Source organism: Streptomyces sp. CAI-85, assembly GCF_013363615.1.
Classification (GTDB): Bacteria; Actinomycetota; Actinomycetes; order Streptomycetales; family Streptomycetaceae; genus Streptomyces; species Streptomyces antibioticus_B.
In genome coordinates this window covers 230,687-341,481 of sequence record NZ_JAANNX010000003.1, presented here as the reverse complement: position 1 = coordinate 341,481, position 110,795 = coordinate 230,687, and the positions used below count along the sequence as shown (strand labels likewise).

109 protein-coding genes (2 of these 109 running past the window's edge) are annotated in these 110,795 nt (G+C 72.7%); 42 read left to right on the top strand and 67 right to left on the bottom strand.

What is annotated here, in order from left to right; translation table 11 throughout:
* The 4 genes from G6W55_RS07115 to G6W55_RS07100 form a co-directional block, all read right to left on the bottom strand.
* On the bottom strand, positions 1 to 306 hold the start of the coding sequence (locus G6W55_RS07115; protein WP_175519922.1) for an SMP-30/gluconolactonase/LRE family protein. 672 nt of this gene lie to the left of the window's left edge; the window shows 306 of its 978 coding nt (coding positions 1-306); it begins with the start codon at positions 304 to 306; the stop codon falls past the left edge of the window.
* A gap of 188 nt (positions 307 to 494) precedes the next feature.
* A complete protein-coding gene (locus G6W55_RS07110) occupies positions 495 to 782 on the bottom strand; it encodes a hypothetical protein (protein ID WP_030787217.1) in 288 nt (95 codons plus the stop codon).
* A 194-nt stretch (positions 783 to 976) separates the two neighbouring features.
* Entirely contained in the window at positions 977 to 2,551 is a 1,575-nt protein-coding gene (locus G6W55_RS07105) for an arabinogalactan endo-1,4-beta-galactosidase (RefSeq protein ID WP_175519921.1), read from the bottom strand.
* Between the two features lie 150 nt (positions 2,552 to 2,701).
* Positions 2,702 to 4,735: a beta-galactosidase gene (locus tag G6W55_RS07100; RefSeq protein ID WP_175519920.1), complete on the bottom strand. Its 2,034-nt coding sequence runs from the start codon at positions 4,733 to 4,735 to the stop codon at positions 2,702 to 2,704.
* Between the two features lie 230 nt (positions 4,736 to 4,965).
* On the opposite strand from G6W55_RS07100, the gene G6W55_RS38495 reads away from it, so the two are divergent.
* From G6W55_RS38495 to G6W55_RS07070, 6 genes are all read left to right on the top strand, one after another.
* Positions 4,966 to 6,282 carry an extracellular solute-binding protein gene (locus G6W55_RS38495; protein WP_175519919.1) on the top strand — a complete coding sequence of 439 codons (1,317 nt, stop codon included), beginning with the start codon at positions 4,966 to 4,968 and terminating at the stop codon, positions 6,280 to 6,282.
* Positions 6,279 to 7,214, top strand: a complete 936-nt coding sequence (locus G6W55_RS07090) for a carbohydrate ABC transporter permease (protein WP_175519918.1) — start codon at positions 6,279 to 6,281, stop codon at positions 7,212 to 7,214. The genes G6W55_RS38495 and G6W55_RS07090 overlap by 4 nt, the downstream gene beginning before the upstream one ends.
* Entirely contained in the window at positions 7,211 to 8,116 is a 906-nt protein-coding gene (locus tag G6W55_RS07085) for a carbohydrate ABC transporter permease (protein WP_175519917.1), read from the top strand. The genes G6W55_RS07090 and G6W55_RS07085 overlap by 4 nt, the downstream gene beginning before the upstream one ends.
* Positions 8,113 to 9,147 (top strand): LacI family DNA-binding transcriptional regulator, encoded by a 1,035-nt coding sequence (locus G6W55_RS07080; RefSeq protein ID WP_175519916.1) that lies wholly within the window; start codon positions 8,113 to 8,115, stop codon positions 9,145 to 9,147. The genes G6W55_RS07085 and G6W55_RS07080 overlap by 4 nt, the downstream gene beginning before the upstream one ends.
* Before the next feature lie 151 nt (positions 9,148 to 9,298).
* Positions 9,299 to 9,652 (top strand): VOC family protein, encoded by a 354-nt coding sequence (locus tag G6W55_RS07075; protein WP_175519915.1) that lies wholly within the window; start codon positions 9,299 to 9,301, stop codon positions 9,650 to 9,652.
* A gap of 87 nt (positions 9,653 to 9,739) precedes the next feature.
* Positions 9,740 to 10,132 carry a MarR family winged helix-turn-helix transcriptional regulator gene (locus G6W55_RS07070; protein WP_175519914.1) on the top strand — a complete coding sequence of 131 codons (393 nt, stop codon included), beginning with the start codon at positions 9,740 to 9,742 and terminating at the stop codon, positions 10,130 to 10,132.
* Between the two features lie 8 nt (positions 10,133 to 10,140).
* On the opposite strand, the gene G6W55_RS07065 is transcribed toward G6W55_RS07070, so the two are convergent.
* The 3 genes from G6W55_RS07065 to G6W55_RS07055 form a co-directional block, all read right to left on the bottom strand.
* Positions 10,141 to 10,707, bottom strand: a complete 567-nt coding sequence (locus G6W55_RS07065) for a hypothetical protein (protein ID WP_175519913.1) — start codon at positions 10,705 to 10,707, stop codon at positions 10,141 to 10,143.
* Positions 10,708 to 10,924: 217 nt separating this feature from the next.
* Positions 10,925 to 11,323 carry an SseB family protein gene (locus G6W55_RS07060; RefSeq protein WP_030787194.1) on the bottom strand — a complete coding sequence of 133 codons (399 nt, stop codon included), beginning with the start codon at positions 11,321 to 11,323 and terminating at the stop codon, positions 10,925 to 10,927.
* Positions 11,324 to 11,665: 342 nt separating this feature from the next.
* Complete coding sequence (locus G6W55_RS07055) at positions 11,666 to 12,511, bottom strand: IclR family transcriptional regulator (protein ID WP_175519912.1); 846 nt, start codon at positions 12,509 to 12,511, stop codon at positions 11,666 to 11,668.
* Between the two features lie 118 nt (positions 12,512 to 12,629).
* Between G6W55_RS07055 and G6W55_RS07050 the strand changes: the two genes are divergently transcribed.
* Together G6W55_RS07050 and G6W55_RS07045 are read left to right on the top strand one after the other, a co-directional pair.
* A complete protein-coding gene (locus G6W55_RS07050; protein WP_309243650.1) occupies positions 12,630 to 13,490 on the top strand; it encodes a helix-turn-helix transcriptional regulator in 861 nt (286 codons plus the stop codon).
* A gap of 58 nt (positions 13,491 to 13,548) precedes the next feature.
* A complete protein-coding gene (locus G6W55_RS07045; RefSeq protein ID WP_175519910.1) occupies positions 13,549 to 14,994 on the top strand; it encodes a glyceraldehyde-3-phosphate dehydrogenase in 1,446 nt (481 codons plus the stop codon).
* A gap of 232 nt (positions 14,995 to 15,226) precedes the next feature.
* Here the strand turns inward: G6W55_RS07045 and gndA are convergent, their stop codons facing one another.
* The 3 genes from gndA to G6W55_RS07030 form a co-directional block, all read right to left on the bottom strand.
* Positions 15,227 to 16,666, bottom strand: a complete 1,440-nt coding sequence (gndA, locus tag G6W55_RS07040) for an NADP-dependent phosphogluconate dehydrogenase (protein WP_175519909.1) — start codon at positions 16,664 to 16,666, stop codon at positions 15,227 to 15,229.
* Positions 16,667 to 16,847: 181 nt separating this feature from the next.
* Complete coding sequence (locus tag G6W55_RS07035; protein WP_175519908.1) at positions 16,848 to 17,387, bottom strand: hypothetical protein; 540 nt, start codon at positions 17,385 to 17,387, stop codon at positions 16,848 to 16,850.
* 102 nt (positions 17,388 to 17,489) lie between these two features.
* A complete protein-coding gene (locus G6W55_RS07030; RefSeq protein WP_175519907.1) occupies positions 17,490 to 18,533 on the bottom strand; it encodes a hypothetical protein in 1,044 nt (347 codons plus the stop codon).
* A 231-nt stretch (positions 18,534 to 18,764) separates the two neighbouring features.
* On the opposite strand from G6W55_RS07030, the gene G6W55_RS07025 reads away from it, so the two are divergent.
* Positions 18,765 to 19,256 carry a hypothetical protein gene (locus G6W55_RS07025; protein ID WP_244369416.1) on the top strand — a complete coding sequence of 164 codons (492 nt, stop codon included), beginning with the start codon at positions 18,765 to 18,767 and terminating at the stop codon, positions 19,254 to 19,256.
* A gap of 41 nt (positions 19,257 to 19,297) precedes the next feature.
* Here G6W55_RS07025 and G6W55_RS07020 read toward each other — a convergent pair whose 3' ends face one another.
* Positions 19,298 to 20,494, bottom strand: coding sequence for a PP2C family protein-serine/threonine phosphatase (locus G6W55_RS07020; RefSeq protein WP_175519906.1), 1,197 nt, complete (start codon positions 20,492 to 20,494; stop codon positions 19,298 to 19,300).
* Between the two features lie 125 nt (positions 20,495 to 20,619).
* Positions 20,620 to 21,378, bottom strand: a complete 759-nt coding sequence (locus G6W55_RS07015; protein ID WP_175519905.1) for an IclR family transcriptional regulator — start codon at positions 21,376 to 21,378, stop codon at positions 20,620 to 20,622.
* 105 nt (positions 21,379 to 21,483) lie between these two features.
* On the opposite strand from G6W55_RS07015, the gene G6W55_RS07010 reads away from it, so the two are divergent.
* Positions 21,484 to 22,347 (top strand): SDR family oxidoreductase, encoded by an 864-nt coding sequence (locus G6W55_RS07010; protein ID WP_175519904.1) that lies wholly within the window; start codon positions 21,484 to 21,486, stop codon positions 22,345 to 22,347.
* A 15-nt stretch (positions 22,348 to 22,362) separates the two neighbouring features.
* Here G6W55_RS07010 and G6W55_RS07005 read toward each other — a convergent pair whose 3' ends face one another.
* Positions 22,363 to 22,569 carry a hypothetical protein gene (locus G6W55_RS07005; protein ID WP_254876131.1) on the bottom strand — a complete coding sequence of 69 codons (207 nt, stop codon included), beginning with the start codon at positions 22,567 to 22,569 and terminating at the stop codon, positions 22,363 to 22,365.
* Positions 22,570 to 22,742: 173 nt separating this feature from the next.
* On the opposite strand from G6W55_RS07005, the gene G6W55_RS07000 reads away from it, so the two are divergent.
* A complete protein-coding gene (locus G6W55_RS07000; RefSeq protein ID WP_175519903.1) occupies positions 22,743 to 23,453 on the top strand; it encodes a DUF6215 domain-containing protein in 711 nt (236 codons plus the stop codon).
* 22 nt (positions 23,454 to 23,475) lie between these two features.
* On the opposite strand, the gene hypE is transcribed toward G6W55_RS07000, so the two are convergent.
* The 21 genes from hypE to lnt all read right to left on the bottom strand — a co-directional run bounded on the left by hypE (position 23,476) and on the right by lnt (position 43,160).
* Positions 23,476 to 24,555, bottom strand: a complete 1,080-nt coding sequence (gene hypE / locus G6W55_RS06995; protein ID WP_303049888.1) for a hydrogenase expression/formation protein HypE — start codon at positions 24,553 to 24,555, stop codon at positions 23,476 to 23,478.
* Positions 24,548 to 25,687: a hydrogenase formation protein HypD gene (hypD, locus tag G6W55_RS06990; RefSeq protein ID WP_175519902.1), complete on the bottom strand. Its 1,140-nt coding sequence runs from the start codon at positions 25,685 to 25,687 to the stop codon at positions 24,548 to 24,550. Before hypD ends, hypE begins: the two co-directional genes overlap by 8 nt.
* Entirely contained in the window at positions 25,684 to 26,001 is a 318-nt protein-coding gene (locus G6W55_RS06985) for a HypC/HybG/HupF family hydrogenase formation chaperone (RefSeq protein WP_030787144.1), read from the bottom strand. The genes hypD and G6W55_RS06985 overlap by 4 nt, the downstream gene beginning before the upstream one ends.
* 36 nt (positions 26,002 to 26,037) lie before the next feature.
* Complete coding sequence (gene hypF / locus G6W55_RS06980; protein WP_175519901.1) at positions 26,038 to 28,392, bottom strand: carbamoyltransferase HypF; 2,355 nt, start codon at positions 28,390 to 28,392, stop codon at positions 26,038 to 26,040.
* Positions 28,389 to 29,207: a hydrogenase nickel incorporation protein HypB gene (hypB, locus tag G6W55_RS06975; RefSeq protein WP_175519900.1), complete on the bottom strand. Its 819-nt coding sequence runs from the start codon at positions 29,205 to 29,207 to the stop codon at positions 28,389 to 28,391. Before hypB ends, hypF begins: the two co-directional genes overlap by 4 nt.
* A 5-nt stretch (positions 29,208 to 29,212) precedes the next feature.
* Positions 29,213 to 29,611, bottom strand: a complete 399-nt coding sequence (locus tag G6W55_RS06970; RefSeq protein WP_175519899.1) for a hydrogenase maturation nickel metallochaperone HypA — start codon at positions 29,609 to 29,611, stop codon at positions 29,213 to 29,215.
* 165 nt (positions 29,612 to 29,776) lie between these two features.
* Positions 29,777 to 29,881, bottom strand: coding sequence for a hypothetical protein (locus G6W55_RS39520; protein ID WP_375372436.1), 105 nt, complete (start codon positions 29,879 to 29,881; stop codon positions 29,777 to 29,779).
* Positions 29,878 to 30,429: a hydrogenase maturation protease gene (locus tag G6W55_RS06965; RefSeq protein WP_175519898.1), complete on the bottom strand. Its 552-nt coding sequence runs from the start codon at positions 30,427 to 30,429 to the stop codon at positions 29,878 to 29,880. Before G6W55_RS06965 ends, G6W55_RS39520 begins: the two co-directional genes overlap by 4 nt.
* Positions 30,426 to 31,922 (bottom strand): hypothetical protein, encoded by a 1,497-nt coding sequence (locus tag G6W55_RS06960; protein ID WP_175519897.1) that lies wholly within the window; start codon positions 31,920 to 31,922, stop codon positions 30,426 to 30,428. The genes G6W55_RS06965 and G6W55_RS06960 overlap by 4 nt, the downstream gene beginning before the upstream one ends.
* Positions 31,919 to 32,608, bottom strand: a complete 690-nt coding sequence (locus G6W55_RS06955; RefSeq protein ID WP_175519896.1) for a DUF6084 family protein — start codon at positions 32,606 to 32,608, stop codon at positions 31,919 to 31,921. The genes G6W55_RS06960 and G6W55_RS06955 overlap by 4 nt, the downstream gene beginning before the upstream one ends.
* Entirely contained in the window at positions 32,605 to 33,240 is a 636-nt protein-coding gene (locus G6W55_RS06950; RefSeq protein ID WP_175519895.1) for a DUF5947 family protein, read from the bottom strand. Before G6W55_RS06950 ends, G6W55_RS06955 begins: the two co-directional genes overlap by 4 nt.
* Positions 33,237 to 33,824 carry a hypothetical protein gene (locus tag G6W55_RS06945; protein ID WP_254876130.1) on the bottom strand — a complete coding sequence of 196 codons (588 nt, stop codon included), beginning with the start codon at positions 33,822 to 33,824 and terminating at the stop codon, positions 33,237 to 33,239. Before G6W55_RS06945 ends, G6W55_RS06950 begins: the two co-directional genes overlap by 4 nt.
* Positions 33,821 to 35,605 carry a nickel-dependent hydrogenase large subunit gene (locus tag G6W55_RS06940; protein WP_175519894.1) on the bottom strand — a complete coding sequence of 595 codons (1,785 nt, stop codon included), beginning with the start codon at positions 35,603 to 35,605 and terminating at the stop codon, positions 33,821 to 33,823. Before G6W55_RS06940 ends, G6W55_RS06945 begins: the two co-directional genes overlap by 4 nt.
* 95 nt (positions 35,606 to 35,700) lie before the next feature.
* A complete protein-coding gene (locus G6W55_RS06935; RefSeq protein ID WP_175519893.1) occupies positions 35,701 to 36,789 on the bottom strand; it encodes a hydrogenase expression protein HypE in 1,089 nt (362 codons plus the stop codon).
* A gap of 82 nt (positions 36,790 to 36,871) precedes the next feature.
* On the bottom strand, positions 36,872 to 38,644 hold the full coding sequence (locus G6W55_RS06930; RefSeq protein WP_175519892.1) for a hydrogenase maturation protein: 1,773 nt from the start codon (positions 38,642 to 38,644) through the stop codon (positions 36,872 to 36,874).
* A gap of 145 nt (positions 38,645 to 38,789) precedes the next feature.
* On the bottom strand, positions 38,790 to 39,050 hold the full coding sequence (locus G6W55_RS06925; protein WP_030787122.1) for a hypothetical protein: 261 nt from the start codon (positions 39,048 to 39,050) through the stop codon (positions 38,790 to 38,792).
* Complete coding sequence (locus G6W55_RS06920; protein ID WP_175519891.1) at positions 39,037 to 39,297, bottom strand: DUF6400 family protein; 261 nt, start codon at positions 39,295 to 39,297, stop codon at positions 39,037 to 39,039. The genes G6W55_RS06925 and G6W55_RS06920 overlap by 14 nt, the downstream gene beginning before the upstream one ends.
* An 85-nt stretch (positions 39,298 to 39,382) precedes the next feature.
* Positions 39,383 to 40,489 (bottom strand): FAD-dependent oxidoreductase, encoded by a 1,107-nt coding sequence (locus tag G6W55_RS06915; protein WP_175519890.1) that lies wholly within the window; start codon positions 40,487 to 40,489, stop codon positions 39,383 to 39,385.
* 120 nt (positions 40,490 to 40,609) lie between these two features.
* A complete protein-coding gene (locus G6W55_RS06910; RefSeq protein ID WP_175519889.1) occupies positions 40,610 to 40,882 on the bottom strand; it encodes a hypothetical protein in 273 nt (90 codons plus the stop codon).
* A 99-nt stretch (positions 40,883 to 40,981) separates the two neighbouring features.
* A complete protein-coding gene (locus G6W55_RS06905; RefSeq protein ID WP_175519888.1) occupies positions 40,982 to 41,464 on the bottom strand; it encodes an NUDIX domain-containing protein in 483 nt (160 codons plus the stop codon).
* 79 nt (positions 41,465 to 41,543) lie between these two features.
* Positions 41,544 to 43,160 (bottom strand): apolipoprotein N-acyltransferase, encoded by a 1,617-nt coding sequence (gene lnt, locus G6W55_RS06900; RefSeq protein ID WP_175519887.1) that lies wholly within the window; start codon positions 43,158 to 43,160, stop codon positions 41,544 to 41,546.
* Positions 43,161 to 43,390: 230 nt separating this feature from the next.
* Here lnt and G6W55_RS06895 point away from each other — a divergent pair, with 230 nt between their 5' ends.
* On the top strand, positions 43,391 to 44,440 hold the full coding sequence (locus G6W55_RS06895; RefSeq protein ID WP_175519970.1) for an O-antigen ligase: 1,050 nt from the start codon (positions 43,391 to 43,393) through the stop codon (positions 44,438 to 44,440).
* 3 nt (positions 44,441 to 44,443) lie between these two features.
* On the opposite strand, the gene G6W55_RS06890 is transcribed toward G6W55_RS06895, so the two are convergent.
* Positions 44,444 to 45,016, bottom strand: coding sequence for a hypothetical protein (locus tag G6W55_RS06890; protein ID WP_051780471.1), 573 nt, complete (start codon positions 45,014 to 45,016; stop codon positions 44,444 to 44,446).
* A 108-nt stretch (positions 45,017 to 45,124) separates the two neighbouring features.
* Positions 45,125 to 45,910, bottom strand: a complete 786-nt coding sequence (locus tag G6W55_RS06885; RefSeq protein ID WP_175519886.1) for a glutamate racemase — start codon at positions 45,908 to 45,910, stop codon at positions 45,125 to 45,127.
* A 16-nt stretch (positions 45,911 to 45,926) separates the two neighbouring features.
* Between G6W55_RS06885 and G6W55_RS06880 the strand changes: the two genes are divergently transcribed.
* Positions 45,927 to 47,144 carry a glycosyltransferase gene (locus tag G6W55_RS06880; protein WP_175519885.1) on the top strand — a complete coding sequence of 406 codons (1,218 nt, stop codon included), beginning with the start codon at positions 45,927 to 45,929 and terminating at the stop codon, positions 47,142 to 47,144.
* A gap of 25 nt (positions 47,145 to 47,169) precedes the next feature.
* On the opposite strand, the gene G6W55_RS06875 is transcribed toward G6W55_RS06880, so the two are convergent.
* On the bottom strand, positions 47,170 to 48,531 hold the full coding sequence (locus tag G6W55_RS06875; protein WP_175519969.1) for a TerD family protein: 1,362 nt from the start codon (positions 48,529 to 48,531) through the stop codon (positions 47,170 to 47,172).
* A gap of 296 nt (positions 48,532 to 48,827) precedes the next feature.
* Between G6W55_RS06875 and G6W55_RS06870 the strand changes: the two genes are divergently transcribed.
* The 4 genes from G6W55_RS06870 to G6W55_RS06855 all read left to right on the top strand — a co-directional run bounded on the left by G6W55_RS06870 (position 48,828) and on the right by G6W55_RS06855 (position 53,444).
* A complete protein-coding gene (locus G6W55_RS06870) occupies positions 48,828 to 49,256 on the top strand; it encodes a DUF6643 family protein (protein WP_175519884.1) in 429 nt (142 codons plus the stop codon).
* 41 nt (positions 49,257 to 49,297) lie between these two features.
* Positions 49,298 to 50,122 (top strand): MOSC domain-containing protein, encoded by an 825-nt coding sequence (locus G6W55_RS06865; protein ID WP_175519883.1) that lies wholly within the window; start codon positions 49,298 to 49,300, stop codon positions 50,120 to 50,122.
* Positions 50,123 to 50,304: 182 nt separating this feature from the next.
* A complete protein-coding gene (locus G6W55_RS06860) occupies positions 50,305 to 50,901 on the top strand; it encodes a hypothetical protein (protein ID WP_217686593.1) in 597 nt (198 codons plus the stop codon).
* A gap of 107 nt (positions 50,902 to 51,008) precedes the next feature.
* Positions 51,009 to 53,444: a right-handed parallel beta-helix repeat-containing protein gene (locus G6W55_RS06855; RefSeq protein WP_175519881.1), complete on the top strand. Its 2,436-nt coding sequence runs from the start codon at positions 51,009 to 51,011 to the stop codon at positions 53,442 to 53,444.
* On the opposite strand, the gene G6W55_RS06850 is transcribed toward G6W55_RS06855, so the two are convergent.
* Positions 53,441 to 55,807 (bottom strand): hypothetical protein, encoded by a 2,367-nt coding sequence (locus G6W55_RS06850; protein WP_217686592.1) that lies wholly within the window; start codon positions 55,805 to 55,807, stop codon positions 53,441 to 53,443. The two genes, G6W55_RS06855 and G6W55_RS06850, sit on opposite strands and share 4 nt — an antisense overlap.
* A 277-nt stretch (positions 55,808 to 56,084) precedes the next feature.
* Here G6W55_RS06850 and G6W55_RS06845 point away from each other — a divergent pair, with 277 nt between their 5' ends.
* Both G6W55_RS06845 and G6W55_RS06840 read left to right on the top strand, forming a co-directional pair.
* The gene (locus G6W55_RS06845; protein WP_030787073.1) at positions 56,085 to 56,915 is read left to right on the top strand and encodes a DeoR/GlpR family DNA-binding transcription regulator; all 831 of its coding nucleotides are present in this window, start codon (positions 56,085 to 56,087) and stop codon (positions 56,913 to 56,915) included.
* A gap of 62 nt (positions 56,916 to 56,977) precedes the next feature.
* A complete protein-coding gene (locus G6W55_RS06840; RefSeq protein ID WP_175519879.1) occupies positions 56,978 to 57,454 on the top strand; it encodes an SRPBCC family protein in 477 nt (158 codons plus the stop codon).
* Positions 57,455 to 57,538: 84 nt separating this feature from the next.
* Here G6W55_RS06840 and G6W55_RS06835 read toward each other — a convergent pair whose 3' ends face one another.
* Complete coding sequence (locus G6W55_RS06835) at positions 57,539 to 58,663, bottom strand: PLP-dependent cysteine synthase family protein (RefSeq protein WP_030787067.1); 1,125 nt, start codon at positions 58,661 to 58,663, stop codon at positions 57,539 to 57,541.
* A 397-nt stretch (positions 58,664 to 59,060) separates the two neighbouring features.
* Here G6W55_RS06835 and G6W55_RS06830 point away from each other — a divergent pair, with 397 nt between their 5' ends.
* Positions 59,061 to 59,381 carry a hypothetical protein gene (locus tag G6W55_RS06830; protein WP_030787065.1) on the top strand — a complete coding sequence of 107 codons (321 nt, stop codon included), beginning with the start codon at positions 59,061 to 59,063 and terminating at the stop codon, positions 59,379 to 59,381.
* Between the two features lie 208 nt (positions 59,382 to 59,589).
* Positions 59,590 to 60,120, top strand: a complete 531-nt coding sequence (locus G6W55_RS06825; RefSeq protein WP_175519878.1) for an ATP-binding protein — start codon at positions 59,590 to 59,592, stop codon at positions 60,118 to 60,120.
* Between the two features lie 47 nt (positions 60,121 to 60,167).
* Here G6W55_RS06825 and G6W55_RS06820 read toward each other — a convergent pair whose 3' ends face one another.
* The 3 genes from G6W55_RS06820 to G6W55_RS06810 all read right to left on the bottom strand — a co-directional run bounded on the left by G6W55_RS06820 (position 60,168) and on the right by G6W55_RS06810 (position 63,035).
* Positions 60,168 to 60,461, bottom strand: a complete 294-nt coding sequence (locus tag G6W55_RS06820) for an SHOCT domain-containing protein (RefSeq protein ID WP_175519877.1) — start codon at positions 60,459 to 60,461, stop codon at positions 60,168 to 60,170.
* A gap of 419 nt (positions 60,462 to 60,880) precedes the next feature.
* Positions 60,881 to 61,765, bottom strand: a complete 885-nt coding sequence (locus G6W55_RS06815) for an NAD(P)-dependent oxidoreductase (protein WP_175519876.1) — start codon at positions 61,763 to 61,765, stop codon at positions 60,881 to 60,883.
* Positions 61,766 to 61,790: 25 nt separating this feature from the next.
* Entirely contained in the window at positions 61,791 to 63,035 is a 1,245-nt protein-coding gene (locus G6W55_RS06810; protein WP_175519875.1) for an ROK family protein, read from the bottom strand.
* A 182-nt stretch (positions 63,036 to 63,217) separates the two neighbouring features.
* On the opposite strand from G6W55_RS06810, the gene G6W55_RS06805 reads away from it, so the two are divergent.
* Complete coding sequence (locus tag G6W55_RS06805) at positions 63,218 to 64,375, top strand: methyltransferase (protein ID WP_175519874.1); 1,158 nt, start codon at positions 63,218 to 63,220, stop codon at positions 64,373 to 64,375.
* On the opposite strand, the gene G6W55_RS06800 is transcribed toward G6W55_RS06805, so the two are convergent.
* The 4 genes from G6W55_RS06800 to htpG form a co-directional block, all read right to left on the bottom strand.
* Positions 64,362 to 65,198: a ketose-bisphosphate aldolase gene (locus tag G6W55_RS06800; protein WP_175519873.1), complete on the bottom strand. Its 837-nt coding sequence runs from the start codon at positions 65,196 to 65,198 to the stop codon at positions 64,362 to 64,364. The two genes, G6W55_RS06805 and G6W55_RS06800, sit on opposite strands and share 14 nt — an antisense overlap.
* A gap of 21 nt (positions 65,199 to 65,219) precedes the next feature.
* Complete coding sequence (locus G6W55_RS06795; protein ID WP_175519872.1) at positions 65,220 to 66,095, bottom strand: SIS domain-containing protein; 876 nt, start codon at positions 66,093 to 66,095, stop codon at positions 65,220 to 65,222.
* 96 nt (positions 66,096 to 66,191) lie between these two features.
* Complete coding sequence (locus tag G6W55_RS06790; RefSeq protein ID WP_175519871.1) at positions 66,192 to 68,405, bottom strand: MFS transporter; 2,214 nt, start codon at positions 68,403 to 68,405, stop codon at positions 66,192 to 66,194.
* 171 nt (positions 68,406 to 68,576) lie between these two features.
* Positions 68,577 to 70,496, bottom strand: coding sequence for a molecular chaperone HtpG (gene htpG / locus G6W55_RS06785; RefSeq protein WP_175519870.1), 1,920 nt, complete (start codon positions 70,494 to 70,496; stop codon positions 68,577 to 68,579).
* 309 nt (positions 70,497 to 70,805) lie between these two features.
* Between htpG and G6W55_RS06780 the strand changes: the two genes are divergently transcribed.
* Positions 70,806 to 71,978 (top strand): MFS transporter, encoded by a 1,173-nt coding sequence (locus G6W55_RS06780; protein ID WP_175519869.1) that lies wholly within the window; start codon positions 70,806 to 70,808, stop codon positions 71,976 to 71,978.
* A gap of 82 nt (positions 71,979 to 72,060) precedes the next feature.
* Here the strand turns inward: G6W55_RS06780 and G6W55_RS06775 are convergent, their stop codons facing one another.
* Positions 72,061 to 72,495 carry a MarR family winged helix-turn-helix transcriptional regulator gene (locus G6W55_RS06775; RefSeq protein WP_175519868.1) on the bottom strand — a complete coding sequence of 145 codons (435 nt, stop codon included), beginning with the start codon at positions 72,493 to 72,495 and terminating at the stop codon, positions 72,061 to 72,063.
* A gap of 86 nt (positions 72,496 to 72,581) precedes the next feature.
* Here G6W55_RS06775 and G6W55_RS06770 point away from each other — a divergent pair, with 86 nt between their 5' ends.
* The 3 genes from G6W55_RS06770 (at position 72,582) to G6W55_RS06760 (ending at position 75,935) form a co-directional block, all read left to right on the top strand.
* Positions 72,582 to 74,084, top strand: a complete 1,503-nt coding sequence (locus G6W55_RS06770) for an MFS transporter (RefSeq protein WP_175519867.1) — start codon at positions 72,582 to 72,584, stop codon at positions 74,082 to 74,084.
* 179 nt (positions 74,085 to 74,263) lie between these two features.
* Complete coding sequence (locus G6W55_RS06765; protein WP_175519866.1) at positions 74,264 to 75,565, top strand: HEAT repeat domain-containing protein; 1,302 nt, start codon at positions 74,264 to 74,266, stop codon at positions 75,563 to 75,565.
* Positions 75,566 to 75,623: 58 nt separating this feature from the next.
* Positions 75,624 to 75,935 (top strand): DUF6332 family protein, encoded by a 312-nt coding sequence (locus G6W55_RS06760; protein WP_175519865.1) that lies wholly within the window; start codon positions 75,624 to 75,626, stop codon positions 75,933 to 75,935.
* Here the strand turns inward: G6W55_RS06760 and G6W55_RS06755 are convergent.
* The 3 genes from G6W55_RS06755 to G6W55_RS06745 form a co-directional block, all read right to left on the bottom strand.
* Positions 75,896 to 76,561 (bottom strand): response regulator transcription factor, encoded by a 666-nt coding sequence (locus G6W55_RS06755; protein WP_175519864.1) that lies wholly within the window; start codon positions 76,559 to 76,561, stop codon positions 75,896 to 75,898. The genes G6W55_RS06760 and G6W55_RS06755 overlap by 40 nt on opposite strands.
* Positions 76,558 to 77,784: a sensor histidine kinase gene (locus G6W55_RS06750; RefSeq protein WP_175519863.1), complete on the bottom strand. Its 1,227-nt coding sequence runs from the start codon at positions 77,782 to 77,784 to the stop codon at positions 76,558 to 76,560. The genes G6W55_RS06755 and G6W55_RS06750 overlap by 4 nt, the downstream gene beginning before the upstream one ends.
* 87 nt (positions 77,785 to 77,871) lie before the next feature.
* Positions 77,872 to 78,588, bottom strand: coding sequence for a TetR/AcrR family transcriptional regulator (locus tag G6W55_RS06745; protein ID WP_175519862.1), 717 nt, complete (start codon positions 78,586 to 78,588; stop codon positions 77,872 to 77,874).
* A 151-nt stretch (positions 78,589 to 78,739) separates the two neighbouring features.
* Here G6W55_RS06745 and G6W55_RS06740 point away from each other — a divergent pair, with 151 nt between their 5' ends.
* Entirely contained in the window at positions 78,740 to 79,192 is a 453-nt protein-coding gene (locus G6W55_RS06740) for a nitroreductase family deazaflavin-dependent oxidoreductase (RefSeq protein ID WP_175519861.1), read from the top strand.
* 25 nt (positions 79,193 to 79,217) lie between these two features.
* On the opposite strand, the gene G6W55_RS06735 is transcribed toward G6W55_RS06740, so the two are convergent.
* Positions 79,218 to 80,495 carry a geranylgeranyl reductase family protein gene (locus G6W55_RS06735; RefSeq protein ID WP_175519860.1) on the bottom strand — a complete coding sequence of 426 codons (1,278 nt, stop codon included), beginning with the start codon at positions 80,493 to 80,495 and terminating at the stop codon, positions 79,218 to 79,220.
* Positions 80,496 to 80,697: 202 nt separating this feature from the next.
* Here G6W55_RS06735 and G6W55_RS06730 point away from each other — a divergent pair, with 202 nt between their 5' ends.
* A complete protein-coding gene (locus G6W55_RS06730) occupies positions 80,698 to 82,053 on the top strand; it encodes a dipeptidase (RefSeq protein WP_175519859.1) in 1,356 nt (451 codons plus the stop codon).
* A gap of 904 nt (positions 82,054 to 82,957) precedes the next feature.
* Here the strand turns inward: G6W55_RS06730 and G6W55_RS06725 are convergent.
* From G6W55_RS06725 to G6W55_RS06715, 3 genes are all read right to left on the bottom strand, one after another.
* Positions 82,958 to 84,001, bottom strand: a complete 1,044-nt coding sequence (locus G6W55_RS06725) for an NUDIX hydrolase (protein ID WP_175519858.1) — start codon at positions 83,999 to 84,001, stop codon at positions 82,958 to 82,960.
* A gap of 152 nt (positions 84,002 to 84,153) precedes the next feature.
* Positions 84,154 to 84,348, bottom strand: coding sequence for a hypothetical protein (locus G6W55_RS06720; protein WP_030787004.1), 195 nt, complete (start codon positions 84,346 to 84,348; stop codon positions 84,154 to 84,156).
* A gap of 274 nt (positions 84,349 to 84,622) precedes the next feature.
* Positions 84,623 to 85,567, bottom strand: a complete 945-nt coding sequence (locus G6W55_RS06715; protein ID WP_175519857.1) for an ROK family protein — start codon at positions 85,565 to 85,567, stop codon at positions 84,623 to 84,625.
* Between the two features lie 208 nt (positions 85,568 to 85,775).
* Between G6W55_RS06715 and G6W55_RS06710 the strand changes: the two genes are divergently transcribed.
* The 3 genes from G6W55_RS06710 to G6W55_RS06700 all read left to right on the top strand — a co-directional run bounded on the left by G6W55_RS06710 (position 85,776) and on the right by G6W55_RS06700 (position 88,060).
* Complete coding sequence (locus G6W55_RS06710; protein ID WP_309243649.1) at positions 85,776 to 86,840, top strand: LacI family DNA-binding transcriptional regulator; 1,065 nt, start codon at positions 85,776 to 85,778, stop codon at positions 86,838 to 86,840.
* 6 nt (positions 86,841 to 86,846) lie between these two features.
* On the top strand, positions 86,847 to 87,584 hold the full coding sequence (locus tag G6W55_RS06705; protein WP_175519855.1) for a hypothetical protein: 738 nt from the start codon (positions 86,847 to 86,849) through the stop codon (positions 87,582 to 87,584).
* Positions 87,585 to 87,670: 86 nt separating this feature from the next.
* Positions 87,671 to 88,060: a VOC family protein gene (locus G6W55_RS06700; protein ID WP_175519854.1), complete on the top strand. Its 390-nt coding sequence runs from the start codon at positions 87,671 to 87,673 to the stop codon at positions 88,058 to 88,060.
* A gap of 20 nt (positions 88,061 to 88,080) precedes the next feature.
* Here G6W55_RS06700 and G6W55_RS06695 read toward each other — a convergent pair whose 3' ends face one another.
* On the bottom strand, positions 88,081 to 89,391 hold the full coding sequence (locus G6W55_RS06695) for a DUF6986 family protein (protein WP_175519853.1): 1,311 nt from the start codon (positions 89,389 to 89,391) through the stop codon (positions 88,081 to 88,083).
* A 219-nt stretch (positions 89,392 to 89,610) separates the two neighbouring features.
* On the opposite strand from G6W55_RS06695, the gene G6W55_RS06690 reads away from it, so the two are divergent.
* Entirely contained in the window at positions 89,611 to 90,522 is a 912-nt protein-coding gene (locus G6W55_RS06690) for an endonuclease/exonuclease/phosphatase family protein (RefSeq protein WP_175519852.1), read from the top strand.
* 80 nt (positions 90,523 to 90,602) lie between these two features.
* On the opposite strand, the gene G6W55_RS06685 is transcribed toward G6W55_RS06690, so the two are convergent.
* From G6W55_RS06685 to G6W55_RS06670, 4 genes are all read right to left on the bottom strand, one after another.
* On the bottom strand, positions 90,603 to 91,565 hold the full coding sequence (locus tag G6W55_RS06685) for an electron transfer flavoprotein subunit alpha/FixB family protein (protein WP_030786980.1): 963 nt from the start codon (positions 91,563 to 91,565) through the stop codon (positions 90,603 to 90,605).
* A 54-nt stretch (positions 91,566 to 91,619) separates the two neighbouring features.
* A complete protein-coding gene (locus G6W55_RS06680) occupies positions 91,620 to 92,408 on the bottom strand; it encodes an electron transfer flavoprotein subunit beta/FixA family protein (RefSeq protein ID WP_030786977.1) in 789 nt (262 codons plus the stop codon).
* Between the two features lie 217 nt (positions 92,409 to 92,625).
* Complete coding sequence (locus tag G6W55_RS06675; protein ID WP_175519851.1) at positions 92,626 to 93,135, bottom strand: flavin reductase family protein; 510 nt, start codon at positions 93,133 to 93,135, stop codon at positions 92,626 to 92,628.
* 208 nt (positions 93,136 to 93,343) lie between these two features.
* Positions 93,344 to 93,757 carry a thioredoxin family protein gene (locus G6W55_RS06670; RefSeq protein ID WP_175519850.1) on the bottom strand — a complete coding sequence of 138 codons (414 nt, stop codon included), beginning with the start codon at positions 93,755 to 93,757 and terminating at the stop codon, positions 93,344 to 93,346.
* A gap of 75 nt (positions 93,758 to 93,832) precedes the next feature.
* Between G6W55_RS06670 and G6W55_RS06665 the strand changes: the two genes are divergently transcribed.
* A complete protein-coding gene (locus G6W55_RS06665) occupies positions 93,833 to 94,249 on the top strand; it encodes a DUF4395 domain-containing protein (RefSeq protein WP_175519849.1) in 417 nt (138 codons plus the stop codon).
* Between the two features lie 187 nt (positions 94,250 to 94,436).
* The gene (locus tag G6W55_RS06660) at positions 94,437 to 95,165 is read left to right on the top strand and encodes a 1-acyl-sn-glycerol-3-phosphate acyltransferase (protein WP_175519848.1); all 729 of its coding nucleotides are present in this window, start codon (positions 94,437 to 94,439) and stop codon (positions 95,163 to 95,165) included.
* A 1,219-nt stretch (positions 95,166 to 96,384) separates the two neighbouring features.
* Here the strand turns inward: G6W55_RS06660 and G6W55_RS06655 are convergent.
* From G6W55_RS06655 to G6W55_RS06640, 4 genes are all read right to left on the bottom strand, one after another.
* The gene (locus G6W55_RS06655; protein WP_175519847.1) at positions 96,385 to 96,960 is read right to left on the bottom strand and encodes a transglutaminase domain-containing protein; all 576 of its coding nucleotides are present in this window, start codon (positions 96,958 to 96,960) and stop codon (positions 96,385 to 96,387) included.
* 87 nt (positions 96,961 to 97,047) lie between these two features.
* Entirely contained in the window at positions 97,048 to 98,118 is a 1,071-nt protein-coding gene (locus G6W55_RS06650) for a low specificity L-threonine aldolase (RefSeq protein WP_175519846.1), read from the bottom strand.
* Positions 98,115 to 98,861, bottom strand: a complete 747-nt coding sequence (locus G6W55_RS06645; RefSeq protein WP_030786961.1) for an SDR family oxidoreductase — start codon at positions 98,859 to 98,861, stop codon at positions 98,115 to 98,117. The genes G6W55_RS06650 and G6W55_RS06645 overlap by 4 nt, the downstream gene beginning before the upstream one ends.
* Before the next feature lie 35 nt (positions 98,862 to 98,896).
* The gene (locus G6W55_RS06640) at positions 98,897 to 100,294 is read right to left on the bottom strand and encodes a DUF6421 family protein (RefSeq protein ID WP_175519845.1); all 1,398 of its coding nucleotides are present in this window, start codon (positions 100,292 to 100,294) and stop codon (positions 98,897 to 98,899) included.
* Between the two features lie 254 nt (positions 100,295 to 100,548).
* Between G6W55_RS06640 and G6W55_RS06635 the strand changes: the two genes are divergently transcribed.
* The gene (locus G6W55_RS06635; protein WP_175519844.1) at positions 100,549 to 101,220 is read left to right on the top strand and encodes a glycerophosphodiester phosphodiesterase family protein; all 672 of its coding nucleotides are present in this window, start codon (positions 100,549 to 100,551) and stop codon (positions 101,218 to 101,220) included.
* Between the two features lie 46 nt (positions 101,221 to 101,266).
* Here the strand turns inward: G6W55_RS06635 and G6W55_RS06630 are convergent, their stop codons facing one another.
* On the bottom strand, positions 101,267 to 101,815 hold the full coding sequence (locus G6W55_RS06630) for a GNAT family N-acetyltransferase (RefSeq protein WP_175519843.1): 549 nt from the start codon (positions 101,813 to 101,815) through the stop codon (positions 101,267 to 101,269).
* Positions 101,816 to 101,898: 83 nt separating this feature from the next.
* Between G6W55_RS06630 and G6W55_RS06625 the strand changes: the two genes are divergently transcribed.
* Positions 101,899 to 102,297 (top strand): VOC family protein, encoded by a 399-nt coding sequence (locus tag G6W55_RS06625; protein ID WP_175519842.1) that lies wholly within the window; start codon positions 101,899 to 101,901, stop codon positions 102,295 to 102,297.
* Between the two features lie 121 nt (positions 102,298 to 102,418).
* The gene (locus G6W55_RS06620; protein ID WP_175519841.1) at positions 102,419 to 103,213 is read left to right on the top strand and encodes a VOC family protein; all 795 of its coding nucleotides are present in this window, start codon (positions 102,419 to 102,421) and stop codon (positions 103,211 to 103,213) included.
* Positions 103,214 to 103,248: 35 nt separating this feature from the next.
* On the opposite strand, the gene G6W55_RS06615 is transcribed toward G6W55_RS06620, so the two are convergent.
* Both G6W55_RS06615 and G6W55_RS06610 read right to left on the bottom strand, forming a co-directional pair.
* Positions 103,249 to 103,863: a MarR family winged helix-turn-helix transcriptional regulator gene (locus G6W55_RS06615; protein WP_175519840.1), complete on the bottom strand. Its 615-nt coding sequence runs from the start codon at positions 103,861 to 103,863 to the stop codon at positions 103,249 to 103,251.
* Entirely contained in the window at positions 103,860 to 105,527 is a 1,668-nt protein-coding gene (locus G6W55_RS06610) for an FUSC family protein (RefSeq protein ID WP_175519839.1), read from the bottom strand. The genes G6W55_RS06615 and G6W55_RS06610 overlap by 4 nt, the downstream gene beginning before the upstream one ends.
* Before the next feature lie 185 nt (positions 105,528 to 105,712).
* On the opposite strand from G6W55_RS06610, the gene G6W55_RS06605 reads away from it, so the two are divergent.
* The 4 genes from G6W55_RS06605 to G6W55_RS06590 all read left to right on the top strand — a co-directional run bounded on the left by G6W55_RS06605 (position 105,713) and on the right by G6W55_RS06590 (position 109,059).
* A complete protein-coding gene (locus G6W55_RS06605) occupies positions 105,713 to 106,309 on the top strand; it encodes a DUF5134 domain-containing protein (protein ID WP_175519838.1) in 597 nt (198 codons plus the stop codon).
* A 135-nt stretch (positions 106,310 to 106,444) separates the two neighbouring features.
* On the top strand, positions 106,445 to 107,380 hold the full coding sequence (locus G6W55_RS06600) for a M56 family metallopeptidase (RefSeq protein ID WP_175519837.1): 936 nt from the start codon (positions 106,445 to 106,447) through the stop codon (positions 107,378 to 107,380).
* 67 nt (positions 107,381 to 107,447) lie between these two features.
* Positions 107,448 to 108,119, top strand: a complete 672-nt coding sequence (locus tag G6W55_RS06595; RefSeq protein ID WP_175519836.1) for a phosphatase PAP2 family protein — start codon at positions 107,448 to 107,450, stop codon at positions 108,117 to 108,119.
* A 256-nt stretch (positions 108,120 to 108,375) separates the two neighbouring features.
* Complete coding sequence (locus tag G6W55_RS06590; RefSeq protein WP_175519835.1) at positions 108,376 to 109,059, top strand: TetR/AcrR family transcriptional regulator; 684 nt, start codon at positions 108,376 to 108,378, stop codon at positions 109,057 to 109,059.
* On the opposite strand, the gene G6W55_RS06585 is transcribed toward G6W55_RS06590, so the two are convergent.
* The gene (locus G6W55_RS06585; protein WP_217686589.1) at positions 109,047 to 110,510 is read right to left on the bottom strand and encodes a hypothetical protein; all 1,464 of its coding nucleotides are present in this window, start codon (positions 110,508 to 110,510) and stop codon (positions 109,047 to 109,049) included. The genes G6W55_RS06590 and G6W55_RS06585 overlap by 13 nt on opposite strands.
* Before the next feature lie 242 nt (positions 110,511 to 110,752).
* On the opposite strand from G6W55_RS06585, the gene G6W55_RS06580 reads away from it, so the two are divergent.
* Positions 110,753 to 110,795 carry the start of a DUF305 domain-containing protein gene (locus tag G6W55_RS06580; RefSeq protein WP_175519833.1) on the top strand. It continues 596 nt past the right edge of the window, so 43 of the gene's 639 nt are visible here — the first part of the coding sequence; it begins with the start codon at positions 110,753 to 110,755; its stop codon lies off the right edge, out of view.

Sequence of the window (110,795 nt, the reverse complement as noted above, 5' to 3'; positions counted from 1 at the left end):
CGACTCGGTCAGGACACGGACGTTCCCGGTGCCGCCGTCGGGGTCGACGCGCAGCAGGGCGCCCTCGGCGTCGCACACCAACAGGTCGCCGTCGGGGAGGAGTTCGAGGCCGAGCGGGCGGCCGCCGATCTCGGCTATGTGCTCGACGCGGGCGCCCGGCGGATCGTCCAGGCCGTCGACGCGCACGATCCGTCCGTCCGCCAGACCGGTCAGGACGCGGCCCCGGGGGTCGGCGACGACGTCCTCGGGGCCGTGTCCGGGGAGGCTGACGTACCTGAGCGGGACGAGTGCCGTCCGCGGGTCCATGGAGTTCCGCCCTTCCTGGAGGAGGCGGCCATCCTCGCAGGCGGGAGCGGGCACGTCGGGGGATAACCGGGCTCCTTTGCCGTCACTTTCCGCAACCGGGGCCGCGTCACTTTCCGCAACCGGGGCCGCGTCGTTTTCCGCGACCGGGGCCGGGTCCGCGTCCCACGGCGCCGCCGGTCCGGTGTCCGCTACCAGCCCTTCTCGAACATGCGGGCCACCTCGGCGATGCGCATCTCGTCGCGCCGGTAGTAGAGACGCCGGCGGATCCGGGTGGCGCGCAGCAGGCCGAGGCCGGTGAGCAGGGCGAGATGGGTGTCGGCGACCTCGCGGCGCACCCCCAGTTTGGCGGCGACGGCGGCCGCCGGTACGCCGTCCTCGACGGGGTCGGCGCGACGCTGCGGCGGGAAGTGCCGGGCCGGTTCCTTCAGCCACTCCAGGATGTCGAGCCGCCGCTCGCCTGCGGGCGTCCTGAGCATCGTCGTCCCCTCCGTCCGGGCCTCCTCGGTACCGCGTCCTCCCACTGTTCCGCAGCGGGAGCCGCCGTGTCCCGGACTCGGCGACGCTTGACTGGGATCGAACTCCCTTGCCCTACACGGGTGTTCGAAAGAGGGGCAGGCCCCGGCCGCGCGGTGCGGCCGGGGCCCGGGCCGTCATCGGCGCCGGCGGGATGTCAGCGGTGGCCGAACCACGCCATCGCGGGCAGCGGCCTGTCGTCGTAGCCGAACAGGGCCTGGTTCTCCCAGCCGTTGCCCGAGGAGGCGTCGGTGGGGTCCCAGCCGTTGCCGTTCACCGCGGTCCAGGTGGCCTCCCAGTAGAAGACGCCGAGACCGCGGCCGTTCGGGACCGCCTCCACGATGTTCGCGACGGCGTTCATCCAGGCGAGCTGCCCGGCCGTGGTCGCCGGGTAGCCGGAGACCAGTTCGCCGCTCAGATCGATGATGTTCTCCAGCGCGTCCTCGCTGTCCAGCCGGAACGGGTAGGCCGTCTCGGCGAGGAACACCGGCTTGGCGTAGCGGGCGGCCGCGTCGTCCAGCGTGGTCTGGAAGTCGGCGAGCGTGCCGTGCCAGTAGCCGTAGTACGACAGCCCGATCGCGTCGAACTTCACGCCGTTGGCGACGGCGTTGTCGAACCACCAGCGGGTGCCGGTCAGATCGCCGCCCTTGGCAAGGTGCAGGGCGACGGAGGTGGAGGAGCTGACCGCCTTCACCGCGTCATAGCCGGAGTTGAGCAGCCCGGCCAGTTGGCCCCAGTTAGCGGTGGAGCCCTCGGACCACAGCATGCCGCCGTTGATCTCGTTGCCCACCTGGACCATGTCGGCCGTGGTGCCCTGTGCCTTGAGGGCGTTGAGCACGTCGTAGGTGTGGTGGTAGACGTCCGTCTTGAGCTGGCTGTACGAATGGCCCGCCCAGGCGGCCGGCTTGGCCTGGGCGCCGGGGTCGGCCCAGGTGTCCGAGTAGTGGAAGTCGACCAGGAGCTTCTGTCCCGCGGCCTTGACACGCTTGGCCACGGCGAGGACGCGTGCCTTGTTGTTGTAGCCGTCGGCCGGGTTCACCCACACCTTGAGGCGGGCGTAGTTCATGCCGGCGTTCTTGAGGATGGTGACCGCGTCGCCGGTGGCGCCCGAACTCGTGCGGTAGACACCGCCCTTGGCCTCGCTCTTGGCCAGGGACGATATGTCGGCGCCCTTGACCGTCAGTCCGGCGGTGCCGGCGGCGAAGGTCAGGTCGTCGACGTTGAGCCAGTTGCCCGCGTTGGCGTCGCTGGTGACGCTGATCGTGCACTGGTTGTTCGTCACCGTGACCGGGACGACGACACGGATCCAGCCGCTCGCCGACACCGGCAGGTCGGTGCGCTGTTCGGCGCCGCCGCAGTTCTTCAGCGCCAGATAGGCGGAGTTCTGGCCGCCGCCGGAACGGACCCAGGCGGTGAGCTTGTAGGAGCCGTTGGTGAGCCCGGAGAGGTACTGGTAGGTCTCCACCTTGTAGGCGGTGGACGCCCAGTGGGACAGGCGGTAACTGCCGCCGTGGCCACCGGACTCGGAGAAGGAGGCGCCCGTGTCGCCGTACTCCGACCAGCCGTTGGGCACGGCCGCCCCGGCGCCGTCGCTCTCGAAGCCGCCGTTGGTCAGGGTGCTCGCCGCCTGGGCGGTCTGCGCGGGCAGTGCGGTGAGGGCGAGCCCCGCGGTGAGCGGGAGCAGCAGGGCTCGCAGGATGTGTCCGGTGTGGAACCGTCTGGGATGGAACATCGTCGTCCGTCGTCCCTTCGACGTGATGGGTGGGGTGTCCTCGCCCGGAGCCGAAGGCCCGCGTCGGGCGAAGGCCCGCGAGAGCCTCGCCCGGGGCGAGGGCCCCCTCCGTCCGCGGCTCGCGGCTCCACGGGCGGAGGGGGAGTCGGCTCAGCCGTCGAGTCGTACGACCCGTACGGCTCCCGCCGGGACCGCGAGGCGGCCGGCGGCGCGTTCGCCCGTCAGCAGCTCGGTGCCGGCCGTGGCCAGCGGCACCTTGGTGTCGGCGGCGGTGTGGTTGATCGCGAAGAGATAGCGGCCGCTCTCCCCCGAGCGCACCACGACCTCGACGTCCCGGGGCAGTTCGGCGCGCTGGGCGAGCCGCGTGTCGGCGGCGGCCCGGCCGAGCAGCGCGTCCAGGCCCTCGGCGCCCAGGCGGGTGGAGACGTACCAGGCGGTGCCCTCGCCGAGGCGGTGCCGGGTGACCGCGGGCTGTCCGGCGGTGAGACCGTCGGCGTAGGTCCAGACGGTCTCGGCGCCGCGCGGCACCACGAACTCCGTCCACACGTCACCGGTGCGCTCGGTGCCGTCGGGCCCGGTCAGACGCACGGATGCGCCGGCGGGGAGCGGGGAGAACTCCTCGACGGTCAGGCCCAGGACGTCGCGCAGCGCGCCCGGATAGGCGCCCTCGTGGACGGCGTCGTGCTCGTCGACGATGCCGGAGAAGAAGGAGACGACGAGGGTGCCGCCGTTCTCGACGTACTCCCGCAGGTTGTTCCCGGCCGCCTCCGTCATCAGGTACAGGGCGGGCACGACGACCAGCGGGTACGCCGACAGGTCGGACTCCGGGTGGGCGAAGTCGACGGTGAGATGGCGGTCGTAGAGCGCCTCGTAGAAGGCGTCGGCGCGCTCGCGCGGGTCGGCGTCCTGGCTGGGCCGCCAGTCGAGGTTCTGCGCCCACCAGGAGTGCCAGTCCCACAGGACGGCCACGTCGGCCTCGGTGCGGCTGCCGCGGATGTCGGCCAACGAGCCGAGCCCGGCGCCCAGTTCGACGACCTCGCGCCAGACGCGGGTGTCGGTCCCGCCGTGCGGGAGCATCGCCGAGTGGAACTTCTCGGCGCCGCGCCGGGACTGGCGCCACTGGAAGAACATCGCGCCCTCGGAGCCGCGCGCCACATGGGCGAGGGAGTTGCGGGCCATCTGTCCCGGCGCCTTGGCGGGGTTGCGGGGCTGCCAGTTGACGCCCGAGGTGGAGTGCTCCAGGAGCAGCCAGGGGGCGCCGCCGGCGACGGAGCGGGTGAGGTCGGCGGCCATCGCCAGGTTGACGTGGGTGCGGCGGCCGTCGGTGATCAGATAGTGGTCGTTGGTGACGAGGTCGACCTCGCGGCCCCAGGCCCAGTAGTCGACGGAGTCGCACTGGCTGAGGGCCGTCATGAAGTTGGTGGTGACCGGGACACCGGGTGCGAGCCGGTGCAGGATGTCCCGCTCCGCACAGAAGTTCTCGCGCATGGTGGCGTCGGCGAACCGCTTGTAGTCGAGCGCCTGGCCGGGGTTGCCGACGGTCGGTGTGGTGCGCGGCGGGAGGATGTCCTCGAAGCTCGGGTAGCGCTGGCCCCAGAAGGCGGTGCCCCAGGCGTCGTTCACCGCGTCGAGGCTGCCGTGGGTGGTCAGGAGCCAGCGGCGGAAGTGCGCGGCGCAGGAGTCGCAGTAGCAGGCGGAGACGGGGACGCCGTACTCGTTGTGGACGTGCCACATCGCGAGCGCCGGGTGGTCGCCGTAGCGCTCGGCGAGCCGGGTGGTGATGTTCGCGGCGGCCGCGCGGTAGTGGGTGTTGCTGTGGCAGATGGCGCCGCGGGAGCCGAACTCCAGGCGGACGCCGTCGGCCGTCACGGGCAGCGCGTCGGGGTGGGCGCGGTAGAACCAGACCGGCGGGACGACGGTGGGGGTGCCCAGGTCGACGCGGATGCCGTGCTCGTGCAGCAGGTCGATGATCCGGTCCAGCCAGCCGAAGTCGTAGACGCCGGGTGAGGGCTCCAGCAGGGCCCAGGAGAAGATCCCGACGCTCACCATCGTGACGCCGGCCTCCCGCATCAGCCGGACGTCCTCCGCCCAGACGCTCTCCGGCCACTGCTCGGGGTTGTAGTCCCCACCGAAGGCGAGCCGGGTGAGGCCCTTGGGTGCGGTCTCCGGCGTGGTCTCCGGCATGAAAATCTCCCGTTGGGTCGAGCGTTTGGGAACGTGCACACACCGGTACGGCGCTGCGGAGCCCAACATAACCGCACAGCATCAACCATTGACAAGTGTCCGGGATGTTTCTCTACTGTGAACGCTCACAGAGAGCTTGACGGGCTTCCCGCGACGGGCGGGGCGCCTGGTCAGGCGTTCGCATGGCAGGTTTCCGCACCCGGCGGGGACCCAGGTCAGGGGAGAGATCCATGCCCAACACGAAGCGCCGTCGCCTCGTGGCTTCCGCCGTAGCCGTCACGCTCGGCGCCACCGCCCTCGCCGCCTGCGGCTCGTCCGACGACGGCGGCAGCTCGTCCGGTCCGGTCTCGCTCACGTACTGGACCTGGACGCCCGGTATGGACAAGGTCGTGGACCTGTGGAACAAGGGGCCCGGGAAGGAGGCCCGGATCACCGTCACGGTGAAGAAGCAGGCGTCCGGCGACACGCTGGTCACCAAGATCCTCACCGCGCACAAGGCGGGCAAGGCCCCGGACCTGGTCCAGGCCGAGTACCAGGCGCTGCCGACCCTGGTCAGCAATGACGCGCTGGCGGACATAGCGAAAGACGTCGGCGACGCGAAGAGCAAGTTCGCCGACGGCGTCTGGCAGCAGACCACGCTGGGCACGGACGCGGTGTACGCGGTGCCGCAGGACATCGGCCCGATGATGTTCTACTACCGCGCCGACCTCTTCGAGAAGTACGGCCTGACCGTCCCGGCGACCTGGGAGCAGTTCGCCGACACCGCCCGGGAGTTGAAGAAGAAGGCTCCGGACACCGACCTCACCACGTTCTCCGCCAACGACTCCGGGCTCTTCGCGGGCCTCGCCCAGCAGGCCGGCGCCCGCTGGTGGACCACGGAGGGCCAGAAGTGGAAGGTCGGCATCAACGACGCGGCCACAAAGAAGGTCGCCGACTTCTGGGGCGGCCTGGTGAAGGAGGGCGTGATCGACAACCAGCCGATGTACACCCCGGCCTGGAACAAGGCGCTCAACACCGGGCAGCAGATCGCCTGGGTCTCCGCCGTCTGGGCGCCCGGCACCCTCACCACCGCCGCGCCCGACACCAAGGGCAAGTGGGCCATGGCCCCGCTCCCCCAGTGGAGCAACAGCGAGAACGTGACCGGCAGTTGGGGCGGCTCCTCGACGGCCGTCACCACCGACTCCGCACACAAGGAGGCCGCCGCCGAGTTCGCCGCCTGGCTGAACACCGACGGCGACGCCCTCAACGCCCTGGCCAAGGAGAGCGGCATCTACCCGGCCTCCACCTCCGCCCAGCTCAGCGGCGCCTTCCTGACCCCGCCGGACTACTTCTCGACGCAGGCCGACTTCTACACCCTGGCCTCCGAGATCGCGAAGACGACGGCGCCCTCGGCCTGGGGCCCGAACGTCAACGTCGCCTACACCACCTTCAACGACGCGTTCGGCGCCGCCGCCAAGAACAAGTCCGACTTCTCCGCCGCCCTCGACACCATGCAGGCGGACACCGTCGCCGACCTGAAGAAGCAGGGCTTCGAGGTCTCCGAGTGACCAGCGCACGCCGGAGGTCGTACGGGGTCAAGGGGGCCCCGTACGCCTTCCTCCTCCCCGCCACCGTTCTGTTCGCCCTGTTCTTCGCGCTGCCCATCGGCTACGCGGTGTGGCTCAGCCTCCACAAGGTCAAGGTCTCCGGCCTCGGCCTGGGCGCCGGCGCCCGCAGCGAGGTCTGGGCCGGCCTGGAGAACTACACCGACTCCCTGACCGACCCCGAACTCCTCGCCGGCGCGCTGCGCGTGCTGGGCTACGGCTGCATCGTCGTCCCAGTGATGCTGGGCCTGGCCCTGCTGTTCGCGCTGATGCTGGACTCCGAGAAGGTGCGCCTCGCGCCGTTCACCCGGCTCGCGATCTTCCTGCCGTACGCCATCCCCGGCGTGGTGGCCGCGCTGCTGTGGGGCTTCCTCTACCTGCCGAGCGTCAGCCCCTTCTACTACGTCCTCGACGCGCTCGGCCTGCCGCAGCCCGACCTGCTGGACGGCGGTCCCCTCTACGGCGCCCTGTCCAACATCGCGATCTGGGGCGGCACCGGCTTCAACATGATCGTCATCTACACCTCGCTGCGGGCGATCCCGGCCGAGGTCCACGAGGCGGCCAAGCTGGACGGCGCCACCCCGCTCCAGACCGCGCTGCGCATCAAGATCCCGATGGTGGCGCCCTCGCTGGTGCTCACCTTCTTCTTCTCGATCATCGCGACGCTCCAGGTGTTCAACGAGCCGACCACCCTCAAGCCCCTCACCAACTCCGTGTCCACGACCTGGAGTCCGCTGATGAAGGTGTACCGGGACGCGTTCGGCACCGGGGACATCTACCGGGCGGCCGCCGAGGCCGTGATCATCGCCCTCGCCACGCTGGTGCTGTCCTTCGGCTTCCTGCGCGCCGCGAACCGGCGGAACCGGCAGGACGCCCGCCAAGGAGGGGCACGATGACTTCTCTCGCCGTACACGAGGCACCCGCGGCGACCGGAACGCCGGGCACCGCCCGCGGCCGGACGCCCCTACGCGGCCGGATCGCACTGGTCCCGACGGCCGTACTGCTGCTGGGCGCGCTCTACTGTCTCCTCCCGGTGGCCTGGGTGGTGATCGCCTCCACCAAGTCCGGCAGCGAGCTGTTCTCCACCTTCACCTTCCTGCCGGGCACCGGCTTCGCCGACAACATCCGTGATCTCGACGCCTACCGCGACGGCATCTACTGGCAGTGGATGGGCAATTCGGCCCTGTACGCCGTGCTCGGCGCCCTGCTGTCGACGTGCGTGTCCGCGGTGAGCGGCTTCGCGCTGGCCACCTACCGCTTCCGCGGCCGCGAGACGATGTTCAACATCCTGCTCGCCGGTGTGCTGATGCCGCCGATCATCCTCGCGATCCCGCAGTACCTGCTGCTCGCGCAGGCGGACCTCACGGACTCCTACTGGTCCGTGCTGCTGCCGCAGATCCTCTCCCCGTACGGCGTCTATCTCTCCCGCATCTACGCGGCCGCCGCCGTGCCGGGCGACGTGGTGGAGGCCGGCCGGATGGACGGGGCGGGCGAGTGGCGGATCTTCACGCGGATCGCGCTGCCGATGATGGTGCCCGGCCTGGTGACGGTGTTCCTGTTCCAGTTCGTGGCGATCTGGAACAACTTCCTGCTGCCGTACATCATGCTCAGCGACGACGAGCGGTTCCCGCTCACGCTCGGTCTGTTCACGCTCCTCGAACAGGGCTCCAACACCCCGGCGCTCTACACGCTGGTCATCACCGGCGCCTTCCTCGCGGTCGTCCCGCTCGTGGCTCTGTTCCTGGTCGTCCAGCGCTTCTGGAGCCTGGATCTGCTCTCCGGAGCCGTAAAGTCATGACCATGAACAAAGGTGCGGGGGGCCGCCGCAAACCGCCGACGATCCACGACGTGGCACGGGAGGCGGGGGTCTCACGAGGCACCGTGTCCCGGGTGCTCAACGGCGGGCACTACGTCAGTCCCACCGCGCGGGAGGCGGTCGACGCCGCCATCCGCAAGACGGGTTACGTCGTGAACCGGCACGCCCGCTCCCTGATCACCGGCCGCTCCGACTCGGTGGGCTTCCTGCTGACGGAACCGCAGGAGCGGTTCTTCGAGGACCCCAACTTCAATGTCCTGCTGCGTGGTTGCACCCAGGCGCTGGCCGCCCACGACATCCCGCTGCTGCTGATGCTGGCCGGGACCGAGGACGAACGGCGGCGCATCACGCGGTACATCACCGCGGGCCATGTCGACGGCGTCCTGCTGGTCTCCAGTCACTCCGGGGACCCGGTCGCCAGCGAGCTGCGCGAGGCGGGCGTCCCGCTGGTCGCCTGCGGCAAGCCCATCGGCATCGGCTCCAAGGTCAGCTATGTGGCCGCCGACGACCGGGACGGCGCCCGGGACATGGTGCGCCATCTGCTGGCCCGGGGCCGCCGCCGGATCGGGGTGGTCACCGGACCGCTGGACACCCCGGGCGGTGTGGAACGCCTCGCCGGATACCGGGAGGTGCTCACCGAGACCGGCACGCCCTACGACGACCGGCTCGTCGTCTCCGGCGATTACAGCCGGGCCAGCGGCGAGTCGGGCGCGGAGCGGCTGCTGGCGCAGGCCCCGGACCTGGACGCGGTGTTCGTCGCCTCCGACCTGATGGCCCAGGGGGTGCTGAGCGCGCTGCGGCGGGCGGGCCGCAGGGTGCCGGAGGACGTGGCGGTCGGCGGCTTCGACGACTCCCCGGCGGCCACCGCGGCCACCCCGCCCCTGACGACGATCCGCCAGCCCTGGGACCGGATCAGCAACGAGATGGTGCGTGTGCTGCTCGCCCAGATCGGCGGCGAGGACCCGGCGGCGGTGATCCTGCCGACGGAGCTGGTGCGGCGGGAGTCGACGTGAGGGGCGGGGGCGGAGGCGTCGGGCTCGGGGGCGGGTGGTTCCCTCGGCCGTATCGGTCAGGATCGAAGAAGCGGACCCCCGCTCCCCCGCCTTAGCGTGAGATCACCGACGCGCTCGGCGTCGGACCGCGCACCGCCGAGGAGTGACCACCATGACCACGACCACCGGTATCCAGACGATCATCTACCCCGTCAAGGACGTCGACCGGGCGAAGGCCCTGTTCAGCGCGCTGCTGGAGGTCGAGCCCTACGCCGACGAGCCGTACTACGTCGGTTTCAAAGCCGCCGGCCAGGACGTCGGCCTCAACCCCAACGGCCACGCCCAGGGCCTGACCGGACCGGTCCCCTACTGGCACGTCTCCGACATCCGGGGCCGTCTGGCGGCGCTGGTCGAGGCGGGTGCCGAGGTGCTCCAGGACGTGCGCGACGTGGGCAACGGCCGGCTCATCGCCGCCGTGAAGGACCCGGACGGCAACCTGGTGGGCCTGCTGGAGGACCCCTCCTGAATCTCCCTTCTCGCCGCTTCCCGCCTTTCTTGCATTCGCACTAGTTGAGGACTCAACGAATGCGGAAAACGGTGTTACCGTGCGGGTATGGCAGCGAAGACGGTCGGAGCGGACCTAGAGGACCGGTGGCGGGACATCCTCTCGGTGCACGCCCGCACGATGTGCGAGATCGACCGCGTCCTGCATCCGCACGGCCTCGGCGCGAGCGACTTCGAGGTGCTCGACGTGCTCGCGTCGGAGACGCCCCGCACGGGCGACCAGTGCCGGGTCCAGGACCTCGTCGGCCGAGTGCACCTGAGCCAGAGCGCCCTGTCCCGGCTGATCGGCCGGCTGGAGAAGGAGGGCCTGGTGGAACGGGCCGTCTGCGTCGAGGACCGGCGCGGTGTGTGGGTCGCCCTCACCGACAAGGGCCGCGATCTGCACACCGAGGTACGGCCGCTCCAGCGGGAGGTGCTGGAACGGATGCTGGGCGCCCGGTAACCCGGCTTTCAGATCGGTTTCGGCAGGTCGGCGGCGGTGCGGCCGAGGGCGAGCCGGTCGAAGAGGGCGCCCCCGCCGTCGCAGCGCAGGCTGACACCGGCGAGCGGGAGTCTGCCGCCGGTCAGCTCCCACAGGTCCAGTCGTACGGCCGACCACTCGGCCGGGGGCCGTTCGCCCAGACAGAGTCTGGTCAGGACCGTCTCCTCCGGCCAGCGGGAGTCCCCCGCCAGGACGGTGACGGCGAGCCCGTCCCGCCCGCGGCCGATCCGTAGGCCCATGCCGGTCGTCCCGGGTCCCGCGGCCCTCCAGACGAACTGGAAGTGGCGGTACTGGCCCGGCTCGGGATGCTCCGCGATCACGAAGCCCCAGTCGGGTGCGACGCGGCCGACCGGATGGACGTACGGGGCGGGGATCTCGGTGACCGGTCCGTCGAGCCTGATCCGGGTTCTGCGGGGGCCACGGGTGCCGTCGCGCTGGGAGATGACCTGGTGGCGGGGGTCGGGCTGCGGGGCCGGCGGGTTCTGCGCCGCGTCCGGTGCCGCCTCCGCCTGTGTGCCCTGCGTCGCCTGTGTCACCTGCGTCTGTGTCACCTGCGTCGCCTGTGTCGCGTGTGGAACAACCTGACGCAACGTCCCCATCGCCCGCCCCCTCGTCATCGCCGGCCGCCGCCCCGACCACGGCATCGTGCTCATGATCTCCGGGGCGTGACGGCCGGGGCGATCACCTGTTGGGGTGATGTTCCGAATTGGCCGATATACGCCCCGGAGCACGGAAGGGCGGTCGGGGCCGGGGTCAGCGCGCCAGCAGCGTGCGGACCCCTTCCGAGGTGAGGGTGAGCGGGTGGTCACCGGCCCCGTCGATGCAGAGCGACAGCTCGGTGGCGGGCCACTGTGCGGCCAGCGCGCCGAGCGGCACCAGGCGGTAGCGGTCGACGCCGGGCAGCAGACCGGCCATCTCCGGTTCGGAGGTGAACACCGGGACGACGGGCGCGCTGCCCGGCTGCTCCAGGACCGGCAGGGCCACGGTGGTCGGGTCGGTGACGTCCTCGTCCACGGCGTCGTCGGGGACGGGCACGAGGACGTCGCAGTGCGCGAGCGTGTCCAGGGCCGTCGTGTCCTGCGTGTCCCGGGCCAGCGCGTCCAGCGCCCGCCGGGCGGGGTCGGGGGTGTGGTCGTGCGCGGGTGTGTGCATGGCGGATTCCCTGAGGTGGGGGTCGGTCGGGCCCGGGCCGGACGCGTCCGTGCCGGGGCGCGGTCCCGCGACGCGTACCCGAAGGAGCCGGGGTCAATCGCCGGACCGGGCACTTCGTCCGCACGGGGCGCTGTTCACCGGACCGGGCACGGCGTCCGCACGGCGGCGCTGATCAGGGGCCGATACAGGGCGGTCGGTCGGGGCCGAGGCAGCCGACGTCGGATTCCGGCCGCCCGCGAGGCCGTAACGGGGCTGTAGCCCGGCCCGGCCTCGACTCCGGCCGCCCGCGAGGCCGCAGCGGGCCCATAGCAGGGCCGCCGCCCGGCCCGGCCTCCGTCCGGGTCACACGTCGACGTCCGCGATCCGCAGCCCCTCCGCGCGCACGTCCCGCTGGATCAGCGCGGCGGCGTCACGGACCTGGGCCGCCACCCGTTCCGGCCGGACCAGCTCGACGGGACCGACGACGCCCACGGCGGCCACCACGGCCCCGCCGCCGTCGCGCACCGGCACCGCGTAGCCGCCCCGCCCGGGGGCCAGGCCGCCGTGGACGACGGCGAAGCCCTCCCGGCGGACGTCGGCGAGGCGCTCCCGGAGCAGGGCGGGGCTGGTGACCGTGGCCGGGGTGTAGGCGTGCAGCGGTGCGGAGCAGACCTCGTCCCGCACGGCCCCGCGCGCGTGGGCGAGCAGCACGTGTCCCACGGCGGTGGCGTGGAGCGGGATGCGGGTGCCGGGGTCGCCGTGGCAGGAGGCCGGTTCGGGGTCGTCGGTGACGAAGAGCAGGCAGACGCTGTCCCGGCCGTCGCGGATGGCGACGGTCGCCGCGGCGGCCGTCTGCCCGTGCAGGGTGACCAGATGCGGCCGTACGGTCTCGACGAGCGCGGAGTGCGGGGCGAGGACCGCGGTCTCCCACAGCCGCAGTCCGATGCAGTAGCCGCCGTCGGGACAGCGCTCCAGGGCGCCCCAGCCGTGGAGCTTGGCGACGATGCGGTGGACGGTGGCGACGGGCAGCCCGGAACGGCGGCTGATGTCGCTCAGGGTGAGGATCCGGTTGTCCCGGTCGAAGGCGGCGAGGATGCTGAGCGTCCGGCCGACGACCGAACGCTCCGGAGCGGCGCGGCCGGGGGTGGGTCCGGGGGTGGGTCGGGGGGTGTCGGGGCTGGTGGCGGGGCTGGTGTGGGGGGCGGTCATCCCGTGCGGAGTCCCTTCGGTCGGGGCGACCAGACCTATCATTGAAGCCTCAAGTGGACAGTGAAAGGTCGATTCCGGAACATCCATGGTCGATTTAGCCTCGTTACCGATCCCCGTGGTGCCCTACAGACCCGTCTGCCGGCCCGGTCTCGGTGTCGCGCTGGTGAGCCTGAGCGAGCTGCTCACCCTCACCTCCCGGAGTTTTCTCGGCAGCCCCCACCGCCTCGGCTTCCACCAGATCATGCTGGTGCGCGAGGGCCGGGGGACGTACTCCATCGATTCGGCGCCCGTGGAGTGCCGGACCGGCACCCTGCTGTGGACCCGGCCGAACCAGGTGGTCCAGTTCGCCCCGTCGGCCTCCATGGAGGCCGACATCATCATGTTCACCCCGGCGTTCCCGCTCCCGATGAAGGCGCACATGGGGATGCTCGACGATCTGCTGCGGCCCTCGCACTGGCAGCTCGGCGACTCCGAACTCGCCGCGTTCCAGCGGGTGCTGGCGATCCTCCGGGAGGAGTTCGAGCGGCCCGACCAGGGGCTCGGCGAGGATCTGCTGAAGCATCTGCTCGCCGTCGCGCTGCTCCACATCGACCAGATGTGCCGGCAGCGGCACACCGAGGCCGCCCCCGTCACCGGCGACAACGGCGAACTGTTCCTGCGGTTCCGCCGGGAGCTGGACCGCTCGTACCGGACGACCCGGCTCGTCGCGGACTACGCCGCCGCCCTGAGTTGCAGCACGCGCGCGCTGGCGCGGGCCTGCCGGGAGGTCGCCGGCACCTCCACCAAGGACGTGATCGACGCGCGCGTGGCACTGGAGGCGCGCCGGCTGCTGGTGCACACGGATCTGCCGATCAGCGCGATCGCGCGGCATCTCGGGTTCACGGAGGTGACCAACTTCGGCAAGTTCTTCGTGCGGCGCGTGCACACGACACCGGGCGCCTACCGGCATGCCCGCACACCTGAGCACACCCCCGCTTGAATGATCAGAACCTCTTCGGGTTAGCATCTGAGCGCCACCTAGCTCGAAAGATAGGCCCGTGACGCTCAACGACGATTCGTTCACCAACTGGAAGAACCGCGAGGAGATCGCGGAGTCGATGATCCCGATGATCGGGAAGCTGCACCGCGAGCGGGACGTGACGGTCCTGCTGCACAGCCGCTCCCTGGTGAACAAGTCGGTGGTCAGCATCCTCAAGACCCACCGGTTCGCCCGCCAGATCGCGGGCGAGGAGCTGTCGGTCACCGAGACCCTGCCGTTCCTGGAGGCCCTCACCACGCTCGACCTGGGCCCCTCCCAGATCGACATCGGCATGCTCGCGGCCACCTACCGGGCCGACGACCGCGGTCTGTCGGTGGTCGAGTTCACCGCCGAGGCCGTCGCCGGTGCCACGGGCGCCAACAAGATCGACCGCCGTGAGCCGCGCGACGTCGTGCTCTACGGCTTCGGCCGCATCGGCCGCCTGGTCGCCCGGCTGCTCATCGAGAAGTCCGGCTCCGGCAACGGTCTGCGGCTGCGCGCCGTCGTGGTGCGCGGCGGCGGCGAGCAGGACCTGGTGAAGCGTGCCTCGCTGCTGCGCCGCGACTCCGTGCACGGCCAGTTCCAGGGCACGATCACGGTCGACGAGGCCAACAACAAGATCATCGCCAACGGCAACGAGATCACGGTCATCTACGCGAACTCCCCCGCCGAGGTCGACTACACGGCGTACGGCATCCGGGACGCCATCCTGATCGACAACACCGGCAAGTGGCGCGACCGCGAGGGCCTCTCGCAGCATCTGCGGCCCGGGATCGACAAGGTCGTCCTGACCGCGCCCGGCAAGGGCGACGTCCCGAACATCGTGCACGGCGTGAACCACGACACGATCAAGCCGGACGAGCAGATCCTGTCCTGCGCCTCCTGCACCACCAACGCGATCGTCCCGCCGCTGAAGGCGATGCACGACGAGTACGGGGTGCTGCGCGGTCACGTGGAGACCGTCCACTCGTTCACCAACGACCAGAACCTGCTGGACAATTACCACAAGGCGGACCGTCGCGGCCGTTCGGCGCCGCTCAACATGGTGATCACCGAGACCGGTGCCGCCTCCGCCGTCGCCAAGGCGCTGCCCGACCTCAAGGCGCCGATCACCGGCAGCTCGATCCGGGTCCCGGTGCCGGACGTCTCGATCGCGATCCTCAGCCTGCGGCTCGGCCGCGAGACCACCCGTGAGGAGGTCCTCGACCACCTCCGCGAGGTGTCGCTGACCTCGCCGCTCAAGCGCCAGATCGACTTCACCACGGCGCCGGACGCGGTCTCGATGGACTTCATCGGCTCGCGCCACGCCTCGATCATCGACGCGGGCGCCACCAAGGTCGACGGCGACAACGCCATCCTCTACCTCTGGTACGACAACGAGTTCGGCTACTCCTGCCAGGTCGTCCGCGTCGTCCAGCACGTCTCCGGCGTCGAGTACCCGACGTACCCGGCGACGAGCGTCTAGCGCCTCTCCCCGTCCCACGCCTTCCCTGCGGCGCCGCCCCTGGGCCACGGCCCGTACCGGACGGCCTCGTGCCCTCATGCGGGAGCGGCACGGGGCCCGGCGGCGCGCAGCGCCGGACGCGGTGGGGACCTCGCGCGGCTCATGCGGGAGCCGCGCGAGGTCCCGGCGCGGAGGGACACACACGCGTGTGGGCCCCCACCGATCCGGTGGGGGCCCACACGCGTGTGCCGCGTCAGTCGGTGGTCTCCGGGCGGCCCGGCTCGGCCCAGTGGGTGTGGAAGGCGCCGGGGCGGTCGGTACGGCCGTAGGTGTGGGCGCCGAAGTAGTCGCGCTGGCCCTGGAGGAGCGCGGCGGGCAGGCGCTCGGCGCGCAGGGTGTCGTAGTGGGCGAGGGCGGCGGAGAACGCCGGGACCGGGATGCCCCGGCGGGCGGCCGAGGCGACCGTCTCGCGCCACGGCACCTGCGCGTCGGTGATCTCCATCGCGAACTCCATCTCGCCGAGCAGGCTGACCAGTTCGGGGTCGGCGGCGTACGCGGCGCGGATCCGGTCGAGGAAGGACGCGCGGATGATGCAGCCGCCGCGCCAGATCCGGGCGACCGAGCCGAGGTCGATCTTCCAGCCGAACTCCGCGGCCGCGTCCTGGATCATCTTCCAGCCCTGGTCGTAGGCGATGACCTTCGACGCGTACAGGGCGTGCTCCACCTGCGAGGTGAAGCGGGCGGCCTCGGTGCGGCTGAGCAGCGGGGTGGTGCCGCCGGGCAGCCCGGCGTAGGCGGCGCGCAGTTCGCGCTGGCCGGAGGCGGCGCGCGCGAAGGTGGCCTGCGCGATGGCGGTGACCGGGGAGCCGAGGTCCAGGGCCGTCTGGACGGTCCAGCGGCCGGTGCCCTTCTGGCCCGCGGCGTCCGTGACGATGTCGACGAACGGCAGCCCGGTGGCGGCGTCGGTGTGGGCGAGCACCTCGGCGGTGATCTCGATCAGGTACGAGCCGAGCCGGCCGCGGTTCCACTCCTGGAAGATCTCCGCGATCTCGGCCGGGGTGTATCCGGCGACCTGGCGCAGCAGGTCGTACGCCTCGGCGATGAGCTGCATGTCGGCGTACTCGATGCCGTTGTGCACCATCTTGACGAAGTGTCCGGCGCCGTCGGTGCCCACATGGGCGGCACAGGACTCGCCGTCCACCTTCGCGCTGATCGAGTCGAACATCGGGCCGAGGACGTCGTACGACTCGCTGGAGCCGCCGACCATGATCGACGGCCCGTTGAGGGCGCCCTCCTCGCCGCCGGAGACACCGGTGCCGACGAAGTGGATGCCGCGCTCGCGCAGGGCGGCCTCACGGCGGCGGGTGTCGGCGAAGTGCGCGTTGCCGCCGTCGATGATCATGTCGCCGGGCTCCATGAGCGGGGCGAACTCGTCGATGACCGCGTCGGTGACCGGACCCGCCTGCACCATGATCATCAGGCGTCGGGGGCGCTGGAGGGCGGCGACGAACTCCTCCGCCGTCTCGGCGGGGACGAACGTGCCCTCGTGGCCGAACTCCTCGACGAGCGCACGGGTGCGGCCGACGGAACGGTTGTGGACGGCGACGGTGTGCCCGTTACGGGCGAAGTTGCGCGCGAGGTTGCGACCCATCACGCCGAGGCCGGTGACGCCGATGGCGGCGGTTGCGTTCACGAGGTACGTCCCTTGGATCGGTGGCGTGTGCGGAGCGGGGCGGGCAGCCCCGCACCCCCAGGTACGCGCGCTGAGCCGGTTCTTCTCGATACCGAGCGCGCCGATCTCGGAAGATCTCACTCCTCGGTCACCCGAGACCCCCGGAACGCCGCTGGAACACCCTTGACCTCGGGCGGGGCGTTCAGGCGGCGTCGGGCGTACCCCCCGGCTCCGGTCGGGGTCCGACGGCGGGCCGGGGTGCACGGCGGTCCGGGGGTCTGCCGACCGGCACCTGGGTGAGCCGTGTCCGTTGCCCGTCGAAGAAGTGGCGGGCGGTGTTGATGAAGTGCAGCCGGGCCTCCTCCATCCGGTCCCGGGCCTCGTCCCACTCGTGCGGGTCGGCACCGGTGCCCCGCACGAACGGGTCGCTGCACGCCCAGAACACCTCGTCCACCCGGGCGGCGGCCTGCACCACGGCCGGGTCGCCGACCAGCCAGACCGTGCCGAGGGCCACGTTCCACTGGACCCAGTCCACGGCGTCACCGTGCTTCCAGGCGCGGTGCAGCGCGAGTTGGACGCGGGTCGACTCGGCCACGATCGCGGAACACGCGGCGATCTGCTGATCCCGCGCCCAGTGGGTGCGGTCGCTGCGGCTGGTGAGGAGCGAGCCGGCCACCACGCCGATCAGCGTGGCGGCGACCCCGCCCACCGTGGTGACGGTCGTGGCCCAGTCCATGGACATCCGGTCCCCCTCGCGGCTGCCATACGGGACCTCTCTGCCCACGACGGCCGTCCGGGTATGCCCCGAGCCCTCCCCAGGCGCGGCTTTTCGGCCACGTGGGGTTCAGCAGGCCGTCACACCGCTCGCGGAGGGCTCGCTCTTGCCGGTGCCGAGGAGGATCTGCTTGACCTTGCCGGTGTAGGGGCCGACGGCGCCGTCCTCGGTCGCGCCGTCGGAGTAGTAGATGCCGTGGGCCCAGGGGTCGGGGTCGCCGGGGCCGTCGGCCAGGACCTTCGCGAGCCCGTCGGCGCGGAAGTCGACCGCGAGGCAGGCGCCGTCCAGCGGCGACCAGTCCGGGTTGGTGCCCTCGGTCTCCCCGGAGACGGACGCGCCCGAGGGGAGCAGGGAGAGCACGGTCTTCCCGGCCCGGTCGGCACTGACCGGCGCGGCGAACACGACGTCGACGGCGATGAAGCGCCCCTTGGCCCGGGCCGTCGGTACCTCGGCGCACATCACGGCGTCCCGGGCGATCCGGTAGGCGAGCGGGTCGCCCAGTGGCTGTCCGGTCTGCGCGGCGCACTCCTCGGTCCAGGAGACGCGCTGGTACCGGTGTTCCCACCAGGTCCGGGTGGTGGCGAGACCCCGGCCGCCCTGCCCGTCCTCGGCGGGCCCGCCCAGGGTCTGCTCGGGCAGCGGGCCCTCCTTGAGCGGGGCGACGTGCGGGCAGAACTCGGTGCGCAGGAAGTCCGCCATCGCGGCGGCCTGTTCCTCGGTCGCGCCGCCGCCTACGTCCGAGTTCTGGATGCCGTCCCAACTGCGGTAGCCGACGGCGACGTTGCGGCAGGTGTCGACCTGGAGGGCGGCGAGTCCACGACGCTGTTCGAGGTCGGTCTCGACGCCCACGCCGAGGCCGTAACCGTTGGCGTCGCCGACCTCGCCGAGCCGGTTGACCAGTTCGTCGTCGACACCGGCGGCGTCGAGGACGTCCTCGATCGAGGTGTCGTCGGCGGGGGCGTCGTCGGAAGCGTCCACCTCTTCGGTCTCCGCGGCGGCGGACGAGGCCACGTCGGTGGAGTCGCCGACGGGCTCGGAGTCACCCGAGCAGCCGCCGACGGTCAACGTGACGAGAAGCAGCAGCGCGATGGCGGCGGTCCTGCGGGCACTCACTTCGTTTCCTTCCGTGGCGCCCAGCGCCGCCCGTACTTTTCCTTGATCGCGTCAGTATGCGTCCCACTGCCACACCTTCACAAGACGTTCACGCAGGCGGTGCCGTCGAGGGCGAAGGAGGTCGGGTCGGCGTTCGTGGCGTCCTGAGGCTCACGCCTTGACCAAAGCTGCGGGACAGGCATCGCCGTAAACCGTTCGCCTGCTCGGGCCTACAGCCAAGATCATGGACGGATGCACCCTCCCTGCCCGGCAGCCCGCGAGCTGCAAGACCGTGCCGTGCTCTGGAGCATGGGCGAGCTGCGCGCAACCGACGTCGTCACCGCCGCCTGCGACGCCCTGGTCGCCGGCCTCGACAGCCCTGCGCTGCGCGTCTTGGCCGCATGCACCCGCGGGGAGGCGGACTACGACGTCCCCGATCTTCTCCCCCCGGCGCTCGAAGAACTGGGCCTCACCCTGCACCCGTTGGGCAGCGTCGCCGCACAGGAGGCCGCGGCACGAGTACTCGCCGCCCGGATGCTGGCCGGTGAACTGTCCCCTCGCGAGCTGGCCTCCCGGATCCACCAGCGCTTCGGACACGAACTACCGCTGACCGAACGGCTCGCCGAACTGGACGACGACTACGACACCCTCGACTACGGCGACAGAACCGCAGCCCAGGCCGACGCGGACGTCACAGCCGAGGCCCTGCGGCTCACCCTCGACCGACCCGGCACGACAGCCTGAACGGGACTACTCCTGCCGTGCCGCGGCAGAGCCAGCTCCGGTCACCGGGCCGGGTTCTCCACCAGTGCGCCGGTGAGCCGGGAATCGGCGGCACACGTGCCTTCGCCGTCACCGTCGCTTTCGCTCTCACCCTCCGTCGGCCCCGGTTCCGCCCCCGCCGGCTTGCGCAGCAGCAAGAGGGCCGCGTCGTCGTGGAGGCGGCCGCCCACGTGGGTCAGGAGGTCGTGTTGCACGGCGTCCAGTGTGCGGGCCGGCTCGTCGCAGATGTGGCGGGTCAGGCCGTCGGCGAGGGGATAGAACGCGCGGTGCCGGTCGCGGGCCTCGGTGACGCCGTCCGTGTAGAGGAGCAGTTGGTCGGCGTCGGCGAAGGGCAGTACCTGGAGGCTGGGCGTCTGGTCGTGCAGGGCGCGCAGTCCGAGCGGCGGCGACGGGTGCGTGGGCTCGACGGCGACGACCTCGCCGTCGGCCCGGACCAGCAGGGGCGGTGCGTGGCCGCAGTTCACCACTTCCAGCAGACCCTTCCCCGGGTATCCGGCCACCACCGCCGTGACGAAGTCGTCGCCGCCGAGGTTGCGGGCCAGGCTCCGTTCGATCCGGTCGACGACGGCGAGCAGGTCGGGCTCGTCGTAGGCGGCCTCGCGGAAGACGCCCAGGACGAGGGCGGCGGTCCCGACGGCCGGCAGTCCTTTGCCGCGGACGTCGCCGACGATCAGCCGTACGCCGTACGGGGTGGGTATCAGGGCGTAGAGGTCGCCGCCGATCCGGGCCTCCGCGGCGGCGGCGTTGTAGCGCACGGCGACCTGGAAGGGGCCGACGGTCGCCGGGACCGGCTTGAGCAGGGCGTGCTGGGCGGCCTCGGCGACCGAGCGGACGGCGTCGAGCACGCGTTCCCGGCGTCCGCGCAGCGCGCTCGCCAGGCCGCTGGCCAGGGTGACGGCCGCCAGCGCGGCGAGGACGGCGGTCAGCTCACGGCCGGGGACCTGGCCGCCGATGCCGAGGGCGGCGCCGAGCCCGGCGGCGAGGAGGCCGACGCTGAGGACGCCGCGCGGGCTGTTGGTGGTCGCGGCGAGCGCGGGGCCGGCCGCGAGCATGGGCAGCCAGATCATCCCGGCACCGCCGGCGAGGTCGAGGAGCACGACCACGAGAACGATCAGCACGGGCAGGCAGGGACCCGCCGCCCTGCACCGGAACAGCCGCATCGGCCAGTGGTCGCCGCCATGGTCTCGGGCCAAAGTCATGCTTCGTCCGCAGTCCTCACCGTACGTCGGGGGGACATGTCAGCCGTGTGCGCCGGTGCAGCACCTGAAATGTCCGTTTCATTTAGGAAACGGGTTCGACCCGGGGTGCCACAAGGAGCCGCTTTTCAGATAGTGAGCGACAGGCTCCTCGTGACCCGGTCCGCGGTCGGGAGCAGCCGGGCCCTGACCTCCTCGATCCGGGAGAGCCGGTCCGCGGGCAGGGAGACGCCGAGCGAGCCGAGGATCTGGCCGCTGTAGACGGGGACCGCGACGCAGACCGTGCCGAGGGTGTACTCCTCCAGGTCGGTTACGGCCGGGGCGACGGGCGAGGAGTCGAGCTGGCGCAGGAGTGTGAGGGTGCTGGTGATGGTCCGGGGGGTGAGGTCGGCCAGGTGGTGGCGGGAGAGGTAGTCCTTGCGGGCCTCGTCGTCCAGTTCCCGGAGTACGCACTTGCCGAGGGCCGTGGCGTGTCCGGCGTCCTCGAAGCCGACCCAGAGGTCGACGCGGGGTGTGCGGGGGCCGTCGACGATCTCGGCGACCCGGATCTCGCCCTCCTCGTAGAAGGTGAGGTAGGCGGCGGTCCCGAGCTCGTCGCGCAGCGCGGCGAGGGTGGGGCGGACCCGGCTCAGCAGCGCCTGGCCGCGGCCCGAGGTGTGCAGGGTCTGGAGGCGGTCGCCGAGCACGAAGCCGCCGTCGTCGAGTTTCCGCAGGTAGCCGTCGTGTACAAGGGTGCGCAGCAGGTGGTAGGCGGTGGCCAGGGGCAGGCCGGTCTCCCGCGCCAACTGTTTCGCCGGTGCGCCGTTCTCGTGCGCGCTCACCGCCTCCAACAGGCGGAACGCCCGCTGTACGGAGGTGATCAGCGTCGGGCCGTCACCCATACCCACAGGACCAGCGTGCGCCCGCCGCCCCCGCCGGGCAAGCCTGACGCCGGTCCGCGGCCGCGCCGGGTTCAATGAGCGGAACCAGTCCCCTCCGAAAAGAGGTCCGCCATGACCACCGCATCGCCCGCACCGGCCCTGGTCGTCACGGGTGCCACGGGACGACTGGGCGGACGCGTCGCGCGCCGTCTGGCGGAGCGGGGTGTGCCGCAGCGGCTGCTGGTGCGCAGCCCCGGGCGGGCGCCGGAGCTGCCGGGCGCGACGGTGGCCGCGGCGGACTTCGGGGACCGGGAGGCCGTCGTACGCGCTCTGACCGGCGCGGAGACCGTGCTGATGGTGTCGGCCTCCGAGAGCGCGGACCGGCTGGCCGTCCACCGGACCTTCGTGGACGCCGCCGCGGAGGCCGGCGTACGGCACCTGGTGTACGTCTCCTTCTGCGGGGCCGCTCCGGACGCCACGTTCACCCTGGCCCGGGACCACTTCCACACCGAGGAGCACATCCGGGCGCGGGGGCCGGCGTACACGTTCCTGCGGGACAACCTGTACGCCGACTTCGTCCCGTACTTCGTCGGCGAGGACGGTGTCATCCGCGGCCCGGCCGGACAGGGCCGCGCCGCCTTCGTCGCCCAGGACGACATCGCCGACGCCGCGGTGACGGTCCTGACCCGCCCGGACGACCACGCCGGTGCCGTGTACGACCTGACGGGCCCCGAGTCCCTGACCCTGGAGGAAGCGGCGGCCACCCTGTCCGCGGCCCTCGGCCGGACGATCACCTACCACCCGGAGACGATCGAGGAGGCCTACACCTCCCGCGCCCCTTACAACGCCCCCCGCTGGCAGCTCGACGCCTGGGTGTCGACGTACACGGCCATCGCCTCGGGCGAACTGTCCCAGGTGACGAACGCGATCCCCCACCTCACGGACCACCCGGCGACCCCACTCACCGAGGTACTGCGCACCGCGCACCTGGGCTGACGCCCAGCCGGAGCCTCAGTCGTCGGCAGCCACGACAAGGGTGAGCTGCTCGCCGGCGCGGTCGATGATCACGAACTCGTGGAACTCGTCGTGCACACGTCCCCAGTCATGAATCGCCTCGTCACCGAGTTCACCGAGGTAGTAGACGCCATCGGCCGCGGCCAGGCGGGAGAACACCTCCCGCCGCAGATCCGCCTCGAACGTCGTCCCGGAACTGCTCATGCCCGATCACGGCATCGAGCAGCCCACTGTCGTCCACGGCCCCCGCGGAGACCAGGCAACCCACACGTTCCGTGAGCGCCCGCTGAGATCATGAAACCGGTTCCACTTCAAACGATCAACGGATAAGCTCCCCGCGCGTCACACGGCGCACAGCGTACGGCGGGGGAAAGTACATGGTCGACGAGGTCGTCGAGCCCGAGAAGGGGATGCGTGCGGGGGCCCAGGTGGTCGCCGCGGTGGTTCTGGTGGGTGGGGTCGCGGGGCTGATGTGGGCGCTCGCCGGGGCCTTGCCGCAGGGCGCCGCCGAGGACGAGCGGCCGGCCACCTGTTCCACCTCGACCACCGGGCCGCCGCCCCCGGAGCTGCGGGTCCCCGGCGTGGTCTCCGGTGACCGGCTGTGCACCGCGCTGAACCGGGCCGACCTGCCGGCGCTGCTCGGTACGCCCCAGGAGCACACCGAGACCGCCGACGGGCACGACTTCTCCTTCGAACTGGCCGCCGGCAGCAAGATCGCGATCCCCGAGGCGACCGTCACGCTCGACACGTACTCCGTGAAGATCACGGCGACCTACGACGGTCTGCCGGTCGAGGGGTCGGAGGACCTGCTGGGCGAGGGCGCGGAGTCCAGGACGTTCCTCGGGCATCCGGCGGTGCTGTACTCGAACCGCACCATCGCCTTCAAGGTCGATCTAGGGGGCGGCGACGCCGAGACCGGTCCCGGCGGGATCGCCCGCTCCCTGCTCGTCGCCCCGGATGCCAAGGACGGCGGCGGCTCGTACGAGATCGCCATCTGGCGCCAGGACGACGTCCCTCCCGACGACGCGGCCCTCCTCCGCGTCGCCGAGAAGGTGCTCCCGACCCTGCCGGGCTGGACCCGCGCCTGACGGCGGCCCGCACCTCGTCCGGTCAGCAGATCCGTGGGAGCTGCTCGCCGATCGGCAGGTCCACCACCCTCGTGCCGCCCAGTCCCGTCCGTGCCACCACCATGCCGGGGTGCGTGTCCACCGCCTCGCCGATCACCGCCGCCTCCCGGCCCAGCGGATGGGCGCGCATCGCGGCGAGGACGGCGTCCGCGTGTTCGCGCGGTACGAAGGCGACCAGCTTGCCCTCGTTCGCCACGTACAGGGGGTCGAGGCCGAGGATGGCGCAGGCGTTGGCGACGGCCGCCGGGACCGGGACGGCGCGTTCCTGGAGGACGACGCCCGTGCCGGCCGCCTGCGCGATCTCGTTCAGCGCGGCCGCGAGCCCGCCCCGGGTGGGGTCGCGCAGCACATGCAGGTCCGGCGTGACGGCGAGCATCGCCTCGACCAGCGAGCCGAGCGCCGCGCAGTCGCTCTCGATCTCCACGCCGAACTCCAGGCCCTCCCGGACGCTCATGATCGCCACGCCGTGGACCCCGACGGCCCCGCTGACGATCACGACGTCCCCGGGCACCACGCGTTCGGGACGCAGGTCCACGCCCGTCGGGACGAGGCCGATTCCCGCCGTGTTGAGGTAGATGCCGTCGCCGTGCCCGGACTCCACCACCTTGGTGTCACCGGTGGCCACCTCCACCCCGGCGGTGCGCGCGGCGGCGCCGAGCGCCTCGGCCACCCGGCTCACCACGTCCAGCTCGACGCCCTCCTCCAGGATGAACCCGCAGGAGAGATAGGCGGCGCGGGCCCCGCGCATGGCGAGGTCGTTGACGGTGCCGTTGACCGCCAGGTCACCGATGCTGCCGCCGGGGAAGAACAGCGGCCGCACCACATAGGAGTCGGTGGAGAAGGCGAGCCGCGCACCGCCCAGGGTGACGGCGGCCGCGTCGCCCATCTGCGCGAGCGCCTCGCCGCCGTAGGCGGGGGCGAAGATCTGCTGGACCAGTTCGGCGGAGAGCGCGCCGCCCCCGCCGTGCCCCATGACGACCCGGGGCCGGTCGCGCAGCGGGGCGGGGCAGGTCCAGCCCTCGGGGACGATCGGCGTCACCAGGTGTTCGGTCACCTCAGACAACGGGGGTCACCTCCCGGCCGGCGACAGCGGCAGCCGTCGTGGGCAGTTCGAGACGCCGGTAGAGGTAGTACGCCGCGCACGCGCCCTCGCTGGAGACCATCGTCGCCCCCAGCGGCGTACGCGGGGTGCACAGCGTGCCGAACGCCTCGCACTCGTGCGGTTTCAGCAGCCCCTGGAGGACCTCGCCGCTGCGGCACTCGGCCGGTTCCACGGTCCGGATGCCCTCGACCGAGAAGCGGTGTTCGGCGTCGTGGTCGCGGTACTTGGGCGACAGCCGCCAGCCGCTCGCGGGGATCACCCCGATCCCGCGCCAGGCCCGGTCGGTGACCTCGAAGACGTCCTCCAGCATGGCCCGGGCGGCCGGGTTGCCCTCGGGCCGTACGGCACGGGCGTAGGCGTTGTCGACGGTGTGCTCACCGCGTTCGAGCTGGCGGACGGTCCGGCGGACGCCTTCGAGGATGTCCAGCGGCTCGAACCCGGTCACCACGATCGGCACCCGGAAACGCTCCGCCAGTTCCGGGTACTCCCGCGTACCCATCACGCTGCACACGTGCCCGGCGGCGAGGAACCCCTGCACCCGGCAGTCCGGCGACGCCATGATCGCCTCGATGGCCGGGGGGACCCGGACGTGGGAGACCAGCATGCTGAAGTTGCGGATGCCCTGACTGCGGGCCTGATGGACCGTCATGGCATTGGGCGGCGCGGTGGTTTCGAAGCCGATGCCGAAGAACACCACCTCGCGGTCGGGGTTCTGCCGTGCGATCCGCAGCGCGTCGAGCGGCGAGTACACGACCCGTACGTCACCGCCCTCGCCGCGCACCTGGAACAGGTCCCGGCCGGTGCCCGGCACCCGCAGCATGTCGCCGAAGGAGCAGAAGATCACCTCGGGCCGGGAGGCGATCTCCAGGGCCTTGTCGATGACCTCCAGCGGGGTCACACAGACCGGACAGCCCGGACCGTGGATCAACTCCACCTGTTCCGGGAGCAGTTGGTCGATACCGTGGCGGATGATGCTGTGCGTCTGCCCGCCGCAGACCTCCATCAGGGCCCAGGGCCGGGTCACCGTGGCGTGGATGTCGTCGAGGAGCCGGCGCGCCAGCTCCGGGTTCTGGAACTCGTCGATGTACTTCACGGTTGGTGCACCTCTTCCACGCCGTCCCCGTCCGCCACGCCCGCCTTCTCCGCCGCCGCCATCTCCCAGGCGTCGCCGAACTCCTCCTGGAGCATGCCGAGTTCGGCGAAGAGTTCGAGCGTCTTCAGCGCCGACTCCTCGTCCAGGCGCTGGAGGGCGAATCCGACGTGGACGATGGCGTACTCGCCCACCTGGAGGTCGGGCAGATACTCCAGGCACACCTCCTTGACCACTCCGCCGAAGTCGACGTTGGCCATCCGGGTGCCGTCACGTTCCTCGATGTCCAGCACTCTGCCGGGTACCGCCAGACACATGGTCCTCTCCTCGCTCTGGGGGTCGTCGGGTCTGACTCAGTCCGTGGTCCGCGCCCGGGAGGCCACCATCAACTGGCCCAGCGCCAGGCCCCCGTCGCCGGGCGGCACCCGGTGGTGCCGCAGGACCGTGAAGCCGTCCGCGCGCAGGGCGGCGGAACAGGCCGAGGAGAGCAGCGTGTTGGCGAACACCCCGCCCGTCAGGGCGACCGTGTCCAGACCGTGCCGCTCCCGCGCCCGTCCGCAGATCCGGTGCACCAGGCCGGCCACGGCCCGGTGGAAACGCGCCGCGACCAGCTCCGGCCCGGCGCCCGCCCGCAGATCGTCCACGATCGCCGCGAGCACGGGTGCCGGATCGGCCCGCACCGTGTCCCGCCCCGGGCGCAGCGCGAACGTGTACGCGACGGTGTCCCCCGTCGGCGCCCGCAGCGCCGCGCCCTCCAACTCGACGGCGGCCTGGGCCTCGTAGCCCGAGCGGTGGCAGACGCCCGCGAGCGAGGACACGGCGTCGAAGAGCCGCCCCATGCTGGAGGTGGGCACACAGTTCAGGTTCCGCTCCAACTGCTGTTCCAGCAACCGGAGTTCGTCGGCGGGGCAGGCCGCCGTGCAGGGCAGGTCGGCGGAGCGGGCGAGGCCGGCCGCGCGCAGATGGGACAGCGCCATCCGGTACGGCCTGCGCACCGCGGCGTCGCCGCCGGGCAACGGCACGTCGGCCAGCGCCGCGAAGCGGGTGAAGCCGTCGTAGTCCGCGAGCAGGAACTCCCCGCCCCAGACCGCGCCGTCGTCGCCGTGCCCGGTGCCGTCGAAGGCGACGCCGATCACCGGCCGGGAGCCGTCCAGCCCGTGTTCGGCCATCGCGGCGGCGACATGGGCGTGATGGTGCTGGACGCGGACGACGGGCCGGCCGGCCGCGTTCCGGTCGGCCCACCGGGCGGAGCGGTATCCGGGATGCCGGTCGGCGGCCAGGCGCTCCGGCCGTACGCCCGTGATGGACTCCAACTGCCCCACCGCGTGGGCGAACGCCCGCTGGGTGCCGAGGTCGTCCATGTCGCCGATGTGCGCCGACAGCCAGGCCCGGTCGCCCGCGCCGAGACAGAACGCGTTCTTCAGGTCCCCGCCGACGGCGAGCGCCGGGCCGACCGGGAGGGGCAGGGTGAGCGGCAGCGGCGCGTAGCCGCGCGACCGGCGCAGCACCAGCGGCTCCCCGTCGCAGACGCGCACCACGGAGTCGTCGCAGGGGACATGGATCGCACGGTCGTGGGTGAGCCAGGCGTCGGCCAGGTGCGCGAGCCGCTCCAGCGCCTCGGTGTCGTCGGTGACGATCGGCTCGCCCGAGACGTTCCCGCTGGTCATGACGAGCAGCCGGGGCCCCTCGGGATCGCCGGGCAGGCCGAGCAGGAGGTGGTGCAGCGGGGTGTACGGCAGCATGACGCCGAGGTCGGGGCTGCCGGGCGCGACGGCCTCGGCGTACGCGCCGCCCGCCGCAGCGCCGGGCCTGCGCCGCAGCAGCACGATCGGCCTGGCCGCGTCCTCCAGCAGGCGCCGCTCCTCGGGTCCCGTCCGCACGAGGCCGTGGATGTCGTCCACGCTCCTGGCCATCACGGCGAACGGCTTGTCGCCCCGCGCCTTGCGGCGGCGCAGCAGGCCGACGGCGGCGCCGTTCGCGGCGTCACAGGCCAGGTGGTAGCCGCCGAGTCCCTTGACGGCGAGGATCGCGCCGCGGGCGAGCAGGGCACGAGCATGCGCAACGGCATCGCCACTCGTCTCACCGCCGTCCGCCCCCACCAGCCGCAACCGCGGTCCGCAGTGCGGGCAGGCGACGGGCTGGGCGTGGAAGCGGCGGTCGGCCGGATCGGCGTACTCGCGGGCGCAGTCGGCGCACATCGGGAAGCCGGCCATGGTGGTGTGCGCCCGGTCGTAGGGCAGACCGGTGACGATCGTGAACCGCGGCCCGCAGTGCGTGCAGTTGACGAAGGGATGGCGGTACCGCCGGTCCGTCGGGTCGGCGAGTTCGGCGAGGCAGTCGGCGCAGGTGGCGGTGTCCGGCGAGACCAGGGTGCGGGCCGGGCCCTCGGTACGGGAGGCGAGGATCGTGAAGGCGTCGCCGCCGGTGGCGGGCACCTCCTCGTGGTGGACGGACTCCACCCGGGCCAGCGGCGGCGCCTGGACGGCGATCCGGTCGCAGAACCGGGTCACGGCACCGGCCGCGCCCTCCACCTCGGCGACGACGCCCTCCGGGGTGTTGGTCACATGGCCGACGAGCGCGAGTTCGGTGGCGAGGCCGTACAGATACGGGCGGAAGCCGACGCCCTGCACCACGCCCCGGACGACGATCCGCCGGCGCAGGGCCGGGGCGTCGGCGACGACGTCCGGCGGGGGCGGCGCAGCGCTCACGGCCGGGGGGCGGCCAGCGGGCCGTGGCCGTCCGCCCCGACGCCCTCGCTCAGGCCGGTCCCCGAGCCCGAGCCCGCGCCCGGATGGGGATGGTCGTGCGGGTGCGCGTGGTCATGAAGGCCCTCCGACCGCCGGGCCATGACCGGCACATGCGGAGTCGCGCCCCCCGCCGCCGCCAGCGTCCGGTCGAGCAGCGCACCCACCCCCCGCCCGTCGCGGGCCGAGGTCAGCACCACCTCCACCCCGGGGTTGACCCGCTCCACGTTGGCACGGAAGGCGGCCTCGTCGAATTCGACGGCGTCGGCGATGTCGGTCTTGGTGACCAGGACCAACTGCGCGAGCCCGAAGGCGGTGGGGTACTTGAGCGGCTTGTCCTCGCCCTCGGTCACGGAGGCGAGCACGACCCGCAGGGTCTCCCCCAGGTCGTAGGAGGCGGGGCAGACCAGATTGCCGACGTTCTCCACGAAGAGCACCCGGGTGTCGTCGGGCAGCCAGCCCACCAGATGTCCGGCGAGCATCCCGGCCTCCAGATGGCACAGTCCGTCGGTGAGCACCTGTTTGACCGGGACGCCCGAGCGCGCCAGGCGGGTGGCGTCGTTCTCGGTGGCGAGGTCGGCGGTCAACGCGGCCACGGGCACGGACCGTTCACGGGCCAGCAGCAGTTCGCGTTCCAGCAGCGCGGTCTTGCCGCTGCCGGGGCTGGAGAGCAGGTTGACGACGGTGGTGCCCCGCTCGGTGAGGCGGCTGCGCAGGGTCTTGGCGCTCGCGTCGTTCTTCGCGAGGACGGCCTGCTGGAGATCGACGGCACGGCACATGGTGTTCAGCACTCCTCGGAGATCGGTTCGCGGTCGGACACCGGCGCGGGGCCGCCGTCCTCCCACCGCACGCCGGCGATCCGCAGTTCCCGGCCGGAGAGCAGTTCGACGCCGGTCCCGCCGCACGCGGGACAGATCAGGCTCGGTGGCATGCCGACGGCCCAGTCGTGCGCGCAGGGTGTGCAGCGGGCCCGCCCCGGGACGGACTCGGTGACGAGTTCGGCGCCTTCCAGCAGGGTTCCGGCGCAGGCCAGTTCGAAGCAGAAGGAGAGGGAGTCGGGGACGACGCCGGCCAGTTCGCCGACCTGGAGCCGTACCGTGCGCACCGCCGTGACGTCGCCCGCCTCGGCGGCGGCCGTCTCGACCTGGTCGATGACGGCGAGCGCCACGGACATCTCGTGCATCGGTGCTCTCCCGTCCTGCCGGGGCCGAGGCGTCACAGGCCCGGGCCGGGCTTCATTAGAGGCGAGGGGGCCGGGCGGCCCGGCCAGGCACGCCGTCGCCGGGGGCACGGGTACGCCGTTCGCCGCAAGGACGCGGCGAACGGCGTACCCGGCGCGGCGGCCGGTTCACATACGGCGGATCCGCAGATAGCGCCGGACGTCGGGGAACAGCTCGACGACCACGGCGGCCACGACGAGGGCGGCGGCACCGCCGGCGATGGCTCTCTTCATTGCGCTCTCCTCAGGCTGCTCAGGCTGCTCAGGGTGGTGTCCTCTGTGTCGTGTGCACCGGGAGCGGCCGCGTCGTCGCGCAGCAGCTCCTCGATCAGCTCCACGGCCCTCGGTACGGCGACTTCGACCGGCGCGCTGAGTCCGATCCCCTCCTCGATCGAGGCCGGTTCGCAGCCGACGATCAGGACGCGCCGGGGCGGCCGTCCGTCGGTGCCGGCGCACAGGGTGTCCAGCAGCGCGAGGACCGTGTCGGGGGTCATCCGGTGACCGTCGATCGCCGGGACGCCGCCGCTTCCGGCGCCGGGGCCGTCGTACTCGATGGTGTAGAGGGTGCCGGGGGCCTCGCCGCGGGCCGTGGCGTCGACCAGGACGAGGGTGTCGTAGCCGTCCAGGAGCTGGTAGGCGAGGTGGACGCCGCGGACGCCGATGTCCGCCACCTCGACATGGGTCGGCAGGGGGCGTCCGGTCAGCCGGCGTGCGGTCTCCACGCCGAAGCCGTCGTCGCCGAGGAAGATGTTGCCGATGCCGGCGACCAGGGTGCGCTTCACAGCCCGTCCTCCGGGGGGTCCAGGGCGTCCGCGGGGTCCAGGGGGACGATTTCGTCCGGCTGGAAGTACAGGTAACGGCCCTGTTCGCGACGGATGTCGGCGCCCGGGTCGCCCTCGACGGTCACCGCGAGGTGCACGGCGCCGTCGACGTCGTGCAGCACCGCCTCGACGACGGCGGCGCGGCCCTGGAGGAACAGGTCCTGGGCGTCGGTGTGCCGCAGCCCGGGGCGCAGTTCGACCCGGCTGCCCCGGCCCAGGGAGCGGCCGTCCACGACGATCCGGTCCCGCTCCGGGTCGAAGCCCGCGTCGCTCGCCGGGTCCCACCAGGGGGTGTCGGGGCGCTGCACCCCGTGTTCGTCGGGAAAGCCGGCGAAGCCGACGGCGTCGGAGAACGCGGAGGCGGCGGGGCCGTCCGGCGCGCCGCCCGCCTCGCCCGTGATCTCCCGCAGCCCACGCACGGCCCCGTGCAGCCGTTCCAGCACCTCCGCCGGCATCGAGTCCGCGAGGTCGATGACCGCGGCCGCCCGGGCGTCGGTGCCGCGGGCCTCGCGTTTCTCCTCGTCGGTGAGGGCGGCGGTGCGCAGCGCGAGGATCTCGTCGATCTCGGTGGCGTCGTAGAGCGCGCCGGGGCTCTCCGGGGCGATCGCCGGATGGTCCTCCAGGATGATCGGGGAGGACAGCACGAGGTCCGCGCGGCCGGGTTCGCCGGCGAGGACGGGCCAGGTGTGCAGATTGCGGCAGGCGGCGACCGCGCCCCTGGCCCACTCGGGCGGATCGGTCATCGACAGGAAGGATCCGGAGTCGAGGGCCATGAGGAGGTGGGTGGCGACCAGGGAGTGCGGGAGGGCCGCGTCCCGGTCGGCGGTGTGGCCGGCCGGGGGTGTCCAGGGGGTGGTGTTCTCGATGACGGCGGTCAGGCGCAACACCCGGTAGGGGCCGTCGAGTTCGCGGGCGGACAGCCGTACCCGCCCGGTGATCTCCGCGCACCGTCTGACCAGTCGGCCGACGGTCCGGCCCGCCGCATCCAGGACGGGTTCGGTGTCTTCGCGGGCGGGGCGCCGGAAGAGCAACGTGACGCCGTCGCCGAGGAGTTCGGCGACCGGTGCGACCACCTCGACGCGTTCCTCGCCGCCTTCGTCCCAGGGCACCAGCACCCGGTCGTCCCGGTGGAGTTCGGGGACGGTCTCGAAGTCGCCGTCGGGCAGGGCGCGTTGCACGGTGCGCCGCCGGGCGTGCAGGAAGCGGACCTCGACGGAGAGGGTCGCGCCGTCCTTCGGTTCCATCAGGCATTCGGTGTGCTGGAAGTCGTGTTCCTCGCAGTCGGCGCCCCAGGCCGGCGGCACGAGGACGCCGAACTGCCAGCGCAGCCGGTTCTTGGCGGCCGAGGCCCGGTAGGGGTAGAGCACATAGCCCTCGAAGAGGACGGCGTCGGCGACCTGCCGGGCGAGGGCGAACCGTTCCTCGGTCCGCGGGGCGAAGGCGGTCACGGTCACGGATCGCTCCTTCCGGTCGTGGCGGTGAGCGCGCGCAACGGGTCGAGCGGGGGCGGAGGTTCGGGGGTCTGCGCGAGCAGTGCCTCGACGGTGGCCTGCCAGGAGGGCAGCGCGTGCCGGGAGCGGTAGGCGAGGAGGGCGTCCATGGTGTCGCGCGGGAGCCTGATCCAGCCGCAGCCGGGGAAGTGCTGCTCCACCATCTCCCGCCAGACGCCGACCGGCATGCGGTAGACGGCCTCCCGGTCCCAGGGGACCGGCTCGACCCGGAAGCCGGCGGGGCCGGTGAACGCCGTACCGGAGAACAGCATCAGCAGCGGGACCTCGCCGTCGGTGAGGGCGTCGAGGTAGCGGGTCGCGGCGATGTCCATGTCGTAGGTGCAGGGGACGACGAGGTCCGCTTCGGTCTCGCCGGTGAACGAGGAGACCATCAGGGGGACTTGGGCGAACTGCACGGGGTGGAGGGTGGTGCCCCAGCGGGCGCGTTCGCCGAACAGGTCGGTGAGGGAGCCGGCCTCGGTGCTGTCGTAGCCGCGCCGGGCGGGTTCGATCCGGAGCTGGCAGCGCAGGGCGAGGGCGTGCACGGGGGTGTCGCCGGTCGCGGTGATCCGCAGCCGGAAGACGAGGGTGGGTCCGGCCGCGTACCGGTCCGCGCGGACGCCGGTGCAGGCGAAGGAGAACTCGGTCACGGTCCCACCGCCTGTGCGGCGGGCACCGGGCGGGCCTGCCGTCGTACGTCCGTGAAGAAGGCGTCCAGGGCGGCGCGGGCCTCGGCGCCGCCGTCGAAGCCCTGCCACAGCAGCCGCATCCGGCCGACGAGCGCGTAGCAGAGGTCGATCGGGACGAGATGGCACTCGATGACACCGTCCGTGCGGCGCAACAGGAGGGCCTCCACGTCGGGTTGGAGGAGGTCGGCGAGGCGGGTGCGGCCGAGGACCTCGTTCCAGGTGGCCGGATCGAGTTCGCTCTCGGTGGCTCCGGCCGGGCTCGGGTAGAGGGCGACGAGCCGGTCGAGCGCGGCGTTGCGGAAGAAGAAGGCGACGCCGACGGGGATCTGGAGGGCCTCCCACGCCTGGTCGTCGATGCGGTGGCCGGGGTCGGTGAGCCGACGGTCGGGGACCGCGCGGTAGCGGCCCGCGGCGGCGCCCGGTGTCTCCATGAGCAGCGCGCAGGGGGTGCAGGCGCAGGCCAGGCTGCGCTGTTCGGTGTCGACGAGGTGGCGGTGGTCCTCGGGGACCACCGCCGCGCACAGTTCGCACCGCTCGGGCCGGGGCGGGCGCTCGCCGAGGAATCTGCGCAGGCCGGCGGTGGACGCGTTCACCGGGTGCTCGTCGGTTCGGGGGCGGATCCGATCTGGAGCAGCGCGGGGGCCTGTTCCATGACGACGTCCCTGACCTCGGGCGCGTGGCAGGCTACGGCGGCCCGCGCGGCCTCCTGGGCGGCCGTGCCGGAGCCGCAGCCGCAGCCGCCGCTCGCCCGGGAGCGCAGCCGCAGGGTGCCGCTCTCCTCGTCGAAGGTCACGACCTCCAGATCGTGTTCGCGCAGTCCGGCGACGGCCCGGACGATCCGGGTGTCGCGGTCCTCGGGGTGCAGATCGTGCAGGACGAGCAGGCTGGCCACGAGGTCGTCGCCGAGCAGCCGGGCGGCGGGGTCGCCGGGGGCGTCGGCCAGCAGGTGGAGGACGCGGGCGAGGCCGGCGCCGTAGAAGTCCATGAGGGAGCGGACGAGTTCCTCGGCGGCGGCCGCGGCGGCGGGGTCGCCGCTCGTGGCCAGCCGGTCGAGGATCTCCTCGATCCGCCGCCCGGTCTGCTCGGCGTCCACCGGTCGCGGGGCGGTGGCGGACGCGGCGGACCCGGCAGGCGCGGTGGAGGCGGCGGACGTGGCGGACGCGGTGGGCGCGCTCATCCGCCGAGTCCGCTCAGTCCGGTGGGCACATGCATCGTCTTCACCGTCTTGCCGCCGCCGACGTACATGTGGACGCCGCAGGGCAGACAGGGGTCGAAGCTGCGGACGGCCCGCATGATGTCGATGCCCTTGAAGTTCTCCGGGGTGTTCTCCTCGAAGATCGGGGTGTTCTGCACGGCGTCCTCGTAGGGGCCGGGGGTGCCGTAGGAGTCGCGGACGCTGGCGTTCCACGGGGTCGGCGGGTACGGGTGGTAGTTGGCGATCTTGCCGTCGCGGATGACCATGTGGTGGGAGAGGACGCCGCGAACGGCCTCGGTGAAGCCGCAGCCGATGCTCTCGTCGGGGACCTCGAACTTCTCCCAGGTCTGGGTGCGTCCGGCGCGGACCTCTTCGAGGCCCTTCTCCGCGAAGTGCAGGGCGACGGCGGCGGCGTACGCCTGGAAGTAGGTGCGCGCGCGGTTGCGTTCCAGCGCGTTGGACCACTTCGGGATCTTCCACTCGAAGGTGGTCTCCGGCTTGGTCAGGGTGCGCGGCAGGTTGATGACGACGCTGTGCCCTGTGGCCTTGACGTAGCCGATGTCGACGAGCCCGGACAGGGCGGTGGACCACAGGCGGGCGATGGGGCCGCCGCCGGTGTCGAGGGCGAGGTGCTCCTTGCCGTCGAACCAGCGGGGCGACATGACCCAGCTGTACTTGTCGTCGAAGTTCCGCTTCTGCGGGGCGGGGATGGTGTGCTGGTTCCACGGGTGGCGCGGGTCCACCGGGTTGCCGAGCGGGTCCTGGGTGACGAACTGCTCCTGGCCCTGCCAGTCCTCGTAGTAGGAGCTGCCGAGCAGGATGCGGATGCCGAGGTTGATCTCGGTGAGGTCGTTGGTGACGAGCTTGCCGTCGACGACGACGCCGGGGGTGACGAACATCCGCCGGCCCCAGTCCGTCATGTTGGCGTACGTGAAGTCGCAGTACTCGGGGTCGTTGAGCGCGCCCCAGCAGCCGAGCAGGACGCGTCGGCGGCCGACCTCCTCGTACCCGGGCAGGGCCTCGTAGAAGAAGTCGAACAGGTCGTCGTGGAGGGGGACGACCCGCTTCATGAACTCCACGTACCGCATCAGGCGGCTCATGTAGTCGGTGAAGAGCTGGACGGAGGCGATGGTGCCGACGCCGCCCGGATAGAGCGTGGAGGGGTGCACATGGCGGCCCTCCATGAGACAGAACATCTCGCGCGTGTACCGGCTGACCTGGAGGGCCTCGCGGTAGAACTCGCCCTCCAGGGGGTTGAGCGAGCGCATGATGTCGGCGATGGTGCGGTAGCCGTGCTCGGCGGCGTGCGGGGCCTCGGTGCGCTCGGCGAGTTCGAGCACACCGGGGTTGGTCTCCTTGACCATCTTCTCGCAGTAGTCGACCCCGACCAGGTTCTCCTGGAAGATGTTGTGGTCGAACATGTACTCCGCGGACTCGCCGAGGTTGATGATCCATTCCCCGAGGTGCGGGGGCTTCACTCCGTACGCCATGTTCTGCGCGTACACCGAGCACGTGGCGTGGTTGTCGCCGCAGATCCCGCAGATGCGGCTGGTGATGAAGTGGGCGTCGCGAGGGTCCTTGCCGCGCATGAAGACGCTGTAGCCGCGGAAGACGGACGAGGTGCTGTAGCACTCCGCGACCCGCTTCTGCTTGAAGTCGATCTTCGTGTGGATGCCCAGGGAGCCCACGATCCGGGTGATCGGGTCCCAGGCCATCTCCACCAGGCCGCTGCCGTCGCCGGCCGCCTTCGTGCTCGCTGCCATCGTCTGTGCCGTGCCCTTCGTTGCGGGTGGGGGTGCGGGTGCGTGTGGTTGCGCGGAACCTGCGGGTGGGGGTGCGGATCAGGGGCGACGGGCCGTCACCAGGGCGGCTGGTAGCCGGTGGTGATCTTGTCGCCGGTACGGCGCCACTTGGGCTCCTTGTCCACGGTCCGCGCCGTGATGGTGCGCAGCCTGCGGATGACGGCGCCGTACGCGCCGCTGGCCGTGCTGGAGACCTTGGCACCGGGGGGCTCGTCCATGAACGGCATGAACTTGTCGGGGAAGCCGGGCATGGTGCAGGCGATGCAGATGCCGCCGACGTTCGGACAGCCGCCGATGCCGCTCATCCAGCCGCGTTTGGGCACGTTGCACTTGACGACGGGACCCCAACAGCCGATCTTCACCAGGCACTTGGGCGAGTCGTACGTCGTCGCGAACTCGCCCTGCTCGTAGTAGCCGGCCCGGTCGCAGCCCTCGTGGACGGTCGCCCCGAACAGCCAGGTCGGGCGGAGCTTGTCGTCCAGCGGGATCATCGGCGCCGCGCCGGCGGCCTGGTAGAGCAGGTAGGTGAGCGTCTCGGAGAAGTTGTCCGGCTGGATCGGACAGCCGGGCACGCACACGATCGGGATGCCCGCCTTGGACTTCCAGTCCCAGCCGAGGTAGTCCGGCACGCCCATCGCGCCGGTCGGGTTGCCCGCCATCGCGTGGATGCCGCCGTACGTGGCACAGGTGCCGATGGCGACGACGGCCAGGGCCTTCGGCGCGAGCCGGTCGATCCACTCGCTGGTGGTGATGGGCTGGCCGGTCTCCGGGTTGTCGCCGAAGCCGCACCAGTAACCCTCGGGCTTGATCGCCTCGTTGGGGATGGACCCCTCGACGACCAGCACGAACGGGTCGATCTCGCCGCGCTCCCCCTTGAAGAACCACTCGATGAACGTGTCCGCGCCGCCGATCGGGCCGCATTCGAAGTCGATCAGCGGCCAGTGCACGGCGATCTTGGGCAGGCCCGGCAGCACGCCGAGGACGATCTCCTCGATGCTGGGCTGCATGGCCGCCGTCAGCGCGACCGAGTCGCCGTCGCAGCTCAGCCCCGCGTTGATCCAGAGGATGTGGATCGTGGGGCTCTCTTCGGCGGGCGTGCCCGTGGCGTCGTCAGCGCCCACCGTCTTCGCCTTCGCCTCAGTCATGGGGACCGCCTCCTGGGGAGGTTTGGGATGAAAGCCTTGGTTTTGCCGGTATCCGGCATTTCGACCCTCGACGTTCTTGGTATCAGCCGTGGGGGCGCGACGGGACGCCATGGGGGGCCGTTCCGGTGAATCTGCCGCCGGAGGGGTTCGGGGAGGTTTGAGACGCCGGGGAGACGAAACGGGCGAGATGCGGCGGGGTCGCGTCGGGGCGCCTCTTGGTGACGAAGGCGTGACGGAGGGTGTGGTACGGGGCGGCCGGGTCGTCGAAGGTGGCGCGCATCCGGGTCAGCTCGGCCTCGCGGACGGCGGCCAGCGGGGTCTCTGCCTCGCGGCGCTGGTGTTCGGTCTTCTTCGCGGTGATCCGGGCCGCCGTCGCCGGCCGGGGCGCCAGGTGGGCCGCCAGGGCGCCGGTCTCGGCGGCGAACGCTCCGGGCGCGCAGTCCAGGACCCGGTCGACGAGTCCCAGGCGCAGCGCGCCGGCCGCGCTCACCGGCAGCGCCCGGTCCATCAGCCGCTCGGCCGCCGCCGGGCCGACCCTGCGGGGCAGGGTGTGGGTCCAGTACTCGGAGCCGTGGAGGCCCATCAGCCGGTAGTGCGGGTTCAGTACGGCTCCGGCCCGGCACCACACCTCGTCGGCGGCGAGGGCGAGCATCACCCCGCCGGCGGCGGCGTTGCCCGCGACGGCCGCGACGACCAGCCGGTCCGTGGTGGTCAGGACGGCCTCGACCAGGTCGTCGATGGCCTCGATGTTCGCCCGGGACTCGGCGGCGGGGTCGGGGGCGGCCTCGATGACGTTGAGGTGGATGCCGTTGGAGAAGAAGTCCCGCTCGCCGCCGAGCAGCAGCACCGAGGTGGGGCGGGCGCACGCCTCCCGGTAGGCGGCGAGCAGACGGCGGCAGCGGTCGGTGCTCATGGCGCCGCCGGGGAAGGACCAGGAGAGCCGGCCGACGGCGCCGTCCTCCCGGTAGCGGATGTCCGCCCAGGAGGGGTCACTGTCGTCGGGCAGGGCGGGCGGGGCGTGCTCGGGCAGCGGGGGCAGCAGGTCGCCGAGGGCGAGCACGGCGGGCAGCTTGAAGGTGGGCGGACCGCCGGGCAGCCGCCGGGCGCGCACCTCGGGGATCCACACCGCGCCGTCCGCGGTCGCCCGGCAGACCGCCCCGGCCCGGGTGGCCAGCAGCTCGCCCGGACGCCCGCGCAGCACGCCCTCGGGGTGGCCGCCGTGCAGATACCACTCCCCGCCGAGCAGCTCGTCCAGCACACCTGGCTGCGAATCGGCCGCCCGCAGCTTGCGCAGGACGGTCGCGGTGGGATCGGCGGCCCAGTCGATCCGTCGCATGCTCTGGTCGAGATACGGCCGCGCCCGCACGGTCGTGCCGTCCTGCGGCCGGGGCGTGTAACCGCCGTCGGCGAAGCGCGCCACCGCGACCAGGACGGCGGCGAGCGCGGCGTCGGCGATCTCCCCGCGGTACAGGTCGCTCTTGGCCACCGGGGGCACCCGGCAGGGCATGGCCGCCCAGACGTCCCCGGCGTCCATCTCCGCGTCGGCCTGGAGCACGGTGACGCCCCACTCCTCGGCCCCGTCGTGGATCGCCCGGTCCAGCGAGGACGGGCCCCGGTCGCCGGGCGGCCCCGGGTGCACGATCAGACAGGTGTACGCCGACCAGACCTCCTCGGGGATCGCCGTACGCAGCATCGGCGCGATGACGAGCTGCGGATCGTGCCGGCGCACGGCCTGCGTCAACGCCCCTTCCGCCAGGGCGAGTTCCACGGCCACGGCATGACCGCGGTCGCGCAGTTCGGCGTGGACGCGCTGGGTGAGGCTGTTGAACGCACTGGCGACGAGCAGAATCCGCACGACGACCCCGTCCGGGCGAAGGACCTGCCGGGACACCCCGGCCGCCTGAGATCCTCGACCGCGGCGGGGCGCCGCCCCCGGAGACAGACGGCGGGGTCATCCGAAAGCGCGGAGGACTCGGCCGTCCGGGCTCATCGGAGCGTCGTCACCCCGGCGGGCGCAGGCCCGTGGTCAGGCGCTGCCAGAAGGTGCGGGTGGCGCCGAAGTGGGTCTCGTGGGTCCAGATGTGGGTGCAGGACGGGCACTGGAGGTGCAGCAGGCTGCCGGTGTTGGAGAGGAGGTAGCGCCAGTGCGTGGAGCAGCTACGGCCCGCGGCGCACGGGTCGCAGCCCTGCCGGTCGTCGCAGTTCGGGCAGGCCACCCAGGCGCGGCGGCCGATGTCGGCCTGCGGGTCAAGCGGCAGCATGGCCGTCGTCCCCTCGCGGGGGCAGCACACCGGCCGCGACCAGCTCGTCGTGGAGCCGCTGCTGGTCGGCGTCGAGGCCGGAGTACAGCAGGGCGTACGCCTGCTGCTCGCCGCGCAGGGCCTCGCCGGGGTCCCAGTCGGGGCCGAGGGCGTCCAGGACATGCGCCCGCCGGAGCAGTTCGTGCGCGCTCAGATCCACGTCGAAGCCGAACGGTTCGGTGGGGAAGGTGGGGCCATGGGAGGACATGCGACCGAACGTAGGTAACCCTTACCTGCCGAGGCAAGAGCAGGTGGGGGATGTCACAGGGGCCGGCTCGCTGAGGCCGGCTCGCTCAGGCCGCGGTGTAGCCGAGCTGCCGTCGCATGTACGGCGTCATGAGCGTGCGGGCCTTCGCCAGGACGGCGGTGCGGCCGCCGAGGACGGCGGTGTCGCCGCCCGGCACCGGCAGCACGGTCAGTCCGTCGGACTGGCCGAAGGGCACGATGATCGGGGTGCGCTCGGCGGGGCGGTAGCGGCGGGGCTCCCTGCGGTGCCGGAGTGTGCCCCGTAGCTGGGCGCGGATGTTGTGGGCGGCGAGGTCGGCCTGGGCGTGCGCGGCGGGGGTGATCTTGAGGGCGGTGGCGTCGTTGACGTCGCCGACCGCGTACACGTCCGGCCGGCCGTCGACCCGGAGCGCGGGGTCGACCTTGACGTGTCCGGCCGCGTTCAGCCAGCCGCCGAGCCCGGCGAGCCTCAGCCAGAGCGTGTTGGGGGTGGTGCCGGTCGCCCAGAAGGAGAGGTCGGCGTGGACGAGGCCGCCGTGCGCGTCGCGATAGGTGCCGAAGTCGTTGCCGGGGGACATGAACGCGTCGAGCCTGACCTCCACGTCATGGGACTCCAGCCAGGCCAGCGCCCGGCGTCCGGCCCGCTCGCTGCCGGTGGTGTTGAGCAGCGCGGGTCCGGCGTGCGCGAGGGTGACCCGGGCGTCGGGCCTCGCGAGCCTTATCTCGGCGCCGAGTTCGACGCCGGAGGGTCCGCCGCCGACCACAAGCACATGCTCGGCGGTGGCGACCTTGCGCTGATGCGAGGCGAACGACTTCATCGCCTCCGCGGTGGTCGCACCGCTGAACCGGGCCGGCTCGGGATAGTCGGCGCCGGTGGCGATCACCACGACGTCGTACGGCAGTTGCTCCCCCGTCGCAAGGACGACCTCGCGCCGCTCGGTGTCGATGCGCAGCGCCTTGCCCACCACGACACGGCCGTTGCGCAGCAGCCGGTCGTAGGGGATGAAGGGGGTCGCCGACCACTCGGGGCGCACTCCGGCCCGCAGGGCGGCGACCCGGTGGAAGAAGACGTCCTTGCGGTCCACGACGGTGACCCGCGCGACCGCGTCCAGCCGCCTGGCCAGCCTCACCCCCGCGTATCCGCCGCCGATCACCACTACTTCGCCGTCACGCACACACGTCTCCTGCCGGCCTCGGGATGGGTGGCGACGAGCGTAGCGATTGAAGTTTGAAGTGCGCAGGGGTTGGTGTGGGAATTCTGTGAAGTGCCGTACGGAACAGGGCCGTTCGGCCTGTCAGTACGCGACACCACCGACGTCGGCGACCCACACGCGCAGGGACGGATGACCGGGGCCGTCGGCGTCCAGGAACCCCGCGACGACCGGCTCCAGCTCGCGCGACGGCACGTAGTGGTTCCGGAACGGCAGCTCCCGAGCGGTCACCGACCCGACAGAACAACGGAGTTGACCGGCCTGTTCGTCATGCCACACGTAGAAGGTGGCGACCCCAGTGAAGCCCAGCGCACGGACCCGGATCCGCAGGGCCGCCGCGATCCACGCCAACAGCACGCCCGTAGTGTCGCAGTCGGCCGGGGCGCCGGGGTTAGGGGGCGTACCTGGAACAGTTCCCGCGCCCACTCTCCTGCGCGGCACTGCTCGGCCTGGTTCTCAGACTTCAGGCTCGGTCGTCTCGAACCAGGTGGGTTCGTCGGACAGGGCCTGCTTGATCCGGAACACCTGGCGTTCTCGCATCGGCGGCAGGGCGTCCACGGAGAACCAGCCGACCTCGACCGACTCGTCGTCGTTGACCCGCGCCTCTCCGCCAACGGCGCGGCAGCGGAACGTGACGTCCATGAACTGGCACCGGTCGCCGTTGGGGTACTCGACGCGCCTGCCCGAGCGGATCAGCGCGATGCGCTCGGGGACACAGCGCACGCCGGTCTCCTCGTACACCTCCCGCACGGCACAGTCCGCGGGCTGCTCACCGGGATCGGGGATCCCCGAGATCACACACCACTCGAGATTGTCGGCCCGCTTCCCCAGCAACACCCGCCCCGCCCCGTCGACCACGACGGCACTCACACCGGGCAGCCACAACAACTGATGACCGGCGGAGGCCCGAATCTCGGTGATGAAGTCAGGAGTAGGCATACACCGACCCTAACGGTCCGCTCGGGTGCCGGGCGGCCGTGGACGGGCTGCCGTCGGCCGCCGGTGCCCGCCAAGGGGGCTACTGAACCGCTGTCCCCCGGCGTCCCCGTACCGCCGCCGTGATCGCCCAGCCCAGGCCCCCCGCCGCCACGGCCAGCAGGGCGATCTCCGGCAGGATTCCGAGCTTTGTCGCCGGGGTCTCCGTCGAGCGGAGGGGGATCTTCTGGACCAGGGAGTCGGCCACGAACATGCCGGTCTTCTGGGTGATGCGGCCGTCCGGCATGATGATCGCGCTGACGCCGCTGGTCACCGGGACGGTCACCGTGCGGCTGTGTTCGACCGCGCGGACCCGGGACATGGCGAGCTGCTGGTAGGTCATCTCGCTGCGGTCGAAGGTCGCGTTGTTGCTGGGGACGGAGATGAGCTGGGCACCGTCGGTGACCTCGGAGCGCACGGCCCAGTCGAACGCGGCCTCGTAGCAGGTGACCAGGCCGACCTTCGCGCCGTCCATGGTGAAGACACCCGGCTTGGTGCCCCGGCTGAAGTCCTGCCGGACCATCGCCGTCCACTCGCTGTTGATCGCGCCGATCAGCGACCGCAGCGGCAGGTACTCGCCGAACGGCTGGATCTGCCGCTTGTCGTAGGTCTGGGTGGGGCCCTTCACCGGGTCCCACAGGATCTGCTCGTTGTAGAGCTTGCCGTCCCGTTCGACGACGCCGCCGACCGAGATGGGCGCGCCGATCGCCTTGGCCGCCTTGTCGATGACCTCGGCCGCGTCGGCGTAGGCGAAGGGGTCGATGTCGGAGGAGTTCTCCGGCCACAGCACGAAGTCGGGCTGAGCCACCTTCCCGGCCTTGACCTCGGCGGCCAGCCGCTCCGTCTCGCGCGCGTGGTAGTCGAGGACGGCGCGGCGCTGGGAGTTGAAGTCCAGGCCGAGCCGCGGCACGTTGCCCTGGATGACGGCGACCGTGGCGGTGCCGTCCTCCGCCGTGTCGCTCACCAGGGTGCGCGCGGCGAGGGCGCCCGCGAAGGGCAGGGCCAGGCTGAGCAGCGCGACGACCGCGGCCGGCCGCCGGATCTCACCGGTGCGCCGCCGCTCCACGCCGAGCCGGATCAGCTCACCGAGTCCGAACCCGCCGAGGACGACCGCGAAGCCCAGGACGGGCGTGCCGCCCACCGCGGCGAGCGGCAGGAACACGCCGTCCGCCTGGCCGAAGGCGATCTTGCCCCAGGGGAAGCCGTTGAAGGGGGCACGCGCGCGTGCCGCCTCACCCGCGATCCAGAGGGCGGCCGCCCACACGGGCCGGCCGGGCAGCTTCGACACCGCGGCGATCCCGACGCCGACCAGGGCGACGAAGACCGCCTCGATCGCCACCAGGGCGAGCCAGGGGCCGGGGCCGACCTCGACGCCCGTCCACACCAGCAGCGGCAGCAGGAAGCCGAGCCCGAAGAGGTAGCCGAGTCCGAGGGCCGCCTTCCAGCTTCGGCCGCGCAGGACCCAGCCGAAGCCGGCGAAGGCCGGCAGGGCCAGCCACCACAGGGTGCGCGGCGGGAAGCTGACGTAGAGCAGCACTCCGAAGAGTGCCGCTGCGGCGGCCGGGAGGAGGCGGCGCAGGAGCCTGGCGCCGCGCGACACCGGCGCGGCCTGGGGCTCCAGCCGGTCCGGCCGGTCCACGGAAGTTGCGGTGACGGTCACTCGGGGAGTGTACGGCGGGTCGCCGCCGGGCCGACAGCACGGTCCGCACGGTGACCACGCCCGCCCGGAGCGCGATCCGACGCGTCCCCAAACCGCCCATCAGCCGTTACGGTGTGCCTGGACCTCTCTCGCACACGCGTCCGGGGTCCGTCGGCAGACGGCGGTCCAGGCCGGGGGCGATCGGGTTCGGGGGGACGGTGGGGTCCACGGGTTCCACGAGAACGGTGCCGGTGCCCGGCGCGGGCGCCGACGGAGAGAGACGCAGCGTCTCCGACGCGGCGGGCGTCGCGGTGCTCGGCGCCTGCGCCGCCTGGTCGCTGGTCACCGCGGCCGTGCACGACGGACGCCCCGAGGGTGTGCTGCTCGCCGTGCTGGCCGTGACCGCCGGGTACGCCGCCGGACGGATCCTCGGCGTCCTGCTGCCCGTCGCCACCCCGGCGGCCGCCGCGCTGGCCGGGGTCGCCCTGACCGTCGCGCTGCCCCGGCTCTCCCCCGGTCCCGAGTTCGCCTCCCCGCTGGGACACGCGGGCGCGACGGCGGCGGTGCTCACCCTGTCGGCCGGCGCCGCGTGCTGCGCCGCCTGGGCCACGCCCGTCCCCGCGCTACGGCACCTGCTGCGGCTGCTGGCCGCAGGGATCGTGTTCTGGGCCGCCGCCCGGGGTGCGACCACCGCCGTCGTCCTGTGCGGTGCCGTGCTGCTGTGCTCGGTGGCCGTGGGGCAGTCCCGGCGGCGCGGGCCCGTCCTCGTGGGCCTCGCCCTGTCGGCGGCGCTGGTGACGGGCCTGACCTGGGCGGTCGCCGGGAGGGCCCTGCCCGCAGGGCTCACCGGGGCGCTGGAGGACGAGCTGACCGCGCGCCGGGTCGACCTGTGGCGCGACGCGCTGACCCTGGCGCACGGGGACACGGGCCTGGGCGTGGGTCCGGGCCGTTTCGGGGAGCTGAGCGCGACGGCGGCGCAGTCCCCGCTGTCCGACGGCAAGCCGCACTCGGCGCCGCTCCAGTTGGCGGCGGAGCAGGGTGTCGTCGGGGTGCTGCTGCTCGCGGCGGCCTTCTGCTGGGTGCTGTTCGCGCTCTGGCGGGCGCCGCGCCCCACGCCGGTCGTCCTCACCACGGCCGCCACGCTCACCGCGCTCGCGGCACTGGCCGCGGTCGGCAACGCGCTGAGCTTCACCACGGTGTCGGTCGGCGCGGGTCTCCTGGCGGGCCTGGCGACGGCCCGCCCCCTCACCGCCGTACCGCCACCCGTGTCACCACCGGTGCCCGCCCCGCGCGTCCCGTAGGGGTCAGCGCGCGGCCCCCGGTGACGTCTCCGTGCCGGTCCCCGTGCCCGTCCCGGTCCGCAGCCGCGCCTTGATGGCGACCACGGCGGCCTCGGCGTCGTCCACGGTGATCGTGAAGGTGTGTCCGTCCCACAGGCGCAGCACGACGCCCTCGCCGCGCCGTACGACGACGGCGGTGCCCTTCTCCGGGCGCCAGCGGTAGCCCCAGCCGCCCCAGTGGCGCGGGGTGACGAGCGGTTCGAACTCGGCGCCGGCGACATGGGACAGCGGGATGCGGCGGCGCGGCAGCCCGATGTGGCCGCAGCGCACCTCGACGGACTCCTTGTCGAGTCTGAGGTCGACATGGACGAAGGCGAGGGTGCCGAAGAGGACCAGGAGCCCGGCGGCGATGCAGCCGACGACGGACATGACGAGCGGGGCGCTGCCGGACGTCCAGGCGGAGTCGACGGCCAGCAGGATCCCGAGTGCCACACACGCGGCACCGACCAGCGCGAGCGCCCACTGGAGCCGGTTGGTGGCGCGGCCGGTCCAGACATCGGGGTGCGGGGTGTCCCCGCCGTGGGGGTGGTCCCTCATGTTTATGAGATTACTCAGGTTTCGCTGCGCGGGTAGCGCGTCGCACAGGGTCACTGGGCCGGCCGGGGGTGCGGACGGCCGGATCCCGTCACGCTCGGCCCCGCCCGGTCACTGGGCGGGGGTGACCGCCTGGAGCAGCCGGCCCTCGGCGTACGTCAGCGCGGCCGCCGGCAGGGCGGACTCGCGGCCGTTCAGCAGCACCGTCACGCTGCCGGTGGCCGGGGCCTCGGGCGCGGGGTGCGAGCCGATGCGGCGCAGTGCCTGCGCGGCCACGGCACCGGCCGAGCCGTGCAGCACGAGCGGCGGCCGGCCGGGGTGGTGGAGGGCGGCGCGGATGCGGTCGGCGACGAGTTCGTAGTGGGTGCAGCCCAGGACGACGGTCGTCACCTCGTCGGGGGTGAGGGCGGCGGCCGCGGCGACGGCACCGGCGATCGCCGGCTCGTCCGCGTGTTCGACGGCTTCGGCCAGGCCCCAGCAGGGCACCTCGGTGACGTCGACACCGGCGGCGAAGTCGTCGATGAGCCCGCGCTGGTAGGGGCTGCCGGTGGTGGCGGGGGTCGCCCAGATGGCGACGGGCCCGCCGCCGGCCGCGGCCGGTTTGATCGCGGGGACGGTGCCGATGACGGGGACGTCCGGTTCCAGGCGGGTCCGCAGGGCGGGCAGCGCGTGCACGGTCGCGGTGTTGCAGCCGATGATCAGGGCGTCCGGACGGTACGCGGCGGCGGCCTCGGCGACGGCCAGGGCGCGGCCGGTGAGGTCCTCGGGGGTGCGCGGGCCCCAGGGCATGCCCGCGGGGTCGAGGGAGAGCACGAGATCGGCGTCGGGCCGCAGACGCCGTACCGCGGCGGTGGCCGCCAGCAGCCCGATTCCTGAGTCCATGAGCGCGATCTTCACCCGGCCACCATAGACGATGTGCCCCTGCCGCCCGCCGGGGTGGGGCAGACTGCGCGGGGTGAGCGCCCTCGTGTGGATCTCCGCCCCGTCGCTGGCGGCCTGGCTGTGGCTGTTGCTCTGTCAGGGCTTCTTCTGGCGTACCGACGTCCGGCTGCCGCCCCGCCGGGACCCCGAGGAGTGGCCGCCGGTCTGTGTGGTGGTCCCCGCGCGCGACGAGGCCGAGATGCTGCCCGCCAGTCTGCCGTCGCTGCTCGCGCAGGAATATCCGGGGCGGGCGGAGGTCTTCCTCGTCGACGACGGCAGCACGGACGGCACCGGCGACCTGGCCCGCGCCCTCGCGGAGCGGACCGGCGGGCTGCCGCTCACCGTGACCTCACCGGGGGAACCGCCCGCGGGCTGGACGGGGAAGCTGTGGGCGGTACGGCACGGCATCGCCCTGGCACGCGCGCGTGAGCCCGAGTACCTGCTGCTGACCGACGCCGACATCGCGCACGCGCCGGACAGTCTGCGCGCGCTGGTGGCGGCGGCGCGCACCGGCGGCTTCGACGCCGTCTCCCAGATGGCGCGGCTGCGGGTCGAAAGCGGCTGGGAGCGGCTGGTCGTACCGGCCTTCGTCTACTTCTTCGCTCAGCTCTATCCGTTCCGCCGGATCGGACGGCGCGGCACGCGTACGGCGGCCGCGGCGGGCGGATGCGTCCTGCTGCGGGCGGATGCGGCGGAGCGGGCGCGGATCCCGGACGCGATCCGGCATGCCGTGATCGACGACGTGGCGCTGGCCCGGGCGGTGAAGGGCGGCGGCGGGCACATCTGGCTGGGTCTCGCCGACCGGGTGGACAGCGTGCGTCCCTATCCCCGGCTGCGCGACCTGTGGCGGATGGTCGCGCGCAGCGCCTACGCCCAGCTCCGGCACAGCCCGCTGCTGCTGGCCGGCACGGTCGCCGGACTCGCGCTGGTGTATCTGGTCCCGCCGGTCGCCGTCGTGGCGGGACTGGTCTCCGGCGATACGGCGGCGGCGGTGCTCGGCGCGCTGGCGTGGCTGGTGATGAGCGGGACGTATCTGCCGATGCTCCGCCACTACCGGCAGCCGCCGTGGCTCGCCCCGCTGCTGCCGTTCACCGCGTTCCTCTATCTCTTGATGACGGTGGACTCGGCGGTGCTGCACTACCGCGGGCGGGGTGCGGCCTGGAAGGGCCGCACCTACGCGCGTCCGGACGCCCTCACCGAGGAGAGCTGAGCAGAGGTACCGATGCGGGCGGGGGCTATTTGCGCCCGGGGGTCCAGTTCATCCCCCAGCCGTAGGCGTAGTCCACGGTCCGCTGGGGGCTGACCCCGCGCTCGGGCACCAGATAGCGGGCCTCGCGCTGGACGACGAGGTCGCCGCCGGTGTTGGTGATCAGCGCGAGCGCGCACACGGTGGAGGGCACGGTGCACTCGTCGAGGGAGAACTCGATCGGGGCGCCGAACTGCGGGTGCAGCGTGACCGTGGCGTGCAGGTCGGCGAAGGAGCGGGCGCCCTCGTAGACGGTCACGAAGACGAGGATGCGCCGGAAGTCGTCGCGGTGGTCGAGGTTGACGGTGAGGTTCTCACCGCTCGACACCGCCCCGGTGCGGTCGTCGCCGTCGAGATGGATGTACGGCGGCTGGTGCAGGGCGCCGAAGGCGTTGCCGAGGGCCTGGACGACACCCTTGCGGCCGTCGGCCAGCTCGAACAGGGCGCACAGGTCGAGGTCGAGGTCGTTGTGCAGGGCGACCGCGCGGCCGCGCTTGCTGCCCCACCCGGAGAACTGCTTGCGCACCTCCCAGTTGAGGTTCACGCGCATGGCGCCGGAGGTGCCGCCCTGCTTGGTGAGGGAGACCGACGGGGACGACTTGGTGAGCGTCACCTTGGTCAGCCGGACCGGCGCGCCGGGCGGCGCCGGGGGCGGAGGCGGCGGCGGGGGCGTGTGGTGCGGCGGGGGGACGGTGACGGGGAACGCGGGCATCGTGGGCTGCTGGGGCGCGGGCGTCGGTGCGGGGGCGGCGGGCTGCGGCCAGGCCGGGGGCTGGGGTGTCACCGGGGGCTGGGGCGGCGGGGCGGGGGTCTGCTGCGGTGCCGCGTGCTGGGGTTCGTCGACCGTGATGCCGAAGTCCGTGGCGAGGCCCTCCAGGCCGCTGCCGTAGCCCTGTCCGACGGCCCGGAACTTCCAGGCGCCCTGGCGGCGGTAGAACTCCCCCAGCACGAAGGCGGTCTCGACCGTGGCGCCGGTGGAGTCGAAGCGGGCGACGACCGTGCCCTGGGCGGCGTCGCGGACCTCGATGTAGAGGTCGGGCACCTGGGCGAAGGTGCCGCCGTCGGCGGACGCGGCCAGGACGACGGTCTCGATCGCGGGCTCCACGCGCGCGAGGTCGACGAGCAGGGTGTCGGTCACCCGGCCCGCGGCGTCCCGCTTGCCCTCGTGCCGGACCGCGCCGGAGGAGTGGGACGGCTGGTTGTAGAAGACGAAGTCGGCGTCCGAGCGCACCTTCCCGGACACCAGGAGCAGTGCCGAGGCGTCCACGTCGGGCACTCCCGGGCCGGCGCGCCGGCCCAGCTCCACCCGCAGTGCCGTCGTGGGCACCGGAACATTGGCCCCCTTTGACATTGACATGTCCGCCCCCTCGCGTGTCTGCACCGGGCCACCCGTCCCGGCGGTTGTCGGGTTCTCTACCCGCTCAACCTATTGCGAGGGACCGCGCACGCCCATCCGGGGGACGGGACCGGTCTGCTCCGATCCCCGGGTAACCGCCCCGGAACTCGGCTTTTACATGATCAGAGCGCTGTTCGCCGCCCCTTTTCCCCATGTTCGCTCGCATTGGGGATCCGGGGTCACCCCGGACACGGAAAACAACCCTCTTATCGGTCTCCCCAACCAGCACATCGTGGGCTTAACTTATGGCCATGACCTCCCCCCGCTCCACTTATGGCGGTTACTACTCCGCTTTTCCGGACACTCCGATCTACGACTCGCTCGTGGCCGAGCGGGGCACCCCGCAGATCGCCCCGATCCGGGTCCCCGCCGCGTACGACACGGGTATGAGCAGTCATCTGCCCGCGCTGCCGTCGGCACTGCCCGCCCTCCCGGCGGCCCCGTCCCAGCCGTCCTACGGCTACGGATATCCCCAGGCGCAGCAGCCCGCGCCGCTCCAGCAGGCGCCCGCCGCCTACATCCCGCAGCAGGCCCCGCGCGGCTATCAGGCCCCGCAGCCGCAGCAGCCCCGTCCGGCGGCCCCCATGGGCTACGAGGCGATGCGCCCCGCGGCTCCCCGGCCCGTCCAGCCGCAGTACCAGGATCCGTACAACAACAACCAGCAGTACCGCGGTTACTGAGCCGCCCGGGGGTCGTCCCTGCCGCCTGGCAGGATGACGCCATGGGCCACGCGCAACTGCTGTCGATCCACATCCATCCGGTCAAGGCGTTCCGGGGGCAGTCGCTCCGGGAGGTCGTCGTGGAGCCCTGGGGGCCGGCCGGAGACCGACGCTGGGCACTGATCGACGACGGGGGAAGGGTCGTCACACAACGCCAACAGCCGCGCCTCGCGCTGGCCGCCGCCGAGCTGCTGCCCGACGGCGGCCTTCGGTTGTCCGCGCCCGGCCTCGAACCGCTGACCGTGCCGGTGCCGGAGCCGGGGGACACGGTCTCGATGGAGATCTTCCGGGACAAGGTGGAGGGAGTCCCGGCCGGCGAGGGCGCGGACGCCTGGTGCAGCACCTATCTGGGGGCCGAGGTCCGGCTGCTGCACCTGGACGATCCCGCGACCCGCCGGCCGGTCGACCCGGAGTACGCGCGGCCCGGCGAGACCGTCTCCTTCGCGGACGGCTATCCGCTGCTGGCCGTCTCCGCCGCCTCCCTGGACGCGCTCAACTCCCTGATCGCCGCCGGTGACCACGCCGGTGAGGGCCCGCTGCCGATGAACCGTTTCCGGCCGAACGTGGTCGTGGACGGCACCGAGCCGTGGGCCGAGGACGACTGGACGCGCGTCGAGATCGGCGAGGTCGCCTTCCGGGTCGCCAAGATGTGCGGGCGGTGCGTCGTGACCACCACCGACCAGGGCACCGCGGCCCGCGGCAAGGAGCCCCTGCACTCCCTGGGCCGGCACCGCCGGATCAGCGGCAAGCTGGTCTTCGGCCAGAACCTGGTGCCCCTGAACCGCGGCACGATCCGGGTCGGCGACGCCGTCCGCGTCGCCACCTGACCACTTGACTCCACGCCCCCATGACCTCTCCGACCCCATGCCCGTTGAGCCGTTGAGCGGCGGGCGGCCGTACCACCGAACGGATCCGGCCGATGTCGGGCCGGGGCCCGCCGCGCGGGAACCGCCGCCGGGTGCCGGAGCGTTGGGCGTAGCGGGAAGGGGGACGGGGACAGGTGCGAGCGATGGGCGGCCTCTGGCGCTGGCGGAACAACCCGCTGCGCCGGACGACGGATCTGGTCGAGGCGTGGGTGGCGCTGTCGGCGCTGCTGCTGATCCTGCTCGCCGCCCCCGTCATGGGCTCGGTCGTCGGCACCCTCGCTCAGGAGGCCCTCCAGGACTCGGTCCGCGAACAGCACCGCTCCCGCCATGTGGTCACGGCGACCGTGGTGAAAGAGGTGACCCGCGCGCCCCTGGAGGCCGACCCTGAGGCCGCCTCCGGGCGGAACTCGCTCAGCCGGGTCGTCGCCGACTGGACCGCCCCCGACGGCACCGCGCGACACGGCGCGGTGCTGGCGAACATCAGAACCCCCCATCAGGGCGATCACTTCGCGATATGGACGGACGACCACGGCTCCCTGGTGGCCCGCCCGCTGGACTCCGCCACGGCCACGACACACGCGGTGCTGGCGGGCTTCGGCGCCGTCCTGATCACCGTCGCCGCGGTCGAGTGCGCCCGCCGTCTGATCGTCTGGCAGCTCGTCCGGCGCCGGTACGCACGCTGGGACCAGGCATGGGACCGAGCGGGTCCGGACTGGGGCCGTACCGGTACCGGCTGCTGACAGCCTGGCGTCTTAGGTCAACCCAGCGCCGGTCCGCACGCTACGGTGGACCGGCCGCACGATGCGGCATCAACCCGCGTACGACGAGGTGGGGGCACATCAACGCCATGGCACAGGGCACGGTCCAGGTGACGCACACCGGCACGTCGAGGTGGCGGCGCCGCACGGGTGAGTACGCATCGCTCGCCGCCGCCCTGGAGGCCGCGGCCGAGGGCGACGTCCTCACCATCGCTCCCGGAACCTACCGGGAGAACCTCGTGGTGCAGCGGTCGGTGACCCTGCGCGGCCCCGAGGGCCTGCCCGGTTCGGTGCGGATCGCGCCCGTCGACGGGGTGCCGCTGACCGTGCGCGCCTCGGCGGTGGTGCAGGACCTGCATGTGGAGGGCCAGGACGCGGCGGCGCCCGCGGTGCTCGTCGAGGAGGGCACGCCCGAACTGCTCGACCTGCGGATCGTCACCCGCTCGGCGGCCGGTGTCGAGGTGCGCGGCCGCGCGCGGCCGACGGTCAGGCGCTGCACCGTGGACAACCCGGCGGGCATCGGCATCGCCGTGGCCGACGGAGGCGGCGGCGTCTTCGAGGAGTGCGAGGTCGTCGCGGCCGGACAGGCCGGCGTGGCCGTGACCGGGGGCGCGCACCCGCGTCTCGAGCGCTGCCGTGTGCATCACACCTCGGGCAGCGGTCTGAGCGCCACCGGTGACAACTCCGCGCTGGAGGCGGTCGGCTGCGAGATCTACGAGGTGCGGGGCAACGGCGTGCAGATCACCGCCCGGGCCAGCGCGCACCTCACGGACTGCGAGGTGCACCGCACCACGGCCGACGGGGTCACGCTCGACACGGACGCCGTGCTCACCCTGGCCGACTGCCGCATCCACGACATCCCGGAGAACGCGGTCGACCTGCGGTCCCGTTCCGTGCTGACGCTGACCCGCACCACGGTGCGTCAGTTCGGGCGCAACGGACTGTCGGTGTGGGACCCGGGCACGCGCGTGGACGCCAACCAGTGCGAGATCTTCGACAGCACCGGCGACTACCCGGCCGTCTGGGTCAGTGACGGCGCGACCGCCGTCCTGGACGCCTGCCGGGTGCACGACGTACCGGACGCGCTGTTCGTCCTCGACCGGGGTTCGCGCGCGGACGTCGTCGACAGCGATCTGTCCCAGGTGCGCAACACGGCGGTGTCGGTGAGCGACGGCGCGACCGCCCAGCTCGACGACTGCCGGATCAAGGACGCGGCGACGGGCGCCTGGTTCCGCGACCACGGCAGCGGCGGCACCCTCAACAACTGCACGGTGGAGGGCGTCCAGACCGGTGTGATCGTCACCAAGGGCGCCGACCCCACCGTCGAGCGCTGCACGGTCGACTCCCCCGCCGAGGCCGGCTTCTATGTGTCGGCGGGCGGCCGCGGCACCTTCCTGGGCTGCCGGGTGACCGACAGCGGCGGCTACGGCTTCCACGTGATAGACGGCTGCCGCACGACCCTGCGCCGCTGCCGTACGGAGCGCTGCGCCCGCGGGGGCTACGAGTTCGCGGACGCGGCGCCCGGTTCGGGGCCCGTGGCCGAGGACTGCGCGAGCGACGAGAGCGTCGGGGTGCGGCCCGCCGCGCGGGAGACGGTCCTCCAGAGCAGCGGTCTGCCGTCGGCGCCGCTGCTGGGCGCGCTGCCCGGGCAGCGGCCGACCGTGCCCGAGGAGCCGCCGGCCGCCGCGCCCGAGGTCCGGCCGGAGGAGCCGGTCCGGGACTCCAAGGACGTGATGGGTGAACTCGACGCGCTGGTGGGCCTGGAGAGCGTCAAGCGCGAGGTGCGGGCGCTCACCGACATGATCGAGGTGGGCCGGCGCCGGCAGCGGGCCGGCCTCAAGGCGGCCTCGGTCAAACGGCATCTGGTGTTCACCGGCTCCCCCGGCACCGGCAAGACGACCGTCGCCCGGCTCTACGGCGAGATCCTCGCCGCGCTGGGCGTGCTGGAGAAGGGGCATCTCGTCGAGGTGTCCCGGGTCGATCTGGTCGGCGAGCACATCGGCTCCACGGCGATCCGCACCCAGGAGGCGTTCCAGCGGGCGCACGGCGGTGTCCTGTTCATCGACGAGGCGTACGCGCTCTCGCCGGAGGACGCGGGGCGGGACTTCGGCAAGGAGGCCATCGACACCCTGGTGAAGCTGATGGAGGACCACCGGGACGCGGTGGTGGTGATCGTCGCGGGCTACACGGCCGAGATGGAGCGGTTCCTGTCGGTCAACCCCGGGGTGGCGTCCCGTTTCTCACGGACCATCACCTTCGGCGACTACGGCCCCGGGGAGCTGCTGAGGATCGTGGAGCAGCAGGCCGAGGAGCACGAGTACCGGCTCGCGCCGGGCACCACCGAGGCCCTGCTGAAGCACTTCACCGAGTTCCCCAAGGGTCCCGCCTTCGGCAACGGCCGTACCGCGCGGCAGACGTTCGAGGCGATGGTGGAACGGCACGCGGGCCGGGTCGCCCAGGTCGCGGACCCCTCCACCGACGATCTGACGCTGCTGTACCCGGAGGATCTGCCCGAGCTTCCCTAGGGAGGATCCCCGGCCTCCTGCACGGTGCGGGGTGCCGGGACCTCCGGGTGCAGACGGGCCAGCAGTCGTTCGCGTTCGCGGGCGAAGGCCGGGTCCGCCTGGTAGTCGGAGTGGCCGAGGACGGGCCCGGGCAGCGGGTGGTCCTCGGTACGGCCGTACGCCAGCGGGTCGGCGAGGGGCTCGTGGTCGACCTCGGGGCCGCAGTCGTCGCCGGACAGCCGTACCGGGCCGCCGATGGGGTCGGTGCGCCGGTACAGATTGCGCCAGCAGTCGATGTCCCGGTGCAGGGCGGCGAGCGCGTCGGGTCCGAAGTGGGCCGGGAACCAGCGGCCGTAGAGGCGCTCGATCGGGGAGCCGTAGGTGAGCAGGGCGACGCGGCCGCGGTCGGAGGGGCGCAACTGCCAGGAGGCGGCGGCCGCGAGGACGCTGCCCTGCGAGTGTCCGGAGATCACCAGGCGTCCGCCGGTGGCGCGGGTCCAGGTGGCCATCCGCCAGGTGAGGTCGGGCACCGCGCGTTCGGCGTAGCAGGGCGGGGCGAAGGGGTGGGCGGCGCGCGGCCAGAACGTGCCGACGTCCCAGAGGATGCCGATGGTGCGCCGGGCGCCCGCGTCCTTGTAGGCGCGCCGGCCCCAGGTGACGAACAGTATGAAGCCGAGGCCGATCAGCCAGGAGCCGAGCGCCTGCGCGGTCTGGGCGGCGCCCTGCACGAAGGCGGGGGCGTCCTCCGTGGCCCGAACCGGTGTCCGGCCCGTGCCGAAGGCCCCGGCGAGCGCGCCGGCGCCCAGCAGCAGGGTGGCGGCGGAGGTGACGCCGACGACGAGGGGGCCGCGGTCGGTGAGCGTGGCCATGGCGCGGGCGCGGGCGATCCGGCCGGTGCGGGCGGGGTCGCCGGGGTCGGCGCCGTACTCCCGGGCGACGGCCGCGCGCTCGGCGCGGGTCAGCCGCACGGTGCGCCGGCCGAGCAGCGCGCACAGCGCCAGCAGCACGACGAGCAGGACGGGGATGACCGACGCCTGCCAGGTCAGCACCACCGGCGGGCCGTCGAGGAAGGTGCCGGTGCCGTCCAGCCAGTCGGAGACCCGCTGGGAGACACCGCCGGACATCACCCCGCCGAGGGCGCACGCCAGCATGGTGACGGCGGGCCCGCCGAGGCCGCGCAGCGCCGACCGTCCGCCGGAAGCGGCCTCCCCTCCCGACCGGTGCAGCACATGGGCGACGGCGGCGAGGGCGAGGACCACCGCGCCCTGGACGAGGGCGATCGCGCCGAAGGTGGCGTCCCCGGGCAGCCGCCCCTCGGACCGCCAGCCCGGGCGGGACCAGCCGGCGTACACGACCGTGAGGGCGAGGAGGACGAGGGCCGCCAGCGGGAGGCGGCGCACCAGATGGGCGTCCACCCGGCGGTCGAGGCGCCGTTCGCTGCGGCCGCGGCGGCAGACCACCCAGATCACGGCCAGCACCCCGCAGACCAGGGTGGCCTCCAGGAACCTGCCGAGCACGTCGAGCGCGAGGGGGCCGCCCGCCCGGCGGTCCTCGCGGGCGGCCGCCGTGCCGACCGCCGCGGCCACCGTGAGCAGGGCGGCCGCGGTGTGGGCGGCGCGCAGCCGGGCGACGAGGCGGCGGCCGTACCAGAAGCCGGGCCGGCTCAGGGCCGTGTGGGCGGGGCCGTTCTCGGGTTCGGGCGTCCGGTCGAGGGGCTCCTGCGACTCGTACGCCCGCCAGGTGCGGTGGGAGAGGTACCAGAGCAGGCCGGTCAGCGCGCCCGGGACCAGGGCGGCCAGGGCGAGACGGCGGCCGGGCGGGCTCCACCAGCCGCCCCGGGACACCTCGGGCGACAGGAAGCCCAGCCAGGAGTGCCGTTCGGCGCACGCGCGCGTACCCGCGCACTGCCAGGCGGTGAGGTCGAGGGCGACCTCGCAGGCCGCGGCGACCAGCAGCACGGTCAGACTCAGCCCGGCCAGCCGCACCAGCAGTCCGTAGCAGCGGACCACGCGCGTGCGTCCGGCGCCGGCGGGGCGCATCCAGTGGGCCAGGTTGACCACCATGAACGGCAGCAGCAACAGCCACAGGGCACGGGTGCCGTTCCCTGAGGTGAGGTTGGACCAGACGTACGCCTCGGGGACGGGACGGTCCCGAGGGCCGGTCGCCGAAGCCGTACCGCCGGTGTCGGTGTCGACGTCGTCGGCGCGGCGGTAGACGGCCGCCGTGTCGTCGCCGGTGACCCGGACCGTGCGCGGATCGTTCAGCATCTTCTCGGGCGTGGCCCCGCCCACGCCGTGCACCAGCAGTTCCAGGGCCGCTCCGCCCCGACGGGAACGTTCCACCGCTCGCACTTCCCCCGTGACCCCGTGACACGCCGTCGACATGTGTCCGTGCGCGCACCAGGATCGTCCCTCCGGGCACGATACGCACCCCTCGTCACCGAATCTCCTCCTGTTCGGGTGACGGTTGCGCCCGATCCGGTGACCGGGCTGCGGGGTCCAACCCCCCGGCCGGGACTGGCATGCACGCGACGGGGTGAGGGAACGCGCCGGACGCGCTCGTGCGAGGATGGGACGCCCGCGCACCGTGGCCAGGCAGAACACCGTCGCCGCCGCGGCCGGGCGGGCCCGTCGGACGTGTGAGGAAAGGACCGGAGCGTACGTGAGCGAGAATCAGAACCTCCTCGCGGAGCAGCGCCGCGCCCTGATCCTGGACGAGGTGCGGCGCCGGGGCGGCGTCCGTGTCAACGAGCTGACCCGCAAGCTGGGCGTGTCGGACATGACGGTGCGCCGCGATCTCGACGCGCTGGCCCGTCAGGGTGTGCTGGAGAAGGTGCACGGCGGCGCGGTGCCGGTCGTGGAGGCCAGCACCCACGAGCCGGGGTTCGAGGCGAAGTCCGGTCTGGAGCTGACCGCCAAGGAGGACATCGCGCGGGCCGCCGCCGAACTGGTCGCGCCGGGCAGCGCGATCGCCCTGTCCGGCGGTACGACGACGTTCGCGCTGGCGCACCGGCTGGTGGACGTGCCGGATCTGACGGTGGTCACCAACTCGGTGCGGGTGGCGGACGTCTTCCATGTCGCGCAGCGCACCTCGGGCCCCCGGCAGGGCGCGGCCACGGTGGTGCTGACCGGCGGGGTGCGCACGCCGTCCGACTCGCTGGTGGGGCCGGTCGCCGACCAGGCGATCAAGGCGCTCCACTTCGATCTGCTGTTCCTCGGCGTGCACGGGATATCCGCCGAGGCGGGTCTGTCGACGCCCAACCTGGCGGAGGCGGAGACCAATCGCCGTCTCGTGCGGTCGGCGCGCCGGGTCGTGGTGGTCGCCGACCACACCAAGTGGGGTGTGGTGGGCCTGAGTTCGTTCGCCGAGCTGGAGCAGGTCGACACACTGGTGACGGACGCCGGGCTGCCGGGCGCGGCGCGCGCGGAGATCGCCGAGCATCTGCGCCGGCTGGTGGTGGCGGGCGAGCCCGATGAGGGTGCAGACATCTGACGGACCGGCGGTTAGGGTGGCGCACCCGTTCTCCCCCACCTGGGCACGAGGAGGTTGTGCGCATGACTCGCCGACTGCGTCCCGAAGGGCTCGACTTCGCCGGTACCGCTCCCGTACGGCTGGTGTTCACCCGTGAGGTGTCCGCCTCCCCGGAGCGGGTGTTCCGGGCGCTGGCGCACGACGTCCCCGGCTGGGCCGAGTGGTTCCCCGCGGTGACCTCCGCGCAGCCGCTGGACGGCGGGACGGGCAGGGACGTACGGCTGCGGGGCGGTACCCGCTTCCAGGAGACGGTGCTCGCCGCCGAGGAGAACGAGCTGTACGCCTACCGGGTGGACGTCACCAACGCGCCCGCGATCCGGGCCCTGGTGGAGGAGTGGCGGCTCACACCGGCCGGTGCGGGGACCCGGGTGCGGTGGACGTTCGCGGCGGACGGCCCGGCGGTGTTCCGCGCGGGGCTGCGGCTGGCCGGGCCGGGCCTCGGGCGCTCCTTCCGGGGCGCGGTGGCGAAGCTGGACCGGCGGCTGACCGCTGTGCCGTGACGGTCGCGTCACCACCGTGCCGTGAGGGTCGCATCACCACCGTGCCGTGAGGGTCGCATCACCACCGTGCCGTGAGGGTCGCGGCTATTCGGGCCAGACGCCCGTCGCCAGCAGGGAGTCGATGGCCTCGCTGTACGGGCCGATGTCCAGGCCCTGTTCGGCCAGCCAGGCGTCGGAGTAGTACTTGTCCAGGTAACGGTCCCCGGGGTCGCAGAGCAGGGTGACGACGCTGCCCCGGCGGCCGTCGGCGACCATCTCGGCGACGATCTTGAGGGCGCTCCACAGGCCGGTGCCGGTCGAGCCGCCCGCCTTGCGGCCGATGGCCCCTTCCAGCGCGCGGACGGCGGCGACGCTGGCCGCGTCGGGGACCTTCATCATCCGGTCGACGGCGCCCGGCACGAAGCTGGGCTCCATCCGGGGCCGTCCGATGCCCTCGATCCGGGAACCGCAGTCGCAGGTGACGTCCGGGTCGCCGGTGGTCCAGCCCTCGAAGAAGCAGGAGTTCTCGGGGTCGGCGACACAGATGCGGGTGTCGCGCTGGGTGTAGTGGACGTAGCGGGCGAGAGTCGCCGAGGTGCCGCCGGTGCCGGCCGTGGCGACGATCCACGCGGGCTCCGGGAACCGCTCCCGCTCCAACTGACGGAAGATGGACTCCGCGATGTTGTTGTTGCCGCGCCAGTCCGTGGCCCGCTCGGCATAGGTGAACTGGTCCATGTAGTGACCGCCGGTGTCCGCGGCGAGCCGGGCGGACTCCTCGTACATCGTGCGGGAGTCGTCGACGAAGTGGCAGCGCCCGCCGTGGAATTCGATCAGCCGGATCTTCTCGGGGCTCGTGGTGCGCGGCATGACGGCGATGAAGGGCACGCCGATCAGCTTGGCGAAGTACGCCTCGGAGACGGCCGTCGAGCCGCTGGACGCCTCGATCACCGGGCGGTCGGGGCGGATCCAGCCGTTGCAGAGGCCGTAGAGGAAGAGGGAGCGGGCCAGGCGGTGCTTGAGGCTGCCGGTCGGGTGGGTCGACTCGTCCTTGAGGTACAGGTCGATGCCCCACGCGTCCGGGAGGGGGAAGCGCAGCAGGTGGGTGTCGGCCGAGCGGTTGGCGTCGGCCTGCACCCTGCGGACGGCCTCTTTCAGCCAGTCGCGGTAGTCGGCGTCGCTGTGGTCGACGTCGAGGGTGGCACCGGTCCGGGTGGTGCGGGGGGTGGTCACGGCGGGGCTCCTTCGCACAGCGCGCGCACGGGGTGTCGCGCGGTCGGCCCATCGATCATAGGCACCTTCGGCACCGCTTCTCACCTGCATAAACACATATTTGGGGGCCTCAAAGGGAGGCTGGGGAGGCTGGGGAGCGAGGTGCCCGGCCGACCGGGGCCGGGGACGCGTGGAGGGTGCGGGCCGGGCGCGGGGGCGGTGCGTGGGGGGGCGCATTCACACGCGTGCTCCCCCGGGACGGGGTCGGCCGTCATGTGTACTGGTGCTCGACGCCCGGCGGGGGCAGACTGCACCGCGCGGGGCGAAACTCCCGGACCGGGCGAAAGGGCCTGCGCGGGGGGCCTACGCGGTGCCGCCCCGGAAGGGCGCACCATCGCGCGAAAGGGGGCGGACAGGCATGGCGGAGCCGGAGTTCACGGCGACGGGCGTGCGGATCGGGAAGCGGCTGCGCTCGCTCACCCGGGCCGGGCAGGTGCGGATCAACGACGGCAGGGTGGAGCTGCTGACCAGCTACGGCAGTGAGATCGACAGCGCGCCGGTGCAGGCGGTCCGCGCCTCCCGGCCCTGGTTCGCCCCGGAGGACCGGGCGCTCGCGGACCTCAACGGCAACCGGTATCTGCTCACGCTGGGTGACCACGACCCGGCTCCGGGCGAGCCCGGACCCCCTGCGGCGAGCCGTTTCATCGAGGCCGTGCGGAGGGCCGCGGGCCGTCGGTGAGGCGGCGTGAGGCCCTCGCCGACGCGGCGCGAGTTGCGCCGCGGGATCCCCTGCGTCACGCTGTTCTCACGTCACTCTGGGTTTACCGGCGATAACGCTGCGAACCAGCCCGCCGGCCATGACAGCAGGCGGCCGCGTTGCGCAGCAGCTCTGCTCGTTCCGATCCGAACTCCGTGTTCTTCCGGACCTCAGTCGGGGAGTCGCAGCCGTGATCAGCAACCCAAGCAGGCACTGCGCGGTGGAGCTCCATGCCCTGCCGTCGCGGATCGGCCAGGTCCGCAGAATCGTATCGGCGCAGTTGCGCTACTGGCATCTGGATCCGTTGATAGACCGGGCGGCGCTCGGGGTCACGGAGCTGTTGACCAACGTCCACCGGCACGCCCAGCCCGACAAGCTGTGCGTGGTGGAGATGGAACTGCTCCTCGACCGGCTCACGGTCTCCGTGCGGGACCACGATCCGCGGCTTCCCGTGGTGGGAGCCGTGGACGAGGAGGCGCTGGCCACCTGCGGGCGCGGGCTCGCGATGGTGGCCGCGGTGAGCGAGAGCTGGGGCGCGCGGCCGGACGGCGAGTCCGGCAAGGTCGTCTGGTTCACGCTGCCCGCCGCGATCTCCCCGCCGGAGCGGGTGGCGCGTCCGCCGCGCCGTACGCCCCTGGAGCAGGTCGCGGCCCGGTTCCCGGAGGTCGTCTCCGTGGACGTGCACGCCCCCGCGCCCGCCCACTCGGCCCCTGTGGGCTGAGCGGGCGGGACGGTGACCGGGCGGGACGGTGGCAGGGCGCGCGGTCGTCACGCCGTACCGCTCCCCCCGGCCGTCCGGCCGAACTGCTCCTCCAGGACGGACAGCCGGCGCCAGTACTCGTCCTCGTCGATCTCGCCGGACGCGAAGCGCCGGCCGAGGACGGCGAGGGGCGAGTCACCGGTGGGCCGCGGGTCCGCCGCCCGCCACGGGCCGCGCCGGCCGCGCCACACCGTGCGGCGCAGCAGCGTGACGACGCCGACGACGACGGCCGCCCAGATCAGCGGGAGGAACAGGATCCACGGTCCGGGACCGCCGTCGCCCCAGTTCGCCAGGGTGTTCATCTCGGTCAACTCCTCGGTGAGGTCGTGAGGTCGTCCTTGCTTCCTCGACGGTCTCGCGCGGAGGGGGTCCGGGTCGTCGTACGACCGGCGGCAGTGCGGGTACCTCCCGGGGAGTAGCGGGGTCCTGGAGCGGCCGCCCGCTGCGGGCAGCCGACGACACCAACCGCCGCGTCCGGACGGCCGCCGTGGTCCCGGCCCGCCTCGACGGACTCTCGCGGAGGAGGCCCCGGTCGGACCGCGGTCGGCGGGTACCTCCCGGGAGTAGCGGGTCCTGGGGCGGCCACCCACTCCGGACGGCCGCGTGCCCCAGCCACCGCGCCGAGGCGGACGCCGTCGTCGCGGGCCCGCCTCGGGGCCCGGTCAGCCCACGGTCGGCGGTCGTGCGGGTCCCCTCCCCGGGAGTAGCCGAGCGTCGCGTCTCAGGCGGGAGCGTCGAAGCTCGCGAAGTACGCGGCTGCCATGTCCTCGTCGCCGTGGCCCTGGGTGGCCGCTCGTTCGAAGCGGGCGGCGGTTGCGGATGCGACGTCGAGGCGGACGCCGTGGGTGCGGCCCGCCTCTACGATCAGCCGGGCGTCCTTGGCGGCGGTCGTGACGGCGAACTGGGCGGGCGTCAGGCGTTCGTCGAGCACCAGGCCGGTCTTGGCGCGCAGGTAGCCCATGTCCAGCGGGCCGCCGGCGATCAGGCCGAAGAACGCCTCCGGGTCGACGCCCAGGGCCTGGGCCAGCGCGAGCACCTCGCCGGCCGCGGCGGTGGCCGCGAGGACCCAACTGTTGGCCACCAGCTTCAGCCGGGTCGCGCTGCCCTCGCGGCCGTCCTCACCGGTCCACACCGTGCGGGCGCCGACCGCGTCGAAGACGGGCGCCACCGCGTCCCGGTGCGCGGGCGGGCCGGCCGCCAGGACCGTCAGCAGGCCGTCCTCGGCGGGCCGGCGCGTGCCCAGCACCGGCGCGTCGAAGAACACCAGTCCGTGCTCCGCGGCGAAGTCGGCCAGCTCGGCGACCGCCTCGATCCCGGCGGTCGTGGACTGCGCCCAGACGGCACCCGGGCGCAGGGCCGGTGCGGCCTCGCGCAGGACATCGAGGGCGGCGGGGCCGTCGTACAGCATGGTCAGGACCACGTCCGCGTCGCGCACCGCGTCGGCGGGCGTGGCGGCGACCGCGATGCCCTCGGCGGCCAGCGGTTCGGCCTTGGCGCGGGTGCGGTTCCAGGCGCGGACGGTGTGTCCGGCGCGGGCGAGGTTGCGGGCCATGGCGGCGCCCATGATGCCGGTGCCCAGGACGCTCACGGTGATCGTGTCGGTCATGACGCCAACCTACTGCGGCCGCCGTTCAGACCTCGGCGAGCGCCGCCAGCGGGTCGTCGAGCACCGGCTGCCAGGCCAACTCGGCCGCCCCGGCGAGGCTGTTGTGGTCGAGGGAGCAGGCGAGGATGGGGACGCCTCCGCTCCGGCCCCACAGGCTGCGGTCGGCGACGACGGCGCGCAGCCGGTCGGGGTCGGCGTCCAGGAGGGTGCGGTGCAGGCCGCCGAGGATGATCCGGTCGGGGTTGAGGATGTTGACCAGCCCCGCCAGACCGAGTCCGAGCCGGTCGATGAGGGCCTCGGCGGCCGTGCGGACGACGGGGTCGCCGTACTCGTCGCGGATCAGGTCGTTGGCCTGCTGGAGCAGGGAGCCCTCGGGGCCGGGGTCGCGTCCGGCGGTGGTGAGGAGGGCGAGCGGGTCGGCCTCGACGTCGAGGCAGCCCCGGCTGCCGCAGTGGCAGGGGCGGCCCTCGGGGTTGACGGTAAGGTGGCCGACCTCCAGGGCGAGGCCCGAACTGCCGGTGTGCAGACGGCCGTCGAGGACGAGCGCGCCGCCGACGCCCCGGTGTCCGGTGGCCACGCACAGCAGGTCGCGGGCGCCGCGTCCGGCGCCGTGCCGGTGTTCGGCGAGGGCGGCGAGGTTGACGTCGTTGCCCGCGAAGGCGGGTCCGGTGATCCCGGCGTCCCGGACGCACGCGGCGAAGATCTCCCGCACCGGCGCGCCCACCGGCCAGGCCAGGTGGAGGGGGTTGAGGGCGAGGCCCTCGGGTTCGGCGACGGCGGACGGAACGGCGAGTCCGGCGCCCACGCACCGGCGCCCGGTCCGCCGCAGCAGTTCGGCCCCGGCCTCGACGGCGGCGCCGAGCACCTTCGCCGGGTCGGCGTCGACGGCCTCGCAGCTCGGGGTCGTGGCGACGATCCGCCCGCCGAGGCCGACCAGCGCGGCCCGGAACCCGTCGGAGTGCACCTGGGCGGCCAGGGCGACCGGGCCGTCCTCGGCGACCTCCAGCCGGTGCGAGGGGCGGCCCTGGGAGCCGGCGGCGGCACCGGGCCGGGCGTCGACCCGGATCAGACCGAGCGCCTCCAGTTCGGCGGCGACCGCGCCGGCCGTCGCGCGGGTGACGCCGAGTTCGGCGGTGAGCACCGCGCGGGTGGGCGCCCGTCCGGTGTGCACCAGCTCCAGCGCGGGTCCGAGCGCGCCGCGCCCCCGGTCCAACCGTGCCCTCGAGGTGGTCCCTTCCCCCGCCGGCCGGGGGTCCGCCTTACCGCTCATGAGGGCGAGTCTCCCATGATCCGCTCCCCGGCCGACGCCGGGGAAGGCGCTTGCCGTCCCCGCGCCGGTCCCGCCCCACGGGGGCTGAGCTGCGGCTCGGCTAGCCTTGCCCCACGATGAACGACCGTATGACGACGCCTCGGGGCGACGACCGCATGACGACGCCGCGGAGCCACGACCGTATGACCACGCCATGGGGCGAGGTCGCGCTGACCCGCCATCCCGTGGATCCGCGCGACCGGCTGCGCGCCTGGGACGCCTCCGACGCCTATCTGCTCCGGCACCTCGCGGAGCGGGACGTGCCGCCGTCCGGCGCGGTCGTGGTGCTCGGGGACCGGTGGGGGGCGCTGGTGACGGCACTCGCGGCGCACCACCCCGCGCGGAACGACGGCTTCTCGCTGACGCAGATCACCGACTCCTGGCTGGGGCAGGAGGCGACCCGGGCGAACCTGGCGCGGGCCGGCGTGGAGCCCGGTGCCGTCCGGCTGCTCACCACCCAGGACCCGGTGCCCGAGCGGATCGACGTGCTGCTGGTGCGGGTGCCGAAGAGTCTCGCCCTGCTGGAGGACCAGTTGCTGCGGCTGGCGCCCGCCGTGCACACGGGGACGGTCGTGGTCGGCACCGGCATGGTGAAGGAGATCCACACCTCGACGCTGCGGCTGTTCGAGCGGATCCTGGGCCCGACCCGGACCTCGCTCGCCGAGCAGAAGGCCCGGCTGATCTTCTGCACGCCCGATCCGTCGCTGCCCCGCCCGCAGACCCCGTGGCCGTACGTCTACGACCTGCCGGCCGATCTCGGCGGGCTCGCCGGCCGCCCGGTGGTGAACAACGCCGGGGTGTTCTGCGCGGACCGGCTCGACATCGGCACCCGGTTCTTCCTCCGGCATCTGCCGGCGCCCGGTGCCCGGCGGGTGGTCGATCTGGGCTGCGGCAACGGGATCGTCGGTACGGCGGTGGCGCTGGCCGACCCGGAGGCCGAGGTGCTCTTCACCGACGAGTCGTTCCAGGCGGTGGCCTCGGCGGAGGCGACCTACCGGGTCAACGAGGCACCCGGGCATGCCGAGTTCAGGGTCGGGGACGGTCTGGAGGGGGTGCCGGACGACAGTGCGGACCTCGTGCTCAACAACCCGCCGTTCCACTCCCACCAGGCGACGACCGACGCGACGGCATGGCGGATGTTCACGGGCGCGCGGCGGGTGCTGCGGCCGGGCGGCGAACTGTGGGTCGTGGGGAACCGGCATCTCGGCTACCACGTGAAGCTGAAGCGGCTGTTCGGGAACTGCGAAGTGGTCGCCGGGGACCCGAAGTTCGTGGTGCTGCGGGCCGTCAGGAAGGGCTGAGCAGTCGGGCGAGGCGTTCCACGGTCCGCGCCATCGCCTCGCGGGCCGCGCTCAGATAGGTGCGGGAGTCGACGGCCTCGGGGTGGGCGGCGAGATGGTCCCGGATCGCGCCGGTCATGGCCTGGTTGAGGGCGGTGCCGATGTTGACCTTGGTGATGCCGCCGGTGACGGCGGCGGTCAGCTCGTCGTCCGGGACGCCCGAGGAGCCGTGCAGGACGAGCGGTAGGTCGAGGGCTGCGGCGAGGCGTCCCAGCAGGGCGTGATCGAGGGCGGCCGTTCGGGTGGTCATGGCGTGGACGCTCCCGACGGCCACGGCCAGCGCGTCCACGCCCGAGCCCGCGACGAACGCACATGCCTCGGCGGGGTCGGTGCGGGCGCCGGGCGCGTGGGCGCCCTTGCCGCCGATCTCCCCCAACTCGGCCTCGATCCACAGTCCTTGGGCGTGCGCCCGGTCGACGGCGGCGCGGGTCGCGGCGAGGTTCCGGTCGTACGGCAGCCGGGAGGCGTCGTACATCACGGAGCTGAACCCGGCGTCGGCGGCCTGGTGGAGCAGCGCGTCGTCCTGGACGTGGTCGAGGTGCAACGCGACCGGTACGGCCGCGTGTTCGGCGGCGGCGGCCGCGGCGCGGGCCAGCGGCAGCAGCCGTCCGCCGCGGAACTTGACGGCGTTCTCGCTGACTTGGAGGACGACGGGCACGCGGGCGGCCTCGGCGCCGGTGACGACGGCCTCTACGTGCTCCAGCGTGATGATGTTGAAGGCGGCGACGGCGGTCCGGGCCGCGCGGGCCCGGGTGACCAGTTCGCCGGTGGTGACGAGAGGCACGGCAGCTCCTGGTGGACCGGGTCAGAGGATCACCGAGCGGGTGAGATGGCGGGGCCGGTCCGGGTCGAGACCGCGGACGGCGGCGAGCGACACGGCCAGCCGCTGGGCGCGGACCAGTTCGGCGAGCGGGTCCAGCGCGGCCGGGACCCACAACGCGCCGGTGGCCCGCACCTGTTCGGCCAGACCTTCGGGCGCGCGGCCGAACATCCAGGTGGCGGTGCCGGTGGTGCTGATGCTGACGGGACCGTGCCGGTACTCCATGGCGGGGTACGACTCGGTCCAGGCCAGGGCGGCTTCGCGCATCTTCAGCGCGGCCTCGTTGGCGAGACCGACCGTCCAGCCGTGTCCGAGGAAGGTGAACTGCGTGCTGTCCAGGAGCCCTTGGGGCAGCGGCTCGGCGAGCGCGGTGCGGGCGTCGGTGACCACGGAGTAGGTGTGCAGCCCGAGGTGGGCGCGGAGCAGGGTGAGCGCGGTGGTGGCGAACCGGGTCTGCACGACGGAGCGTTCGTCGGCGTAGGCGAGCACCACCACGTGGTCGGCGACCGCCATGACCGGGGTGTCCGGATCGGCGGTGAGCGCGGTCGTCGGGGTGCGACCGCGCAACCGGGCGAGCAGATCGAGCACCTCGGTGGTGGTGCCCGAGCGGGTGAGGGCGACGACCCGGTCGTAGGCGCGCCCATGGGGGAAGGCGGAGGCCGGGAAGGCGTCGGTCTCGCCGTGGCCCGCGCCCTCGCGCAGGGCGGCGAACGCCTGGGCCATGAAGTAGGAGGTGCCGCAGCCGACGACCGCGACCCGCTCCCCCGCCGCCGGCAACTCCGCGCCGTACCGGCCTGCTTCGGCGGCGGCGCGGGTCCAGCACTCGGGCTGGCCGGTCAGTTCGTCCTCGACGTACGTCATGCCCGTCCCCCTCGGGAGTCACCTTCCGGAGGTGCTCGTTGATGCACGATAGAGGCATCTTTCGAACAACTTCAAGCATGCGTGCTGCACGGGCTGCTACTCGGTGTCGTGGGCGAGGTCGATGTCATGGACGTCCATGGCCCCGCCCGCGCCTTGGACCCGGCCGCCGAGGTCGAGCACCGTCGCGCGGGGCGGGTAGCCGGTGGCGACGATCGTGTACCGCCCCTCGTCGAGGTCCGCGAAGGCGTACGTCCCGTCGGGCCCGGTCGTGGCGGTGGCGACAACGTTGCCGACGGCGTCCGTGAGCGTGACGCGTGCGCCGCCCAGCGGAACGCCCGCCCCTCGGACCGCGCCCCGCACCTGGACACCCGGACGCAGTTCGACGTCGACGCGGGTGATCCCGGTCGCGCCGATCTCGACGGGCAGGGCCAGCGGCCGGTGCTTGGGCGAGTTCACGACGAGCGTCACCGGCCCGGGCACCAGCTCGGCGACGGAGAACTCCCCCGCGCCGTCGGTGCGCACGGTGACCTGTACGTCCCCACGGGCATCGGTGACGACGACCACCGCTCCGTCGACCGGCCCGCCGTTCGAGGACCGCACCACACCGGCCAGCCCGGTGGTGCCGCTCAGGAGCACGTCGTACGTCACCGGTTCGGCACCGACGACGACGGTGGTGGCCTGCGGCCGGCAGCCGTCGGCGGAGGCGATGAGCACATAGGCGCCCTCCCCCGGCACCGGCACGGCATAGGCGCCGTCGTCCCCGGTGTTCGTCCGGGCCACTTGGCGACCGCCGGGCGAGAGCAGCGTGACGGCGGCGCCGCCCACCGGCACCTGCTCCGCGGCCAGGACGCGTCCGCGCACGAGGCACCCGTCGGCCGGTCCGCCGGTGGCCAACGCCGGTACGGTCGCGATGAGTTCGGCCACGGCGCGGGCGAGGGGTACGGCGACGGCGGCCCCGATGTCCGGCTCCCTCACGGGGGCGGCGGAAGGGGCAGCGGCGGCGGTGCGCCGTCCCGGGAGGAACGCCGCGAGGACGAACGCGAGCAGCGCCGCACCGGCTGCCGCCCCCATGAGCGCCGTCCGGTCCAGGACCACCCCGGCGACCGCGGTCGCCGCCACCCCACCGGCGAGCCGGAGGGAGATGTCGAGGCCGTGCGCGGCGGACGTCCGGGCAGGAGCCACGGAACCCGTGATCAGCGCGGGTATCGCACCGTAGGCGAGGCCGATGCCGGCGCCGACGACACAGGAGACCAGCACCACGTCCCACACGGCGTCCATCGCGACGCCCCCCGCCCCGAGCCCGTGTCCGGCGGCCACGATCACCGCACCGGCCATCAGCGTCGCCTTGGGCCCCTTCGCCTTGGACAGCGGGACGGACGACGCGGCCGCCGCCAGCACGACCAGACCCATCGCCGGCCCGACCGTCGCAGGGGACCGGCCGACCGACACGATCGTGAACAGAGAGAACCCGCCGGCCACGGAAGCGAGGCTGGTCAGCAGAACCGGCCCACGGGCACCGACGCGCAGGTCCACCAGGGGTTCCCGGACCCGGAGTTCGAGAAGTCCCCACAGCGGCAGGACGACCAGCGCGACGGCGAGCAGCCCGAGCGGGACGGGATCGGTCCAACCCCGTTCGGCACCCTGGGAGATGCCCAGCAGCAGGCAGCCCGAGCCGGTCGTCAGACCCAGCGCCCCTGCGAGGTCGAAGCGGCCCCCGGTGCGCCCGGCCGACTCCGGTACGGCCACCAGGACGAGCACCGCGGCGACGGCACCGAGCGCGGCGGACGTCCAGAACAGGGCGTGCGGGTCGATGCGGTCCGCGCCGAGGGAGCCGACGGCCAGCCCGAGCGCGCCGCCCGCCCCGAGGGAGGCGCTCATCAGCGCGAACGCCACGTCACGGCGTTCGGCGGGACGTTGGTCGCGCAGGATGCCGATGCCGAGCGGGATGACGCCGAGCGCGAGGCCCTGGAGGGCCCGTCCGACGAGCAGCGGGGTGAGGGTGTCGCCGAGCGCGGCGGTGACCGATCCGGCGATCAGCAGGGTGAGGGCGGCGAGCAGCGTGCGGCGCCTGCCGTACAGGTCGCCCAGCCGTCCCATGAGCGGGGTGGCGACGGCGGCGGCGATCAGGGTGACGGTGACCGCCCAGGCGCCGCCGGAGGTGGACGTGCCCAGCAGGTCCGGCAGTTCGGGGACGGTGGGGACGACCAGGGTCTGGGTGAGCGAGACCACGAGCCCGGCGAAGGTCAGCGTGATCCCTGCGAAGGCCGGCGCGGCGACGGGCGGAACGGTCCGCGCTGGGGCATGGGGCATGGTGGGGCCTCCGTGATGGCGGATACGGATCGGCACAACTGCGCAGCATCGTAGGGCTAGTTGAAGAACTCAACCAATCAGCACATGCGGTGTGCGGCAGGTGAAGATCCCGGGCAGGAGGAGGCGCCCCTGCCCGGTCCCCGTCAGTCCTCGTCGGTCCCCGTCACGGTGTCAGAGCGAGCGCTCCAGATGGTCGGCGACCAGCTTCACGAACCGTCCGGGCTCCTTGGGCCGGCCGCCCTCGGCGAGTACCGCCAGACCGTGCAGCAGCTCGGCGGTCTCGGCGAGTCCGGTCCGGTCCTCGCGCTCCCGGTACGCCTGGTTCAGGCCCTTGACCAGGAGATGCCCGGGGTTCAGCTCCAGGATCCGCTGGGCGGCGGGCACGTCCTGCCCCATCGCGCGGTACATGTTCTCCAGCGCCGGCGTGAGGTCATTGGCGTCCGAGACGATGCACGCCGGGGAGACGGTGAGACGGGAGGAGAGGCGCACCTCCTTGACGTCCGCGCCGAGTTGCTCCTTCATCCAGCCGAGCAGGTCCGCGTACTCCTCGCCCTGCTTCTCGCGCTCCTCGTCGGCCTGCGTGTCGTCCTCGGTGCCGAGGTCGACCTCGCCCTTGGCGACGGAACGCAGCCGCTTGCCGTCGAACGCGCCGACCACGTCGACCCACACCTCGTCGACGGGGTCGGTGAGCAGCAGGACCTCGATGCCCTTGGCGCGGAACGCCTCCATGTGCGGGGAGTTCTCGATGCTCTCGCGGGTCTCGCCGGTCAGGTAGTAGATGTCCTCCTGGCCGTCCTTCATCCGCTCCACATAGCCGGCCAGGGTGGTGGGTTCGTCGTCGGCGTGCGTACTGGCGAACGACGCGACGGCGAGGAGGGCGTCCCGGTTGTCCGTGTCGGAGAGCAGCCCCTCCTTCAGGACGGAGCCGAACTCCCTCCAGAACGTGGCGTACCGGTCCGGTGCCGAGGTCATCGTGTCCTTGACCGTGGACAGGATCTTCTTGGTGAGCCGGCGCTGCATCATCCGGATGTGGCGGTCCTGCTGGAGGATCTCGCGGGAGACGTTCAGCGAGAGGTCCGCCGCGTCGACCACACCCTTGACGAACCGCAGATAGGGCGGGAGCAGCGCCTCGCAGTCGTCCATGATGAAGACGCGCTTCACATAGAGCTGCACACCGCGCTTGTAGCCCTGGGTGTAGAGGTCGTGCGGGGCGTGCGAGGGCACGAACAGCAGCGCCTGGTACTCGAAGGTGCCCTCGGCCTGGAGCCGGATGGTCTCCAGCGGCTCGCGCCAGTCGTGGCTGATGTGCTTGTACAGCTCGTGGTACTCGTCGTCGGACACCTCGTCGCGCGAGCGGGCCCACAGTGCCTTCATCGAGTTCAGCGTCTCGGGCTCGGCCTCATCGGCCTCGTCGGCCCCTTCGGTCCCGTCCGCCGTCTTCTTGGGCAGCAGCCGGATCGGCCAGGTGATGAAGTCCGAGTACCGCTTGACGATGTCCTTGATCGTCCAGGCGGAGGTGTAGTCGTGGAGCTGGTCGTCGGAGTCCGCCGGCTTGAGGTGCAGGGTGACGGAGGTGCCCTGCGGCGCGTCCTCCACCGTCTCCAGCGTGTACGTGCCCTCCCCGCGCGACGACCAGCGGGTGCCGTGGCCCTCCCCGGCGTGCCGGGTCACCAGGGTCATCTCGTCGGCGACCATGAAGCCGGAGTAGAAGCCGACGCCGAACTGGCCGATGAGCCCCTCGGCCCCGCCCTCGTCCTGCGCCTCGCGCAGTTCCTTGGCGAACTGGGCGGTGCCGGAGTTGGCGATGGTGCCGATCAGCCGGCCCACCTCGTCGTACGACATCCCGATGCCGTTGTCCCGCACGGTGAGCGTACGGGCCTCGTCGTCGGTCTCGATCTCGATGTGCAGGTCGGAGACGTCTGCGCCGGGAAGGTCGTCCTTCAGCGCGGCCAGGCGCAGCTTGTCCAGCGCGTCGGACGCGTTGGAGACGAGTTCGCGCAGGAAGACGTCCTTGTTCGAGTAGACCGAGTGGATCATCAACTGGAGGAGTTGACGGGCCTCTACCTGGAACTCAAACGTTTCAGTCGGCATGGTTCGCGTGCACCTCACGGGTTCTGGTGTCTCCAGGACTGGTCGGCCCACTCTAAAACACCAAGTCAGGCAGCCCTGAAGCCTGTTCGAGCCGCACGGCCCGCGTCGCACGGATCTTCGACCGTCCGTGCGAAGGCCCGTGCGACCACCCGCGCGACGACCTGTGCGACCGGCCGCGCGCGGCCCGTGCGACCAGCCGGATGACGGTCGCGTGACCGACCGATCACACTCCCCCGTCTTGTCCTCGCCCGTCCTCCGACCTAGCCTGAGTTTGTGCCGCAAATAAACAAAACCCGATCGCACAACGCCGTGCCGGGTCCCCGCACCGACCTCACCCGCCTCCGTATCGCCCTGACCGCCTTCTTCGCCCTGGACGGCTTCGTCTTCGCCGGCTGGGTGGTCCGCATCCCCGCGATCAAGGAGCAGACCGGCGCCTCGGCCGGCGACCTGGGCCTCGCACTCCTCGGTGTGTCCGCGGGCGCGGTCGTCACGATGACGCTGACCGGCCGCCTCTGCCGCCGCTACGGCAGCCATCCGGTCACCGTCGTGTGCGCGGTCCTGCTCGCGCTGAGCGTCACCCTGCCCCCGCTGACCCACTCCGTGCCCGCGCTCGGCGCCGCACTGTTCGTCTTCGGCAGCGCCTACGGCGGCATCAACGTGGCGTTCAACAGCGCCGCCGTCGACCTGGTCCGCGCGCTGCGCAGGCCGATCATGCCGACCTTCCACGCGGCGTTCAGCCTGGGCGGCATGATCGGCGCCGGACTGGGCGGGCTGGTCGCGGGTTCCCTGTCCCCCACGCGCCATCTGCTCGGCCTCGGCGTCATCGCCCTGCTGGTGACGGCCCTGGCGGGTCCCACCCTGCTGCGACAGGCGCCGCCCCGGCCCCCGGAGGACGACGCCCCGGGACTCCAGGACACCCGAGCCCCGGCATCACCGACCCCCCACACCCGCCGGCTGGTCGTCGTCTTCGGCCTGATCGCCCTCTGCACGGCGTACGGCGAGGGCGCCCTCGCCGACTGGGGCGCGCTCCATCTCCAGCAGGACCTGGGCTCCTCGGCCGGTGCCGCGGCGATCGGTTACTCGTGTTTCGCGCTCGCCATGACCGTCGGCCGCCTCACCGGCACGACGCTGCTGGAACGGTTCGGCCACACCCGTACGGTGGTGATCGGCGGCTCGGTCGCGGCGTCCGGGATGCTGCTCGGCTCCCTCGCCCCCGCGCTGTGGGCGGCGCTGCTGGGGTATCTGATCACCGGGCTAGGGCTGGCCAACCTCTTCCCGGTGGCCGTCGAACGCGCGGGCACCCTGGCCGGGCCCAGCGGCGTGGCCGTCGCGTCCACCCTGGGCTACAGCGGCATGCTGCTCGGGCCGCCGGCGATCGGTTTCATGGCCGAGTGGTTCTCCCTGTCCGCCGCCCTGACCAGCGTGGCCGTCCTGGCGGGTCTGGCAGCGCTCATCGGCCTCGGCACAAGACGAGTGGGCTGACGGCACCGGACGTATGGGTGACGGCGCAGGTCGCGGGGGCCGACCGGCGGGCCGGCCGACACGGCCGCCGTCCGTCCCTTCGTCAGCCGGTGCCGACCCCCGGACCGGCGAGCATGCGCGTCAGCACCGCGCGCTGCACGGGCAGGACGTCGCCGTGCAGCGCGCGCCCCTTCCCGGTGAGCGCCACCCGGACGCCCCTGCGGTCCTCGGCGCACATCCCGCGCTCCACGAGACCGTCCTTCTCCAGCCGGGCGATCAGCCGGGACAGCGCGCTCTGGCTGAGGTGGACCCGCTCGGCGATCTCCTGGACGCGATAGCTGCACACGGCGCCGGGCACACCGCTCTCCGCGAGCACGTCGAGGACCTCGAAGTCACTGGCGCACAGGCCGTGCCGGCCCAGAGCCCGGTCGAGTTCGCAGTGGGTGCGCGCATGCAGCGCGAGCATGTCCCGCCACTGCTCCACGAGCTCCTGATCGGCCTCAACGGGCTGCCCGGCCCCGGACTTCTTCGCCGTCATGGCCCGCACCGTAGCAGAGAATTCATTTTATTGCACTGGAATTAAATGCGCTTGCATTCGATGCATGCGCATGTAATCTCTCGGGCATGACCTCTCCGCTCCCCAACTCCGCGTCGCCCGCCTCGGCGGTGCGCTGGACCTCCCGGCTGTGGGGCACCCTGCTGGTGCTCTGTGCCGCGATGTTCCTGGACGCGCTGGACGTGTCGATGGTCGGCGTCGCCCTGCCGTCGATCGGCTCCGACCTCGGTCTGTCCACCTCGACCCTGCAATGGATCGTCAGCGGCTACATCCTGGGCTACGGCGGCCTGTTGCTCCTCGGCGGCCGCGCGGCCGACCTGCTGGGCCGCCGCCAGGTCTTCCTGGTCGCCCTCGGCGTCTTCGCGCTGGCCTCGCTGCTCGGCGGGCTCGTGGACTCCGGTCCGCTGCTGATCGCCAGCCGTTTCATCAAGGGCCTGAGCGCGGCCTTCACCGCACCGGCCGGCCTGTCCATCATCACGACGACGTTCCCGGAGGGCCCGCTGCGCAACCGCGCCCTCTCCATCTACACCACCTGCGCCGCGACCGGTTTCTCGATGGGCCTGGTCCTCTCCGGCCTGCTGACCGAGGCCAGTTGGCGGCTGACCATGCTGCTCCCGGCGCCGATCGCGCTGCTCGCCCTGCTGGCCGGCCTCAGGCTGCTGCCGCGCAGTGAGCGCGAACGCGACCACAACGGCTACGACGTCCCCGGCGCCGTCCTCGGCACCGCGTCGATGCTGCTGCTGGTCTTCAGCGTCGTCCAGGCCCCGGAAGCCGGCTGGGCCTCCGCCCGTACGCTGCTGTCGTTCCTCGCCGTCGCCGTCCTGCTGACCGCCTTCGTCATGGTCGAACGCCGCTCCCCCGGACCGCTGATCCGGCTCGGTGTGCTGCGCTCCGGCAGCCAGGTCCGCGCCCAGCTCGGCGCGATGGCCTTCTTCGGTTCGTACGTCGGCTTCCAGTTCCTCGCGACGCTCTACATGCAGTCGCTGCTGGGCTGGTCGGCGCTGCACACGGCCCTCGCCTTCCTGCCCGCCGGCGCGCTGGTGGCCGTCTCCTCGACCAAGGTGGGCGCGATCGTGGACCGGTTCGGCACACCCCGGCTGATAGCGGCGGGCTTCGCCCTGATGGTCGTCGGATACGCGCTGTTCCTCCGCGTCGACCTCGACCCGGTCTACGCGGCGGTGATCCTGCCCAGCATGTTGCTGATCGGCGCGGCCTGCGCGCTGGTCTTCCCGTCGCTCAACATCCAGGCCACCAACGGCGTTCCCGACCACGAGCAGGGCATGGTCTCGGGGCTGCTCAACACCTCCGTGCAGGTCGGCGGGGCGATCTTCCTCGCCGTGGTGACGGCCGTGGTGACCGCGGGCGCCCCGGACGACCCCACCCCGCAGGCCGTCCTCGACAGCTACCGTCCGGGCCTCGCGGTGGTGACGGCCGTCGCCGCGGCGGGCTTCCTGGTCACCCTCACCGGGCTGCGCACCCGACGCGGACGGAACTCGGTCGTCGTGGCCAAGTCCACGGCGGCGGAAGCCGGTTCGGCGGCGGAGGCGGAGCGGGTGGGGGTCCGCGACTGAGGCTCGCCACCTGCCACCTGCCTCCTGCCACTGGCTGATCGGGCCGGGTGCCGCCCGTCGCGCACACCGCGCGCGGACGGCCCCGGCCCGTCTCGGCCCTCCCCCGCCTCCACGCCCTGTGGGATGATCGCCGGCGTGATCGATTCCCCCGTGCGGAAGGGCGTCCCGCGCCCCACCCGATGACCTGGCCGGACGAGGCCGTGGCCGACGGCTCCGCCACGACACCCGGCCACCCGTCCCGCAGCGCCCTCTTCACCGCCGTACGCGCCGACCCCGCCGGTCCCGTGGCCACCAGGCTGCTCCAACTCGCCCACGCCGACGCCCCGCACGTCCGCCGCGCGGCCCTGGACCTCCTGCACGGCCTGGCGGGGGCGCGGGCGGTCGACACCGCCCTGACCCGGCTCGACGACCCGGACGCGGGGGTACGGCACCGGGCCGCGCGGCTCGTCGGGCAGTACGGCCGACCCGACCGGGTTCGCGCCGCCCTCGCCGCAGTCCCCGATCCCGTCGTACGCACCCTCCTGGCCGCCTCGCTCGGGCCCGCCGTCGCCCGCCTCGGGGACGACCGCCTCGCGTCGGTCCGCTTCCTCGCCCGGCTGCACCTCCTGCGCACGGCCCCACCCGCACGGTGGCGTGCTCTGGACGCGGCGCTCATGACGGACGCCGAGGAGGCGGCACTCCATCTGGAGGGCGCCGGACGCCTCTGGGGCCGGGCCCTCCACCAACTGGCGCGCGAACAGCACGCGTACGACATCGCCGGCCGGCTTCTCGCGGACCCCGGCACCCGGGGCGTGGGCGCCGAACTCGCTGGCGAGGCATGCCACATCTGGCGGGCCGCGCCGGTAGCACTGCTGCCGCTGCTCGTCCGGCACCAGAGCCAGGAGACCGAGATCACCCCGGGTCTCGACAAGGCCGTCGCGACCGCCCTGCTCTCCGGGGCCGCGCGGCGCACGCATCGGAGCCTGCTCACGCGGGTGCCGTCCGTGCCACCACCGGCCGCCGTGACCGCGCCGGCTCCGCTTACGGCCGCGTCCGCCGCGCTGTTGCTCTCCGCCAGGCCGGTGGGGATCGTGCGGCTGCGGCGGGCCGGCGAGATCTTCGGTGCCCTGCTGGACTCCGGTCCGCTGTCCTTCCGGCAGGCGGCCCAGCTCTACAACCTCACCTTCCACCGGCCGGGCCGGGCGCAGGCGGAGTGCGCCCCGTTGTGGCTGCGGCACGCCGGTCCGGCCGCGCTGTCCCGGCTTCTGGCGCTCATGACACCGCACTTGGCGGACTACGCGATCGGCACGTACTACCTGGCGGGTCTCGCCCGGATGGGCCGTGCCGCCCGGCCCGCGCTGCCGGCCGTGACGGCGCTCATCGACCGGCGCACCCGCATCCCCGTCAACGACTCCACCCGCGACGGCGAGACACGCCTCGACGAACGTCTCCTCGCCGCGGCCCTCGACACCCGCCACGCGCTCCTCACGGACACAGGCTGAACCGGCCCCGGGGCAGGGGCGGTTGCCGCATCGGCCGTACGGCTGTGAGACTCGACGCATGGACGGGTTCGGGGACGGGGACGGGGGCGGCTACCGGGCACGGCGTACGCAGGCCGAGCGGGACGCGGTCACCGTGGAGATCGGGTACGCCTTGTGCAGCGCGGCGTTCGTGGGGGCGCTGACCTTCGGGGCGCTGGCGGGACCGGCGCTGCTTCTCGAACTCCCCCATCTGGTCGAGACGTTCCTCGTGCGGGCGGGACTCGTGCTCGCGCCGGTGGTGTTCGTGGTCCGGGCGGTCGCCGTGCTCGTCGCCTTCCGGCAGGGCCCTCCTCAGCCCAGCCAGCCCGGCCGGACGAGCCCCGACTCGTAGGCGAGGACGACCAGTTGGGCCCGGTCGCGGGCGCCCAGCTTCACCATGGTGCGGCTGACGTGGGTCTTGGCGGTGAGCGGGCTGACGACCAGCCGGCGGGCGATCTCCTCGTTGGACAGTCCGATGCCGACCAGCGCCATCACCTCCCGCTCCCGTTCGGTCAGCCGGTCCAACTCGGCTGCCGCTGCGGGCTCTTTGGAGCGGGCGGCGAACTCCGCGATGAGCCGGCGCGTCACCCCGGGCGACAGCAGCGCGTCCCCGGCCACCACCGCCCTGACGGCGCGCAGGAGTTCGTCGGGTTCGGTGTCCTTCACCAGGAAGCCCGAGGCGCCGGAGCGGATCGCCTCGAAGACGTACTCGTCGAGTTCGAAGGTGGTGAGCATGACCACCCGCACATCGGTGAGCGTCTCGTCGTCGGTGATCCGGCGGGTGGCGGCGAGCCCGTCGAGCACGGGCATCCGGATGTCCATCAGGACGACGTCCGGCCGCAGGGCGCGCACCAGCCGCACCGCCTCGTCGCCGTCGGCCGCCTCCCCGGCCACCTCGATGTCGGACTGCGCGTCGAGCAGCGCCCGGAAGCCCGCCCGGACGAGCGACTGGTCGTCGGCCAGCAGTACGCGGATCACCGGTCCTCCCTCTGCTCCGCCGGGAGTTCGGCGAGCACCCGGAAGCCGCCGTCGGGGCGCGGCCCCGCCTCGATCGTGCCACCCAGGGCGGCGGCCCGCTCCCGCATCCCGGCCAGCCCGTTGCCGCTGCCGCCCGCGTCCACGCCGGTCGCCGGACCGTCGTCGTCGATACGCAGCCGTACCGCCGCGCCGGACCTCTCCAGGTGCACGCGCGCGTGCCGGGAACCGGAGTGGCGGACGACATTGGTCAGGGCCTCCTGGACGATCCGGAACGCGGCGAGGTCGGTGCCGGGCGACAGCCGGGGCGGCTCTCCCCGCACCTCGACGGTCAGCCCGGCCCGCGCCGCCTGTTCCACCAGTTCGGGCAGCCGGTCCAGGCCGGGTGCGGGGGCGCGGGGCGCGGCGCCGGGCGCGCGGAGGTTGTCGAGCACTTGGCGGACCTCGCCGAGCGCCTCCTTGCTGGCGGACTTGATGGCGGTGAGGGCGGTGCGGGCCTGGTCCGGGTCGGAGTCCAGCAGGGCGAGGCCGACACCGGCCTGCACGTTGATGACGGAGAGGCTGTGCGCGAGGACGTCGTGCAGTTCCCTGGCGATCCGCAGCCGTTCCTCGTCGGCGCGCCGACGGGCCGCCTGCGCGCGCTCGGCGCGGTCCCTGGCCCACTGTTCGCGCCGGGCGCGGGCCAGCTCCGCGACCGCCACGATCGCCACCACCCAGCCGGTGACGACGATCTCCTGCGCGAAGGAGGCGGGCGCGTCCCCGGCCGGCGGCAGCCACCGGTACAGCCAGTGCGCGACGAGCAGATGGACGGCGCAGAGAATGCCGAGGGCCGTCCACGCGGCACGGCGGTGCCCGGCGACGACGGCGGCGAAGCAGGCCACGGCCACCGTGAGGAACACCGGCCCGTACGGGTATCCGGCGCCCAGGTAGACCGCGGCCGTGACCGCCGTGCCGAACACGACGGCCACCGGGTGGCGGCGGCGCCACAGCAGCAGGGCGCAGGCGACGAGGAGCAGCACGCGCGCGAAGGGGTCGAGCGCGGCCCGCTCGCCCTCCTGGGCGTGGGCCGCGAAGGTGGAGCCGGCCAGCACGAGGACGGTCAGCAGCAGGGTGGAGCGCCAGGGCCAGGGCGCGGTGCGGGGCCCGTCGTCCGCCCAGTCGTCCGCCCAGGGGCGCGGCCACCGTCGGGGGCGGCCGCCGCCCCGGCGCTCCTGCTGTTCGTCCATGCTCGCCACGCTAGACGCCACCGGCAGGGCCGGACGTCCGCCGGACGGGGTGACCGGCCGTACTCCCGCTGTCGTACGTACCGGGGCCTAGTGAGGATTGTCCCGGGGCGGCCGTAGGCCGACGCCGAGGGCGAGCCGGGTCGCGGCGTGGCGGAAGAAGGGCTCGCGGTCCTCGACCACCCGGTGGAACTGGCCGAACAGCTCGAAGCCGACCAGTCCGTACAGCTCGGCCCAGGCGGCGACCAGGGCGGCGGCCGCGGCGGGCGGCAGGTCCGGGGCCAGGTCGGCGGCGATCCGCTCGGCCTCGACGCGCAGTTCGGCCGGCAGCGGCAGTTCGGCGAGGCCGGGGCCCTGGTGCGCGTCCCGGATGATCCCGATGAGGAGGAGGCCGACGCGGGCCGCGGCGGGGATGGTCGTCTCGGGGGCGTGGTAGCCCGGCACGGGCGAGCCGTAGATGAGCGCGTACTCGTGCGGATGGGCCAGCGCCCAGCCGCGGACCGCCTCGCAGACGGCCACCCAGCGCTCGACCGGCCCGGCCCCTTCGGTGACGACGGCCGCGTGGGCGGTCTCCGCGCGCTCGCCGAGGGAGTCGTAGGCGTCGATGATCAGCGCGGTGAGCAGGTCGTCGCGGCTCGGGAAGTAGCGGTAGAGCGCGGAGGAGACCATGCCCAGTTCGCGGGCGACGGCGCGCAGCGACAGTTTGGCGGCGCCCTCGTCGGCGAGCTGCCGGCGGGCCTCCTCCTTGATGGCGGCCGTGACTTCGATCCTGGCGCGGGCGCGGGCCCCCTGGGCGGTGCGGCTCATGGGGGGCAGTCTTCCACGGAAACGAGAGCGGTGCACATGTTCGAGAGCGATGAACCGAAAAGAGAGCACTGCTCTTGCAATGGCGTACGGGTCTGGGGCAGACTCGAAGAGAACCGAGAGCACCGCTCTCCGAAATCGACCGGGGGTCGCCATGTCGTCGTCGCCTTACTACCTCAAGGACAGCTCGCTCAACGTCCGGCTGAACAGCGTGATCGGCTGGCTCGCCCGGCACGGGCTGAGCCTCGCGGGCTCGGCGGAGATGTCCGTCAAGGGCCGCAAGAGCGGCCGGATGCAGCGCATTCCGGTCAACCCGCACACCTACGAGGGCGGGCAGTACCTGGTCTCGGCCCGCGGGCACTCGCAGTGGGTGCGCAACATGCGGGCCGCGGGCGGCGGGGAGCTGCGGGTCGGGCGCAAGGTGCGCACCTTCACCGCGGTGGAGCTGCCCGACGCGGAGAAGCTCCCGATCCTGCGGACCTACCTGGAGAAATGGGGCTGGGAGGTCAACCAGTACTTCCAGGGCGTCACGGCCAAGTCCACGGACGAGGAGATCGTGGCGGCGGCCCCCGACCATCCGGTGTTCCGGATCACGGTCGAGGGCTGAGCCGGGTGCCTCGCCGACGAACCGCTCAGACGTCGTCCTTCTCGCCGTCGGTAGCTGCCGCCTCCGGGGCCTCCGCGTCGGCCGACGGCGTCGCCTCCCGCCGGTCCATCGCGTTCAGCGCGCGCTGGGCCATCGGATGCGCGCGGACCAGCTCGCCCAGGGTGGTGCGCCCGCGCGTGATGTCCGCGAACGCCCGCCAGGCCGGGCGGACGCCGGTGAGCGCCGCGTGGAAGAGGCCGGGGCGGCGCTCGAAGATCGCCAGCATCCGCTTGCCGACGGCCATCTCCACACCGAGGCCCGCCTTCACGGCGAACGCGTAGTTCAGCGCCTGGCGGCGGGTGTCCACCGCGTCGTGCGCCTCGGAGACGCGGACCGCCCATTCGCCGGCCAGCCGGCCCGAGCGCAGGGCGAAGGAGATGCCCTCGCGGGTCCACGGCTCCAGCAGACCCGCCGCGTCACCGCAGACCAGCACCCGGCCCCGGGAGAGCGGGGAGTCGTCGGCACGGCAGCGGGTCAGATGGCCGGAGGAGATGCTCGGTTCGAAACCGGCGAGGCCCAGCCGGCCGATGAAGTCCTCCAGATACCGCTTGGTGGCGGCACCCTCGCCGCGCGCGGAGATCACCCCGACCGTCAGGGTGTCGCCCTTGGGGAACACCCAGCCGTAACTGCCGGGCATCGGGCCCCAGTCGATGAGGACGCGCCCCTTCCAGTCCTCGGCGACGGTGTCGGGCACCGGGATCTCCGCCTCCAGGCCGAGGTCCACCTGGTCGAGCTTCACGCCGACATGGGCTCCTATGCGGCTGGCGCTGCCGTCCGCGCCGACCACCGCACGCGCCAGGACGGTCTCGCCGCCCTGGAGGACGACCGCGACCGTGCGCCGGTCCGGGACCGCCGAGCCGTGCTGCTCCACGCGCGCGACGGTGGCGCCCGTCCGCAGTTCGGCGCCCGCCTTCTGGGCGTGCTCGACGAGCTGCTGGTCGAACTCGGGCCGGTTGATCAGCCCGAACAGCATGTGCCGGGAGCGGCGGGTGCGGGTGAAGCGCCCGTTGTTCGAGAAGGTCACCGCGTGCACGCGGTCGCGGAAGGGGAGTTCGAAGCCGGGCGGGAGCGCGTCACGGGAAGGACCGATGATGCCGCCGCCGCACGTCTTGTAGCGGGGCAGCTCCGCCTTCTCCAGCAACAGGACGCGCCGCCCCGCGACCGCCGCCGCGTAGGCGGCCGAGGCCCCCGCGGGTCCCGCGCCCACCACGACGACGTCCCACACCTGCCGCACGTCGTCCGCCGAAGAGTTCTCGCTGCTCACGATGGTCTACTGCTCCCGATCAAGCCGCCTGCCGCACCTGTCCCCCGCATCCTACGGCGGAGATCGTCACGGTCCGATGACGGTCCGCTGTGGCAGGATCGGCGGCGTGCGCGACCCCATCCCGGCACCGCGTACGCTCGCACGGTCCCCCGAACGGACCCGTGTCACCCCGTACAACGTCGCACCCACAAGGAGCGTGCCCATGTCGTCGAATCCGGTCGCCGAGACCGTCGCCTCGCTGATGCCCAGGGCGAAGGCGGAGCTCACCGAACTGGTGGCCTTTCCCTCGGTGGCGGACTTCGACCAGTTCCCGAGGAGCGGGAGCGAGGCGGCGGCCGCCTGGATCGTGGACGCGCTGCGCGCCGAGGGCTTCCAGGATCTCGCCGTCCTCGACACGCCGGACGGCACCCAGTCGGTCTACGGCCACCTCCCCGGACCCGAGGGCGCCAGGACCGTGCTCCTGTACGCGCACTACGACGTGCAGCCCCCGCTGGACGACGCGGCCTGGACGACCCCGCCGTTCGAACTGACCGAGCGCGACGGACGCTGGTACGGGCGGGGCAGCGCCGACTGCAAGGGCGGCGTCATCATGCACCTGCTCGCGCTGCGCGCCCTCAAGGCGAACGGGGGCGTCCCGGTCCACGTCAAGGTGATCGTGGAGGGCTCGGAGGAGCAGGGCACCGGCGGTCTGGAGCGGTACGCCGAGGCCCACCCCGAGCTGCTCGCCGCCGACGCCATCGTCATCGGCGACGCGGGCAACTTCCGGGTCGGTCTGCCCACCGTCACCTCCACCCTGCGCGGCATGACCATGCTGCGGGTGAGCGTCGACACCCTGGCGGGCAATCTGCACTCCGGCCAGTTCGGCGGCGCCGCGCCCGACGCGCTGGGCGCGCTGATCCGCGTCCTGGACTCGCTGCGCGCCGAGGACGGCTCGACGACCGTGGACGGCCTCACCGACGACGCCCGCTGGGACGGACTCCAGTACGACGAGGAGCAGTTCCGCCAGGACGCCAAGGTGCTGGACGGTGTGGAGCTGATCGGCTCCGGCACGGTCGCCGACCGCATCTGGGCGCGGCCCGCCGTCACCGTCCTCGGCATCGACTGCCCGCCGGTCGTCGGCGCCACCCCGTCGGTGCAGGCGAGCGCCCGCGCGCTGATCAGCCTGCGGGTGCCGCCGGGCCAGGACGCGGCCGAGGCGACGAAGCTGCTCCAGGCCCACCTGGAGGCCCACATTCCGTGGGGCGCGCGCGTGAGCACCGAACAGATCGGCCAGGGCCAGCCCTTCAGCGCGGACACCACCAGCCCGGCGTACGCGGCGATGTCCGACGCGATGGCGGTGGCCTACCCCGGCCAGGAGATGCAGTACGCCGGCCAGGGCGGCTCCATCCCCCTCTGCAACACCCTCGTTGCCCTCTACCCGAACGCGGAGATCCTCCTCATCGGCCTGAGCGAGCCGGAGGCCCAGATCCACGCGGTGGACGAAAGCGTGTCCCCGTCGGAACTGGAGCGCCTGTCGGTGGCGGAGGCGCTGTTCCTGCGGAATTACGCGGGGAGCTGAGGGGGGCGGGGCTGCGGCGCCCGCTGGGGTCACCTGAGCCCTGGCGGCAGCGCACCGCTTCTGTATGGTGCCGGGCCGGCGGCCAGGTCGGGCGGCCACGCGGGCGCGGCGCACCGGGCGACCACAGCACCGGCCCGCGCCCTTTGGGCTGCACCCAGCGGACGGCCGGGCTCCGGCGGACCCGACGGGACATGGACGCGACGTGCAGCGGGTTCAGGACGCCGTCGTGGGGCCGCGGGCCTTGGCCTGCGGCCAGGTGCAGCATGGTGACCTTTCGAACGACGGGCGCTTCACCCGCACGCGCCGTACCCCGCACATGCTGTTCAGCAGGCCGTCGAGCGCTCGCGGAAGGCGTGAGCCGAACTGGGGACCGGCGCCACCTGCCGCTGATCCCCTGGTCGGACCCCACACCCCTTCGAGCGACGCTGAGTCGACGGGCCGGGGGCCACGCGCGCGTGCCGGTGGGACGGGCACGCGCGCGTGGGCGGGAGACACCCGTGCAGCGGCACCTACTTCGTAAGCGGCGCACTCGGCCGATCACCGCCGCCGTGCCGGACCGACCGCTCTCCTGAAGCGGCGCCGAGCTTGTGGCCTTGGCGGCGGACCCGCCGGCAGGCGTCGGACGTACACGTGCCGACGGAACGGGCACGCGCGCGTGTTCTGCGTTGCCGACAGGCAAGCGGCCGACCAAGCCCCCCCGGGGAACCCCGCCCCGCGCGCTGCGGCCACAAAGCCGTGCGGGGAGCGGCGCCCGCGCAGGCGGAAGGCCGATGTCTGTACGGACTGGTTCCGTGCGGGCCGGTGCAGATAGGTGGCCTACCCCGCGCGCGCAGCGCCCAGGTCGCCGACGGTCGGTCGACGTCCAGCCAGGCGCAGGTCGGTGCCGGTGCGAGCCGGTCGGCGGTCAGCCGACCGGTACCCCCGCCTCCAGGTACAGCGCCGCGCCGCGTTCCCGTGCGCGGAGGGCCCAGCGGAGGCGTTCGTAGCGGACCGGGGGGAGCAGGCCCGCCGCCTCCTCCTCCGTGGCGAAGCGCCAGCCGCGCAGTTCGGGGCCGGGCAGCAGCAGTTCCTCGGCGTCGGCGGAATCGAGGCGTCCGCCGTCGAAGAGGAGGCGCAGGCCGCCGTATCCGGGTGGCAGGGGCCGTTCCCAGTCGACGACGAGCAGCCGGGGTACGTCGGTCAGGCGGATCCCGGTCTCCTCCTGGACCTCGCGCATCCCCGCGCGCGCGGGAGCCTCACCGGGTTCCACGACCCCGCCCGGGAACTCCCAGCCCGGCTTGTAGGTCGGGTCGACCAGCAGCACGCGGTCCTGTTCGTCGAAGAGCAGCACCCCGGCGGCCAGTGTCTCGGCGGTGGGCTCCGGGGTCTGCACGATCTCGCAGACCGGTGCGGCGCCGCTGCCGACGGCCTCGACGATCCGGGCGGCGGACTCGCTCGGGGTGAGAGGCCCGGTGTCGATGAGATGCGCGTCTGCGGTGAGCCAGGAGGCCAGCGCGGCCCGGTAGGGCTCGATGTGGTCGTAGGACCACTGGCGGATCCGTATCTCGCCGTCGGGGAGTTCGGGCGGTATCTCGCGGTCGGCTATCCGCTCCCGCAAAATCGTTTCAGCCGGGGCGAGAAGCACATGGCGGACCGGGATACGGCGGGCGGCGAGACCGCCGAAGATCTCGTCCCGGTACTCCTGGCGGAGCAGGGTCATGGGGACGACGAGGGTGCCGCCGACCTCGTTGAGCAGGGCGGCGGCGGTGTCGATCACGAGCCGGCGCCAGATCGGCAGGTCCTGGAGGTCACCGACCTCGGCGAGGTGCTTGGGCGGCAGCAGGTGCGGAAGCGCCGCGCCGATGACCTCGGGGTCGAAGAGCGTGCTGTTCGGGAGCAGGTCGATCAGTTCCCGTGCGGTGGTGGTCTTTCCCGCACCGAACGCGCCGTTGATCCAAACGACGGTCACGTTTCCCCCTCTTCTGTTGGCCCCCTGTGGCTTGCCCGCTCCACCCTGCCACGGAAACCAGTTCGCGTTCAGGTCACATGAACGCCGTGGCGCCGGTGCCCCTGTCCCACGGGGCACCGGCGCCGATGTCCGCTGTGTGCCGGCGTGCGGCGTCAGGCGCCCTGGCCGAGCGCGTCGTCCTCGACGGCCAGGCTGTCGCTGGCGACCGTGTGGTCCAGCTCGCTGAGGGCGTCACCGACGTTCAGACGATCGAGGTCCTCGGCACCGAGACCGTGCGAGGGGGTGATCGCCGCGACGACAAACCCGGTGGCGAGGGAGGCGATGGCGAGCATGCTGCGCTTCTTCATACCCGCCCCAACTGCCGGACGGCCCCGGGGGTCACGCGTTTCCCTCCGGAGGCGGAGTCGTGGCCCGGAGCGAACGCCCTGCCGACCGGAAGGCCCTGAAGCAGGACCCGGCCGGGCGGTTACGGCGGCAGCAGCCCACGTGGGGCCCGGGCGTCCGGCCCACGCCGGTGGGCCACATCTTCGCCGAGGCCCCCCGAAGCGTCCCGGTTCACACGTGAACGCCGCCCGCAGCCCCCGCCCCGCCCCACCGGAACGTTCCTTCAGAACCCGCCCCTCATACCCCCGCCGCCGCCACCCCCGCCAGCGCCGCCGCTGCCGCCCCCACGAGGCCCGCGTCCGTGCCCATGCGGGCCGGGGCCACCGTCAGGGGGCGGACGAAGGAGAGGGTGGCGTAGTCGCCGAGGTAGCGGCGCAGCGGGGTGAAGAGGATCTCGCCCGCCTTGCCGACGCCGCCGCCGATCACCGCGATGTCGATCTCGACAAGGGTCGCCGTGGCCGCGATGCCCGCGGCGAGGGCCTGGGCGGCGCGGTCGAAGGAGGCCCGCGCGACCGGGTCGCCGGTACGGGCCGCGGCGGCGACCGCGGCCGCGGAGGTGTCGCCGTCGGGGCCGGGCACCCAGCCGTTCTCCAGGGCCCGCCTGGCTATGTTGGGCCCGCTGGCGATGCGCTCGACGCAGCCGCGCGCACCGCACGGACAGGGGTCGCCGTCCAGATCGACGCTGATGTGACCGATGTGGCCGGCGTTGCCCGTGGGGCCCGTGTGCAGCCGGCCCCCCAGGACCAGACCTCCGCCCACCCCGGTGGAGACGACCATGCACAGGGCGTTGTCATGGCCGCGCGCGGCGCCCTGCCAGTGCTCGGCCGCGGTGATCGCCACGCCGTCGCCGATCAGCTCGACCGGCAGGTTCCCGGCCGCCGCCCGCACCCGGTCGACCAGCGGATAGTCGCGCCAGCCGGGCACGTTCACCGGGCTGACCGTGCCCCGGGAGGCGTCCACCGGGCCCGCGCTGCCGATGCCGAGGGCGTAGGCCCGCGGCCACAGCGGTGACGAGGTCAGCTCGGCCAGCACCTCCTCGACGGCCCGCATGACGGTCTCGCCGTTCTCCCGCGCGGGCGTCGGCCGCTGGGCGCGCACCAGGATCGTGCCGTCGCCGCTCACCAGCGCCCCGGCGATCTTGGTGCCGCCGATGTCGAGCGCGGCCACGAGGTCGGTCTGCATCAAGGTCTCGGTTCTCCCCGTCAACCATGGAAAAGGCCCGGCCGGTGCAGCGCTGGGGGACGCGTGGCCGGAGATGGCGTTGGACAGTGTCCCCCGACTCTGACAACGTTGTCCAGGCTCTATGCTCGACGCCACATCCTCATACAACCCCAGGGACCCGCGCATCCCCTCGCAACATTTTGTGGAAGAGGCGTGGCCGGAGCCTCCCGTGGACGACAGGACAGGACACCGCACCGTGCCCGAGACGCCCCGCCGCCCCGACAGCCGTTACGGCAACCGTCCCACCATGAAGGACGTCGCCGCCCGTGCCGGAGTGGGACTCAAGACGGTCTCACGCGTGGTGAACGGCGAGCCGGGAGTCACCCCCGAGACCGAGCGGCGCGTCCAGGAGTCCATCGAGGCCCTCGGCTTCCGGCGCAACGACAGCGCCCGCGTCCTGCGCAAGGGCCGCACGTCGAGCGTCGGCCTGGTCCTGGAGGACCTCGCCGACCCGTTCTACGGCGCCCTGGGCCGCGCCGTGGAGGAGGTGGCCCGCGCGCACGGCACGCTGCTCATCAACGGCTCCAGCGCCGAGGACCCCGAGCGTGAGCAGGAGCTGGCGCTGGCGCTGTGCGCCCGCCGGGTGGACGGCCTGGTGGTGATCCCGGCCGGGGACGACCACCGCTATCTGGAACCGGAGATCAAGGCGGGCGTGGCCACGGTCTTCGTGGACCGTCCGGCCGGCCGTATCGAGGCCGACTGCGTCCTGTCGGACAACTTCGGCGGTGCCCGCGAGGGGGTCGCCCATCTGATCGCGCACGGCCACCGCCGGATCGGCTTCATCGGTGACATGCCGCGCATCCACACCGCCGCCGAGCGGCTGCGCGGCTACCGGACCGCGATGGAGGACGCCGGGATAGCGGTCGAGGACGCGTGGATGTCCCTGGGCGTCACCGACCCGCGGCGGGTGCGCCGGGCCGCCGAGGAGATGCTGGACCGACCCGATCCGGTCACGGCCGTCTTCTCGGGCAACAACCGGGTGACCGTCACGGTGATCCGGGTCCTCGCCGAGCGCGGCCGCCAGGTCGCCCTGGTGGGCTTCGACGACCTGGAGCTGGCCGACCTCCTCCAGCCGGGCGTCACCGTGGTCGCGCAGGACCCGGCGGCCCTGGGCCGGACGGCGGCGGAGCGGCTGTTCCGGCAGTTGGAGGGCGGTCCCGTCACCCCCGAGCGGATCGAACTCCCCACCCGGCTGATCGCCCGCGGCTCCGGCGAACTGCCCCCGGCGGACTGAGCCGCGATGGACGCACGGCACGCGCACCGCACCCTGGAGGCCCTGGGCCTGGCCGGGTCGCCCCGCGACCAGCCGCTGTCGTATCCCGGCGCCTGGCCCACGGAATCGGGGCTGCTCGACGGCGATCTGCTGCTCCCGCTGGATCGCCTCTCCTACCGTGACCGCACCCCGGTCCTGGCCGTCGGCTCCAACGCCAGCCCCGCCCAACTGCGGTACAAACTGGCCGTGTCGGGCGTGCGCTCGGCCGTCCCGATGGTGAAGTCCCGGGTCACCGGTGTCGAGGTCGGCGTCTCCGCACATGTGAGCCTCCTGGGGTACATGTCCGCCTCCCCCGTCGAAGCCCCGGGCAGGGAGCGGGAGTTGTTCGTCATCTGGCTGGACGACGCCCAACTCGCCGTCGTGGACGCCACGGAGCCGAACTACGACCGGGTCGCGCTGTCCGCGCCGCGGTTCAGGGTCGAGCTGGAGAACGGCGAGACACTCCCCGAGGTGTTCTCGTACGTGAATCGCCATGGCGTTCTGCACGACGGCACCGGGGCGCCGCGCGGCCATCCGGGGCAGCGGGCGCTGATCTCCGAACTCCTCGCGGGATCACCGGCGTTGCGGATCCTGTTCGGGGTGACCCCGGAGGAGTTCGTGGCCCGTGCGCGGGCCGACGCGGGGCTCTGCGACCGGGGCACGCGGCTGTTCGCGGAGGAGAAGATGGTGACGCGTTCCGGTCTCGAGGATCTGCGGTGTGGCTAAGATCCGGGTACGGCATCGCGTGTCGGTCACCGTCCGGGTGAGGCATGGAGGCGCCCGTGAGTTTGCCTTACGGAGGCATTCCACACATGTCCGTCGAACTGAATCACACCATCGTCCACTCCCGTGACAACCGGGAGTCCGCCGAGTTCCTGGCCCGTGTGCTGGGGCTCGAAGTCGGCACCGAATGGGGCCCGTTCGTCCCCGTGGACACCGCGAACGGCGTCACCCTGGACTTCGCCACCGTCCCCGCGGAGTCGATCGTCACCCAGCACTACGCGTTCCTCGTCTCCGACGACGAGTTCGACGCCGCCTTCGAGCGGATCACCGAGGCCGGGATCACGTACTTCGCGGATCCGCAGGGCCGGCAGCCTGGCGAGATCAACCATCATCACGGCGGCCGGGGCCTGTACTTCCTGGACCCGGCCGGGCACGGGATGGAGATCATCACCCGTCCGTACACCTTCCCCGCGCGGTAACCCCGCACAGGGACCGGCGCTCATCGCGCCGTAGCCGTCAGATCACCTCGCCGGGGTGCCGTGTAGCCCTCCAGGGCCGTCCGGGTCAGCCCGGTCGCCCCGGTCACCTCGGCGAGGTCGAGGGCGCCGCAGTCCAGGCCGCGCAGCAGATGGCCGCTGAGCGCCTTGGCGGTGGCCGGTTCGTCCATCACGTCGCCGCCGGTCCGGTTCGCGTACCGCGCGAGGCGCTCGGCGGCCGCGGCGAAGCTCTCCCGGTAGAAGGCGAAGACGGCCGCGTAGCGAGTCGGGAGATGGCCGGGGTGCATGTCCCAGCCCTGGTAGTAGGCGCGGGCCAGGGCGCGCCGGGTGAGGCCGTAGTGCAGCCGCCAGGCGTCGTGGACCCGCTCGGCGGGGCCGACGGGCAGCACGTTCGTGGAGCCGTCCGAGACGCGTACGCCGGTGCCGGCCGCGGCGACCTGCATGACCGCCTTGGCGTGGTCGGCGGCCGGGTGGTCGCTCGCCTGGTAGGCAGCGGAGACGCCGAGGCAGGCGCTGTAGTCGAAGGTGCCGTAGTGCAGTCCGGTGGCCCGGCCCTCGGCGGCCTGGATCATCCGGGCGACGGTGGCGGTGCCGTCGGTGGCCAGGATGGCCTGGCTGGTCTCGATCTGGATCTCGAAGCCGAGCCGGCCGGCCTCCAGCCCGCGCGCCTTCTCGAAGGCTTCGAGGAGGCGGACCATGGCGGTGACCTGCTCGGGGTAGGTCACCTTGGGCAGCGTCAGCAGCAGTCCGCCGGGCAGGCCGCCGTGCTCCAGCAGGCCGGTGAGGAAGATGTCGAGGGTGCGGATGCCCCGGTCGCGCACCGCGGCCTCCATGCACTTCATGCGGATGCCCGTGTACGGGGGCGCGGTGCCGCGCGCGTGCGCCTCGGCGACCAGGCGGGCCGCGCGGGCGGCGGTCTCGTCCTCCTCGGCGTCCGGGCGGGGGCCGTAGCCGTCCTCGAAGTCGACGCGCAGGTCCTCCACGGGTTCGCGCTCCAGCTTGGCGCGCACGCGCGTGTACACGGGCTCGGCGAGGTCGTCGGAGAGGCCGAGGACGGCGGCGAAGGAGGCGGCGTCGGGCGCGTGTTCGTCGAGCGCGGCGAGGGCCCGGTCGCCCCAGGAGCGGACCGTGTCGGCGGCGAGGAGGTCACCGGGGACGTAGACGGTGTGGACGGGCTGGCGGGTACCGGGGTCGCCCGGGTAGCGGCGGGCGAGTTCGGCGTCGACGGGGGCGAGGGAGGCGCCGATCTCCTCGCCGACGGCGCCCGCGAGGCTCGTCGCGACCTTCTCCTGCCGGCCCTGACCCTGACCCATGCCGCGCCCTCCCGTTTCGCCCGCACCCGCACCAGGAATCAACATTTTGTTGAACACCTGGACCGAAGCTTGCCGTGGACCGTCCTGCGGGTCAACACCCCCTGTCCGGGCCGTGACCCGTGATGACCGCCGTGCTCGTTGTGATCACTCCCGCACCCCGTGCCCCTTCCGCACGGCCGTGCCCACCTCCATCCTGGCTCACGAGGCGAAGGGGGACACATGACCGGCAGTGCGGGGCCGACGCGGCGGACGGGGCTGAGGACGCTCGTGGCGGGCCTGGCCGCCGTACCGCTGCTCGGCACGGCCGCGGCGTCCCAGCCCCGCCACCAGGGCCTCGCGCCGCGCGGGACACCGCCGCGGGCGGCGCCGCTCCGCGTCATGACCTTCAACCTCCGGGTGCCCGCCGTCAGCGACCCCTGGCCGGTCCGCCGCCCCGTCATGCGCACCCTGCTGCGCCGGGCGGCGCCGCACGTCATCGGCACCCAGGAGGGCCAGTTCACCCAGTTGCGGAACGTGTGGGGCGACCTCGGACCGCACTACGACTGGATCGGCACGCCCGGCAGCGGCAACGAGGAGTCGACCGCCGTCTACTACGACGTCCGCCGGCTGGACGCCGTCGAGCACGACGTGTTCCGGCTCTCCGACACGCCCACCGTGCCCGGCTCCGAGACCTGGGGCGGGGCCTATCCCCGGCTGGTCACCCGGGTCCGCTTCCGCGACCGGCTGGACGGCGGACGGGAGTTCCACGTCCTCAACACCCATCTGGACCATCGCAGCGCGTACGCACGCGCGCGTGGCGCCGCCCTGATCGCCGAGCGGATCCGCGGCCTCGGACCGGCTCTGCCGGTCCTGCTGACCGGCGACTTCAACGCGGCCGCGCACGCCAGTCCGGCCTACGACACGCTGCTGGCCTGCGGACTCGTGGACACCTGGGACACGGCGGCGCGCCGGGGGCCGGCCTACGGGACCTTCCACGGGTACCAGCCGCTGCGGGCCGACGGGGAGCGGATCGACTGGATCCTGGCGACCCCGGGTGTCACCGTGCACCGGTCGTGGGCCGACACGTTCGCCGCGGCCGGGCAGTACCCGAGCGACCATCTGCCGGTACTGGCGTCGCTGACCCTGCCCTGAGCCCTGTCGGTCTGGCCCGGGACGGACCGAGACCCCCGTGACCGGTGCGGTCACGGGGGCCTCGTACAGCCTGGCGGCGATCAGCCCTTGCGGGTCTTGATCTCCTCGGTGAGCTGCGGGACGACGTCGAACAGGTCGCCGACGACGCCGTAGTCGACCAGGTCGAAGATCGGGGCCTCGGCGTCCTTGTTGACGGCCACGATGGTCTTCGAGGTCTGCATGCCGGCGCGGTGCTGGATGGCGCCGGAGATGCCGTTGGCGATGTAGAGCTGCGGCGAGACGGACTTGCCGGTCTGGCCGACCTGGTTGGTGTGCGGGTACCAGCCCGCGTCCACCGCGGCGCGGGAGGCGCCGACGGCCGCGCCGAGGGAGTCGGCGAGGGCCTCGATGATCGCGAAGTTCTCCGCGCCGTTGACGCCACGGCCGCCGGAGACGACGATCGCGGCCTCGGTCAGCTCCGGACGGCCGGTCGACTCACGGGCCGTGCGGCCGGTGACCTTGGTGCCGGTGGCCTGGGCGGAGAAGGTCACCGCGAGGGCCTCGACCGCACCGGCGGCCGGGGCGGCCTCGACCGCCGCGCTGTTGGGCTTGACGGTGATGACCGGAGTGCCGGTGGAGACCCGGGACTTGGTGGTGAAGGACGCGGCGAACACCGACTGGGTGGCCACCGGGCCCTCGTCGCCGGCCTCGAGGTCGACGGCGTCGGTGATGATGCCGGAACCGATGCGCAGCGCCAGCCGGGCGGCGACCTCCTTGCCCTCCGCGGAGGACGGCACGAGGACGGCGGCCGGGGAGACGGCCTCGACGGCGGCCTGGAGCGCGTCCACCTTCGGTACGACGAGGTAGTCGGCGTACTCGGACGCGTCGTGGGTGAGGACCTTCACGGCGCCGTGCTCGGCGAGCGTGGCGGCGGTGTTCTCGGCACCGGCGCCGAGGGCGACGGCGACGGGCTCGCCGATGCGGCGGGCGAGGGTCAGCAGCTCGAGGGTCGGCTTGCGGACGGCACCGTCCACGTGGTCGACGTAGACGAGGACTTCAGCCATGGGATTGCTCTCCTGCGAAACGAAGTTGAGGGGCGGCGGTGGGCGTGTCGAGCCTTAGATGAACTTCTGGCTCGCGAGGTACTCGGCGAGCTGCTTGCCGCCCTCGCCCTCGTCCTTGACGATCGTGCCGGCGGTGCGGGCCGGGCGCTCGTTCGCGACGTCGACCGCGGTCCAGGAGCCCTCCAGGCCGACCTGCTCCGCCTCGATGTCGAGGTCGGACAGGTCCCAGGACTCCACCGGCTTCTTCTTGGCGGCCATGATGCCCTTGAAGGACGGGTAACGCGCCTCGCCCGACTGGTCGGTGACCGACACGACGGCCGGCAGGGCGGCCTCGAGCTGCTCGGAGGCGGCGTCGCCGTCCCGGCGGCCCTTGACCGTGCCGTCCTCGACGGAGACCTCGGACAGCAGGGTGACCTGCGGGACGCCCAGGCGCTCGGCCAGCAGGGCGGGGACCACGCCGGCGGTGCCGTCGGTGGAGGCCATGCCGGAGATGACCAGGTCGTAGCCGGCCTTCTCGATGGCCTTGGCCAGCACCAGGGAGGTGCCGATGACGTCGGTGCCGTGCAGGTCGTCGTCCTCGACGTGGATCGCCTTGTCGGCGCCCATGGACAGCGCCTTGCGCAGGGCGTCCTTGGCGTCCTCGGGGCCCACCGTCAGAACGGTGATCTCCACGTCGTCGTCGGAGTTCTCGGAGATCTGCAACGCCTGCTCGACGGCGTATTCGTCGAGCTCGGAGAGCAGACCGTCCACGTCGTCCCGGTCGACGGTCAGGTCATCGGCGAAGTGCCGGTCGCCAGTGGCGTCGGGCACGTACTTCACAGTGACAACGATCCTCAAGCTCACGCCGGCTCTCCTACTGCATCGTCAGTTCTCGGCTGCCTTTCTCCAGGCAGCATAGGCGCCACAAGCGGCCGATCCCGATCGGGGCGACCCGCGCTCCGAACGAAATATTACTCGTCAGTACACCCAGTTCCTGCCCGCTAAGCAAGCGCTTTGAACTGTGACGTCTGCAACGCAGCGTAATCGGAACTCGACGTCCTCGCAGGCGCAGGGGCAGTGATCAATCCCGCAGCGCGGTGAAGCGGCCTTGGTGGTAGAGCAGCGGACGGCCCGCGCCCGCCGGGTCGCCGAGGACGACCTCGGCCAGGACGATGCGGTGGTCACCGGCCGGGACCCGGGCCACGATCCGGCAGACCAGCCAGGCAAGGACGTCGTCCAGGACCGGCACGCCGTGCGGTCCCTCCCGCCAGACGGTGGGGGCGCCGAAGCGGTCCGCTCCGCTGCGGGCGAACGTGGCGGCGAGGTCGCGCTGATGCTCGCCGAGCAGGTGGACGCCCACATGCTCGGCGCGGGATATCGCGGGCCAACTGGAGGCGCCGGTGCCGATGCCGAAGGAGAGCATCGGCGGTTCGGCGGAGACCGAGGTGAGGGAGGTGGCGGTGAAACCGGCAGGTCCGCCCGCGCCGGACGCGGTGATCACGGCGACACCGGCCGCGTGCCGGCGGAAGACGGAGCGCAGGAGGTCGGGGGAGGCGAGCTGAGCGGTGCGGAGATCGGGCGTGGCCGTCATGGAGTTGTCCTTCTGCGGGAAACGGGGTGCCGGTCCGTGGGTGCTCAACCGCCCGGACAGCGCGCGCTCGCGGTACGGGCCAGGTCGATGTGGACCCGTCCGTGGAGAAGGAGTTCCTCAGGCATACGGTCAGGCTGACGATAGATGGCGGGCGCAGTCAAGTACGTCCCGGAATGCGGGAGCCGCCGCACCGTGCCCCGACGGGCCGTCACACCGCCTCGCCCAGCGCCGCGATGACGTCCGCCCTGCGGGGCTGTCCGGTGGCCCGCCGGACCACCCAGCCGCCGGCGTCCAGCACCAGGACGGTGGGGGTCTTGAGGATGTCCAGCTCGCGCACCAGGTCGAGGTGTTCCTCGGCGTCGATCTCGATGTGCGCGACACCGGGGACCATCACGGCCACCTCGCCGAGAATGCGTCGGGTGGCGCGGCAGGGCGCGCAGAAGGCGCTGGAGAACTGCACGAGCGTGGCCCGCTCCCCCAGGTCGCCGCCGAGCCGGGCGGCGTCGAGCCGCTTTCCGTCGTCACGCCCGCGCACCCGGACCCTCCCGCTCCGCCGCCGATGCAGCACTCCGAAGGCGCTCGCGGCGGCGAGCACCAGCACACACACCACCAGTCCTGTCATCTACGGCTCCAGCGTTCACGAGACTGCAAAGATTCCCGGGCCCAGGAATCGTTTCCGCTGCGGAATGCTTGATTCATGGACATCGATGCGAGAGGCCCCCGGTTCGGGGCCGCCGTGACGACCGTAGTGCTCGCGGTCGTCCTGGTCACGGGCAGTGCCTGGCTGCTGGCCTGGCAGACGCTGGCGTTCGCGCTCGGCGCGGCGGGCGGGGTGGGGCGCTCGCCGTACGGCTGGGTGTTCCGCAGGGCGGTGCGGCCGCGGCTCGGGCCGCCGACGGTCTTCGAGGCGCCGGAACCGCCGCGGTTCGCGCAGGCGGTGGGGCTCGCGTTCGCGGTGCTCGGGCTGGTCGGGTTCGTGCTGGGGCCGCAGTGGCTGGGGCTCGCCGCGACCGGGGCGGCGCTGGCGGCGGCCTTCCTCAATGCCGCTTTCGGGTACTGCCTGGGGTGCGAGTTGTACCTGCTCGTGCGGCGGGTGACGGTACGCGCGGAGTAAAGGCGGCTTAAAAGCCCGAGGTGGATCAAGGGGGTCACGTGACGAGGATCTCGTCGCCATGGGGCACCAGGGCTGGCCCCCCGGCCGTTCTTCGGGCACGATCTGCGACATGCCGTAAACCTACGGCTGCGTAACTTTGCCCGCGGGGGTATTCCTTTCCGGGCAAGAGGAAGGGTTCGCCCCGCCCATGGCAGAGCTTGTCTACCGTCCCGTCGTCGGCCTCGCCCAGACCTTGTTCAAGGCCTGGGACCTCAAGATCGACTGCCAGGGGTCGGAGAACATCCCGCGCTCGGGCGGAGCCGTGCTGGTGAGCAATCACATCAGCTACCTCGACTTCATCTTCAACGGTCTCGCGGCCCTCCCGCAGAAACGTCTCGTTCGGTTCATGGCGAAGGAGTCCGTGTTCCGCCACCGGATCTCCGGTCCGCTGATGCGCGGGATGAAGCACATCCCGGTCGACCGCGAGCAGGGCGAGACGGCCTACCAGCACGCGCTGGACTCGCTGCGGTCCGGCGAGATCGTGGGCGTCTTCCCCGAGGCGACGATCTCGCAGTCCTTCACGCTGAAGAGCTTCAAGTCGGGCGCGGCCCGGATGGCCCAGGAGGCGGGCGTCCCGCTGATCCCGATGGCCGTCTGGGGCACGCAGCGGCTGTGGACCAAGGGCCACCCGCGCAACTTCAAGCGCAGCCACACCCCGATCACCATCCGGGTCGGCGAGGCGCTGGAGGCGTCTCGCGACAAGTACGCGGGCGCCCTGACCCGCCAGCTCCGCGAACGCGTCCAGGAACTCCTGGAGGCCGCCCAGCGCGCGTACCCGGTCCGCCCCAAGGACGCCACCGACACCTGGTGGATGCCGGCCCACCTCGGCGGCACGGCCCCGACCCCGGAACAGGTACGGGCGGCGGAGGCGCGCTGAAGTTGTTCGCAGGGGGCGCGCCCTGACGGCGTGAGGCTCCCCCGGCCGGGCGGGCAGGACGGCGACCGGCCGGCCGACGCCACCGGCGGCTCGACGCCGTGCCGCCCGGCGAGGCCCATGGCAGGCCGCATGCCCCGGCGCGGGGCGCGTCGGGCCGACAGGTCTCCCGGCACCTCCGTCGGCGGCTTTCTGTCTGAGGGCAACCCCGGCCGACGGCCGTCCGGCCCCGTGAGCGGCACAGCAGCACCGGCCCCGGAACAGGTACGGGCGGCGGAGGCGCGCTGAGGTTGTTCGCAAGGGGCGCGCCCTGACGGCGTGACACTCCCCCGGCCGGGCGGGCAGAACGGCGACCGGGCCGGCCGACGCCACCGGCGGCTCGACGCCGTGCCGCCCGGCAAGGCCCATGGCAGGCCGCACGCCCCGGCTCGGGCGCGTCGGGCGACACGTCTCCCGGCGCCTCCGTCGGTGACTGTCTGTATGAGGGCACCCCCGGCCGACAGCGTCGCCGGACCGGCCCGCCGCCCGAAAGGCCGGGCGCCACCGACGGCCGTCCGGCCACGTGAGCGACATGGGGCCGAACCCGGTCGGGTAGGCGTGGCCCGGGCCCGCCCCCGCTGACGAACCTGCCATCCGGTGGACCTGGCGGTGTGGGCACGGGCCCCCTTATTTCCGGCGAGAGCCGGGAGAGCGCGCACCGTACGCCCTTTGCCGAGGACAGTCGCCGACAGACCTCTGCGCCAGGACGCGACCCGGAGCAAGCTGACGCGAAACGGCGCGCCACCGGCGCAGGGCGCCGCGCACTGCCGTCGATGGCGCCCCGGCCCGCACGAGAGCCGCAGAGGCACACAGCACCTCCGGGCGGCGCACCGCCGATCCCCGCCCGCACAGGAACCTCCCCGGCTGCGGCCCACCGACGACCGCCCTGCGGCGAGCCCGGGGCAGGGTGCCGCCGCGACCGGGCGGCCTGGGCTCCCGCGCCGGTGCGCCGCTTCCGGCAGCGCCTTGACGTCACCGGCCGTCCGGCCACGTGAGCACCACGGCACCGGCCCCCGTCGCGTGCGCGCGGCCGAATCCGCCGACTCTTGTCGTCCGACGGGTCCCAGGAGGTGTGCCGCGTCATGGAGCGCGGCGGGCAGAACGGCCACGGTCACGCGCCGCCGACCGCGTGACGGAGGCCCGTCGCCCACCCCGGCCACCGGCCACCCGTCGGCCGCCAAGCTCATACCAGCGCCGTCGGCAAGCTGCTCCACAACTGGTCGCGGTCGGAAGCCGACTTGAGGGCCGAGAGGATCGCCGGGGGTGGGGTCGCGTAGAGGATCGGGTCGTCCTCTTCGCCCGCCTCCGAGTCGGGTACGAAGGCCAGTTGTTCGCCCGTCAGGGAGAACTGGGCGTTCACGCCGGGCTTGTTGCCTCGGGGGTCCTGGCGGTGCCAGGCGCCGTTGAAGCGGACGGCGATCAGACCGTGGAGGACGTCGAAGCGCTGGTAGCAGAGCGCCGTGGGGATGTCCTCGGCCCGCAGCAGCGCGGCCAGCGCGTGGGCCTTGGCGTAGCAGATGCCCGTGGTCTGCTCCAGGACGTCGGAGGCCCGCCAGGTCACGCGCGGATCGCCGGCGTCCTGGGAGTGGGGGATGACATCGCGGACGTACTCGAAGGCGAGTCGCGCATAGGCATACGAGTCGGAGGCGTTCGAGGCGAGGCGGGCGGCCGTGGCGCGGACGACCGGGTGGTGATGGTCTATGACCTCGTCAGCGGCCAAGTAGGCGGACAGGTCCGGGTTCTGCTGGATCAGCTCCATGGGCTCAGAGCATAGAAATGCGATCACCCAGGAGTCAATGAATTTCCGCGTGACCGCATATCTATGCACAACGCCAGAGTGCACGCGCTAGCGCGCCATCTCCTCCTTCAGCGCCGCGACGAACAGGTCCACGTCCTCCTCGGTCGTGTCGTACGCGCACATCCAGCGCACGTCACCCGCCGCCTCGTCCCAGAAGTAGAAGCGGAACCGCTTCTGGAGCCGCAGGCTCACCTCGTGCGGCAGGCGCGCGAAGACGCCGTTCGCCTGCACCGGGTGAAGGATCTCCACGCCGTGCACCGCGCGGGCGCCCTCGGCAAGCCGCTGGGCCATCTCGTTGGCGTGCCGGGCGTTGCGCAGCCACAGGTCCTTGGCGAGCAGCGCCTCCAACTGCACGGAGACGAACCGCATCTTGGAGGCGAGCTGCATGGACAGCTTGCGCAGATGCTTCATCCGCCGCACCGCGTCCTGGTTGATGACGACGACCGCCTCGCCGAACAGGGCGCCGTTCTTCGTGCCGCCCAGCGAGAGGATGTCGACGCCGACCGCGTTGGTGAACGTCCGCATCGGAACGTTCAGCGAGGCCGCCGCGTTGGCTATCCGGGAGCCGTCGAGGTGGACCTTCAGACCGTGCGCGTGCGCGTGGTCGCAGATCGCGCGGATCTCGTCGGGCGTGTAGAGGGTGCCCAGCTCGGTGCTCTGGGTGATCGACACGACCTGCGGCATCGCCCGGTGCTCGTCCTCGAAGCCCCACGCCTGCCGGTCGATCAGCTCGGGCGTGAGCTTGCCGTCCGGGGTCGGCACGGTGAGCAGCTTCAGCCCGCCCATGCGCTCGGGCGCGCCGCCCTCGTCCACGTTGATGTGGGCGCTCTCGGCGCAGATCACCGCGCCCCAGCGGTCGGTGACCGCCTGGAGCGCGACGACATTGGCGCCGGTGCCGTTGAAGACCGGGAACGCCTCCGCCGTGGGGCCGAAGTGGCTGCGGATGATCCCCTGGAGATGCTCGGTGTAGTCGTCCTCGCCGTACGCCACCTGATGGCCGCCGTTGGCCAGGGCCAGGGCGGCCATCACCTCCGGGTGGGCCCCGGCGTAGTTGTCGCTGGCGAAACCGCGGACCTCGGGGTCGTGGTGGCGACGCGCGTCGGTCTTCGGAGGATTCACGGCTTCTCGGTAAGCCACAGACGCTGTCCGTTCACTTCGGATGCGGGCTTGTCCCAGACACCGGTGATGGCCTCGGCCAGGTCCTTGACGTCCGTGAAGCCCGCGAACTTCGCGTTGGGCCGGTCGGCGCGCATCGCCTCGTGCACCAACGCCTTCACCACCAGGATCGCAGCCGCGGAGGTCGGCCCCTCGGCGCCCCCGGCCTTGCGGAAGGCGTCGGCGAGCGCGAGGGTCCACGCCTCGGCGGCGGCCTTGGCGGCGGCGTACGCGGCGTTGCCCGCGCTGGGGTTGGTGGCGCCAGCGGCGCTGATCAGCACGTACCGGCCGCGGTCGCTGCGCTGGAGGGCCTCGAAGAAGGCGAGCGACGTGTGCTGCACGGTCTTGACGAGCAGCAGCTCCAGGAAGTCCCAGTCGTCCAGGCTGGTCTTGATGAACGTCTCGCTGCCCCGCCAGCCGCCGACGAGGTGGACGACGCCGTCGACCCGGCCGTACTCCTTCTCGACGCGGTGCGCCCAGTCCCGGGTGGAGTCCAGGTCGAGCAGGTCGACCGGCTCGCCGGTGACGGTGGCGCCGCCGGCGCCGTAGCGGGCCGCGTCGACGGCCTCCGCCAGGCGCTCGGGGTCGTTGTCCGCGCCGACGACGGTGGCGCCCGCCTCGGCGAGCCTGAGCAGTGCCGCCCGGCCGGCGGGTCCGCCCGCGCCGGCCACCGCGATCACCGCACCGTTGAGAGCCCCGTTCCCCATCCTTGCCTCCTGCTGAGCGGTGTTCGTACGGTCGCTCACGCGGCGACCCGGTCGGCGCTGTCCGCCGTGATGCCCTTCGTGGAGGCGATCACGTTCTTGAGCTTCTTGGACAGGGCCTCATAGAACATGCTCAGCGGAAACTCGTCCGGAAGCACGTCATCGACGAGTTTCCGCGGCGGCAGGGACAGGTCGAGGGCGTCGGGACCCTTGGCCCACTTGGAGCCCGGGTGCGGGGAGAGATAGGTGGAGACCAGCTCGTAGCCGGCGAACCAGTGGACCAGCTTCGGGCGGTCGATGCCGTCGCGGTAGAGCGTCTCGATCTCGGCGCAGAGCTGGTTGGTGACCTGCGGGGCGCGCTGCCAGTCGATGAACAGCTTGTTGTCGGTCCAGCGGACGACGTCGTGCTTGTGCAGGTAGGCGAAGAGGAGCTGGCCGCCGAGACCGTCGTAGTTGCGCACGCGCTCGCCGGTGAGCGGGAAGCGGAACATCCGGTCGAAGAGGACCGCGTACTGCACGTCACGGGCCTGCGGGACGCCGTCGGCCTCCAGCTTCACGGCCTCCTTGAAGGCGGTGAGGTCGCAGCGCAGCTCCTCCAGGCCGTACATCCAGAACGGCTGGCGCTGCTTGATCATGAAGGGGTCGAACGGCAGGTCGCCGTGGCTGTGGGTGCGGTCGTGGACCATGTCCCACAGGACGAACGCCTCCTCGCAGCGCTTCTGGTCGTGGACCATGGCGGCGATGTCCTCGGGGAGCTGCATGCCCAGGATGCCGACGGCGGCGTCGGTGACGCGGCGGAAGCGGGCGGCTTCGCGGTCGCAGAAGATGCCACCCCAGGAGAAACGTTCCGGCGCCTCGCGGACGGCGATGGTCTCCGGGAAGAGCACGGCGGAGTTGGTGTCGTACCCGGCCGTGAAGTCCTCGAAGGTGATCCCGCAGAACAGCGGGTTGTCGTAGCGGGTGGCCTCCAGCTCGGCGAGCCACTCCGGCCACACCATGCGCAGCACGACGGCCTCGAGGTTGCGGTCGGGGTTGCCGTTCTGCGTGTACATCGGGAAGACGACCAGGTGCTGGAGGCCGTCGCGGCGGTCGGCGGCGGGCTGGAAGGCCAGCAGCGAGTCCAGGAAGTCCGGCACCTCGAAGCCGCCCTCGGCCCAGGTGCGCAGGTCGGCGACCAGGGCGCGGTGGTAGGCGTCGTCGTGCGGGAGCAGCGGGGACAGCTCCTCGACGGCCTCGATCACCGCGCGGACGGCCTGCTCGGCCTCCGCGCGCCCGGGCGCGCCGTCAGCCGTGAAGTCGATCGACCCGTCCTTGGACTGCCAGGGGCGGATCCGCTCCACGGCATCCTTGAGCACGGGCCAGGCCGGGTGCTCCACCACCCTGGTCATCGGAGGAACGTTCTCCCCCACAGCCGCCTGCACAAGAATTTCCGTCATGTCCCATCCTCCACGGGAGAACCTCGCGTATGGAGACCGTATACATACGGGGTTTCCTTCAGCAAGTGGAGGCCCGGGAAATTATCCTGCACGCCCGCAACTTCACCGCACTTTTTCCTGTTGGACATCGCAGGAGCGAGCGCTTCCGCTACCGGCTGCCCAGGGTGCGGCGACCTACACGTGTCCATGACCACCGGTGGCCGTTAGGCTGCGAGCTTCTCCCCCCACCGTCGACGACGGAAGCGAGCCCCGTCTTGAAGTTCCTCACCATCGGTCACCGCGGAGTCATGGGTGTCGAGCCCGAGAACACCCTGCGTTCCTTCGTCGCCGCCGAGCGGGCCGGCCTGGACGCGATCGAACTCGATCTGCATGTGAGCAGAGACGGTGCGCTGGTGGTCATGCACGATCCGGACGTCGATCGGACGACCGATGGGAGCGGTACCATCGCCGATCTCACGCTCGCGGAACTGCGTGCGCTGGACGCGGGACGCGGCGAGCGGGTGCCGGTGTTCGAGGAGGTCCTGGACGCGGTGACGCTGCCGCTCCAGGCCGAGATCAAGGACATCCAGGCGGCGCGGGTGCTCGCCGAGGTGATCCGGGAGCGGGATCTGGCGGACCGGGTCGAGGTGTCCTCCTTCCACGACGCGGCCGTCACCGAGATGTCCCGTCTGGTGCCCGGCATCCGCACCGCCCTGATCGGCAGCCGCTACGGCCTCGACATCGTGGACCGTGCCGTGGACGCGGGCGCGGCCACGGTCTGCCTGAACCTCCGCCGTCTGACCCTGGAGATCGTCGAGGAGGCCCGCAAGCGGGACCTCCGCATCATCGCGTGGGTCGTGAACACCCAGGAACAGCTCCGCCTGGTGCACACGCTGGAGCTGGACGGGGTGACGACGGACTATCCGGGGCTGGGCGAGCGGCCCTGACGGGAGTGGTGCCGCCCGCCCGGCGGCCGGACGCGTGGCGGCGCGACTACACCAGCGGCTTGACCAGCAGCTCGAAGCGGAGGTCCGTGCGCTGGGGGATGCCGAAGCGGTCGTCGCCGTAGGGGAAGGGGCTGGTGCGGCCCGTGCGGCGGTAGCCGCGGCGTTCGTACCAGGCGATGAGGTCCTCGCGTACGTCGATCACCGTCATGTGCATCTCGGCGACGCCCCAGGTCGCGCGGGCCTGGCGTTCGGCCTCCGCGATGACGAGCTTGCCGAGGCCCGCGCCCTGGAGGGTCGGGCTGACCGCGAACATGCCGAAGTAGGCGTGGTCGCCGCGGTGTTCGAGCTGGCAGCAGGCGACGGTCCGGCCGTCCCGCTCGACGACCAGCAGACGGCTGTCGGGCGACTTGATGACCTCCAGGACGCCCTCGGGGTCGGTCCGCTGGCCCTCCAGGATGTCCGCCTCCGTGGTCCAGCCGGCCCGGCTGCTGTCCCCCCGGTACGCCGACTCCACGAGCGCGACCAGGACGTCCACATCGGCGTCGGTGGCATCGCGGAAGGTGAGTCCGGACGCGGTGGTGGCGGCGGTCTCCATGAGGTGGCTCTCCGATTCTCGGGCACGGCTCGGGCAGGGACGAGCGTAACTCCCTCCCCCACGGGCCCCTAGGCTCGGGACGCATGGTGCATGTACTCAGCAGCAGGATCCTGCTCCGGCCCACCGACCCTGAGCGTTCCCGGCGTTTCTACGGCGATCAGCTCGGCCTGGCCGTGTACCGCGAGTTCGGTACGGGCCCGGATCGCGGGGTCGTCTACTTCCTCGGCGGCGGCTTCCTGGAGGTCTCGGGGCGTTCACCGGCACCGGCGGACACGGATCCCGCCGTCCGGCTGTGGCTCCAGGTCGCGGACGTCACCGCGGCCCACGAGGAGCTGCGGGCCGCCGGGGTCACCGTTGTGCGGCCGCCGGTGAAGGAGCCGTGGGGGCTGGTCGAGATGTGGATCGAGGATCCGGACGGCACCCCGATCGTGCTGGTGGAGGTGCCGGCGGACCATCCGATCCGGTACCGGCCGGGGATCTGACGCGGTCACGCCGAGGATGCCGCCGGGCGGGGCGGGGCATAGCGTGCTGAAAGGGGGTTCTTTCTCCGGAGCAAGGGGGCTCTTTCTCCGGAGCACCGGACGCTGGACCGGAAGGAACGCCATGAAGCCCGACGCGCCCGTGCCCGGCCGGCCCTGCTGGGTGGAGCTGGGCACCTCCGATCCGGACGCGGCGAAGCGGTTCTACACGGAGCTGTTCGGCTGGCGCCCGGAACGCGATCCCCGGCAGGAGGCCGGCGGCTACACCGTGGCGCACCTGGGCGAGGAGGCCGTCGCCGCGCTGGCCCCGCTCCACCAGGAGAGCCGGCCGTGCGCCTGGAACGTCTCCTTCGCGGTGTCGGACGCCGACGTGACCGCCCGGCTGCTGACCGAGGCCGGCGGCACCGTCCTGGTGGGCCCGATGGACGTGTTCGACCTGGGCCGTTTCGTCGTCGCCCTCGATCCGGGCGGCGCCGCGTTCCAGCTCTGGCAGGCGGTCTCCTTCCCCGGCGCCGGGCTGTTCGACGAACCGGGCTCGCTGGGCTGGGTGGAGCTGCTGACCCGCGATCCGGCACCGGCGGAGGCGTTCTACTCGATCGTGTTCGGCTGGACCGTCCGCTCCTCGGAGGACTACGTGCACTGGGGCGTCGGCGGCGTGGACTTCGGCGGCATGGTCAGGATGGACGAGAAGTACCCCCCGGAGGTCCCGCCGCACTGGCTGCCGTACTTCGTGGTGGCCGAACTGGACGCCTCCGTGGCGACCGCCCTGGACGCGGGCGCGACGGCGCTCATGGAACCCGCGAAGGCACCGGACGGCCCCCGGTTCGCGGTGCTGCGCGATCCGCAGGGGGCGGTCTTCGGCCTGTACGAACCGTGCGAGGAGGACGGGGAGAACGGGCAGAACGGGGCGGGCGAGTAGCCGGTCCGTCCCGTTCGCTCACGCCAACGGGCCCCTCAGGGCTGCCTCGTCCGCAGATGTCCCTCCAGACGGCTCAGCAACTCCCCCAGCAGATCGGCGAGTTCGTTCTGCCGGTCGTCGTCCAGGGGGGAAAGTACCGCGCCCTCGTAGGCCAGTTGCTCGGGCATGACGGCGTCGACCAGGTCCCGGCCCGCGTCCGTGAGCCGGAGGTGGGAGACGCGCCGGTCCCGGGTGTCGCCGCGTCGCTCCACCAGCCCGCGTTCGGTGAGCACCTTGAGGCGTTTGGTGACCGCGGCCCCGGAGGAGAAGGTCTCGCGGGCCAGTTCCCCGGGGGTCAGTTCGTGTCCGGTGCGCATGAGCGCGCCCAGCAGGTCGAACTCGGGCCGGCTCAGCCCCGCCCGCCGCAGCGGCGCGGACTCGGCCTGTTGCAGCAGGGCGGCACAGCGGTTCACCCGCCCGACGATCTCCATGGGCCCGGTGTCCAGCTCGGGCCGGACGACCCGCCACTGTCCTACGACACCGGCGACCGTGTCGCTCCGGCCCGCCGAGCCTTCCCCGGCTCCCGGGGATTCCGCGGCTCCCGGGGATTCCGCGGCGAGGTCGCCGTTCGTCCCGTCTCCGGCCGCCGGTCGTCCCTGCGTCGCCGTCATCGCCGTACGTCCTCCGCTCGCGCGTGGGTGGGGGCCAGGTGGAGTCCCTGGCGTCGTACCGTCGCCGCGAGCGTACGGTGTGCCGACTGCTCGGCCGTCACCACCCGCTCCTCGGGGAGTGCGCGCTGCCACCATTCGCCGGCGGCGGCCTCGGCGGTGGCCCGCAGATCGACCAGGGCGGCGGCGAGGCCGCGGCGGGCCTGCTCCAGCGCGGCGGGGGCGGGGTGCGGTGCCGCCAGGAGGCGCGCCGCCCGGTCCCGGGCCTCCTCCACGGCCGTCAGGGCGTGTCCGAGACGGTCCCCGGCGCGGCGGTTGGTGACGGCGATCGCGGCGACGAATCCGACCGCCGCGCCGACGAGGGTGTCCACGACCCGTTCCGTGATCAGCCGGCCCGAGTCCTGGTACTGGGCGAACTCCGTGATGAGCAGCGCCATGGGGGTCACGCAGACGCTGCCGAGCCAGTAGTTGCGGCTGATCAACGCCTCCGCGCCGAAGTTCAGCGCGAGGCAGACCAGCACGAGCGCCACCTGGTGGACCCGGGTGAGCGGGACGAGCGCCGCGAAGACGAGGACGCCGGCGAGATTGCCGACGACGCGCTGGACGGCGCGGTTCCAGGTGAGGGTGACGTTCGCCTGGTAGAGGGAGGCGGCGGTCACCAGGGCCCAGTACGGGCGGCCGACGCCCAGCGCGAGGGAGGCGTATCCGGCGAGGGCGCAGCCGAGGGCGGTGCGTACGGCGATGGGGGCGAGCGGGCCGAGACGGCGCCGGAGCGGGGCCCGGCCGACGGCCCGTTCGGCTTCGGCGCCGGCCAGCTCGTCGTCGTCCAGGTGGTCGTCGTCCAGGTGGTCGTCGGGGCGCGGGAGCGGCGCGGTGCCGCGCAGGTCGCGGGCCCAGGCGCGGAGCCGGACGGGGTCGCTCTCGGCGGGGGCGGCGAGCGCGACCTCGGCACGGATCAGGAGCCGTTCGAGGGCGCGGCGCGTGGTGTCGCCGTGGGCCGACATCACCGTCTGCCAGGCGGCGTGGACGGCGGCGGCCGCGGCGGTGCGGGAGTGGGGGTGGGGGTGGGCGGTGTGTGAGTCCGAGGGGGCCTGGTCGGCGTACGCCGCCGCCAGGGTGAGGGCGTGGGCGGTGGCGCGGCGCTCCGGGCCGTGCGGGCGCAGCAGGCCCGGCGCCATGCAGACGAGCCAGGCCCAGGCGCCCGCACCGAGGGCGAGCGCCACATGGCCGGGGACCTGTCCGAGGGTCCCCGGCAGGAAGAGCGAGGCGGAGCTGATGAAGGCGAGGATGACATTGGCCGGCGGGCCGAGCCGGGTCGCGTCGCACAGCACCTTCTGCGCCGCCGCCAGCAGCGCGCCGACGGTGACGAGGACGACGGCGCTGTCGGTGAAGGAGGCCGCGACCAGCGCGACGGCCAGACCTCCGGTCATGCCGAGCACCACCCAGGCCAGGACCCGGGCGCGGGCCGCGTAGGGACGGTTGTGGGCGTACAGGGCGCACAGGGACCCGGCCATCGTGTACACCGCCAGGTCCAGTCGGCCGAGGGCCAGCAGGAGCAGGTTCGGCAGGGCGACGGCGACGACCACGCTGAGGGCCGGCTTGAACCAGATGTCGGAGGGACGATCGAGGCGCAGCACGTCGGCGAGGGGGAGGCGGGGTCGGGGCATGCCTATTAATTTAGCATGTGTTTTACTCGTGAAACAACTCTGCGCTCCGTCGAATGCTCCCCGTGTACACCCTTGCGCTCGCGTGCGCGCCGCGTGGCGTGGGCATCGCATCCCTCGACGCGATGACGCGACGTGATGACACGACGCCATGACGAGACGTCGTGATGTCGAGCGGGGAGGTGCGTGTGCACGGACCGGCTTCGCCCGGCTGGCTGCTGGTCGCGCTGTGCGCGGCGACCGGTGCCTACTGTCTGCTGCGGATGCGCAGCGCCGTCGAGGAACAGCGCCGGGCCGCGGGCGGGGAGGCGCTCATGGGGTTCGGCATGGCCGCGATGGCGATACCCGCCGCGGTGTTCACCCCGCCCGGGTGGGCGTGGCCGGTCTACGCGGCGGTGTTCGGAGCGGCGGCGCTGCGGGCACTGTGGGCGCTGCGGGCGTCCCGCGCGCGGCCGCACCATCTGCATCATCTGGTCGGGGCCTCCGCGATGGTCTACATGGCGGCGGTGATGGCCGGCTCCCCCGCGTCTGCCTCCGGCCACACCCATGGGCACGCCGGCGCCGGGGTCCCGCTGCTGACGGGTGTCCTGCTGCTGTACTTCACCGGATACGTCCTGGTGGCGGGGGCGCGTCTGCTGCCGGTGCAGGTTCCGGTGGCGGTCCCTGCGGGGACCGTCGGGTCCCGGTCCGGGTCCGGCGTCGCGTGGGGTGACCGGCCCGAGCTGGCACGGGCGTGCCGGCTGTCCATGGGGATCGGGATGCTGGCGATGCTGCTGACGATGTGACCCGGGTACGCCTCGCGCCCCGATGTTCAAGTCCCGCTCCGGAGACGGCAGTCGGCACCGCGCCGGCGTGGTCTGCGTCACTTTGCCGGGACAACGCGTACCCCTGAGCGGCGCGCCGCTCATAGGGTTCTGCCCATGATGGTCCCCGCGGTCCTGCTGTTGCTCGGAGCCCTGACCGCCGTGGCCGCGCCCCGGCTGATCGCCCGGGCCGACTGGCCGGACCGTGAACCGGTGGTCGCCCTGTGGGCGTGGCAGTGCGTGGTGGTAGCGGTCCTGCTGTGCTGCGCCCTGTCGATGACGCTCAGCGCGGCGGCGGCCTGGCAGGCGGTGCGGGGCCATGTCTTCGCACCGGCCCCGCAGGCGGTGGTGGAGGCGTACGGACTGGGCCCGACAGGTCCGTGGGCGGCGGCGACCGCGGTGGCGCTGGCGTGCGGTGGGCTGTGGAGCGGGGCGATGCTGGTCCGGGAGGTCGTACGGGCCAGGGTCCGGCGCCGGTCGCGGCAGGCCGAACTGCTGGTGCGGGCGCCGCTGTTGCCGGGCGAGGAGGCGACGGGCGGGCGGCTGGTGGTCCTGGAGGGCAAGCGTCCCGACGCCTGGTGGCTGCCGGGTGCGGCGCCTCAACTGGTCGTCACCACGGCCGCGTTGCGACGTCTGAAAGGGCGTCAACTGGACGCCGTACTGGCGCACGAGCAGGGGCACGCGCAGGCGCGGCACGACTGGCTGCTGCACTCCTCGTCCGCGCTGGCCACGGGGTTTCCGCAGGTCCCGGTGTTCGCCGCGTTCCAGGACGAGATGCACCGGCTGGTGGAGCTGGCGGCGGACGACGTGGCGTCGCGCCGCTTCGGCCGGCTCACGACCGCGCTGGCGCTGGTCGAACTCAACGAGGAGCGGGGGGTGTTCGGTCCCGCGCCGACCCCGCAGGCGAACGTCCCGCAGCGGGTGAACCGGCTGCTCACCCCGCCGGACCGGCTGACGGCCGCGCGGCGGCTGCGGCTGACGGCGGCGGCGTCGCTGGTGCCGGTGATCCCGGTGCTGGTGACCCTGGTACCGGGGCTGCGCGCGCTGGGCTGAACACGCACCGGTCGACTCAAACGTCACAGGTTGGCCTGTAACCCCACAAGTCGGGGAGGATCACAGCATGCCCAACCTGTCTGTCGACTTCCCCCACCGTCCCCCCGCCCTGCGCACGGCGCTCACGGTCTCCTGTCTCCTGGGCCTGTGTTCGCTGCTGCTGCTCGCCCTGGTGGGAGCGGAGTGGCGCCCCCTGCTCTCCGTCGACGAGGACATCTCGCGCACCACCCACCGCTGGGCCGTCGCCGACCCGGGGTTCACCCAGGTGTGCCGTGTCCTGACGGACTGGGTCTGGGATCCGCTGACCATGCGCCTGCTGGGAGCGGCGGTGGCCGTGTGGCTGATGTGGCGGTACGCGGACTGGTGGACGGCGGCGTGGCTGGTCGTGACGGCGACGGTGGGGACCCTCGTCCAGCAGGGCCTCAAGGCCGCCGTCGGCCGGGAGCGCCCGGTCTGGCCCGATCCCGTCGACTCCGCGCAGTACGCGGCCTACCCCTCGGGCCACGCGCTGACGGCCACGCTGGTGTGCGGCGTCCTGCTGTGGCTGCTGCACCGCCACGGCGTCGCCCCCGCGGTGTGGCGTACGGCGGTGGCGGTGGCCGTGGTCTCGGTGGTGGGCGTCGGCCTGACCCGCATCTGGCTGGGCGTCCACTGGCCCACGGACGTCCTCGCCGGCTGGCTCCTCGGCGCCCTCCTGACCACCCTGGCAATCGCCGCCCACCTGCGATGGCGCCCATGAGCACGCCAGGCGCGCCGCGCCGGTACGGCTATGTGGGCCCCGAGGGCATCCAGGGCGTCCACACCGTTCCCCGAAGACCTCAACGCACCACCCCAGGTCGGTAGCCCCAGGCCACCATCAGGGGAAAAGTGCGCCCGCTCTGGGCGATCCCCCGCGTCGCCCAGAGCGGGCGGCAGCCCGGAGGGTTTCCGTTCGGAGCCGTCCGGGTTGCGTTGAGTATAGTTGGCTGGCAGCCAGTCAACGCAGGAGTTACAGGATGTCCCCGCGCAGCGCCTCGGTCAATGAAGAATTGCGACGGCGTTCCCGGGAGCGGCTGCTTCAGGCGGCCGTCGAGGCGGTGAGCGAGCACGGCTACGAGGCGACGACGCTCGGCGACATCGCGGACCGCGCGGGTTCGGCCCGCGGACTGGTGTCGTACTACTTCCCGGGCAAGCGCCAGCTCGTGCAGTCGGCCGTGCACCGGCTCATGCACCGCACGCTGGAAGAGGCACTGGAGCGCGAGCCGCGCACGGAGGACGGCCGGGAGCGGATGGCGCGGGCCATCGACGCGATCCTGGGTCTGGCCGGGAACCGCACCGTGCTGATGCGGCAGCACATGGCCGGGCTGCTCCAGGCCGAGGGGTTCGTGCGCTGCCCGGAACAGCAGCGGCTGGCCGAACTGCTGCGGGACACCCTGGCCCGCTACGGCTCACGGAACGTGGACGCCGACTACCCGATGCTGCGCTCGGTGCTGATGGGCGCCGTCTTCGCGATCGTGCTGCCCACCGTCGGCATGCCGGTCGCCGCGATGCGTGAGGAGCTGTTCGAGCGGTACGGGCTGGACCGGGAGCTGGGGGTCCCGCCGGACGCCGAGGCGCCCGGCGGGAGTTGTGACACGGACCTGTCGCGGTTCTTCGCCACGGAGCCGCCCGGGACGAAGCGCGAGGGTCAGTCGAAGTAGTCCGGCTGGGTCTGGACGTTCAGCTCGTCCAGGCGGATCCGCTTCGCCGGATCCGTGCGCCGGTCGCTGAGCTTCAGCACGTCGAAGCCCTTGGCGATGTCGTTCGAGTAGATGTAGCCGTTGTAGTAGTACGCCGACCAGGCTCCCCCGCCGACGAGCGTGGTGGTGGAGATCGGGCCGCGCTCGAAGTACGCGATCTCCTTCGGCTTCGAGGAGTTGGTGAAGTCCCAGACCGAGACGCCGCCCTGGTACCACGCCTGGACCATCAGGTCCTTGCCCTTGACCGGGATCAACGAGCCGTTGTGGGCGACACAGTTCTCGGTGTCCGCCTGGTGGCGCGGGATCTTGAAGTAGCTGCGGAAGACCAGCTTGCGCTTGTCGCCCTTGCCGACGATGTCGTAGATGCCGTCGGCACCGCGGTCCGGGCCGATCTCCGCGTTGCAGGTGGCCGCGCCGCCGCCGCCCAGCTCATCGGTGAAGACGACCTTGTCGGCCTTCTGGTTGAAGGTCGCCGAGTGCCAGAACGCGAAGTTGACGTTGTCCTGGACCTGGTCGATCACCTTCGGGTTCTCCGGGTCCTTGATGGAGAACAGGATGCCGTCACCCATGCAGGCGCCGGCCGCCAGGTCCTTGTCCGGCAGGACGGTGATGTCGTGGCAGCCGGTGGTCTTGGACACGCCCGGGTTGGTGGGCGAGCCCGGGTTGCCGCCGCCGTCGGGGCCCTCGCCCGGGAAGAGGACGGGGAAGCTCACGACCGCCGCCCGCTCGGGCGCCTTGCGCGGCACCTTGATGACGGAGATGCCGTCGTGCGGCGGCTGGCAGTCCGGGTAGGTGGCGCTCGGCGAGTACGAGGAGACGTACACGTAGACGTTCTTGCGCTCGGGCACCAGCGTGTGGGTGTGCGAGCCGCAGGCGGTCTCGACGGCGGCGACGTACTTCGGGTTCCTGATGTCGCTGATGTCGAAGACCTTCATGCCCTCCCAGGAGGACTTCTCCGTCGCGGGCTGCGTGGTGCTGTTGCAACTGCTGTCGCTGCGCGAGGAGTCGGTGGAGAGGAAGAGCAGATCGCCCGAGACCGAGATGTCGTTCTGCGAGCCCGGGCAGAGCACCTGGGCGACGGTCCTCGGCGCCTTCGGCCTGCTGATGTCGAAGATGCGGAAGCCGTCGTAGTTGCCGGCGAAGGCGTACTTGCCCTGGAACGCCAGGTCCGAATTGGTGCCCGGCAAGGCGTCCTTGGGGATGTTGACGAGGTGCTCGATGTTGTCGGAGTGGACGATCTCGTCCTGCCCGGGTATCTCGCCGGCGGCTATCGCCTCGGCGGCCTCAGCCTGTGCACTGCGGGAGATCCCTTGCTCCGTGGCCGGTGCGTCCCCGGGGTCGGGGGTCGCGGCGGCCGGTACGGCGGTGAGCAGTGCGGCCAGCAGTCCGGTACAGGCGGCTACGACACCCATGCGTCTGCGCCGCGTTCGGGGATCGTTCAACAGGGTCACTGCATCCTCCCTAGTTGCCGTTCGTGGGGGAACGGTTCACGGTGCTCCGAAGTATCGTCTTCATCATGCACAGATCAAAGGTCGGCAACGCATTCGTCATGAATGATTTTGATCAGTAGGGCGAAGAATCCCGAGTGGATCCCTGAACGGATGCCCGAGTGGACGGTCCTGTTCCCCCAATTCCCTTGTCACTGGAGGTCGTTGTGCTCAACCGCCGGGTAGCCCTGGTCACCGCGGTCGCGTCGC

Excerpts from the sequence above, each read along its gene's own strand:
- G6W55_RS07110 (WP_030787217.1), bottom strand. The coding sequence starts at position 782 with ATGCTCAGGACGCCCGCAGGCGAGCGGCGGCTCGACATCCTGGAGTGG.
- G6W55_RS07105 (WP_175519921.1), bottom strand. The coding sequence starts at position 2,551 with ATGTTCCATCCCAGACGGTTCCACACCGGACACATCCTGCGAGCCCTG.
- G6W55_RS07100 (WP_175519920.1), bottom strand. The coding sequence starts at position 4,735 with ATGCCGGAGACCACGCCGGAGACCGCACCCAAGGGCCTCACCCGGCTC.
- G6W55_RS38495 (WP_175519919.1), top strand. The coding sequence starts at position 4,966 with ATGCCCAACACGAAGCGCCGTCGCCTCGTGGCTTCCGCCGTAGCCGTC.
- G6W55_RS07085 (WP_175519917.1), top strand. The coding sequence starts at position 7,211 with ATGACTTCTCTCGCCGTACACGAGGCACCCGCGGCGACCGGAACGCCG.
- G6W55_RS07080 (WP_175519916.1), top strand. The coding sequence starts at position 8,113 with ATGACCATGAACAAAGGTGCGGGGGGCCGCCGCAAACCGCCGACGATC.
- G6W55_RS07075 (WP_175519915.1), top strand. The coding sequence starts at position 9,299 with ATGACCACGACCACCGGTATCCAGACGATCATCTACCCCGTCAAGGAC.
- G6W55_RS07070 (WP_175519914.1), top strand. The coding sequence starts at position 9,740 with ATGGCAGCGAAGACGGTCGGAGCGGACCTAGAGGACCGGTGGCGGGAC.
- G6W55_RS07060 (WP_030787194.1), bottom strand. The coding sequence starts at position 11,323 with ATGCACACACCCGCGCACGACCACACCCCCGACCCCGCCCGGCGGGCG.
- G6W55_RS07055 (WP_175519912.1), bottom strand. The coding sequence starts at position 12,511 with ATGACCGCCCCCCACACCAGCCCCGCCACCAGCCCCGACACCCCCCGA.
- G6W55_RS07035 (WP_175519908.1), bottom strand. The coding sequence starts at position 17,387 with ATGTCCATGGACTGGGCCACGACCGTCACCACGGTGGGCGGGGTCGCC.
- G6W55_RS07025 (WP_244369416.1), top strand. The coding sequence starts at position 18,765 with ATGCACCCTCCCTGCCCGGCAGCCCGCGAGCTGCAAGACCGTGCCGTG.
- G6W55_RS07020 (WP_175519906.1), bottom strand. The coding sequence starts at position 20,494 with ATGACTTTGGCCCGAGACCATGGCGGCGACCACTGGCCGATGCGGCTG.
- G6W55_RS07010 (WP_175519904.1), top strand. The coding sequence starts at position 21,484 with ATGACCACCGCATCGCCCGCACCGGCCCTGGTCGTCACGGGTGCCACG.
- G6W55_RS07005 (WP_254876131.1), bottom strand. The coding sequence starts at position 22,569 with ATGAGCAGTTCCGGGACGACGTTCGAGGCGGATCTGCGGCGGGAGGTG.
- G6W55_RS07000 (WP_175519903.1), top strand. The coding sequence starts at position 22,743 with ATGGTCGACGAGGTCGTCGAGCCCGAGAAGGGGATGCGTGCGGGGGCC.
- G6W55_RS06985 (WP_030787144.1), bottom strand. The coding sequence starts at position 26,001 with ATGTGTCTGGCGGTACCCGGCAGAGTGCTGGACATCGAGGAACGTGAC.
- hypB (WP_175519900.1), bottom strand. The coding sequence starts at position 29,207 with ATGTGCCGTGCCGTCGATCTCCAGCAGGCCGTCCTCGCGAAGAACGAC.
- G6W55_RS06970 (WP_175519899.1), bottom strand. The coding sequence starts at position 29,611 with ATGCACGAGATGTCCGTGGCGCTCGCCGTCATCGACCAGGTCGAGACG.
- G6W55_RS39520 (WP_375372436.1), bottom strand. The coding sequence starts at position 29,881 with ATGAAGAGAGCCATCGCCGGCGGTGCCGCCGCCCTCGTCGTGGCCGCC.
- G6W55_RS06945 (WP_254876130.1), bottom strand. The coding sequence starts at position 33,824 with ATGAGCGCGCCCACCGCGTCCGCCACGTCCGCCGCCTCCACCGCGCCT.
- G6W55_RS06940 (WP_175519894.1), bottom strand. The coding sequence starts at position 35,605 with ATGGCAGCGAGCACGAAGGCGGCCGGCGACGGCAGCGGCCTGGTGGAG.
- G6W55_RS06935 (WP_175519893.1), bottom strand. The coding sequence starts at position 36,789 with ATGACTGAGGCGAAGGCGAAGACGGTGGGCGCTGACGACGCCACGGGC.
- G6W55_RS06925 (WP_030787122.1), bottom strand. The coding sequence starts at position 39,050 with ATGCTGCCGCTTGACCCGCAGGCCGACATCGGCCGCCGCGCCTGGGTG.
- G6W55_RS06920 (WP_175519891.1), bottom strand. The coding sequence starts at position 39,297 with ATGTCCTCCCATGGCCCCACCTTCCCCACCGAACCGTTCGGCTTCGAC.
- G6W55_RS06905 (WP_175519888.1), bottom strand. The coding sequence starts at position 41,464 with ATGCCTACTCCTGACTTCATCACCGAGATTCGGGCCTCCGCCGGTCAT.
- G6W55_RS06890 (WP_051780471.1), bottom strand. The coding sequence starts at position 45,016 with ATGAGGGACCACCCCCACGGCGGGGACACCCCGCACCCCGATGTCTGG.
- G6W55_RS06880 (WP_175519885.1), top strand. The coding sequence starts at position 45,927 with ATGTGCCCCTGCCGCCCGCCGGGGTGGGGCAGACTGCGCGGGGTGAGC.
- G6W55_RS06875 (WP_175519969.1), bottom strand. The coding sequence starts at position 48,531 with ATGTCAAAGGGGGCCAATGTTCCGGTGCCCACGACGGCACTGCGGGTG.
- G6W55_RS06870 (WP_175519884.1), top strand. The coding sequence starts at position 48,828 with ATGACCTCCCCCCGCTCCACTTATGGCGGTTACTACTCCGCTTTTCCG.
- G6W55_RS06865 (WP_175519883.1), top strand. The coding sequence starts at position 49,298 with ATGGGCCACGCGCAACTGCTGTCGATCCACATCCATCCGGTCAAGGCG.
- G6W55_RS06860 (WP_217686593.1), top strand. The coding sequence starts at position 50,305 with ATGGGCGGCCTCTGGCGCTGGCGGAACAACCCGCTGCGCCGGACGACG.
- G6W55_RS06855 (WP_175519881.1), top strand. The coding sequence starts at position 51,009 with ATGGCACAGGGCACGGTCCAGGTGACGCACACCGGCACGTCGAGGTGG.
- G6W55_RS06850 (WP_217686592.1), bottom strand. The coding sequence starts at position 55,807 with ATGTCGACGGCGTGTCACGGGGTCACGGGGGAAGTGCGAGCGGTGGAA.
- G6W55_RS06840 (WP_175519879.1), top strand. The coding sequence starts at position 56,978 with ATGACTCGCCGACTGCGTCCCGAAGGGCTCGACTTCGCCGGTACCGCT.
- G6W55_RS06830 (WP_030787065.1), top strand. The coding sequence starts at position 59,061 with ATGGCGGAGCCGGAGTTCACGGCGACGGGCGTGCGGATCGGGAAGCGG.
- G6W55_RS06820 (WP_175519877.1), bottom strand. The coding sequence starts at position 60,461 with ATGAACACCCTGGCGAACTGGGGCGACGGCGGTCCCGGACCGTGGATC.
- G6W55_RS06815 (WP_175519876.1), bottom strand. The coding sequence starts at position 61,765 with ATGACCGACACGATCACCGTGAGCGTCCTGGGCACCGGCATCATGGGC.
- G6W55_RS06810 (WP_175519875.1), bottom strand. The coding sequence starts at position 63,035 with ATGAGCGGTAAGGCGGACCCCCGGCCGGCGGGGGAAGGGACCACCTCG.
- G6W55_RS06805 (WP_175519874.1), top strand. The coding sequence starts at position 63,218 with ATGACCACGCCATGGGGCGAGGTCGCGCTGACCCGCCATCCCGTGGAT.
- G6W55_RS06795 (WP_175519872.1), bottom strand. The coding sequence starts at position 66,095 with ATGACGTACGTCGAGGACGAACTGACCGGCCAGCCCGAGTGCTGGACC.
- G6W55_RS06790 (WP_175519871.1), bottom strand. The coding sequence starts at position 68,405 with ATGCCCCATGCCCCAGCGCGGACCGTTCCGCCCGTCGCCGCGCCGGCC.
- htpG (WP_175519870.1), bottom strand. The coding sequence starts at position 70,496 with ATGCCGACTGAAACGTTTGAGTTCCAGGTAGAGGCCCGTCAACTCCTC.
- G6W55_RS06775 (WP_175519868.1), bottom strand. The coding sequence starts at position 72,495 with ATGACGGCGAAGAAGTCCGGGGCCGGGCAGCCCGTTGAGGCCGATCAG.
- G6W55_RS06770 (WP_175519867.1), top strand. The coding sequence starts at position 72,582 with ATGACCTCTCCGCTCCCCAACTCCGCGTCGCCCGCCTCGGCGGTGCGC.
- G6W55_RS06765 (WP_175519866.1), top strand. The coding sequence starts at position 74,264 with ATGACCTGGCCGGACGAGGCCGTGGCCGACGGCTCCGCCACGACACCC.
- G6W55_RS06760 (WP_175519865.1), top strand. The coding sequence starts at position 75,624 with ATGGACGGGTTCGGGGACGGGGACGGGGGCGGCTACCGGGCACGGCGT.
- G6W55_RS06750 (WP_175519863.1), bottom strand. The coding sequence starts at position 77,784 with ATGGACGAACAGCAGGAGCGCCGGGGCGGCGGCCGCCCCCGACGGTGG.
- G6W55_RS06745 (WP_175519862.1), bottom strand. The coding sequence starts at position 78,588 with ATGAGCCGCACCGCCCAGGGGGCCCGCGCCCGCGCCAGGATCGAAGTC.
- G6W55_RS06740 (WP_175519861.1), top strand. The coding sequence starts at position 78,740 with ATGTCGTCGTCGCCTTACTACCTCAAGGACAGCTCGCTCAACGTCCGG.
- G6W55_RS06730 (WP_175519859.1), top strand. The coding sequence starts at position 80,698 with ATGTCGTCGAATCCGGTCGCCGAGACCGTCGCCTCGCTGATGCCCAGG.
- G6W55_RS06720 (WP_030787004.1), bottom strand. The coding sequence starts at position 84,348 with ATGAAGAAGCGCAGCATGCTCGCCATCGCCTCCCTCGCCACCGGGTTT.
- G6W55_RS06715 (WP_175519857.1), bottom strand. The coding sequence starts at position 85,567 with ATGCAGACCGACCTCGTGGCCGCGCTCGACATCGGCGGCACCAAGATC.
- G6W55_RS06705 (WP_175519855.1), top strand. The coding sequence starts at position 86,847 with ATGGACGCACGGCACGCGCACCGCACCCTGGAGGCCCTGGGCCTGGCC.
- G6W55_RS06700 (WP_175519854.1), top strand. The coding sequence starts at position 87,671 with ATGTCCGTCGAACTGAATCACACCATCGTCCACTCCCGTGACAACCGG.
- G6W55_RS06695 (WP_175519853.1), bottom strand. The coding sequence starts at position 89,391 with ATGGGTCAGGGTCAGGGCCGGCAGGAGAAGGTCGCGACGAGCCTCGCG.
- G6W55_RS06690 (WP_175519852.1), top strand. The coding sequence starts at position 89,611 with ATGACCGGCAGTGCGGGGCCGACGCGGCGGACGGGGCTGAGGACGCTC.
- G6W55_RS06685 (WP_030786980.1), bottom strand. The coding sequence starts at position 91,565 with ATGGCTGAAGTCCTCGTCTACGTCGACCACGTGGACGGTGCCGTCCGC.
- G6W55_RS06675 (WP_175519851.1), bottom strand. The coding sequence starts at position 93,135 with ATGACGGCCACGCCCGATCTCCGCACCGCTCAGCTCGCCTCCCCCGAC.
- G6W55_RS06670 (WP_175519850.1), bottom strand. The coding sequence starts at position 93,757 with ATGACAGGACTGGTGGTGTGTGTGCTGGTGCTCGCCGCCGCGAGCGCC.
- G6W55_RS06665 (WP_175519849.1), top strand. The coding sequence starts at position 93,833 with ATGGACATCGATGCGAGAGGCCCCCGGTTCGGGGCCGCCGTGACGACC.
- G6W55_RS06660 (WP_175519848.1), top strand. The coding sequence starts at position 94,437 with ATGGCAGAGCTTGTCTACCGTCCCGTCGTCGGCCTCGCCCAGACCTTG.
- G6W55_RS06655 (WP_175519847.1), bottom strand. The coding sequence starts at position 96,960 with ATGGAGCTGATCCAGCAGAACCCGGACCTGTCCGCCTACTTGGCCGCT.
- G6W55_RS06645 (WP_030786961.1), bottom strand. The coding sequence starts at position 98,861 with ATGGGGAACGGGGCTCTCAACGGTGCGGTGATCGCGGTGGCCGGCGCG.
- G6W55_RS06640 (WP_175519845.1), bottom strand. The coding sequence starts at position 100,294 with ATGACGGAAATTCTTGTGCAGGCGGCTGTGGGGGAGAACGTTCCTCCG.
- G6W55_RS06630 (WP_175519843.1), bottom strand. The coding sequence starts at position 101,815 with ATGGAGACCGCCGCCACCACCGCGTCCGGACTCACCTTCCGCGATGCC.
- G6W55_RS06625 (WP_175519842.1), top strand. The coding sequence starts at position 101,899 with ATGGTGCATGTACTCAGCAGCAGGATCCTGCTCCGGCCCACCGACCCT.
- G6W55_RS06620 (WP_175519841.1), top strand. The coding sequence starts at position 102,419 with ATGAAGCCCGACGCGCCCGTGCCCGGCCGGCCCTGCTGGGTGGAGCTG.
- G6W55_RS06615 (WP_175519840.1), bottom strand. The coding sequence starts at position 103,863 with ATGACGGCGACGCAGGGACGACCGGCGGCCGGAGACGGGACGAACGGC.
- G6W55_RS06610 (WP_175519839.1), bottom strand. The coding sequence starts at position 105,527 with ATGCCCCGACCCCGCCTCCCCCTCGCCGACGTGCTGCGCCTCGATCGT.
- G6W55_RS06600 (WP_175519837.1), top strand. The coding sequence starts at position 106,445 with ATGATGGTCCCCGCGGTCCTGCTGTTGCTCGGAGCCCTGACCGCCGTG.
- G6W55_RS06595 (WP_175519836.1), top strand. The coding sequence starts at position 107,448 with ATGCCCAACCTGTCTGTCGACTTCCCCCACCGTCCCCCCGCCCTGCGC.
- G6W55_RS06590 (WP_175519835.1), top strand. The coding sequence starts at position 108,376 with ATGTCCCCGCGCAGCGCCTCGGTCAATGAAGAATTGCGACGGCGTTCC.
- G6W55_RS06585 (WP_217686589.1), bottom strand. The coding sequence starts at position 110,510 with ATGGGTGTCGTAGCCGCCTGTACCGGACTGCTGGCCGCACTGCTCACC.